Annotated in this window: 96 protein-coding genes (1 of these 96 running past the window's edge); 62 read left to right on the top strand and 34 right to left on the bottom strand. The window is 38.8% G+C overall.

What is annotated here, in order from left to right; all coding sequences use genetic code 11:
• Positions 1-76 precede the first annotated feature (76 nt).
• From K1I41_RS03235 to K1I41_RS03220, 4 genes are all read right to left on the bottom strand, one after another.
• Positions 77-364, bottom strand: coding sequence for a hypothetical protein (locus tag K1I41_RS03235; RefSeq protein ID WP_220641249.1), 288 nt, complete (start codon positions 362-364; stop codon positions 77-79).
• A gap of 90 nt (positions 365-454) precedes the next feature.
• On the bottom strand, positions 455-724 hold the full coding sequence (locus tag K1I41_RS03230; RefSeq protein WP_220641248.1) for a DUF3127 domain-containing protein: 270 nt from the start codon (positions 722-724) through the stop codon (positions 455-457).
• A 61-nt stretch (positions 725-785) separates the two neighbouring features.
• Positions 786-1037, bottom strand: a complete 252-nt coding sequence (locus K1I41_RS03225) for a hypothetical protein (RefSeq protein ID WP_220641247.1) — start codon at positions 1035-1037, stop codon at positions 786-788.
• A 31-nt stretch (positions 1038-1068) separates the two neighbouring features.
• On the bottom strand, positions 1069-1374 hold the full coding sequence (locus K1I41_RS03220; RefSeq protein WP_220641246.1) for a hypothetical protein: 306 nt from the start codon (positions 1372-1374) through the stop codon (positions 1069-1071).
• Between the two features lie 121 nt (positions 1375-1495).
• On the opposite strand from K1I41_RS03220, the gene K1I41_RS03215 reads away from it, so the two are divergent.
• The 5 genes from K1I41_RS03215 (at position 1496) to K1I41_RS03195 (ending at position 5596) form a co-directional block, all read left to right on the top strand.
• Positions 1496-2239 (top strand): helix-turn-helix domain-containing protein, encoded by a 744-nt coding sequence (locus K1I41_RS03215; RefSeq protein WP_220641245.1) that lies wholly within the window; start codon positions 1496-1498, stop codon positions 2237-2239.
• Between the two features lie 74 nt (positions 2240-2313).
• Positions 2314-2661 carry a hypothetical protein gene (locus K1I41_RS03210; protein WP_220641244.1) on the top strand — a complete coding sequence of 116 codons (348 nt, stop codon included), beginning with the start codon at positions 2314-2316 and terminating at the stop codon, positions 2659-2661.
• A 211-nt stretch (positions 2662-2872) separates the two neighbouring features.
• Positions 2873-3466 (top strand): hypothetical protein, encoded by a 594-nt coding sequence (locus tag K1I41_RS03205; RefSeq protein ID WP_220641243.1) that lies wholly within the window; start codon positions 2873-2875, stop codon positions 3464-3466.
• Between the two features lie 544 nt (positions 3467-4010).
• Complete coding sequence (locus tag K1I41_RS03200; RefSeq protein WP_220641242.1) at positions 4011-5303, top strand: DASH family cryptochrome; 1293 nt, start codon at positions 4011-4013, stop codon at positions 5301-5303.
• On the top strand, positions 5288-5596 hold the full coding sequence (locus K1I41_RS03195; RefSeq protein WP_220641241.1) for a TIGR03643 family protein: 309 nt from the start codon (positions 5288-5290) through the stop codon (positions 5594-5596). The genes K1I41_RS03200 and K1I41_RS03195 overlap by 16 nt, the downstream gene beginning before the upstream one ends.
• Positions 5597-5598: 2 nt before the next feature.
• Here K1I41_RS03195 and K1I41_RS03190 read toward each other — a convergent pair whose 3' ends face one another.
• The gene (locus tag K1I41_RS03190; RefSeq protein WP_220641240.1) at positions 5599-6516 is read right to left on the bottom strand and encodes a LysR family transcriptional regulator; all 918 of its coding nucleotides are present in this window, start codon (positions 6514-6516) and stop codon (positions 5599-5601) included.
• A 43-nt stretch (positions 6517-6559) separates the two neighbouring features.
• Between K1I41_RS03190 and K1I41_RS03185 the strand changes: the two genes are divergently transcribed.
• From K1I41_RS03185 to K1I41_RS03165, 5 genes are all read left to right on the top strand, one after another.
• Positions 6560-8050 carry an NADP-dependent isocitrate dehydrogenase gene (locus K1I41_RS03185; protein ID WP_255566962.1) on the top strand — a complete coding sequence of 497 codons (1491 nt, stop codon included), beginning with the start codon at positions 6560-6562 and terminating at the stop codon, positions 8048-8050.
• Positions 8051-8063: 13 nt separating this feature from the next.
• Positions 8064-8369, top strand: a complete 306-nt coding sequence (locus tag K1I41_RS03180; RefSeq protein WP_220641239.1) for a hypothetical protein — start codon at positions 8064-8066, stop codon at positions 8367-8369.
• 20 nt (positions 8370-8389) lie between these two features.
• On the top strand, positions 8390-8674 hold the full coding sequence (locus K1I41_RS03175; RefSeq protein ID WP_220641238.1) for a hypothetical protein: 285 nt from the start codon (positions 8390-8392) through the stop codon (positions 8672-8674).
• Between the two features lie 6 nt (positions 8675-8680).
• Entirely contained in the window at positions 8681-9517 is an 837-nt protein-coding gene (locus tag K1I41_RS03170) for a DUF6671 family protein (protein ID WP_220641237.1), read from the top strand.
• A gap of 113 nt (positions 9518-9630) precedes the next feature.
• Positions 9631-10323: an SDR family NAD(P)-dependent oxidoreductase gene (locus K1I41_RS03165; RefSeq protein WP_220641236.1), complete on the top strand. Its 693-nt coding sequence runs from the start codon at positions 9631-9633 to the stop codon at positions 10321-10323.
• A 310-nt stretch (positions 10324-10633) separates the two neighbouring features.
• Here the strand turns inward: K1I41_RS03165 and K1I41_RS03160 are convergent, their stop codons facing one another.
• The 3 genes from K1I41_RS03160 to uvrC form a co-directional block, all read right to left on the bottom strand.
• Complete coding sequence (locus K1I41_RS03160) at positions 10634-11197, bottom strand: 5-formyltetrahydrofolate cyclo-ligase (RefSeq protein WP_220641235.1); 564 nt, start codon at positions 11195-11197, stop codon at positions 10634-10636.
• Between the two features lie 73 nt (positions 11198-11270).
• Positions 11271-13475, bottom strand: a complete 2205-nt coding sequence (locus tag K1I41_RS03155; RefSeq protein WP_220641234.1) for a patatin-like phospholipase family protein — start codon at positions 13473-13475, stop codon at positions 11271-11273.
• Positions 13475-15271 (bottom strand): excinuclease ABC subunit UvrC, encoded by a 1797-nt coding sequence (gene uvrC / locus K1I41_RS03150; RefSeq protein WP_220641233.1) that lies wholly within the window; start codon positions 15269-15271, stop codon positions 13475-13477. Before uvrC ends, K1I41_RS03155 begins: the two co-directional genes overlap by 1 nt.
• 619 nt (positions 15272-15890) lie before the next feature.
• Between uvrC and K1I41_RS03145 the strand changes: the two genes are divergently transcribed.
• Positions 15891-16856, top strand: coding sequence for a succinylglutamate desuccinylase/aspartoacylase family protein (locus K1I41_RS03145; RefSeq protein ID WP_220641232.1), 966 nt, complete (start codon positions 15891-15893; stop codon positions 16854-16856).
• A 205-nt stretch (positions 16857-17061) separates the two neighbouring features.
• Here the strand turns inward: K1I41_RS03145 and K1I41_RS03140 are convergent, their stop codons facing one another.
• Both K1I41_RS03140 and K1I41_RS03135 read right to left on the bottom strand, forming a co-directional pair.
• The gene (locus K1I41_RS03140) at positions 17062-17214 is read right to left on the bottom strand and encodes a hypothetical protein (RefSeq protein WP_220641231.1); all 153 of its coding nucleotides are present in this window, start codon (positions 17212-17214) and stop codon (positions 17062-17064) included.
• A complete protein-coding gene (locus K1I41_RS03135; protein ID WP_255566961.1) occupies positions 17211-19025 on the bottom strand; it encodes an SLC5/6 family protein in 1815 nt (604 codons plus the stop codon). Before K1I41_RS03135 ends, K1I41_RS03140 begins: the two co-directional genes overlap by 4 nt.
• 933 nt (positions 19026-19958) lie before the next feature.
• Here K1I41_RS03135 and K1I41_RS03130 point away from each other — a divergent pair.
• From K1I41_RS03130 to K1I41_RS03090, 9 genes are all read left to right on the top strand, one after another.
• Positions 19959-21116 (top strand): homogentisate 1,2-dioxygenase, encoded by a 1158-nt coding sequence (locus tag K1I41_RS03130; protein WP_220641230.1) that lies wholly within the window; start codon positions 19959-19961, stop codon positions 21114-21116.
• Between the two features lie 97 nt (positions 21117-21213).
• Complete coding sequence (gene hppD / locus K1I41_RS03125) at positions 21214-22374, top strand: 4-hydroxyphenylpyruvate dioxygenase (RefSeq protein ID WP_220641229.1); 1161 nt, start codon at positions 21214-21216, stop codon at positions 22372-22374.
• A gap of 300 nt (positions 22375-22674) precedes the next feature.
• Positions 22675-23439 carry a DUF3108 domain-containing protein gene (locus K1I41_RS03120; protein WP_220641228.1) on the top strand — a complete coding sequence of 255 codons (765 nt, stop codon included), beginning with the start codon at positions 22675-22677 and terminating at the stop codon, positions 23437-23439.
• An 11-nt stretch (positions 23440-23450) separates the two neighbouring features.
• Entirely contained in the window at positions 23451-24383 is a 933-nt protein-coding gene (locus K1I41_RS03115; protein ID WP_220641227.1) for a tryptophan 2,3-dioxygenase family protein, read from the top strand.
• Between the two features lie 14 nt (positions 24384-24397).
• On the top strand, positions 24398-25639 hold the full coding sequence (locus K1I41_RS03110) for a peptidoglycan DD-metalloendopeptidase family protein (protein WP_220641226.1): 1242 nt from the start codon (positions 24398-24400) through the stop codon (positions 25637-25639).
• Positions 25640-25641: 2 nt separating this feature from the next.
• Positions 25642-27291 (top strand): glucose-6-phosphate isomerase, encoded by a 1650-nt coding sequence (gene pgi, locus K1I41_RS03105; protein ID WP_220641225.1) that lies wholly within the window; start codon positions 25642-25644, stop codon positions 27289-27291.
• Positions 27292-27946: 655 nt separating this feature from the next.
• Positions 27947-28672 carry a hypothetical protein gene (locus tag K1I41_RS03100; RefSeq protein ID WP_220641224.1) on the top strand — a complete coding sequence of 242 codons (726 nt, stop codon included), beginning with the start codon at positions 27947-27949 and terminating at the stop codon, positions 28670-28672.
• A 398-nt stretch (positions 28673-29070) separates the two neighbouring features.
• The gene (locus tag K1I41_RS03095) at positions 29071-29541 is read left to right on the top strand and encodes a CYTH domain-containing protein (RefSeq protein WP_220641223.1); all 471 of its coding nucleotides are present in this window, start codon (positions 29071-29073) and stop codon (positions 29539-29541) included.
• Positions 29532-30518 (top strand): YpdA family putative bacillithiol disulfide reductase, encoded by a 987-nt coding sequence (locus tag K1I41_RS03090; RefSeq protein ID WP_220641222.1) that lies wholly within the window; start codon positions 29532-29534, stop codon positions 30516-30518. The genes K1I41_RS03095 and K1I41_RS03090 overlap by 10 nt, the downstream gene beginning before the upstream one ends.
• 5 nt (positions 30519-30523) lie before the next feature.
• Here the strand turns inward: K1I41_RS03090 and K1I41_RS03085 are convergent, their stop codons facing one another.
• Positions 30524-30913 carry a septal ring lytic transglycosylase RlpA family protein gene (locus tag K1I41_RS03085; RefSeq protein ID WP_220641221.1) on the bottom strand — a complete coding sequence of 130 codons (390 nt, stop codon included), beginning with the start codon at positions 30911-30913 and terminating at the stop codon, positions 30524-30526.
• A 68-nt stretch (positions 30914-30981) separates the two neighbouring features.
• Positions 30982-31422, bottom strand: coding sequence for a hypothetical protein (locus K1I41_RS03080; protein WP_220641220.1), 441 nt, complete (start codon positions 31420-31422; stop codon positions 30982-30984).
• 144 nt (positions 31423-31566) lie between these two features.
• On the opposite strand from K1I41_RS03080, the gene dinB reads away from it, so the two are divergent.
• On the top strand, positions 31567-32661 hold the full coding sequence (gene dinB, locus K1I41_RS03075; protein WP_220641219.1) for a DNA polymerase IV: 1095 nt from the start codon (positions 31567-31569) through the stop codon (positions 32659-32661).
• 51 nt (positions 32662-32712) lie between these two features.
• On the opposite strand, the gene K1I41_RS03070 is transcribed toward dinB, so the two are convergent.
• From K1I41_RS03070 to purN, 3 genes are all read right to left on the bottom strand, one after another.
• On the bottom strand, positions 32713-33489 hold the full coding sequence (locus K1I41_RS03070; protein ID WP_220641218.1) for a Bax inhibitor-1/YccA family protein: 777 nt from the start codon (positions 33487-33489) through the stop codon (positions 32713-32715).
• Positions 33490-33604: 115 nt separating this feature from the next.
• Positions 33605-34084 carry a ribonuclease HI gene (rnhA, locus tag K1I41_RS03065; RefSeq protein WP_220641217.1) on the bottom strand — a complete coding sequence of 160 codons (480 nt, stop codon included), beginning with the start codon at positions 34082-34084 and terminating at the stop codon, positions 33605-33607.
• A 77-nt stretch (positions 34085-34161) separates the two neighbouring features.
• Positions 34162-34728, bottom strand: a complete 567-nt coding sequence (purN, locus tag K1I41_RS03060; protein ID WP_220641216.1) for a phosphoribosylglycinamide formyltransferase — start codon at positions 34726-34728, stop codon at positions 34162-34164.
• Between the two features lie 176 nt (positions 34729-34904).
• Between purN and K1I41_RS03055 the strand changes: the two genes are divergently transcribed.
• The 14 genes from K1I41_RS03055 to K1I41_RS02990 all read left to right on the top strand — a co-directional run bounded on the left by K1I41_RS03055 (position 34905) and on the right by K1I41_RS02990 (position 48499).
• Positions 34905-35141 (top strand): acyl carrier protein, encoded by a 237-nt coding sequence (locus K1I41_RS03055; RefSeq protein ID WP_026980165.1) that lies wholly within the window; start codon positions 34905-34907, stop codon positions 35139-35141.
• A gap of 203 nt (positions 35142-35344) precedes the next feature.
• Positions 35345-36598 carry a beta-ketoacyl-ACP synthase II gene (fabF, locus tag K1I41_RS03050; RefSeq protein ID WP_220641215.1) on the top strand — a complete coding sequence of 418 codons (1254 nt, stop codon included), beginning with the start codon at positions 35345-35347 and terminating at the stop codon, positions 36596-36598.
• A 6-nt stretch (positions 36599-36604) separates the two neighbouring features.
• Positions 36605-37351, top strand: a complete 747-nt coding sequence (gene rnc, locus K1I41_RS03045) for a ribonuclease III (protein WP_220641214.1) — start codon at positions 36605-36607, stop codon at positions 37349-37351.
• Between the two features lie 113 nt (positions 37352-37464).
• Positions 37465-37959, top strand: coding sequence for an IPExxxVDY family protein (locus K1I41_RS03040; RefSeq protein ID WP_220641213.1), 495 nt, complete (start codon positions 37465-37467; stop codon positions 37957-37959).
• 6 nt (positions 37960-37965) lie between these two features.
• Positions 37966-39396, top strand: a complete 1431-nt coding sequence (gene pyk / locus K1I41_RS03035; protein ID WP_220641212.1) for a pyruvate kinase — start codon at positions 37966-37968, stop codon at positions 39394-39396.
• A 143-nt stretch (positions 39397-39539) separates the two neighbouring features.
• Positions 39540-40217: a hypothetical protein gene (locus K1I41_RS03030; RefSeq protein ID WP_220641211.1), complete on the top strand. Its 678-nt coding sequence runs from the start codon at positions 39540-39542 to the stop codon at positions 40215-40217.
• Positions 40218-40233: 16 nt separating this feature from the next.
• Positions 40234-40740 carry a hypothetical protein gene (locus tag K1I41_RS03025; protein WP_220641210.1) on the top strand — a complete coding sequence of 169 codons (507 nt, stop codon included), beginning with the start codon at positions 40234-40236 and terminating at the stop codon, positions 40738-40740.
• 147 nt (positions 40741-40887) lie between these two features.
• A complete protein-coding gene (locus tag K1I41_RS03020) occupies positions 40888-42735 on the top strand; it encodes a hypothetical protein (RefSeq protein WP_220641209.1) in 1848 nt (615 codons plus the stop codon).
• Between the two features lie 8 nt (positions 42736-42743).
• Entirely contained in the window at positions 42744-43226 is a 483-nt protein-coding gene (locus tag K1I41_RS03015) for a hypothetical protein (RefSeq protein WP_220641208.1), read from the top strand.
• 215 nt (positions 43227-43441) lie between these two features.
• Entirely contained in the window at positions 43442-43996 is a 555-nt protein-coding gene (locus tag K1I41_RS03010; protein ID WP_220641207.1) for a hypothetical protein, read from the top strand.
• Between the two features lie 15 nt (positions 43997-44011).
• Complete coding sequence (locus tag K1I41_RS03005; protein WP_220641206.1) at positions 44012-44563, top strand: hypothetical protein; 552 nt, start codon at positions 44012-44014, stop codon at positions 44561-44563.
• A 15-nt stretch (positions 44564-44578) separates the two neighbouring features.
• On the top strand, positions 44579-45142 hold the full coding sequence (locus K1I41_RS03000) for a hypothetical protein (protein WP_220641205.1): 564 nt from the start codon (positions 44579-44581) through the stop codon (positions 45140-45142).
• A 457-nt stretch (positions 45143-45599) separates the two neighbouring features.
• The gene (locus K1I41_RS02995; protein WP_220641204.1) at positions 45600-46535 is read left to right on the top strand and encodes a PfkB family carbohydrate kinase; all 936 of its coding nucleotides are present in this window, start codon (positions 45600-45602) and stop codon (positions 46533-46535) included.
• 65 nt (positions 46536-46600) lie between these two features.
• Positions 46601-48499, top strand: coding sequence for an amidophosphoribosyltransferase (locus tag K1I41_RS02990; RefSeq protein ID WP_220641203.1), 1899 nt, complete (start codon positions 46601-46603; stop codon positions 48497-48499).
• A gap of 2090 nt (positions 48500-50589) precedes the next feature.
• Here the strand turns inward: K1I41_RS02990 and K1I41_RS02985 are convergent.
• Complete coding sequence (locus K1I41_RS02985) at positions 50590-51198, bottom strand: superoxide dismutase (RefSeq protein WP_220641202.1); 609 nt, start codon at positions 51196-51198, stop codon at positions 50590-50592.
• Positions 51199-51320: 122 nt separating this feature from the next.
• Between K1I41_RS02985 and K1I41_RS02980 the strand changes: the two genes are divergently transcribed.
• The 5 genes from K1I41_RS02980 (at position 51321) to K1I41_RS02960 (ending at position 61303) form a co-directional block, all read left to right on the top strand.
• Positions 51321-54461, top strand: a complete 3141-nt coding sequence (locus tag K1I41_RS02980) for a UvrD-helicase domain-containing protein (RefSeq protein ID WP_220641201.1) — start codon at positions 51321-51323, stop codon at positions 54459-54461.
• A 138-nt stretch (positions 54462-54599) separates the two neighbouring features.
• Complete coding sequence (gene kbl, locus K1I41_RS02975) at positions 54600-55793, top strand: glycine C-acetyltransferase (RefSeq protein ID WP_220641200.1); 1194 nt, start codon at positions 54600-54602, stop codon at positions 55791-55793.
• 112 nt (positions 55794-55905) lie between these two features.
• The gene (locus K1I41_RS02970) at positions 55906-57300 is read left to right on the top strand and encodes an OmpA family protein (protein ID WP_220641199.1); all 1395 of its coding nucleotides are present in this window, start codon (positions 55906-55908) and stop codon (positions 57298-57300) included.
• A gap of 412 nt (positions 57301-57712) precedes the next feature.
• Entirely contained in the window at positions 57713-58507 is a 795-nt protein-coding gene (locus K1I41_RS02965) for a Fic family protein (RefSeq protein WP_220641198.1), read from the top strand.
• 30 nt (positions 58508-58537) lie between these two features.
• The gene (locus K1I41_RS02960; RefSeq protein WP_220641197.1) at positions 58538-61303 is read left to right on the top strand and encodes a PD-(D/E)XK nuclease family protein; all 2766 of its coding nucleotides are present in this window, start codon (positions 58538-58540) and stop codon (positions 61301-61303) included.
• 131 nt (positions 61304-61434) lie between these two features.
• Here K1I41_RS02960 and K1I41_RS02955 read toward each other — a convergent pair whose 3' ends face one another.
• The gene (locus K1I41_RS02955; RefSeq protein WP_220641196.1) at positions 61435-62214 is read right to left on the bottom strand and encodes an alpha/beta fold hydrolase; all 780 of its coding nucleotides are present in this window, start codon (positions 62212-62214) and stop codon (positions 61435-61437) included.
• Positions 62215-62319: 105 nt separating this feature from the next.
• On the opposite strand from K1I41_RS02955, the gene K1I41_RS02950 reads away from it, so the two are divergent.
• Positions 62320-63540: an AbiH family protein gene (locus K1I41_RS02950; RefSeq protein ID WP_220641195.1), complete on the top strand. Its 1221-nt coding sequence runs from the start codon at positions 62320-62322 to the stop codon at positions 63538-63540.
• A 223-nt stretch (positions 63541-63763) separates the two neighbouring features.
• Here K1I41_RS02950 and K1I41_RS02945 read toward each other — a convergent pair whose 3' ends face one another.
• Positions 63764-65056: an aminopeptidase P family protein gene (locus K1I41_RS02945; protein ID WP_220641194.1), complete on the bottom strand. Its 1293-nt coding sequence runs from the start codon at positions 65054-65056 to the stop codon at positions 63764-63766.
• A gap of 88 nt (positions 65057-65144) precedes the next feature.
• Here K1I41_RS02945 and K1I41_RS02940 point away from each other — a divergent pair, with 88 nt between their 5' ends.
• The 7 genes from K1I41_RS02940 (at position 65145) to K1I41_RS02910 (ending at position 72633) form a co-directional block, all read left to right on the top strand.
• Positions 65145-65996 (top strand): ChaN family lipoprotein, encoded by an 852-nt coding sequence (locus K1I41_RS02940; RefSeq protein ID WP_220641193.1) that lies wholly within the window; start codon positions 65145-65147, stop codon positions 65994-65996.
• Between the two features lie 11 nt (positions 65997-66007).
• Entirely contained in the window at positions 66008-66562 is a 555-nt protein-coding gene (locus K1I41_RS02935; protein ID WP_220641192.1) for a hypothetical protein, read from the top strand.
• A 115-nt stretch (positions 66563-66677) separates the two neighbouring features.
• The gene (locus tag K1I41_RS02930) at positions 66678-67514 is read left to right on the top strand and encodes a succinate dehydrogenase cytochrome b subunit (RefSeq protein WP_220641191.1); all 837 of its coding nucleotides are present in this window, start codon (positions 66678-66680) and stop codon (positions 67512-67514) included.
• A gap of 12 nt (positions 67515-67526) precedes the next feature.
• Positions 67527-69527 carry a fumarate reductase/succinate dehydrogenase flavoprotein subunit gene (locus K1I41_RS02925; RefSeq protein ID WP_220641190.1) on the top strand — a complete coding sequence of 667 codons (2001 nt, stop codon included), beginning with the start codon at positions 67527-67529 and terminating at the stop codon, positions 69525-69527.
• A gap of 59 nt (positions 69528-69586) precedes the next feature.
• On the top strand, positions 69587-70330 hold the full coding sequence (locus K1I41_RS02920; RefSeq protein ID WP_220641189.1) for a succinate dehydrogenase/fumarate reductase iron-sulfur subunit: 744 nt from the start codon (positions 69587-69589) through the stop codon (positions 70328-70330).
• Positions 70331-70492: 162 nt separating this feature from the next.
• On the top strand, positions 70493-71791 hold the full coding sequence (locus K1I41_RS02915) for a protein NO VEIN domain-containing protein (RefSeq protein WP_220641188.1): 1299 nt from the start codon (positions 70493-70495) through the stop codon (positions 71789-71791).
• A gap of 77 nt (positions 71792-71868) precedes the next feature.
• Entirely contained in the window at positions 71869-72633 is a 765-nt protein-coding gene (locus K1I41_RS02910; protein ID WP_220641187.1) for an amidohydrolase, read from the top strand.
• On the opposite strand, the gene K1I41_RS02905 is transcribed toward K1I41_RS02910, so the two are convergent.
• On the bottom strand, positions 72617-74245 hold the full coding sequence (locus tag K1I41_RS02905; RefSeq protein ID WP_220641186.1) for an Ig-like domain-containing domain: 1629 nt from the start codon (positions 74243-74245) through the stop codon (positions 72617-72619). The genes K1I41_RS02910 and K1I41_RS02905 overlap by 17 nt on opposite strands.
• Before the next feature lie 64 nt (positions 74246-74309).
• Positions 74310-74996, bottom strand: a complete 687-nt coding sequence (locus tag K1I41_RS02900; RefSeq protein WP_220641185.1) for a ComF family protein — start codon at positions 74994-74996, stop codon at positions 74310-74312.
• 409 nt (positions 74997-75405) lie between these two features.
• Between K1I41_RS02900 and K1I41_RS02895 the strand changes: the two genes are divergently transcribed.
• The gene (locus tag K1I41_RS02895; RefSeq protein ID WP_220641184.1) at positions 75406-76947 is read left to right on the top strand and encodes a glycine--tRNA ligase; all 1542 of its coding nucleotides are present in this window, start codon (positions 75406-75408) and stop codon (positions 76945-76947) included.
• A gap of 314 nt (positions 76948-77261) precedes the next feature.
• Here the strand turns inward: K1I41_RS02895 and K1I41_RS02890 are convergent, their stop codons facing one another.
• The 6 genes from K1I41_RS02890 to K1I41_RS02865 form a co-directional block, all read right to left on the bottom strand.
• Complete coding sequence (locus K1I41_RS02890; protein WP_220641183.1) at positions 77262-77822, bottom strand: hypothetical protein; 561 nt, start codon at positions 77820-77822, stop codon at positions 77262-77264.
• Positions 77823-77955: 133 nt separating this feature from the next.
• Entirely contained in the window at positions 77956-79005 is a 1050-nt protein-coding gene (gene thiL / locus K1I41_RS02885) for a thiamine-phosphate kinase (protein ID WP_220641182.1), read from the bottom strand.
• 212 nt (positions 79006-79217) lie between these two features.
• Positions 79218-80645 carry a pentapeptide repeat-containing protein gene (locus tag K1I41_RS02880; RefSeq protein ID WP_220641181.1) on the bottom strand — a complete coding sequence of 476 codons (1428 nt, stop codon included), beginning with the start codon at positions 80643-80645 and terminating at the stop codon, positions 79218-79220.
• A 91-nt stretch (positions 80646-80736) separates the two neighbouring features.
• A complete protein-coding gene (gene lepA, locus K1I41_RS02875) occupies positions 80737-82533 on the bottom strand; it encodes a translation elongation factor 4 (RefSeq protein WP_220641180.1) in 1797 nt (598 codons plus the stop codon).
• A gap of 174 nt (positions 82534-82707) precedes the next feature.
• Positions 82708-85902, bottom strand: a complete 3195-nt coding sequence (locus K1I41_RS02870; protein WP_220641179.1) for a T9SS type A sorting domain-containing protein — start codon at positions 85900-85902, stop codon at positions 82708-82710.
• Between the two features lie 25 nt (positions 85903-85927).
• On the bottom strand, positions 85928-86140 hold the full coding sequence (locus K1I41_RS02865) for a hypothetical protein (protein WP_220641178.1): 213 nt from the start codon (positions 86138-86140) through the stop codon (positions 85928-85930).
• Positions 86141-86690: 550 nt separating this feature from the next.
• On the opposite strand from K1I41_RS02865, the gene dusB reads away from it, so the two are divergent.
• The 3 genes from dusB to K1I41_RS02850 all read left to right on the top strand — a co-directional run bounded on the left by dusB (position 86691) and on the right by K1I41_RS02850 (position 88873).
• Positions 86691-87677 carry a tRNA dihydrouridine synthase DusB gene (dusB, locus tag K1I41_RS02860; RefSeq protein WP_220641177.1) on the top strand — a complete coding sequence of 329 codons (987 nt, stop codon included), beginning with the start codon at positions 86691-86693 and terminating at the stop codon, positions 87675-87677.
• Between the two features lie 281 nt (positions 87678-87958).
• The gene (locus tag K1I41_RS02855; protein WP_220641176.1) at positions 87959-88675 is read left to right on the top strand and encodes a hypothetical protein; all 717 of its coding nucleotides are present in this window, start codon (positions 87959-87961) and stop codon (positions 88673-88675) included.
• A gap of 12 nt (positions 88676-88687) precedes the next feature.
• Complete coding sequence (locus K1I41_RS02850) at positions 88688-88873, top strand: hypothetical protein (RefSeq protein ID WP_220641175.1); 186 nt, start codon at positions 88688-88690, stop codon at positions 88871-88873.
• A 231-nt stretch (positions 88874-89104) separates the two neighbouring features.
• Here the strand turns inward: K1I41_RS02850 and K1I41_RS02845 are convergent, their stop codons facing one another.
• The 6 genes from K1I41_RS02845 to K1I41_RS02820 all read right to left on the bottom strand — a co-directional run bounded on the left by K1I41_RS02845 (position 89105) and on the right by K1I41_RS02820 (position 94596).
• Positions 89105-90529 (bottom strand): MATE family efflux transporter, encoded by a 1425-nt coding sequence (locus K1I41_RS02845; protein ID WP_220641174.1) that lies wholly within the window; start codon positions 90527-90529, stop codon positions 89105-89107.
• A 174-nt stretch (positions 90530-90703) separates the two neighbouring features.
• Positions 90704-91909 (bottom strand): ABC transporter permease, encoded by a 1206-nt coding sequence (locus K1I41_RS02840; RefSeq protein WP_220641173.1) that lies wholly within the window; start codon positions 91907-91909, stop codon positions 90704-90706.
• Between the two features lie 15 nt (positions 91910-91924).
• Positions 91925-92320 (bottom strand): 30S ribosome-binding factor RbfA, encoded by a 396-nt coding sequence (rbfA, locus tag K1I41_RS02835; RefSeq protein ID WP_220641172.1) that lies wholly within the window; start codon positions 92318-92320, stop codon positions 91925-91927.
• Positions 92321-92400: 80 nt separating this feature from the next.
• Positions 92401-92802, bottom strand: coding sequence for a methylmalonyl-CoA epimerase (gene mce, locus K1I41_RS02830; RefSeq protein WP_220641171.1), 402 nt, complete (start codon positions 92800-92802; stop codon positions 92401-92403).
• A gap of 63 nt (positions 92803-92865) precedes the next feature.
• Complete coding sequence (locus tag K1I41_RS02825) at positions 92866-94113, bottom strand: cation:proton antiporter (RefSeq protein WP_220641170.1); 1248 nt, start codon at positions 94111-94113, stop codon at positions 92866-92868.
• Positions 94114-94119: 6 nt separating this feature from the next.
• A complete protein-coding gene (locus K1I41_RS02820; protein WP_220641169.1) occupies positions 94120-94596 on the bottom strand; it encodes a DinB family protein in 477 nt (158 codons plus the stop codon).
• 149 nt (positions 94597-94745) lie between these two features.
• Here K1I41_RS02820 and K1I41_RS02815 point away from each other — a divergent pair, with 149 nt between their 5' ends.
• The 7 genes from K1I41_RS02815 (at position 94746) to K1I41_RS02785 (ending at position 105394) form a co-directional block, all read left to right on the top strand.
• Positions 94746-95603 (top strand): helix-turn-helix domain-containing protein, encoded by an 858-nt coding sequence (locus tag K1I41_RS02815; RefSeq protein ID WP_220641168.1) that lies wholly within the window; start codon positions 94746-94748, stop codon positions 95601-95603.
• An 88-nt stretch (positions 95604-95691) separates the two neighbouring features.
• Complete coding sequence (locus K1I41_RS02810; protein WP_220641167.1) at positions 95692-96195, top strand: anthrone oxygenase family protein; 504 nt, start codon at positions 95692-95694, stop codon at positions 96193-96195.
• A 40-nt stretch (positions 96196-96235) separates the two neighbouring features.
• Positions 96236-97069, top strand: coding sequence for an NAD(P)H-binding protein (locus K1I41_RS02805; protein WP_220641166.1), 834 nt, complete (start codon positions 96236-96238; stop codon positions 97067-97069).
• 483 nt (positions 97070-97552) lie between these two features.
• Complete coding sequence (locus K1I41_RS02800) at positions 97553-102430, top strand: PKD domain-containing protein (protein WP_220641165.1); 4878 nt, start codon at positions 97553-97555, stop codon at positions 102428-102430.
• A 72-nt stretch (positions 102431-102502) separates the two neighbouring features.
• The gene (locus K1I41_RS02795; protein WP_220641164.1) at positions 102503-104452 is read left to right on the top strand and encodes a PKD domain-containing protein; all 1950 of its coding nucleotides are present in this window, start codon (positions 102503-102505) and stop codon (positions 104450-104452) included.
• 409 nt (positions 104453-104861) lie between these two features.
• Positions 104862-105062, top strand: a complete 201-nt coding sequence (locus K1I41_RS02790) for a hypothetical protein (protein ID WP_220641163.1) — start codon at positions 104862-104864, stop codon at positions 105060-105062.
• Positions 104966-105394, top strand: a complete 429-nt coding sequence (locus tag K1I41_RS02785) for a tyrosine-type recombinase/integrase (RefSeq protein ID WP_220641803.1) — start codon at positions 104966-104968, stop codon at positions 105392-105394. The genes K1I41_RS02790 and K1I41_RS02785 overlap by 97 nt, the downstream gene beginning before the upstream one ends.
• 128 nt (positions 105395-105522) lie before the next feature.
• Here the strand turns inward: K1I41_RS02785 and K1I41_RS12430 are convergent, their stop codons facing one another.
• Complete coding sequence (locus K1I41_RS12430) at positions 105523-105675, bottom strand: hypothetical protein (protein ID WP_255566958.1); 153 nt, start codon at positions 105673-105675, stop codon at positions 105523-105525.
• 23 nt (positions 105676-105698) lie between these two features.
• Positions 105699-105980 (bottom strand): type II secretion system F family protein, encoded by a 282-nt coding sequence (locus K1I41_RS12425; protein WP_255566957.1) that lies wholly within the window; start codon positions 105978-105980, stop codon positions 105699-105701.
• 258 nt (positions 105981-106238) lie between these two features.
• Between K1I41_RS12425 and K1I41_RS02775 the strand changes: the two genes are divergently transcribed.
• The 3 genes in view from K1I41_RS02775 to K1I41_RS02765 are tightly spaced (at most 43 nt apart) and all read left to right on the top strand, a layout consistent with a single transcriptional unit that may run on beyond the window.
• Entirely contained in the window at positions 106239-110096 is a 3858-nt protein-coding gene (locus K1I41_RS02775; RefSeq protein WP_220641162.1) for an RHS repeat protein, read from the top strand.
• Between the two features lie 43 nt (positions 110097-110139).
• Positions 110140-115002, top strand: coding sequence for a DUF6443 domain-containing protein (locus K1I41_RS02770; RefSeq protein ID WP_220641161.1), 4863 nt, complete (start codon positions 110140-110142; stop codon positions 115000-115002).
• 21 nt (positions 115003-115023) lie between these two features.
• Positions 115024-115343, top strand: the 5' portion of a protein-coding gene (locus K1I41_RS02765; protein WP_220641160.1) for a hypothetical protein. 124 nt of this gene lie beyond the right edge of the window; only the first 320 of its 444 coding nucleotides appear in the window; it begins with the start codon at positions 115024-115026; its stop codon lies beyond the right edge, outside the window.

The following is a 115343-nucleotide window of genomic DNA, read 5'->3' as shown; positions in this document are numbered from 1 at the left end:
ATTAGTCATTAGCCAATAGGTAATGCGGTTTGCTATTGTATAGTGTGTGCCATGTTGCTACACAAATAGGGCTTATTTACAAACTTTTGGCTTTTTCCTCCTCACTCTTATCTACTGGTAAGTGTGCGTTTTGAAAGCAGAGCCTGTTGGCTATTTGGTTAAAATCGAGGCTGCCTGCATTGTTTTTAGTGAGTTTGTTGTACACTACTGCGGGTGCTAGGTTGGCAAGGGCATGAAAAAAATCGGAAGCATTGTTGTTGTCCTCAAGCTCTTTAATATCAATATGATTTTCAGATGCTTCCTCAAAAAGGTGTTGCAATTGCCCTAATATTTTAACGGTGTATTCTTGTTGTTTACTTTCCATAGTTGTGGTGCCCCAATTTGGCTGTGCCAAATTGTAAGGGGCGGTTTTTACAATTAATAATTTGTTTGGATTTTTTTTGTTGCGTGCAGCCTACTCGTCTGTTGCGCTGCTAATAAGTGTGGTGTACTGTGCTACAAGGTTGTTGTACTGTATGCCACTGTTTTTGGATATTTTACCCTCTAGGCTTACGTTTACCGAAATTTCGTCGTTCTCCTTAAACGAATCCAAGTCCGCCATACGCCTCCCTCTAAATTCAACAAACGCCTTTTGTCGGTAACCTGGTAAAATAGTCACTACCTTCTTTTCGTGTCCTGCTGTGTTGCGGTACTCAATGCTCTCAATGTTTCCTGTAATGGTCATGATAAATAAAAATTTGATAAGTAAAAAAACAGAAGTATTGGTTTACTATAGGGGCGTGTGCCTAACGTTGCTGTAGTAGTGTTGTAACAGCTAATTTTTCTTGGTTTACTTGTAACTGTAACGCTTGTAGCGTTTCTGCTTTTTGTTGGAGTAGGCTGTTTAGCAAGGCTTGTAGTACGGCGAGGTCTTTTTCGCGTTGTGCCTCGCTGTTAAAGATGTTGTAAAACGGAAGTTGCTGTACAGCCTGTATTTCTTTTCGGCAGTCGGTAATCCGGCTGTTTATGTTTTTTAGTTTGGAGTATATTTTTTTCATGTTTAGTATTTTTTAGTTGGATGATGCAATGCTACTCGGTAATAGTAAAGCGTTTATCGTTGTTAAAGTTGAATATTGCGCTATTTTCTTCATCAGAAATTTTACGAACCGTTACTTTTTCCACTTTTTGATTACTATTTTCCATAATAGGTTGTTTTTGATACAGTTTAGCATATAAATTCCGTAATAAATACTTAATATGCTTCTTTTGCAAGCGTATTTTTGTGGCATTTTCCACATCGTTAGCTATAGTATATTGTATAATGTAGCGGGTGTATGCCGATTTTATATACTCTAATTCAGTGATTTTTTGTGTTATATGTTGCTTTTTACACATTTATATGTATCTTTGTAAAGTGACAGGACAAAATTAAGTGTAATATTACACATTTCAAAATTAAATCATGTTAAATTTTAGACACGTAGTTTGAATTTAGCATTTAAAGTTACACAAGGCTATGGAAATAAACGGATTAGCTATTAAACAGCATCGCGAAAAATTAGGGCTTACCCAAAAAGAACTTGCCGACCTTATTGGTGCAAGTAGGGAAACTATTATTAATTATGAGAAGGGACGCCCCATTCCGAAATCTAAAAGTGAAATATTGCACAAAGTGTTGGCTTCAACTCCGCAGGTTAACGAAGTGCCTACGGTGTATAACGAGGTACAACCGCTACAGGAAGATTTTACCAACAAAAACGGTAATAAGTTTATTGAGCTACCCAACGGCCAGTACTATATGCTTATGCCTTTGGCAGAGTTTAAAATACAAGCAGGATTTTTAAGCAGCTACCAAGACACTGATTTTTTAATGGATTTAGGACAACATGGCATTTTAGTAGATAAACCCCTGCAAGGGCGGTACGTAGCCTTTAGGGTAAACGGCGATAGTATGGACGATGGTAGTAACGAGGCCATTACCCGCGATAGTATTGTGAGCACGCGCGAGTTGCAACGCCACCACTGGCTAGATAAATTGCGGTACCGCGATTTCCCGTATTGGGTTATTTATACTACGCAAAGCAAAATGCCTTTGCTGAAAGAAATTGTAGAACATAACACCGAAGAGGGGTATATTACGTGCCACTCGTTAAACGATAGCCCCGAATATGCCGATTTTAAATTGCACCTTAACGATATACAAGCACTTTTTTATGTTATTGATGTTAACCGTAGTGTAAGCAAAAAAATACATTATTAATTAATACCTAGTTTCATCGTACTTATATAGTTTTCAGTACCTGATATGGGTTTGGATCAGAAAAAATTAATACCATGCAAACTTTTTATGGAATGGCAGGCAGGGTTATTGCCAAAAAAAATGTAAACCGCAATTGCAACAAATGTAATGCATGCAATAGCATACAGCTCGAAATAATACAGTACTATCATTATCTGTTTTGGATGATTCCTACCTATCCAACTAAAGAACGAGTAGTTGCAATATCGTGTACCAAATGTGAACATTTGCCCATTACAGTCCCAAAAGAACTTGATAAAATTGCCAACGATTTTAAAGCCACCGCCAAAACCCCTTGGTGGATGTATTTGGGTATACTACTAATTTTTGTATTTACATTTGTTAGACTAAAACTGTACATTGACGAAAGTATAAAGCCATAAACGGTTGTACTATAAAAAATACATTATTAGCATAGTTATTTTAGTAGTTAAAGGGGGCTTAATAGAAATGTTTTTATACTTATAGCAAAATAATAATTGTATTTGGTCGTATATTTTTGTATTTCAACGATTTTAACGCATAAAATTTTGCTTTTAACATAATAGTTGCTATAGCTTAGCACTCCACTATTAATTACTAAAAGTTACTATTATGAAAAAAATTACAATGTGCTTATTTGCAGTATTGGCAATTGTTTTTGCATCCTGTTCTGACGATGAAAACAAACAGTCTGCCCAAGAAAGCACGGAACTAACCGATGAGGGAATTACTAATGCTTTAGTAGAAGGTGTTAAAGCATTGCGTATTGATTTTACACAACCTACAACATTTAATTACACTACTGAAATTGAAAGAGACTCCATAATTGGTACTATTACAGTAGAAATTTTTGAAGGCGAATTGAATTCGTACAGAAATGAGCAGGGGCAATTAATATCAGATGAAATTGCTGCAAACATACTTATTAACGAACGCGAAAAAACGATAATTGTACAGCCCGAACCGTTATTAGGGGTTGTAATTTATAGCAACCCTGAAGATGATGACAATAAAAAGTGTGGCGGAAAAGCAGGTGACGGCTGGAAAAGTTACGGTATATGTTACACGGACTCTTGTGCTGAAAACAAATCGAAAGAGGCTGCTGCAGACCTTAGAAAAACTTTAAGAAGTGGGCAGTGCCTTGATATTAGGATTAAAAGAAATGCTACTAATGCTAGGGTATGTGCCAGAGTTGTTAGTTGTTAAATACTTTAAATACCTACAATAAAAAAAGTTCCTAAAATGCTGGAACTTTTTTTATAACTCCTCATCTATAACAAACTATAAACTTAAAGAAATGTTTGACAACAGAAAAATTATTGATGTTAATAGGAAAAAGCTGCCGTAAACAAATAATTTAGTCTAGGGGTGTATTGCGGCTATAGACTCGAACATACCGATTTTAAATTGCACCTTAACAATATACAGGCACTTTTTTATGTTATAGATGTTAACCGTAGTGCGAGCAAAAAAATACATTATTAATTTGCTGTATTATATTACATCTCAACATTGTGCTATCCTGCAAGGTTTTTAAAACCTTGTAGGTATAAATCGTTATCGTAAATAACGCAAATTTAAAATACCTACAAGATTTTTAAAATCTTGCAGGAGGGCATAAAAACAGCTTACACAACCCTTAAACACATACTAAAATATTTAAAACGGCTATTATTTATAGTTGTATTACACTATATTTGTGAGACAATTTTATTTAGATTGTTTATAAATAATAATACAACCACTTACTATGCCTACATCTATTGTTTGGTTTAAAACAGATTTGAGGCTGCACGATAACGAAGCATTAGTAAAAGCCATACAGCAAAGTAACAATATAGTACCCGTATATTGTATAGACGATGCACAGTTTGGCGAAACAGAATTTGGCTTTAAAAAAACAGGCAGCTTTAGAGCGCAATTTTTGCTCGAATCGTTAGCCGATCTCGATGCGCAACTTCGTGCGTTAAAATCGGGGTTGGTAGTAGTGCGTGGCATCCCCGAAGAAGAACTTCCGCGTATAGCACGCCTGTACAATGCCAAAAAAGTATACGCCAAAAAAGAGGTAACTACCGACGAGAAAAAGCAGGAGGAACGCGTAGCAGCAGCCCTTTGGAAACAAGGCTGTGTGGTAGAAACCTTTAGTACCAGCACACTGTACCACGCCGAGGATTTACCTTTCCCCTTACGCGGCATCCCCGATGTGTTTACCACCTTCCGAAAAAAAATAGAAAAAGAAGCAGGCATCCGCCCTGTATTTGATAAGCCCGAAACCATAGCATCGCCTATAATTTCGGAAACCAAACTGCCCACGTTGCCCGATTTGGGATTAACACCCCTTACGCCCGATAGCAGAGGCGTAATGCCATTTAAAGGTGGCGAAACCGAGGGGCTACAACGCCTAAACCATTATATTTTTGGTACGGAGGCTATAGCCACTTACAAGGAAACCCGTAACGGTTTGGTGGGTAGCGATTACTCCTCTAAATTCTCGGCATGGTTGGCAATGGGCTGCTTATCGGCGCGGCAGGTATATCACGAAGTAAAAAAATATGAAGCAGAAAACGGAGCTAATAAAAGTACCTATTGGATGATTTTTGAGCTACTATGGCGCGATTATTTTAGGTTTATGATGAAAAAGCACCGTAACCGCCTGTTTTTACCTAGTGGTATAAAAAATACCACTGTAAAATGGGATACACCCAACCCCAAGGTGCTACAAAGCTGGATAGACGGCAAAACGGGGCAGGACTTTATAGATGCCAACATGCTGGAACTAAAACTTACGGGTTTTATGAGCAATAGGGGCAGGCAAAATGTTGCGAGCTATTTTTGCCACGATTTAAAATTAGATTGGCGTTATGGGGCTGCGTATTTTGAAGAAATGTTAATAGATTACGATGCATCGAGCAATTGGGGCAACTGGGCATACATAGCGGGTGTGGGTAACGACCCCCGCGATGCCCGCCGTTTTAACCCCCAAAAGCAGGCTAGCGATTACGATGCTAAAAAAACCTACAGAAATTTATGGCTGCAAAAGTAATAGTACCCAAAACCGAAGCTACCCTTACCGATAGGGATATGGACCGTATTATTGAAATGGCATGGGAGGACCGTACCCCATTTGATGCTATTGAGTACCAGTTTGGGCTTACCGAAGAGAGGGTAAAGGCGTTAATGAAGCGTGAGCTTAAGTTTAGTAGTTACCGCCTGTGGCGTAACCGCGTAGCGCGTTGCAAAACCAAACACGCCAAAAAACGTAACGCGAGTATAGACCGTTTTAAGTGCAACAGACAACGTGCCATATCAGGTAATACAATAGCAAAACGCAGATAGGTTTAATAATTTTCAAACCAACTAAAGTGCTGCGCCATAATATCGGTTTTTTCTTTAGTAATATAGTCAAGGTATGCCTCAGCAGCGGGCGAAAAGCGTTTGCTTTTTAGCCAAACCAAATTCCACGTCGTTTCTATAGGTAATCCCTTCATAGGGTACAAATGCAAATCGTTGTTAGATAGTTCGTTTTTAATCCCAATTAAAGGCATTATCGAGTAACCCAACCCTGCTATTACGGCTTGTTTTACTGCCTCGTTAGAGGTTAACTCTACCCGTTTGCTGGCAGCAATACGGTTGCCATCTACAAAATTTTCCATAGCAGCCCGCGTTGCCGACCCCTTTTCGCGGTATATTAACGGCACCTCGCCCATAAAACTCTTGGTATAGTTTTTCTTCTTTGGCTTATCGTGCCCTACAAGGTACAAGCTGTTTTTCATTAGTGGTGTACTTTTAATGTCCAACCCTTCGGGCAGTACCGATACCAAAGTAAAATCCACCTTATTCTGCGCCAAGCTCTCCACCACCTTACTCTTATTCGTAACATCCAACGAAAGTTCTATACCAGGATGTTCATGTAAAAATCCCGACAGGAAAAACGGCATTACATACTTTCCTGTAGATACGGACGATATTTTTAACCTACCGCTAAGTTGCCCCTTGTAGGCTAAGGTTTTATGGTTAATAGCCTGTACCTCGTTTAATATTGCCTCGGCAGCTTCGGCAATCTCCTTACCAAAATCAGTTACGTACAATTGCCTACCTACTACTTCGGTAAGCGGAATATCAAATTGGTCTTGCAGGTTACGCAATTGTATGGATACCGCAGGTTGGGTTAAATACAGCTCTTCGGCAGCTTTGGTAATGCTTTTGGTTTGGGTAACCTTTAAAAATACTTGAAGTTGGTGCAGCGTGTAGTTCATAAATAGTTTTTATGTATATCATTGCAAATATAAATAAAAATATATGAATACGTTTTCGCAAATTTGCAATGTAATAATCAACAAATACAACATAGAAATGACAACAGTTACTATTGCAAAGGGCGACGGTATAGGTCCTGAAATTATGGATGCAACGTTATCAGTACTTAAAGCTGCTGGAGCGCAAATTAAAACGGAAGAAATTACAGTAGGCGAAAAAGAGTACCTATCGGGCAACACCTCAGGTATCTCTAGCCAGGCTTGGGATACCGTGCGTCGTAACAAAATATTACTAAAAGGTCCTATTACTACACCACAAGGTGGTGGGTACAAAAGCCTTAACGTAAGTATTCGTAAGTCGTTAGGGTTGTATGCCAATGTACGTCCGTGCGTAAGTATGCACCCGTATGTTGCTACAAAACATCCTAAAATGGATATGGTTATTGTACGTGAGAATGAAGAGGATTTATATGCAGGGATAGAGCACCAGCAAACCGATGAGGTTATGCAGTGCCTAAAGCTAATTAGCCGCCCAGGTTGTGAGAAAATTGTACGGTATGCCTTTGAGTATGCACGCCACTACGGACGTAAAAAAGTAACGTGTTTTACGAAGGATAATATTATGAAGCAGACGGACGGATTGTTCCATAAAGTATTTGACGAAATAGCTGCAGAGTACCCAGAGATAGAAAATGAACACTGGATTATTGATATAGGTGCTGCAAAAATGGCGGACTCGCCAGAGGAGTTTGATGTAATTGTAATGCCCAACCTTTACGGCGATATCCAGAGTGATGTTGCGGCACAAATTGCAGGCTCGGTAGGATTAGCAGGTTCATCTAACATTGGCGAGGAGTGTGCTATGTTCGAAGCCATTCACGGTTCGGCACCTCTTATTAGCGGGCAAAACAAAGCCAACCCGTCGGGCTTACTACAAGGTGCGGTAATGATGCTAAACCACATTGGGCAAACCGAAGTGGCAGAGAAAATACAAAACGCATGGTTACGCACCATAGAGGAAGGTAAGCACACTTTTGATATTTATAAAGAGGGCACTAGCACCGAGTTACTAGGCACAAAAGAGTTTGCCGAAGCGGTAGTTGCCAACCTAGGTAAAAAACCACAACAATTTAAAGAGGCAGCCTACGATAAAGAAAAAGTACTACAGTTACCTAAATACGTACGTAAGCCACAGGCAGACAAAAAACTAGTAGGTATTGATGTATTTGTAAACTGGACGGGTAGCGAGCCAAACGAACTAGCAGCCTTACTAGAAAAAATTAATGCCGACGAGGCAGGATTAAACATGATAACCAACCGCGGTATAAAAGTATGGCCAAACGGTTTTAAAGAAACGTTTTGTACTGACCATTGGCGTTGCCGCTTTATGCCACAAGAAGGAAAATCGATAGATAAAAAAGATATAGTAAACCTGCTAGGCGGTGCTATAGATAACAATATTGATGTAATTAAAACAGAAAACTTATACGAATTTGATGGTAAACCAGCCTTTTCGTTAGGACAAGGACAGTAAAAATAAAGAGAGCATGGTATGTATAACAATATATTTAGAGAAGGGTATTGAACCAAAAGAATTGGCCGATTTACTGCTAATTAAAGGGCTAATAGCCAATGCCTCCATAGATAAGGATAACGTTTCGTACACCCTTATAGATGGCAAAATTACCGAACGTGTAAACGATGTAATAACGGCACAAACCAAAATGGCACTCTTTTACGAAATAGAAGAGCTGGTAGCCGAAGCCTATGGCGAGCACGTACCCATATACTCTGTACCCATTATACATGCCAACCACTCTTTTGATACTTTAATACGCAGTAACACAATATGAAAAATAAAACCCCTATTATAATGAACGATACAGAAATATTAAAGCTAATAGATGGTACTTTTAATCCGACGGATGCCAGCCAAGTAATACTTGGTTTAATTAACCACAAAATTAATTTTCACGGATTGGATGCTTTTAGTAACGAAATTAGAAATCGTGATGATGACGGGCATGCAGCAGAGCGTGTTACTGAACTTACCCTAGAAAAAGCGCGTATGCAACGCATTGCACAAAAAGCTAATGAAAGCGGTAAGCGTATTAAAATAAGCTGCGATATACACGTTAGCGTTGTAGATGATGAGTAACGGTTTATGTTTGAGGGTAGACCACTTGCCATAGCAACCATGCACAAAAAAGAAAGTGTTATAGCCCCCATACTGGAAACAGTATTGGGGGTACACTGTTTTACCCCCTATGGCTTAGATACCAATACACTAGGCACCTTTACAGGCGAAATACCGCGCACCCTAACCCCGCTAGAAGCCGCGCGCCAAAAATGCCATGCTGCTATGGAACTATCCAACTGCGACCTTGCGGTAGCCAGCGAAGGCTCGTTTGGAGCGCACCCCAACATACCGTTTTTACCTGCTAACGAGGAGTTACTTGTACTGGTAGATAAAAAAAACGATGTAGAAATTGTAGTACGCGAGTTAAGCATTACCACTAATTTTAATGGCGAAGAGGTGCGTACCATGGCAGATTTGTACGCATTTGCTAAGCGCGTAAACTTCCCTGAGCATGCCATTGTACTTCGCGATTCTCGAGAGAGCAACCGTGCCATACACAAAGGTATTACACGCTATACCGAACTAGAAAATTTTTTTACCGCCTTATTAAAAAAATACGGTACTGCTTATGCCGAAACCGATATGCGCGCCATGTACAACCCTACCCGCATGCAGGTAATACAAGCTGCAGCAAACAAACTTGCCTCAAAAGCATTAGTATGTTGCCCAGCATGCGATACTCCTGGGTTTGGTGTTACAGCTACCGAGGGCGGATTGCCCTGTAGTTACTGTAGCCTGCCCACAAAATCGGTACTGCATCACGTAAGTACATGTACCAAATGCAACTATACCAGTACTAAAAAATACCCTACAGGCAAAACTACCGAAGACCCGCAGTATTGCGATTACTGCAACCCCTAACAACCCGTTATTATACCCTTACACCCTATTTTTTGTTTAGAATAGTTTAGTACTTGTTTAAGGTGCAGCCCGTTAGTAATTCGGTAAATTTGTACTATAAATCATACCAAATTATGGCTACATACATATTTGCAGGAGCATCGTCGGCAATGGCAGTGCAAGCCGCAGCGTTACTATCAGAGCAAGGGCATAAAGTTATCGGAATATCTACAAAAGAAACACAACACGATAATTATGCCGAGTGGCACACCGTACCGTCGTACAGTTTTGATGCTTTCCCTGCGGTTGAGGGGGCGATAGATGGGTTGGTGTACTTCCCAGGCACCATCAACCTAAAACCCTTTCATCGTATAACCGAAGAAGATTTTACTACCGATTATACCGTGAGTGCGCTAGGCGCAGCAGCTTTTACTCAAGCGTATGTGCGCAACCTTAAAAAAAGCAGTATAGCATCGGTAGTGTTTATTAGTACGGTGGCAGTAACTACGGGTATGCCTTTTCATGCCTCGGTAGCTATGGCAAAAGGTGCCGTAGAGGGCTTAACCCGCTCGTTAGCAGCAGAACTTGCCCCAAAAGTAAGGGTAAACTGCGTAGCACCATCGTTAACCGATACGCCACTTGCCGAACGTTTATTAGGCTCGGAAGATAAGGCAGAAGCTGCCAAAAACCGCAATCCGCTTAAAAAAATAGGTACACCTAACGATTTGGCGCAAGCCATTACTTTTTTACTGGGCGAAAATGCGAGCTGGGTAACTGGGCAAGTGCTTGCCGTAGATGGGGGTATGAATAAATTAAGGCTGCTATAGTGTTACTATAACAGCCTTTAAATAGCAAATGTAAATTATTTACGGGGGAGGTAAATAATTGTCTGTTGACTAGATTATCTATCTTTTGGAGTTCGTAAGCTAAAATACGAATTATCTACCGTCTAAAATTTACTATTCGATTAAGTGTTAATTTTTATAGATTATCGTAAAAAATTAACCCAATTTAATATTTAAAAGCCTCATTTGTAGGAAAAAATCGTCACAAATTTCCGGTTTTTCTATGCTCCTTTTCTGTCATTTAGCAGAGGTACTAATTATTATATGCACTTATTAAGTTAAATATTAGCTACTAAAAAGTGTATGTTTTTTGGGGTGTTACGCAATAATCCAAACCAATATCGGTAGGGCTGTGGGGTAGTGGTGTAGTTTCTGCTTCAAAAAAACTCAACCCAATTTTTACAGTATCGGGTCGGCATTCGGCTAAAAAACGGTCGTAAAAACCCTTGCCATACCCTATGCGGTTTCCATTTGCATCAAAACCCAAAAGCGGTACAAAAACAACATCTATTTTAGTGATGGGTACTTCTAGCCCCGCTACGGGTTCGGGTATGCCGTACTTGTTTTTTACAAGTTTGGTATTGTCTGTAAGCAAGTAGTGCTGCATGGTATGCGTTTCAAAATCCGATGTAGCTATAACCACCTCTTTATCCTTACCTGCCAGCAGGTGCAATACAAATTCGGTTTGTACCTCTTTTTGTTCTTCTATGGTTAAAAACAAGTGGTAGTAGGTTTTATCCCAAACGGGTAGTTGTAACAGTTGGTTGGCAATGGCAAGGCTTTGCGCTTCTACTGCTTCGGGTGGCATTTCCTTACGGAGTGCGCGGTATTTGCTACGGATTTCGTTTTTTGTCATGAAGGCAAAGATAAATGATAATGCATTTTTTGGAACACGAATTACACTGATTATGCCGATTTTCGCGGATGGCTTAAAACCAAAACCCTACGCTAACCCATGTAAAGTGCTTGTTGGTTTCGGGCGACCAACTGTGTTTTAACTCCACGGGTCCTATCATGGTTTCTAAGCCATAACCTAGGGCATAGCCTGTATATTGCGGTATGGATAGTATTTCGCCTTTGTCCAACAGGTTATCGCCTAAGTTGGCATAATTTGCCGATAGGCTCAGGTGGTTTTTCCTAAACAGCTCCCAGTCTAAAGTGGCACGCCCTTTTAGGTAGCTATTGCCCGAAATGCTTAAAAAATCGTACCCATAAAAATGCCTAAAGTTGTTAATGGTGTGGTAGCCGTAGCCTCCTAATACAAAATCGAAAAAGGTAACGCTATTATCGCCATTTACGGTAAAACCGCCTTCGGCTTGCAGCTCTAACGTAACTTTGTGGTGTAGCCTTTTTGCCGTACCCATTTCGACTTTAAAGATGCTAAAACGGTTAAACTCATCCGTATAATCGGTAGAGTATAAAAACGATTTGGCTTCGCCCGAAAAATACCATCCCTTTGTAGGGAAGTAGCGGTTATCGTACGAATCAAACGTTAGGTAACCGTACGCCGAGTAATAATCGCTATCGTCAAACGTTTTATCGCTATCGTTACTTAACGTTTCCGATTCTATTTTTAGGTGCTTGTGCTCTACGCCTCCGCCTACTAAAAATTTTTGGGCAAATATGGTTTGTATGTATAGTTGGTTGGTAAAATCGGTATAATCAATATTTACGGCATCAAAAAGGTCGTCGTCGCCTGTAATACTAGCAGGCAAATTGCGGTTAAAACTATTAAAGGTAGAGCGTATTCCGTAGCTGGTATAAAAACCATTATCCATGTAGTAGTTAAACATGTACCTAAAATTATCGCCCAGTATTACATCGGCAGCTATTACATCGCCTCGCCTAAACAGATTTTTGTGGGTAAGGTTAACCAGTACGGCACTTTTGTACAACCCATCGTAATGCAGCCCTAGTTTTAGGTAGCTGTTTACGGGGTTTTCGGCTACTTTAAGTTTTAGTATATCGCCCTCATCGCCTTCGTCAAAACAATAGGATATTGCCCTAAAGTTTTGGGTGGAGTTGAGGTTGCTTATACCGTGATTGAATTTTTTATACGAAACTTTTGAGCCAGGTTTAAAGTTGAGCTTACCAATAACGTAGGCACGCCCGTAGTTTTTAAGCCCTTCTATCTCTATCGCCTCTACATTAATAGAGTCGCTTATGGCTAGGGGTGGTTTTACAAGGGGGCTGCCTTTGCCTAGTTTTTTTAATTTTTCGAGGATAATGTTTGCCGATTTTTCGCCCTCGTCTATAATGGCAGGACCTTCATCAAACGATACTACGTTATAATCGGAAATATCAGGTTTTATATAAATGTCGGTAGCTTTGCGCTTAGCCTTCATTTTTTTAATCATCTGGTAGTTGTTTATTTGTACCAGTATGCCTGTAGCGCCTTTAATTTGGGTACGGTCTTTTAGCCCGTCTTGCACATCTACACCAATAATAATATCGGCGCCCATTTTTCGTACTTCCTCGACGGGATAGTTGTTGGTTACTCCACCGTCTATCAGCAACCTACCATCAATCTCTACGGGGTAGTATAACGATGGGAATGCTCCACTGGCAAGTATGGCATCGGGCAGTATACCTTCGCGTAGTACAACTTCTTCGCCTGTTTCTATATCGGTGGCAATACATACAAAGGGTATAGGGAGTTTGTTAAAATTGCGTATGTGTCGTACATTGTTGGTAAGGCGGTTTACGGTAGTGTAATTGTATAATCCTTTGGAGAAGCCTGCGGGGAAACCTACTTTAAAGTTTTTAAAGGGTAGGGTTAGGGCATATAGCTCGTCATTACGTTTTTCGAAAAAGCTTTTGGAATCTCTGGGCGAATAGTCTTGTATTAACGCATCAGAATCGAGGCTTCTAAAAATAGAATCGAGTTCGTTTGCCGAGTAGCCTGCTGCGTACAGCCCACCTACTATGGCACCCATACTTGTACCGCCAATATAATCGATTTTGATACCTGCTTTTTCCAACACCTTTAGTACCCCGATGTGGGCGAGCCCTTTGGCACCGCCTCCGCTTAGTACTAAGCCTATTTTGGGTTTGGTGGTGGCAATTGTGTCCTCCTGTGCGGTAACCGTACCAAATAGTAGCGAGCAAAGTAACAGGAGTACAATTTTTTTCATCAGTTGGGCTTTATTTGGTAAAATTCGGCAATTTTTTTTGCTTTGGCAGGACCTATTACTTTGGCAATATCAGGTTCGGTAGCTTCCTTTAAACGTTTAACCGACTTAAAATATTTTAATAATGTTACCATTGTTTTTTCGCCTATGCCCGGTATGCTCTCTACCGATGTTTGTAATGCACTTTTACTACGCCTGTCGCGATGGTGGGTTATACCAAAGCGGTGTGCCTCGTTACGGAGGTGTTGTATTATTTTTAGCGTTTCTGATTTCTTGTCTAAATACAAAGGTACGGAGTCGCCAGGATAATAAATTTCTTCTAACCGTTTTGCGATGCCTAAGATAGTGATTTTACCACGCAGCCCCAATGCATCTAAACTTTTTAACGCGGATGATAATTGCCCCTTACCGCCATCTATAATAATGAGTTGGGGTAAGGGTTGGTCTTCTTCCAATAGCCTGCGGTAACGGCGGTGTACTACCTCTTCCATACTCGCAAAATCGTCGGGTCCTTCTACTGTTTTAATATTAAAGTGGCGGTAATCTTTTTTACTGGGTTTACCATCTTTAAATACTACGCAGGCGGCTACGGGGTTGGTACCTTGTATGTTACTGTTATCAAAACATTCAATGTGTCGCGGTTCGGTAGGTAGGCGCAAATCTTTTTTCATTTGTGCCATAATGCGGTTGGTGTGCCTATCGGGGTCTACAATTTTAATTTGCTTTAACTGATCCATTCTGTGAAAGCGTGCATTACGGTTACTAAGGTCCAGTATTTGTTTTTTATCGCCTACTTTAGGTACGGTAACTTTTACGTTTTCGCCTAAATTAATGGCAAAAGGTGCGAGTACTTCTTTGGAGCGTAACTCAAAACGTTCGCGTAGCTCTACGGCAGCAATTTGGAGTAAATCCTCGTCGGGTTCGTCCAGTTTCTTTTTAATTTCCATAGTGTGCGAGCGTACTATTGCCCCATGCGCTACTTGTATGTAGTTAACGTACGCCATACTCTCGTCGCTTACAATGCTAAATACATCGAGGTTGTTAATGCGCGGATTGAATACGGTACTGCGGGCTTGGTAATTTTCTAACGCCTCTATTTTCTCTTTAATTTCCTGTGCTTCCTCAAACTTCATTTCGGCAGCCAGTTCTTGCATTTTGGTTCGGAACGATTTTAGGCTTTGTTTAAAATTACCGCGTAGTATATCTCTAATATCGTTAACGCAGTCTTGGTAGTCTTCTAAACGCTCGTAGCCTTCGCAGGGTCCTTTACAGTTGCCAATATGGTACTCCAAGCATACTTTGTACTTGCCCGATTGTATGTTGCTTTCACTGAGGTCGTAATTACACGTACGGAGTGGGTACAGCTCCCGAATAAGCCCCAATAGTGTTTGTACGGTTTTAAAGGAGGTGTAGGGGCCGAAATACTCCGAACCGTCTTTAATTACGTTACGGGTAGCAAACACGCGCGAAAAGCGTTCTTTTTTTATGCAAATCCAAGGGTAGCTTTTATCGTCCCGTAACAGAATGTTATAGCGGGGTTTTAGGCTTTTTATCAGATTGTTTTCCAGTATTAATGCCTCGCTTTCGGTAGGGACTACTATGTGCTTTACCCGAACTATTTTACGTACCATAATGCGAATACGCCCCGAATCGCTGGTTTTATTAAAATAGGACATTACCCGCTTTTTGAGGTTTTTGGCTTTACCTACATAAAGGAGGTTATCGTCTTTATCAAAATATTGATATACCCCCGGGCTATCGGGCATGGTTTGTATTTGGAGTTCTAACTGCGTTGGCATACTACAAAGTTAGTATTTAGTTTTGAGTTTTCAGCGTACAGTTTTCAGTCATGAGGTACAGTTTTCAGTTAAAGATTTTGGGTTTGTCATTGCGAGCGTAGTGCAACGGAGCGTGGCAATCCATATTCGGATTACTTCGTCGTGCCTCCTCGTAATGACATGCGGGTATTTAACCTATTGTTGTTTTCCTGCAAGATTTTTGAAATCTTGTAGGTTTTACCTATTATTGGTTAAAAATTAGAGCATTACACTACACCTACAAGGTATTCCAGACCTTGCGGGAATTGGTTTTGTATGGGCTGGTATTTATACCTGATAAGCATTTAATATATACTTTTTCAATTTGACCTTTATCTTAGTTTGCGGGTGTAGCGCCGCAATCGTTGCAGATTACTGTGTTGTACTTTTATATGATTACAAAGTAGAGTTCACTTGTTGTTTTCCTGCAAGATTTTTGAAATCTTGTAGGTATAGTGTAGTTTATATACTAATATGTAAACCATACCTACAAGGTACTCCAGACCTTGCAGGAGTTCGTTTTGTATGGGCTGATATTTATAGCTCATAAATATTTAACATATTGGTTTAATAGCTACTTTTACACGTATAAAATAACTTTATGGCTGATAGTGATATAACAATACTTGGCGAAACGGTTTCGTTGGGGGAGAGTAAAACCATTAACATGGAAATTGCACGCTTGCATACCATGAACAAGCTTAAAGTACCCATTATTGTAGAGCGTGCTACTGAGGACGGACCTGTGGTGTTGTTTTGTGCAGGTTTGCACGGTGATGAGATTAATGGTACTGAAATAGTACGCCAGCTAATTGTACGCAAAATTAACAAGCCCAAACGAGGTACTATTATTTGCATGCCTGTTATTAATATTTTTGGTTTTATTAATAAGAGTAGGGAGTTTCCGGATGGGCGCGACCTGAATAGGGTTTTCCCGGGTAGTCAGCGTGGGTCGTTAGCAGGTCGTTTTGCATGGCATTTGTTGCACGAAATTATTCCACATATTGATTATTGTGTTGATTTTCATGCTGGAGGGGCAAGCCGTTTTAATGCGCCTCAAATTCGGATTGTACCGAATAACCCTGAATTGCGTGCGCTTGCCGATGTGTTTAATGCACCGTTTACCTTGTACTCTAAAAACATAGCAGGTTCGTTTAGGAATGCTTGCGGTAGGTTGGGCGTAAAGGTGTTGTTGTTTGAGGGCGGAAAATCGTTAGACCTGAACCCTGTTGTTACCCGCGAGGGGGTAAAGGGTGCAAAGCGTTTTTTAGCGCATTTGGATATGCTAAACCCGAAAAAGAACGCCAAGCCTGCACCTGTACCTTCGGTATATATAGAGCGTTCGGTTTGGATACGCGCTAGTTACTCGGGGTTGTTGCAAAATCTTACTTCGGTAGGTAAATTGGTTGAAAAAGGGGATGTTATTGCGCTTATTACCGACCCGTTTGGTAAGTCTGAGCATGCGCTTAAGGCACCACATAGGGGGTATATTATTAATGGTAACGATGCACCGATTGTGTACCAAGGCGATGCCGTTTTTCATATTACCAGTAAACTGGAGGAGTGAGTTGGTTTTGTATTAGTAGTTTGCAGCTCCAGTCGCAGTCAGGCTTTAGGTCTGTCATTACGAGGAGGCACGACGAAGTAATCTGAACGGATTGCCACGCTCCGTTGCACTACGCTCGCAATGACAAGCTGTATGTTTGGGCTATTGGTTTCGGATTGGTTTTTTTATCAGTAAACGCTTAACTCTAAACCACAAACAAACGTTATTATTCCTGTCGGTCAGTAACGTCGTCGTTTTCCGAGTACGAGTCGGGTTCTTGCTTTGGTTTAGTAGTGAGTACTTTATAAAAAAAGTACCCTGCCATTGCTATTACAAAGCCTTGCGCCAATACCATCGTTATTAATGCTTCTGTTTTCATGAGTGTACCCTTCCTTCTTTTCTGCGTTTAACGTATGCTCTGTATACTACTAGGCTAATAAATAAAAATAGTCCTACTAAAAATAACCTACCCAGTGTTTTATAAAATACATTGTTGGTAAAGCTACCTGTAGCAATTGTATCTTTTGGTTTTATAATGTCGCCTTTACTTACTGTAACGGTTTGTCCGTCTTTAAAGCTATAGGTTTTATAGTCGGTAAAAACTTCTGTTTCTAGCTTGTCTAAATCCTTGTTATATACCTGCTTTTCGTTTTGGTACGACAATTTTATAAAATTGGTCGCTACCGAATCTACTACACCTGTTTTCACACCATCGGCATCAAGATTTTCGGCATAAAACGTATCGGTAAACCACTCTTTGTTATTCGTGTCTTGGTTGGTAATTTTGTCTGCCATATCGGGTAGGCTGCTAAATAGTACCCAAGCCAACAGTAACGGTGTTACTACCAATATCATGTACTTAAATACTATGGGTACTTTAATATCGGCACCCATGTTAATTTCTGCCCAGCCTTTTTTAATACCAAATATCCATGCAAATAATATGGTTTCGAGGAAAGCAAATACTACAAGGCTTACCGTTCCTGCCCAATAATCGTACTCATCAAATACGCCTTGCTTGTAAAAGAATACCGTTGGAAGCCCCATTAACAGGATAATAAGTCCAAACGACCATGCGCCTTTTTTACCACTCCATTTAAACTCGTCGCGCATAAAGCCCATCCAGGGTGTACCCATAGCGAGGGATGAGGTAATTCCTGCAAAGAAGAGTAATCCGAACCAGAATACACCTGCAAATACGGATAGTGTTTCACCCCATTGCTGGAAGAGGTACGGCATGGTTTGGAACGCCATACCAAAGCCTGCATTTTGCAGTACCCAGTCTAAACCAAGATATCCTGCAGCAATTGGGATTACAATAAGGCTACCCAGTACTACCTCTACAAACTCATTCATAAAACCTGCCGATACGGCGTTTAGTGCCACGTCGTCCTTTGTTTTTAGGTAGGCAGCATAACAGTGTATGGTACCCATACCTACGGATAGGGTAAAGAATATTTGCCCTGCGGCTGCTAGCCATACTTTAGGGTTGGTAAGCGAGTCGAATTGCGGTGTCCATAAAAAGTTTAAACCATCCCAAGCATTCGCATCAGGGAACATTTCCGAGGCACCATCGGTACCTAATGTAAGCCCCTTAATGGCTAATATTGCACCAAAAAGCAGTAGCATTGGTATACCAATTTTGGCAACACGCTCAATACCTTTTAATCCTTTAGATAGTATGTAAGTGTTTAATAGTAAACAAACTACGTAAAATATAACGGCTTCGTAGGGTATACCCGTTGTCGATTTACCTATGGTAGTATATTTATCGAAAAAATCGGCAATGCCCGCTTGGTCCATATTGCTAAACGTACCCATTATGGAGTGGTACACGTAGCTCATCGTCCACGATTCTATGTAACAATAGTAGGAAGCTACGGCAATATTGGTAAAAATACCAAACACACCAATGTATTTCCAAATACGCCCTTTTGCCATAGTGTCCAGTATGTAAGGGGTACTGTGGTTGCCGTAACGTCCGCCGTATCGCCCTGTAGACCATTCTATAAACAATAAGGGTAGCCCCATTACCACAAAGCAAACTAGGTAAGGTATTATAAATGTTCCGCCGCCGTTTTGTACTGCCTGTACTGGGAATCGTAAAAAGTTACCCAGTCCTACAGCATTTCCAGCCATAGCGAGTATTAATCCTACTCTTGAACCCCACGATTCTGCTTTTACTGACATAAAAAATGTTATTGGTTTGTTAAATAGGTTTCAAAGATAGGAAAACAAACCAAAAATCAAATAAAAGTGAAGATTTACGGCTATTAAAATAAACATCCGTAAAACATTTTAACTAAAATGTTGCAAAAAGTGTAGTAGCCTGTTTTTTAGATGTGTATTATCCTGCAAGGTTTTGTAACCTTGTAGATTTGTTTAGTACGGGTGTAGTTTACACCTACAAGGTCTGTCAGACCTTGCAGGATGATACCTTTTGTTTGCAGTGTTTACTTATGCTGTTACACTCTAATTACATTGTGATATCCTGCAAGGTTTTCAAACCTTGTAGTTTTCTATAAACGGGATATAAATTCTTACACATACAAAGTTGTGCGGACCTTACAGGATAGTGCCTTTGGTTTACGTGTTTATTTATGTTGCTATATTGTAATGCCTTGCAAGGTTTTCAAAACCTTGTAGGTTTTATTATTATATGGTAAACAGTTTATTTTATACCTACAAAGTCTGTCAGACCTTGCAGGATGATGCCTTTGGTTTATAGTGTTTGCTTTTTTACTTGTACAGCTAAATTGTAATGTCCTACAAGGTTTTTAAAAGCATTTTGTAAATTCTAATACCTACCCTACAAGATCGGACAGACCTTGTAGGAGGGTGCATGCGCAATATTAATGTTTACAACCGAGTATTGCTTTTGGTGTAATACAACCTAAAAACTGCCAACTAATACAGCTAATTTTACCAATACTACAATCTTTCTCATTTTTTTGGAAAAACCACCATCAAAAATTAAATTTTTCCGATATTTGTTACATGAATTCGCAATGGCACGGTTTATTAAGCTATTTAAAATTCCTCATTAAGAGAAATCCTGAGTGAGGCAATTGTACCTACAATTCCATTTTTAACCTACTGTTTAATAACTAAATACATCTAATCATGCCTATATACCATAAACTTGGAGAATTTCCACAAAAAAGGCACGTACAGTTTGAGAAACCCGACGGAGGGCTTTATTACGAGCAACTTTTCGGGACAGAGGGCTTTAACGGGCACTCCTCATTACTGTACCAAGTACACCGCCCTACACAGGTAAAAGAAATCGTAAAATCGTACTCGGTAGAACCTGAGATAGCGATTGATAAAAACATAAAATCGTTATTACTAAAAGGTTTTGAACTAGAGCCTGAGGACGACTTTTTACAGAGCCGTAAACCCATGCTAGTAAATAGCGATTGTATTGTTGGGTTAGCAGCACCCCGTAAATCGTTACGCGAGTATTTTTATAAAAATGCCGATGCCGACGAAATGATTTTCATTCATAAAGGTACGGGTACATTGCGCACCTTTATGGGTAACATACCGTTTGAGTACGGCGATTATTTGATTATACCACGTGGTATGATTTACCAAATAGATTTTGATACGGAAGATAACCGATTGTTCTACGTAGAGTCGATAGCACCAATGTACACACCTAAGCGTTACAAAAACGAAAGTGGACAGTTACTAGAACATTCGCCGTTTTGTGAGCGCGATTTTAAACTACCGCAGGAGCTTGAAACGTACGATGAGAAAGGCGATTTCCTCATCAAAATAAAAAAAGAGGGCATGATGCACGAAATGATATACGCCACACACCCGTTTGATGTAATAGGGTGGGACGGCTATAACTTTCCGTACGCCTTTAGCATTCACAACTTCGAGCCTATAACGGGTAGGGTACACTTACCGCCACCAATACACCAAACGTTTGAAACGAGTACGTTTGTAATATGCTCGTTCTGCCCAAGGCTGTACGACTATCACCCAAAATCGATACCAGCACCTTACAACCACAGTAATATAGATAGTGATGAGGTACTGTACTATGTAGATGGCGATTTTATGAGCCGTAACAATATAGAGCAGGGGCACATTACCCTGCACCCTAAAGGCATACCACACGGGCCAGCACCTGGTGCTACCGAGCGTAGTATTGGCGAAACGGTAACAGAGGAGCTTGCCGTAATGGTAGATACCTTCCGCCCACTAAAAGTAACCAAACTAGCCATGGGGTTAGACGATGGTGAGTACTACAAAAGCTGGGTAGAATAAACCCTCTCCCCAACCCCTCTCCGAAAGCGAGGGGCTAAAAAAAACAAGATTAAAAATTAATACTGCCCATAGCTGGTAGTATATAAAAATAGACACAATGAGCAAAGAAGTTAAAAGCGTAGAATATGGTCTCGAAAAAATATTTGAGGGCGCGCAAGATTTCCTTCCACTTTTAGGAACAGATTACGTAGAATTTTATGTGGGTAACGCCAAACAGGCAGCCCATTACTATAAAACAGCATTCGGTTACCAATCGTTAGCCTATGCAGGTTTAGAAACGGGTATGAAAGACCGTGCGAGTTACGTGCTACAACAAGATAAAATTCGTTTAGTACTAACCACACCACTAACCCCCGATTCTCCAATAAACGACCACATTGTAAAACACGGCGATGGCGTAAAAGTAATTGCCCTTTGGGTGGACGATGCACGCAAATCGTTTGAAGAAACGACAAGCCGTGGCGCAAAAGTATACATGGAGCCAACTGTAGAAACAGACGAGTTTGGCGAGGTAGTACGCGCAGGTATTTACACCTATGGCGAAACCGTACACATGTTTGTAGAGCGTAAAAACTACAACGGTGTATTTTTACCAGGCTACCAAGAGTGGAAAAGCGATTACAACCCAACCCCAACAGGGCTTAAGTATGTAGACCACATGGTGGGCAACGTAGGTTGGAACGAAATGAACAAATGGGTAAAATGGTACGAAGACGTAATGGGCTTTGTAAACTTCCTGTCGTTTGATGATAAGCAAATCCATACCGAATACTCGGCACTAATGAGTAAAGTAATGAGTAACGGTAACGGGCGTATAAAATTCCCGATAAACGAACCAGCCGAAGGTAAAAAACGTTCGCAGATAGAAGAATATCTCGATTTTTACGGCGGTCCGGGCGTACAGCACATTGCCATAGCTACGGACGATATTATAAAAACCGTTACAGAGCTTAGAGCACGTGGTGTAGAATTCCTATCGGCACCACCGCACGCTTATTACGAAGCCATACCCGAACGATTGGGCGAGCACATGGAGATGATGAAAGAAGACATGAATGTACTAGAAAGCCTTGCCATTATGATAGATGCCGATGAAGAAGGGTATTTATTACAAATATTTACTAAACCTGTAGAGGACAGACCAACATTGTTTTACGAAATAATACAACGTATGGGCGCACGTGGTTTTGGAGCAGGTAACTTTAAAGCCCTGTTTGAAAGCATAGAACGCGAACAAGCATTGCGAGGAACATTATAAAACAACCTCAAAATTACAGTATGTGTAATTTTAGGCTAACCAATAGCTATTTTTTTGAGGATAATGTGTTAAAGTTGATTTTTCACAAAAAAATCCTCAACAATATGAATACATTTGCACTCGCAAAAAAGAAGGTAGTGCAGAATAAATCCTTCTTAGCCATAAATTTTCATAATTTATAGTTTTTGGTTGGTTAATAGCATAAAAACCTAGTCATTATTTTGACTGGGTTTTTTTGTTTTATTATTTTTGGAACAGAAATTGCCTTATCCCTAACGTCACCAAATCAAAAATTAGATTATGAAAAAAATCGTAGCAACACTTTTGCTTTTACTAATGGGCGTAGGGGCGTTTTCGCAAACAGCCTTTTCTACAGGCGAATATTTTAAATTTAGGATACATTACGGAATTGTAAATGCAGGCTATGCCACCCTCGAGGTTAAAGATGCTGTAAGGCAAGGCAAACACGTACACCATGTAGTAGGCAAAGGGCGCACCACAGGCATGACCCGTTTCTTTTTTAAGGTAGACGATAGGTACGAGAGTTATTTTGATAAAGTAACTACAATACCCTACCAATTTGTACGTAAAATAGATGAAGGTGGCTACACCAAAAACCAAGAGGGCTATTTTGACCAAGACGACCACACCGTACTGGTAAAAGACTACAAACATAAAACCGAAAAAGTAATAAAAGTACCCGCCAACGTGCAAGATATGGTATCTACGTTTTACTACCTGCGCAACCACCCCGATGTGGATAACCTAAAGATAGGAGAATCGATTACCGTAAACATGTTTTTTGACGACGAAACCACCAAATTCAAACTCAAATTCATTGGCAGGGAAAAATTATCAACTAAATTTGGAGACGTTTCTGCTATGGTATTCAGACCCTACGTACAAGCAGGACGTGTATTTAAAGAAGAAGAAAGTTTAACCGTTTGGATATCAGACGATAAAAATAAGATACCTTTACGTATAAAAGCCAGCCTAGCCGTAGGCTCGTTAAAGGCAGATCTTGTAGAATACAAGGGGCTAAAACACCCCTTTAAACCAACCTAAACACATAACCAATGGAGTTAACCACAGCCATACAGGATAAGCTAAGCGCACTAGAAGAAAAATTTAGCGCCATAAACCAAAAAACCGAAACCCACCTAGAGGGCTTGCGTTGGGCAAAACCAATAACATATTGGGATTACATCCAAACCGATGCACTACTCAACCTACAAATACAACGCACCACGCTGCCCGACGAGATGGTATTTATAATGTACCACCAAGTAAACGAGCTGCTATTTAAAATGATACTTTGGGAGGCAGAGCAACTCTGCGAAACCGAAGCCCCAAGTACCAGCATGTTTACCGAGAAGTTAATGCGCATTAGCCGTTACTTTGATATGCTAACCACATCGTTTGATATTATGGGCGATGGTATGGAGGTAGCCCAGTACATGAAATTCCGAAACACACTAACACCAGCCAGTGGTTTCCAGAGTGCGCAATACCGCCTAATAGAATTTGCTAGCACCGATTTAATTAACCTTATAGATAACCGTTACCGCAAAACCATAGACCGCAACACGCCTTACGAGCATGCTTTTGAGCACCTGTATTGGCAGGCAGCAGGTAAAGATTATGAAACGGGCGAAAAAAGCTACCTAATAAAAGCTTTTGAAAAGAAATATAAAGCAGGATTTCTGCGTTATATGGAAAAATACAACACCATAAACATTTGGCGTAAGTTTAAACAACTGCCCGAAGCCGACCAGAAGGACGCTATGCTAGTAAAAGCCATGCGCCATTACGATTATACCGTAAACGTAACATGGGTAATGGGGCATTACCACGCTGCTGCAAAATACATAGAGAGCCAAGACGGACCACAGGAAGCTACAGGAGGTAGCGACTGGAAAAAATACATGCACCCTAAGTACCAACGCCGAATATTTTTCCCTGAATTATGGACGCAGGAGGAATTGGACACATGGGGCGAAAACGTATAACAGATTAATTTAAAATGCCGAAATTAAAATATCTTACAGCCCTACTTTTAGTACTAACCCTAGTAGCCTGTGGCGATGATAAAAAAGAAGATAAAAAACAACCCGTAGCTAAAAAAGAAACGGTAAAAAAAGAGTTTGGCTTTGTGCTAAACAATTACCATGTAGTACACGATACTATAAAGAATGGCGATACTTTTGGCGGATTACTCCAAAAACAAGGCTATTCTGCTAGCGATGTATACAACGTTACCGAGGCAATACGCGATAGCTTTAACCTCCGTAACATTCGTATAGGTAAACCCTACACGCTACTCAAAAACAAAAAAAATCCCGATAGTTTAGAGGTCTTTGTGTACGAAGCCGACAGGTTAAATTATTACGTGATAGATTTACGTGACTCCATCGCGAAAGCCTACAAACGCAGCCGACCGCTTACCATAAAACGCCGTACCATTGCAGCAGCTATAGAGGGGTCGTTATCCAAAACCGTACAAAACCTTGGTGCTAGTGCTGCACTTACGCAAGAGCTATCCGAGATATACGCGTGGTCTATTGATTTCTTTAAAATCCAAAAAGGCGATAAGTTTGCCGTAACCATTAACGAGCGTTACATTAGCGATACCATATATGCTGGTTTAGAAAGTATTGAGGCTGCTTATTTTGAAACACGAGGTAACAAAAAATACGCCTTCCCCTTTAAACAAGACCCCGAAAAAAACCTTACCGATTATTATGATGAAGAGGCTAAAGTACTCCGTAGCATGTTTTTAAAAGCACCACTAAAGTACAGCCGTATCAGCTCGCGTTTCTCGCCAAGGCGATTCCACCCCGTACAAAAACGCTGGAAAGCCCATAAAGGTACCGATTATGCTGCACCACGTGGTACGCCCATTATGGCAACTGCATCGGGTAAAGTTATAGCAGCAGGCTATACATCGGGTAACGGTAATTACGTAAAAATAAAACACAACAGTACGTACACCACCCAATACCTACACATGAGTAAAATAAAAGTGCGTAGGGGGCAGTACGTAAACCAAGGCGACGTAATAGGGCTTGTAGGCAGCACAGGGCTAGCAACAGGACCCCACGTGTGTTACCGCTTCTGGAAAAATGGGGTGCAGGTAGATGCGCTCAAACAAAAATTACCAAGTTCCAAGCCAATGGCTAAAAAATATAAACCCGCATTTATGCAACACATGAAGCCGTTAAAAAAGGAATTGGACAGCATCTCTAACATCACATTTAAAAAGTAATTATGGCACTCCAAAACACCAATCCCTCAGGTACTGTTGCGTGGCAGGAACTAAGGGCGCATTTTGCGGATATGCAATACGCATCGATGCAAGATATGTTTGCTGAAGACGGCAACCGAAGCGAAAAATTCCACATTAAGTGGAATGATTTTTTAGTCGACTATTCCAAAAACATCGTAAACCAAAAAACGCTCCACTTGTTGCAGGATTTAGCTAAGGAGGTAGATCTTAGCGGTGCAATACAAAGCTATTTTGGGGGCGATGCTATTAACCGTACAGAGGGCAGAGCAGTACTCCACACCGCACTACGCGCGCCAGCATCGGCAAACGTACAGGTAGATGGGCAAAACGTAATCCCCGAAGTACACGCGGTTAAAAACAACATAAAACAATTTACCGATGCCGTAATTAACGGCGACAGGAAAGGGCATACGGGCAAAGCCTTTACCCATGTGGTAAACATAGGTATTGGCGGATCCGACTTAGGTCCTGCTATGGTAACCGAGGCATTAGCGTACTACCAAAACCATTTGGACGTACGTTTTATCTCTAACGTAGATGGCGACCATGTTATGGAAAGCCTTAAAGGGTTAAACCCCGAAACTACGCTTTTTGTAATTGTATCTAAAACCTTTACCACGCAAGAAACACTAAGCAATGCTACAACGGCAAAAGAGTGGTTTTTGCAACACGCTACGCAAACCGATGTAGCCAAGCATTTTGTGGCGGTAAGTACCAACCTAAAAAACGTTACCGAGTTTGGTATTGATAAAGAAAACATCTTCCCGATGTGGGATTGGGTTGGTGGTCGTTTCTCGTTATGGAGTGCTGTAGGCTTATCTATAGCCTTAGCAGTAGGGTACGATAACTTCGATAAACTACTGCAAGGTGCACACAGCATGGACGAGCATTTTCGCACCGCACCGCACGACCAGAATATACCTGTAGTACTCGGTTTACTTAGCATTTGGTACAACAACTTTTTTGGTGCCGAAAGCGAGGCATTAATACCCTATACCCAATACCTGCAAAAACTAGCACCGTACCTGCAACAAGGTATTATGGAGAGCAACGGTAAAAGCGTAGGGCGCGATGGTTACCCCGTAAACTACCAAACGGGTACTATTATTTGGGGCGAACCTGGCACCAACTCGCAACACGCGTTTTTCCAGTTAATTCATCAAGGTACAAAGCTCATCCCAACCGATTTTATTGGTTTTGTTAAGCCACTACACGGCAAGCAAGACCACCACGATAAATTAATGTCCAACTTTTTTGCACAAACCGAAGCCCTACTTAACGGTAAAACCGAAGAACAGGTACAGGCAGAATTTGATGCAAAAGGCGTAACAGGCGAGCAAGCCGACTTTTTACGTCCGTTTAAAGTGTTTAGAGGTAACAAGCCTACCAACACGCTATTAATAGATAAACTAACCCCAGAAGCATTAGGCGCACTAGTAGCATTGTACGAACACAAGATATTTGTACAAGGTGTTATCTGGAATATATTTAGTTATGACCAATGGGGCGTAGAGCTAGGCAAGCAATTAGCCAACTCCATTTTAGGCGAAATTAATTCGGGCGAAGTTAAAGCACACGATAGCAGTACAACAGCCTTGTTAAAAGCCTTTTTAGCCAAACGTAATAAATAGGCAATAGCCAAAAGGCATTAGTCAAATAGTAAAAAGTACATAGTATTACACCTGCAAGGTTTTTAAAACCTTGCAGGTGTTTTTGCATATAAGAATAATGTACGCTTTGTCGTTGTGAGGCGGTACGCCGAAGCAATCTGCTTTGAGATTGCTACACTGCATTACACTGCGCTCGCAATGACGAGTAGTATCCTGCGAGGTTTTTAAAACCTCGTAGGTGTTTTTGAATACAATAAGAATATACATTTTGTCATTGCGATGCGGTATGCCAAAGTAATCTATTACGTTCTCAAATGCGCTCGAACTGATAGTAAGAATGTATTAGTCACTACTTCTACTTCGTTATTATACCTACAAGGTTTTTAAAACCTTGCAGGTGTTTTTTATTGTGTTATTAAGTAGGTAATGCTTATTGTTATTGTGAGGCGGTACGCCGAAGTAATTCATTTATAGATATAAAAGATAAATATTAAATTATAATTTAAATATACGATATTAAACAGTTTTTAATGCAATGTTAAACCTTTTAAACTTTAACAAATTTAGTTTGTACGATTAAAAATCGTGAAGTTCATTTGTAATGAAAATTTTCACATTTTAAAGTGTTTATATAAACAATTGAATTCAACGTATTATAAATTAAAAAAAATTACAAATGTTTAAAAACTTTAAATCGCTATCACTTTTGGCTTTAGCAACTTCTTTCTTAACGATATCTTCTTGTTCTACTGACGAAGATAACTCAATAAATGAAAGTAATTCAACCTCTTATGATACAAATTTTGTTACTAAGTCCACAAATAATAGCAAAAAAATAATAATTGAATTACTTGACTTTGGTGTAAAAGAAATACATGATACTGGCAGTGTACTCACTTTCTCCACGTATAATGATTTTTACTACAGAGATCAACTTGTAGATTTTTCAAACTATACAGTTACTTATGACTCAACAAGTTTGAAAACGAACAATTCCGAGCTCGTTGTCGATTCATCGGGAAATTCATATCTTCGTAGAAATGGAAACTTAGTTAATACTAGAACCATACCAATTCAAAATTTTGTAGTTGAAGAGTTTGTACTTGTTATGGCACACTTACAACAGTCTGGCAACGGCGGTTCTAGTTACACGTATCAGGAGTATGAAACTAATTCAAATAACGGGAACAATAATAATGGTGGATGTCCGTTTTGGAAAGTAAGACGTGCCGCAGGTGTAGGGTTTACCCAAGCTGAAGCAGAGGCAGATTTATGGTATGCAACACGTTCGTTTGTTGATGAACATCAAGGTTGTACTTCTATAGGAGGGGTTTCACATAAATTTGTTGGAGTTGGTGATTTTGGATTTGAAATGGCTATACAATCTTTTTGCTGCCCATAAAATTATAGTAATATGAAAATGTTGATAAAATATCTTAGACTAATAGGCTTAACGGCTCTAATCGTATCATTGTGTCTTACTTTTTTGAGTTCAGGGTACGAATCAGTAGAAAATTTCTTACTCATAACAGGAGGAATATGCTTTGCAATAGTATTTATTTACTATGTAATGAGATTATTGCTAGGTAAGTATGTTAGGATATAGTATTTTGATACTTAATAATAAGTAAGCCTGTCTTTAAATAGACAGGCTTTTTATCTTTAATGACTAAAAGAATACTCTTTACAAACTGCTTTTTTATGATTGTAGAGAACTTCCTGCGAGGTTTTTAAAACCTTGTAGGTATATATAAACCGTATTAAAATTACTACCTTGCTGCTACAATTTTACGACATAGTATGACCGAAATAGAACGTAAATTTTTAGTGCTAAACGACACTTATAAAACGGAGGCTTTCGCCCAAAAACGTATTACACAGGGGTACTTAAACTCCGAGCCCGAGCGTACAGTTAGGGTACGTACCAAAGCCGATAAAGGTTACCTAACCATTAAAGGAGAAAGTAATGCTAGTGGGACTACCCGTATGGAATGGGAAACCGAAATTACCCTTGCTGATGCCAAGCAATTACTTGCTATTTGCGAAAAGGGTATAATAGACAAAACCCGTTACGAGGTAAAAGCAGGCAACCACACGTTTGAGGTAGATGAGTTTTACGGCGATAATGCTGGGCTGGTAATAGCCGAAGTAGAACTTACTGATGAAAACGAAGCCTTTGAAAAACCCGAATGGCTAGGGCAGGAGGTAACAGGTAACGAACGTTATTATAATGCCTACCTAAGCCAAAAACCCTTTACTACATGGAAGTAACCCCGCAACCATACGACGTAATTATTATAGGCGGCGGACCCATAGGTATGGCGTGTGCCATAGCGGCACAGCAAAAAGGACTCAATTATTTGGTGATTGAAAAAGGTACGCTAGTAAACAGCCTGTACCATTACCCGTTGTACATGACGTTTTTTTCTACTGCAGACCGTTTGGAGATTGGCAACGTACCTTTTAGTTGCATTGCACCCAAACCCGGTAGGCAAGAGGCGTTGGAGTATTATCGTAACATTCATAAATTATTTAAGCTGAACATTAACCTGTATGAAAGGGTTGAGAGTGTACATAAAACTCCTACAGGTATATTTAGCTTAGTAACGGATAAAACCGAGTACACCGCTAAAAATGTGGTTATAGCTACAGGTTTTTACGATATACCCATGTATATAAATGTATCTGGCGAAAACTTGCCTAAAGTACGGCACTATTACCGCGAAGCGCACGAATATGCTTTTAGGAAAGTGGTGGTAATTGGTGCCAACAACTCATCCGTAGATGCTGCGTTGGAGTGCTGGCATAAAGGTGCTGAGGTAACTATGGTTATCCGAAAAGGCGAAATTAACGATAGGGTGAAGTATTGGATAAAACCTGATATAGAGAATCGGATAAAAGAGGGGAGTATTAAAGCCTATTTTTATTCGGAAGTTGCCGAAATACGTGAGGATGCGGTTACCATAACCACTCCCGATGGCGATGTAACAATTCCTAACGATTTTGTATTAGCACTAACGGGCTACCGCCCTGATTTGGAATTTCTGCAAAAAGCAGGTGTACACATTGCCAATACCATCCATCGTACCCCACAATACAACCCCGATACTATGGAAACAAACGTGCAAGGGCTTTACCTTGCGGGTGTGGTATGTGGCGGACTGGAAACGCACAAATGGTTTATAGAGAATTCGCGCGTGCATGCCAACATTATTATGGATGCTATTACAACTACAAACAACGGATAAACCCGCTACTTGGCAACCTCTATGGTTACCTTAAGTAGCCCATGCTTTTTATTATCGGTAATATCCATAAATGCCCGTTTAGAGAGGTCAATATGGCGTCCTTTAACAAACGGTCCTCTATCGTTTATAGTTACAATTACCGATTTTCCGTTTGCCTTATTGGTAACACGCACTTTTGTACCAAAGGGTAACTTTTTGTGTGCAGCCGTGTATTTTTTGTTGCTAAAGCGTTCGCCGCTTGCGGTTTTGCGTCCGTTAAACTTATTACCGTAGTACGATGCTACGGCTTTTTTAGTGTGCATTTTATAGGAGCGCGATGTGCTTATTCCTTTAGATGATGAACAGGATAATAGTAACGTTGCCGTTACAAATAGGAGTAGGATGCGTTTTACCATATGACGATTATGGATGTAATAATTAATGTAAGCGATATAAAAAAAAGCCCAAACGGGCTTTTATACTATTAGTTTAACCAAGCACTCCACGGAATTCTACTTAATAGTAGTACAAGCCCTATGGCATACAGGTAACCTATTTTCTTGAATTTTACAGTGCTATCTGTTGCTTTTTTGTGTGCCGACCATCCTATGGTTATCAGCGTAAGCGCAATAATATTAGTAAGTGGGTGCTCTACCACGTAAAGGCGTAATGTGCTGTCTTTCATGGCAGCGCCCATGCCCGATGCTTTTACACTCTCGTAGTAAGGCGATGTAAATAATAATATCATACCCAGTACAAATTGCGTGTGCGAAAATGCCAATGCAATAAGTGCTATTTGTTTGTCTTTCTTCAAAAAAGGTCTTTTTTTGCTCATACCCACTAACGAGTTAAGCACTGTAATAAATAAAAGCCCTAACACGGCAATGGCAAGGTAGGAGTGTAACCCCTGAATGGTTGAGTACATAGTATTTTAAATTTTGGTTGTATGCAAAAATAAACATTTTACCATACCATTGTGCTATAAAATTGTACATGGTAACACAAAAAGCAGGGTAAGCCCTACTATTACAGGGAGGTTAACTGTTAAATATTAGCGTATTTTTGTAGTATGGAAACCCAGTTGCCCCAACGCAAAATAATTCATATAGATATGGATGCCTTTTATGCCTCGGTAGAGCAAAAGGATAACCCCGAGCTAAAGGGCAAGGCCATTGCTGTAGGCGGAGGGTCTGCCCGAGGGGTGGTAGCTGCTGCCAGTTACGAGGCGCGTAAGTTTGGGGTGCGTAGTGCCATTAGCGGATATCTTGCCCAAAAACGTTGTCCCGAGCTGATATTTGTGAAGCCTCGATTTGAGCGGTATCGTGAAATATCGCAACAAATTCGTGCTGTTTTTTTAGAGTATACGGATTTGGTTGAGCCCTTATCGTTAGATGAAGCCTACTTGGATGTTACCCAGAACAAAAAGGGCAACCCCAGTGCCACCATGATAGCGCAGGAGATACGGCAGCGTATTTTTGAGGTTACAGGGTTAACGGCATCGGCAGGCATATCTATTAATAAATTTATTGCTAAGGTAGCGAGTGATTACAACAAGCCTAACGGACAAAAAACGGTGACCCCTGATGAGGTACTGCCATTTTTAGAGGATTTGGGTATCAATAAATTTCATGGGGTGGGTAAGGTTACTACGCAAAAAATGTATCAGTTGGGTATTTTTACGGGTGCCGATTTAAAAACAAAAACGGAGGAGTTTTTAGTACAGCATTTTGGTAAAGCAGGTAGGCATTACTACAATGTGGTACGGGGCATACACAATAGTGAGGTAAAACCGAACCGAATACCTAAAAGCGTAGGTACAGAGCATACGTTTACCGAAAATTTGGTATCGGAAATATTTATTGAGGAGCAACTAAAAACGACCGCCGAACAATTGGAAGGCAGGCTTAAAAAGAAAAAAATTAGTGGTAAAACGGTAACCCTTAAAATAAAGTATAGCGATTTTACGCAGCAAACCCGCAGTAAAACACTCCCGTATTTTATTAACGATAAGCACCTGATGTTTGAAACGGTTAAGGAGTTGTTGTACCAGGAGCGGTTAAAAGAGTCGGTGCGGTTGTTGGGCATATCGCTCTCCAACCTTAATACCGATACTACTAAAGGCGAGCAAAAGGCGGTAGCGGTACAATTACAGTTTGATTTTTAGGCACAAAAAAAGCTGCCTAAGGCAGCCTTGTTATTTTTAGTAGCTATTTGCTTAGTCTTGCAATTTCGATAATAATCGTAAAAACTCAATGTACAGCCATACTAATGTGGCTATTAACCCCATAGCGCCATACCATTCCATGTTTTTAGGTAATCTGCGTTTTGCACCTTCCTCCATCAAATCAAAATCTAAAAATAGGTTTAGGGCAGCAATTACAATTACAAATACGCTAAAACCAATGCTCATTAAAGAGTTATCGTGGTGGAATAGCCTTATGCCTGTAAATAACGATAATCCTATGGATATTAAGTAATACGTACCTATGGCTAGTGTTGCTGCTATTACTACCGATTTAAATTGTTCGGTTACCTTTACTATTCTAAAACGGTATAGTAAAAAGCACACTAAGGCAGTAACAAATGTACCTGCCACGGCTTGTAGTACAATACCGGGGTACATAAGCTCGAATATGGCAGAAATTGCTCCCACAAAAACGCCTTCAAAAACGGCAAAGCCTGGTGCTATGTAGGGGAGGTATTCGGGCTTTCTGCCACCAATTAGCATTAGTATAAGGGCAGCTATTATACCACCAATGGCTAAGGGGTATACGCCTACGGTACCCGTGTAAACAATGCCTACGGTAAAAACAGCACTAGCAACAAGTAATACTAGTAGTAGTATACTTTTGTTTATAGCACCCTGCACCGTCATGGTATTATTAAAGTCAATAATTTCCAACGGTCTGCCATCGGGGTCGTATGCTGTTGCAGTTCCCGATTTTGTAAAGCGGTCGTTTTTTAGTAATGGATTACTTGATTTTAATTTCATATGTATGTAATAAATTAGGGAATGTTTCTGTATTATAAATTTCGGGACAAAGATAACAAAAAGTATGCCTTAGCTACCGCCGTTATACCAATTAGTAGTTTGTGTTGTTTTTTTGTTACAGTAATTTCTCCCCTTCGTTTTCGTAGTAGGCATCTATGTTAAGGTTGGGTTGTGTGGCAGCCATTACGGCAAGTTCATCGCAACGTTCGTTTTGCGGGTGGTTGTTGTGCCCTTTTATCCATTTAAAATCTACTTTATGCTTTCGGTACACTTTTAAAAAGCGTTTCCATAAATCGGGATTCTTTTTGTCTTTAAAACCTTTTTTTTCCCAGTTAAAAACCCAGCCTTTGGTAACGGCATCTACTACATACTTACTGTCGCTTACCACAAGTACGCTTGTATTGGGGTTTTTTAGTTTTTCTAGCCCTACTATTACGGCAAGCAGTTCCATACGGTTGTTGGTGGTACGCCTAAACCCCTCGTAAAACTCTTTACGGTAGGGTTGCCCCACCAGTTCCATAACAATGCCATACCCTCCGTTGCCTGGGTTGCCTTTGGCTGCGCCATCGGTGTATATGTGTACGGTATGGTTCATTTTAGTGTGTTGGGTTATTTAATGATTGTATTTTTTTTGGATTGGATTAGTAAGCGGTACTCTTACGTTTTACTATTCTAATTATCCGAAAGCAATGCTGTTATGGTTTTCGGCAAATGCTCGTGCTCTAAAGTTAGTACTTTCTCGGCTATGGCTTCGGCAGTTGTACAGTCTGCTACGTTAACGGTTGCCTGTAGTATTATGTTGCCCTCGTCGTAATTTTCGTTCACGTAATGTATGGTAATACCGCTTTCGGTGTCGTTATTTTCCAGTACGGCGCGGTGTACATGCATGCCATACATGCCTTTACCACCGTATTTGGGTAATAGGGCAGGGTGTATGTTAATTACTTTTTGGTTATATGCTGCAATAATACTGCTCGGGAATTTTAATAAAAAACCAGCCAATACTATAAGGTTGGGTTGTATGGTATTTAGGGCTTGCAGTACGGTGCCGTTGGTAAGCTCCTCGCGGTTAAAAACGGTGGTGGGTACTTGGTAGTTTTGTGCTTTTTGTAGTACGCCAGCGTTGGGGTTGTTAGTAAATACGGCTGCTACGGTATAGTGCTTGCTTTGCTGGGCATACTGCATTGTTTGTGCTGCGTTGGAGCCACTACCCGATGCAAAGACGATTATTTTTTTCATTACGATTACAGTTTTACATTGCAAAAAAAAGAATAATAATTTGCAAAAACACATAGGGGTATTACATTTCTAAAATTAATTTTTTACTTTAGTACTCACATTTTTTTATGAAAACCTTGTTTTAAAATAAAGTTTTTTATTTTTGCCATTCAATTTAAATTCTAAAATTAAAGATTATGTCAGACATTGCATCAAGAGTAAAAGCGATTATAGTAGACAAATTAGGTGTTGACGAAAACGAAGTTGTTTCGGAAGCGAGCTTCACAAACGATCTAGGAGCCGATTCACTAGATACGGTAGAGCTTATTATGGAGTTTGAAAAAGAATTCGATATTCAAATCCCAGACGATCAGGCTGAAAACATCTCTACTGTTGGTCAGGCTATTTCTTACATAGAAGAAGCAAAAAAATAATAAATACACAAGCATCCATGCAACTTAGTTGTATGGATGTTGTTATTTATTGTACAGCGCATGCCGCTTTAAAAACAAAAATGAACGGCTTTTACTTTATTTAAAGACATTCATAAATATTATCGATGCCCATGTTTCTTACCATGTAATTGAAGAGATTCATGGGTATTGTTCTATAAGTTAAAACTATAAAATTTTACTTTATGAAATTAAGAAGAGTTGTAGTAACAGGATTGGGTGCACTTACCCCTATAGGCAACACCGTACAGGAGTACTGGGAGGGGCTAATTAATGGTAAAAGTGGTGCGGCTCCTATTACTTACTTTGACACTACTAACTTCAAAACCAAGTTTGCCTGCGAAGTAAAAAATTTCGATGTTAAAGATTTTATAGACAGAAAAGAGGCACGAAAAATGGATCGTTACGCACAATATGCCGTTGTTGCTACTGACGAGGCTGTTAAAGATGCTAATTTTGATTTTGATAAACTTGATAAAGATAAAGTAGGCGTTATTTGGGGTTCGGGTATTGGAGGATTGGAAACATTCCAAGAAGAAGTAACAAATTTTGCAACGGGTAACGGTGTGCCAAAATTTAACCCCTTTTTTATTCCTAAGATGATAGCCGATATAGCTGGCGGGCATATTTCGATGAAATATGGTTTTAGAGGTCCCAACTTTACCACCGTATCAGCCTGTGCATCATCTACCAATGCACTTATAGATGCCTTTAACTACATACGCCTTGGGCATGCCGATGTTATGGTAACAGGCGGTAGCGAGGCAGCAGTAACCATTGCAGGTATGGGTGGCTTTAATGCCATGCACGCACTTTCTACACGAAATGATGACCCTACTACGGCATCCCGACCTATGGATAAAGACCGCGAGGGTTTTGTACTGGGCGAAGGAGCAGGATCGTTAGTAATAGAGGAGTACGAGCATGCCATAGCACGTGGCGCAACCATATACTGCGAAATAGGCGGTGGCGGTATGAGTGCCGATGCCCACCACATTACAGCACCACACCCCGAGGGGCTAGGCGCTAAAAACGTAATGATAAACTGCTTGCGCGATGCTGGGCTAAGCCCACAAGATGTAGATGGTGTTAACATGCACGGAACATCTACCCCGTTGGGCGATATTGCCGAGAGTAAAGCCATATTGGAGGTATTTGGTGAGCATGCGTATACGCTTAACCTAAACTCAACCAAATCCATGACGGGGCACTTACTTGGTGCAGCAGGTGCTATAGAGACTATAGCCTCTATACTATCTATAAAACACGGTATTGTACCACCCACAATAAACCACTTTACAGACGACGAGAATATAGACCCTAAGCTAAACTTTACATTTAACAAAGCGCAAAAACGCGACATGAGTGTAGTAATGAGCAATACCTTTGGGTTTGGCGGGCATAATGCCTGTGTTTTAATTAAAAAACTCGAACTGTAAAACGGTATGGGTGTAATTAAAAAAATATTCAACAAATCCCGTCCTTCTAACGAAAAAGACGGGATTTTTTTTGACGAAATGAAAAAGCTGCTTGGCTTTAAACCTATTGCACTATCCCACTACCGTAGGGCATTTACCCATCGTTCGTCCAACAAAACCGATGCACAAGGTAATCCCATAAATTATGAGCGTTTAGAGTTTTTAGGCGATGCCATGTTAGGCTCGGTAATAGCAGCCCATTTGTTTACCGAAGCCCCAACGGGCGATGAGGGTTACTTAACCAAAATGCGCTCTAAAATAGTAAGCCGTGAACATTTAAATGAGCTTGGGCGCGACCTTGATTTAATAAGTTGGGTAGAGAGCAATGTTGCACCGCAACACTTTGGCGAAAACATACACGGCAACCTTTTTGAGGCATTTATAGGCGCTATTTACCTGGATAGAGGCTTTACTTACTGCGAAAAATTTATACATAAAAAAGTTATAGGCCCCTACGTAGATATAGCACGGCTAGAGGGCAAGGTTATTAGCTACAAAAGTTTGCTAATAGAGTGGTGCCAAAAGGAGAAAAAGAAATTTCATTTTGAAGTGTACGAAGATAACGGCGTAGAAGGGCAAAAATACTTTGGTGTACGCCTAAAAATAGATGGCAATGTAATAGCAAAAGCCCGAGCCACATCCAAAAAAAAATCAGAAGAAAAAGCATCGCAACGCGCCTATTTTGCACTTCAGGAAAAAATTAACATAAAATAAGGCAGAATACCACTTTACTAAAACGTTTTCGTGATTAATTTATCGTAAACTTAAATTTTTCGCCTGTTTTTTATGACTTATAAGTGCTATATTTACGGCTTATTTGGACGTAAATGGCTATTCACAAAATACAAATCGACGATTTTGTAACGATTGATTATGAATTAATTGCCATTCATTCTTCTACAGAAGATTACAGGCTTGCCTATTTTATAAACCAAACGTTACAAATACTGCTCGAAAAAAGCACTAAAGATATTAGCGTAACATCTGCCAAAGCAGAAGGCTGCTTTTCCAGATTTTTTTTTGAAGATGCTGATACAGGAGTTGTTTGGGATTTTATACAAAACAAAACTACCCGAGCCATTACAAAAACAACCAGTACCAGTAACGCATCTTTATTTAGCGAAGCCGAAATAGCTATAACAGCAAGCAGTAGCCTGTTACCCGAATTAAAAAAGGTAGATTATATACTTAAAGTAGAAAATGTACCCTCGTCCTTTAAGCCCAATGCCGTAGTAAACCAATTACTGGGTATTAAGCACATAACCACTGCCTACACAATTGATCACGATAAACTCAAATCTAAAAACAATCTAATTTTTTAATAAAATATGCCAACAAGAAAAAAAACCAAAGTTGTAGCTACACTAGGTCCTGCTTGTAGTACTAAGGAAACAATCAAAGCAATGATTGATGCTGGTGTAAACGTATTCAGAATCAACTTTTCACATGCCGATTATACCGATGTAACCGAGCGCATAAAAATAATACGAGCCTTAAACGACGAGTACGGCTATAACACCTCTATACTTGGCGACCTGCAGGGGCCTAAACTACGCGTAGGTGTAATGAAGAATGATGTAGTAGTAGCCCCTGGCGATGTAATAACATTCCAAACCGCCGAAGATGAACCAGGTACTGCCGATAGGGTATATATGAATTATAAAGAATTCCCTAACGATGTAAATGCAGGCGAGCGTATTTTGCTAGACGATGGTAAACTTATTTTTGAGGTAATTGAAACCAACAAAACCACCGAGGTAAAAGCCAAAGTAATACAAGGCGGTCCGTTAAAATCTAAAAAAGGCGTAAACCTACCCAACACAAAAGTATCGTTACCCGCCCTTACCCAAAAAGATGTTAAGGATGCCATATTTGCGGTTAAGGAGCGTGTAGACTGGATTGCACTATCGTTTGTACGAACGCCAGAAGACCTTATGGAGTTGCAAGACCTTATTGCGGAACACTCCGACCATAAAATTCCGATTATTGCCAAAATAGAAAAACCAGAGGCAGTAGAAAATATTGATAAAATTGTTGCCTATTGTGATGGGCTTATGGTAGCTAGGGGCGACCTTGGTGTAGAAGTACCCGCACAAGAAGTACCACTAATACAAAAAAAGCTGGTAAACCGTGCCAAAACAGCACGCATACCTGTAATTATTGCCACCCAAATGATGGAAACAATGATTACAAGCCTAACACCAACACGAGCAGAGGTAAACGATGTAGCCAACTCGGTTATGGATGGGGCAGATGCCGTAATGCTATCGGGCGAAACATCCGTAGGAAATTATCCTGTACAGGTAATAGAAACCATGACGCAGATTATTGAGGCGGTAGAAGATTCGCCCATGATTAGTGTACCACAAAATGTACCCCACGTGCGTACCAAACGCTTTATTACCAAATCCATTTGTTACCACGCTGCCCAAATGGCAAACGATATTAGGGCAAAAGCCATTAGCACACTAACCAATAGTGGCTATACCGCATTCCAAATATCGGCATGGCGACCACAAGCACACGTATTGGTATTTACATCCAACAAAGCCATACTAACCCAAATGAGTTTGCTATGGGGCGTAAATGCCTTTTATTATGATGAGTTCCGTAGTACCGATGAAACCGTAGAAGATGTTAACGCCATAGCCCGCGAAAAAGGCTTTGTAGAAAAAGGCGATATGCTAATAAACCTTGCAGCAATGCCCGTAGTAAACAAAGGTATGGTAAACACACTACGTGTTAGCGAAATAGAATAGTAACTTTCTTTATATAAATAAGTTAAATAAAAAAATACCCATTAATGGGTATTTTTTTTGTGCAAAATGTTAGTGTACTTGCAACCAAAATATTAACCCATTTTAACCGTTATTAATTAACCAACTTTAAAATTTTAAACATTATGAAGCAATTCACACTACCTACGCTTTTATGCGTACTGACATTATCGTTTTTTTCTTGTTCAACAGACAACAACGATACGACAACTGAAACTACTGCCAATACATCTAATTTTCAGTTAAAAAAATCTAATAAAATTGATTTAGCAACGGCTAAACAATTTTATGTTGATATGATGGCAACACAAGAGTATACGGATTATAAAAGTGCATTAGCTACTTTTACAGGTAAATTGTTATTGAATGAAGTTAGAGCTACAAATAAAGCCGAGTGGATGAGTTGGATAAACAATAATCTTAACAAAACAGGTTTTAGTAGTATTGCCGAGTTTGAAACTATCTACGATGACACAACAAATAAGCTCAGTAAAATGATATCAGCAAACATTGATCTTTATGATTTTATTGGAAATGCAGATCTTATTCAAGTAGGAGAAGTTCTCGAGCCTGAATTTGCTAATCATACTGTAGACTATCCTTCAAACACTGATACTTGTTTGGATAACTGTATAGACACTACTGATGCTCAACTCGACGAATTAGAGACTCAGTATACTCAAAATTTACAGCTTGCAGCATTGTCAGGAGATTTTGGGTATACCGTAGCAGTTGAAGCAAATTATGAAAATGCTTATATAGAAATAGCTCTAGACTTTAATGCCTGTGCAGGTGCTTGTTAATAAATATTTTTTTAGAATGAAGTATTTAGTTCTGTTTTTTTTCTTTGCCATAACTTTAAATGCGCAGTCAGTTGATATTGCTCAAGACTCTATAGGCAAAGGTCTTTCTGAATCGGAATTGCAAATTGCAAAACAACAGTATCTGGAAATGATACAGACAGATAACTATATTCAATACAAAAAGAATATTAAAGTGATGGTTCAGAAATTGAATGGTCTTCAAATGTTTCCCCAAGAAAAGCTAGATGAATATTTAGCTAATGGGAAAAAAATAGAAGAATTGTCTATTGAGGAATATAGAAAGAAATGGCTTGAGGAAAACATAAAAAAAACCGATTTTAAATCTGTAGAAGAAGCGTTGAAGTTTTACAAGTCAACAGAAGTATTGTTAGAAAAGACTCAAAAAAGCTATGAAAAACTCTATCAGTTTATAGCTAAGGCTAATATAGAACAAATAAAAGAGATTACATTGCCTAGCAAACCTAGTATTTATGATGTAATGGATGATAGTTTAAAATACTAATCATTAACTTTCTTTATATAAATAAGTTAAATAAAAAAATACCCATTAATGGGTATTTTTTTTGGTTAAAATGTTAGTGTACTTGCAACCAAAATATTTACCCAATTTAACCGTTATTAATTAACCAACTTTAAAATTTTAAACATTATGAAGCAATTCACACTACCCGCTCTGTTGTGTGTACTGTTGTTATCGTTATTCTCCTGTTCATCAGATAACGATGAAGCCCCCACAGCCTACCAACAAAAATCAGGCACCACAAATAACGTAATTTACAAAAAGCTCGAAAAACACAACTACCCCAACCCCGCCCTTATAGATGAAGAGCTAGCACGCGCAAAACAAAGCATAGCAGCCTCCTCCTTAGCAGGTTTGGATATTAAAGACGAAGATGCACTCTATGCCGAATACAACGGAAAACACACCCTAACCTTTGTTACTGATAGAGCCAACAGCAAAGACAACGAAACCGAAAACATAGTATTAGAATCCAACCCCGATGGTAGCTACAACAAATACCACTTTAAATACCTATTTACACAACGAGAACTCAGCAACCTACACCAATTACCTACTGAAACTATACTAGCCAATACCCAAGTAACCCCGCTATTGGCAGGAAACGGAGCAGGACTAATAAACATAAACTGTTTTAATGTAACACAAAACTACGAATTTCAATGGCAATGCGAAGCAGGAAACCCCCACGGACCCGGGCATCCCGATTGCCAAGTAGGTGGTAGCGACATTGTACTACAACCCACCACATTAACCTATACCTATATAGGCTGCGATGAAGGCGGAAGTGGTAATGGCGGAAGCGGAGGCGACACTGGAGGAGGCAATACTGGTGGAGGTGGCTCTGGAGACGGAGGCGGAAACACAGGCGGTGGTACAGGCGGAAGTGGCAACGATGGCGGCACAGGAGGCGGAGAACCCGATGCCAACTATGGCTTAATACAAGGGCAAACACTAATAACACAACCCTTAGTAGTGGCTAACCCAAGTAACCAATTTTTCTTTGGGCTGAAGCCTGAACAACAACAATGGGCTACTGCCAACCAAGGGGCTTATGATGCTATAGTAGATTATTTAACGAATGAGAATTGGAGTAATGAAAGTAAACAGTTTGCTGAAAATTGGATTAACTTGTTAAAAGAAATTGAAACAAATCCTACTGCATTATTAGGTAAATCGGATCTTGATTTGCAGCCATGGTTTGATTTAATGAACTATACAATACCAACAAGTGTTGTAAATAAGATAGAGCAATTAGATAACGATAATTTTGGAGATTATGCTATTCAGCGTGTAAAAGATGGAAAAGGAGCTGTGGTTAATATGGATTTCTTTTCTGTAAATATATCTACGCTACCAATTAATTCAGTAACAGGTACTACCTTTACACCTAAAGAATTTTTAAATCATATCCGTTTAAATATTAATGATTTCTTAGATACATCCATAAGTAGTTTTAGTCCTTCAACGATAACGGGTTATAATGAAAATCAAATATGGAATTCTTCTAACCCGCTTAAGGCTATCATTCATATTAATATTGCTCCTCCAGCAGGAGATGGCTCAGTAATCTGTTCTAAATCTGAAGATGATAGCTGGATATTTACAACTATTGAGGTACCATGGTTCCCTGGGCAAGGAAATGACGGAATTCACCCCGTAAGTGGCAATAGGGAATTTGGTCTTATTGAAAATAATGATGGATCATATACATTTTATACAAGAGGTATGGATAGGATGACAGATAGTTTAGAATCGTTATTTGCCGAAAACACTACAATTACAGGTAGTGCTTTTGATGCACCTGATGCGCTATGGGGAAGTTTAAGAAGTGGGGTCTACCAATTTGTAGAAAATAATTCGGGGACTGCAGAAGATCCTAGTATGACTCCTCCAATAACGTTTCGACCAGCATGGAGTCAAGTTCGAAGAGTACTAATAGGCGAAATACCAATGAGTGAACTATGCTGTAACTAAATCGTTATATGATGAAAAATATTAATTTTAATAAATTACTTTTAGGGTTAGTAACTGTATCGTTGCTAGCCTTTATTATCACGTTTTTTATAGGAGATTTTTTGAAAATACCTTTTAAACTTAACCAGTGGTTTCTTTTAATCAATCTATGTTCATACTGTTCAATCTTTTTTTTCAGTTACATTTACATTCTATACAAAGATATAGCTAATAAAACCCTTACCTTATCTAAGTGGTTGTTATATATATTGTTAGTAATATCACTTATTTTTTATATACTTATTTTTGCTGATGCCTTATGGGGAGTCTATGGAGCTTATGCATTCGTAGCGGCTTTAATTCATCTTATTGTAATTACAATATTTAGAAGATACACAGTAATAAAAGAACGGGCTAGTATTAAAAGAGAATGGTTAGCCATAGCTTTGGTATTTATTATTTTTGTAATCCATTTTATAGTAGTAAGAGTAGCAAGGAGTTTTTTAAATTAAACTTATAGATATAAGTGTCCAAGATTTTTATACGATGAAATAGCATGGAAAGGTTTAGCAGAAATAAAAGATAGTAACGATCAAGATATAACTAATCCAGTATTTTTGGAGTTAGTCCCCAGTAATGCCAATCGCGAATCAATTAAAAATAGGATAAAAGCGGAACAATTAAACGAAGAATTTAACGGAAAAACTCCATCATCAAATAGTAACTCATGCAACTAAACACAATAAAACATATAACACTACTTTTCTTTGTAAGCATTATTGTACTAGGCTGTTCTAGTACTAAAAAAGAGAATAAAGTTGCGGAAAATTATGAGATAGCCCAACTTGCACTTAAATATATTGAAAACTATGAAAAATTTAGGCTTATCGAAGAACCGACATTTATGGTTATACGAGACTATTACGATGGTTTTACAGCAGATTTTACAATCGATTTAACAGACCATAAATTTACTTTTTTAGGTAAGCAGGTTACCAAATGGGAGCGAAAACACTTTAAAGATAAAGCAATAAAGCGTAAGCTAGAAATTATTGAAGATTTTGAAAAAGTACCAAAGGTTTCTTTTCACCATCCTGAAAAGTCAGACCCTTATTTAACCATGAGTCCTCCACTATTTTCGGATAATGGTGAGTATGCCGTTATAAATTTGAATGTACTTTCTAATTTGGAAATTTCTAATATGATTGGATATACTTTGGTGTATCGTAGAGTAAATGGTAAATGGGAGCTTTTTGTAGCCTATGAGCCTTATCTAACGTAATTTAAATTGCTTTAAGTGCTAAATAAAATAAAACATATAACACTATTTTTCTTTGTCGGTACTGTTGTACTAGGTTGTTCTAGTACTAAAAAAGAGAATAAGGTTGTGGAAAATTACGAGATAGCCCAACTTGCCCTCGAACACATTAAAGACTATGAAAAATTTAGGCTTATTGAAGAACCTACATTTATGGTTATACGAGACTATTATGATGGTTTTACAGCAGATTTTACCATTGATTTAAGAAACCATAAATTTACTTTTTTAGGAAAGCAAGTTACCAAATGGGAACGTAAACATTTTAAAGATAAAGCAATAAAGCGAAAGCTAGAAATTATTGAAGATTATGATAAAGTGGAGCGGGTTTCTATACATGAACACCAGAAAGCTGATGCTTATTTAACTATGAGTCCACCTCTATTTTCCGACAATGGCGAGTATGCTGTTATAAATTTAAATGTTTTATTTAATATGGAAATGTCTGATATGTACGGGTACACTTTGGTGTATCATAGAGTAAATGGTAAATGGGAGCTTCTGATAGCCTATACGCCTTATCTAACGTAATTTAAATTGCTTTAAGTGCCAAAGTTCATTGAAGTTATATCTGATTATTTGAATAGGAATGTGCCAATATTGCTTATAACGATAATGTTGGCTAGCTGCTCAACATTAAAATCAAATGATGATTTTGTAAAGTCAGATTACGAGATAGCACAATTGGCTTTATCAAATTTTTCAAAATGGGATGCATACAGATTACTTGAAGAACCTAGTACTTCTACAACTGACGATTATTTAAATGGATTTTTTGCAGAAGGTGTTAATTTTTCTCAGCAATACGCTTATAAAACGGCTAGTACAGAAAAGTGGAAGAAGCATCTTTTTAACAATCAAAAAATCAAGAATAAGCTGACAATTATAAATGATTTCAAAAATATAGCTACCACAGCTGATAGCGAAAAAAACAATGTTTACATACAGATGTCAAGACCACTATACTCAAAAGATGGAAAGTATGCAGTAATTATAATTGATCTTTTTGGTAAAGACAGTTTGTGGGGAGGTGCAGGACACGGATTTATATATGAGGAGATAAATGGCAAATGGCAACTTCATTTAAAGTTTACTCCTTACTTGGTGTAAAGTATAAATTAAACACTTTATATTATGAAAGAAATTTTTTTAACACTTATGCCTTTAATATTTATTATAATTGGTATAATAATAGTTGCAGATTTATACGTATTAGTAAGAAAGTATCTTAAACTAAAAATTGAAGAATTAAAGAACAAAAAATAATCCAACCCATAGAAACAACAGTAAACGATTTTAGTATAGGGTTATTTATATGGCAATTTGTTGTATTACTGTTAATTGTAGGGCTTATATACTTGCTTTATATGGTGGTAAGAATAATTTTTAAAACCAACAAAAAACTATCCAATAAATAAAAACCAGAACAATATTAAATTTGGGCTGCCTGAAATTTCAAGCAGCCTTTTTTATTCAACATTATTGCAGCCGTTGCTTGTGTATGGCATTCGTTTTGTAGTTTATAACTTATCAAGTATCTTTGCAGCTTCAAATTTTAATCCATATTATGAATAAATTACTGATTGTAGGTACGGTAGCATTCGATGCCATAGAAACACCTTTTGGAAAAACAGATAAAATTTTAGGAGGTGCAGGCACGTACATCGGGCTATCCGCATCGTTCTTTAACCTACAATCGGCAATAGTATCGGTAGTAGGCGAAGATTTCCCACAGGAATACATCGACTTGCTTACCGAGCGCAATATTGATATTTCGGGACTAGAAGTTGTAAAAGGCGGTAAAACCTTTTTCTGGAGCGGGCGTTACCATAACGACTTAAACTCGCGCGATACACTAGATACCCAACTTAACGTACTGGCAGATTTTAAACCTGTAGTACCCCAAGATTATAAAAATGCAGACGTAGTATTACTGGGTAACCTACACCCATTAGTACAAAGCAGTGTGTTAGACCAAATGGAAGAAACTCCGAAGCTAGTAGTACTAGATACCATGAACTTTTGGATGGACTGCGCACTACCCGAATTACTAGAGGTAATTAAAAGAGTAGATGTTATTACCATAAACGACGAAGAGGCACGCCAACTAACAGGCGAATACTCGTTAGTAAAAGCAGCCGCCAAAATACACACTATGGGACCCGAGTATGTAGTAATTAAAAAAGGCGAACACGGTGCACTACTCTTCCACAAAAAAGAAGTATTTTTTGCACCAGCACTACCTTTAGAGGAAGTGTTTGACCCTACTGGGGCAGGCGATACCTTTGCAGGCGGTTTTGCAGGCTACATTACACAAAGCGAAAACATATCGTTCGAGAACATGAAAAACGCTATTATACACGGCTCCAACATGGCATCGTTTTGTGTAGAAAAATTTGGCACAGAGCGTTTGGTAAGCCTAGAGCGCGACGAGGTGTTACAACGCCTACAACAATTTAAATCACTTACCCAGTTTGATATATCGCTGGAAGAAGAAGAATAAAAAAACTAAGGCCTCATTGTGGGGCTTTTTTTAATATACAACAACACAACACAAGGAATATTTTTATGAGCGACGCTATTAAACACGAATGCGGTATTGCGCTTTTAAGGTTATTAAAACCCTTAGATTATTACAAACAAAAATACGGGTCTGCTTTTTACGGCATACAAAAAATGTATTTGCTTATGGAAAAGCAGCACAACCGCGGGCAAGACGGTGCTGGTTTTGCAAGTATTAAAATGGATGTGCAACCTGGGCAACGCTACATTAGTAGGGTGCGCTCCAACCAACAGCAACCCATACAAGATATTTTTAAGCAAATTAACGAGCGTATAAGTGATGAGCTGGTAGCCCACCCAGAGTACAATAACAATACAGAGTTGCTTAAAAACCAAGTACCCTACGTAGGCGAGGTATACCTTGGGCACGTGCGCTACGGTACATTCGGGAAAAACAGTATAGAGAGCGTACACCCGTTTTTACGCCAAAACAACTGGATGCACCGTAACCTTATTGTAGCAGGTAATTTTAACATGACCAACGTAAAGGAACTGTTTGATAGCCTTGTAGAGCTAGGGCAGCACCCTAAGGAGCTTGCCGATACGGTAACGGTTATGGAAAAAATAGGGCACTTTTTAGATGAAGAGGTTGCCGATTTATACAAAGAATCTAAAAAAGAAGGCTACAGCAAACAAGAAGCCTCAGCAGTAATATCCGAAAGGTTAAATGTACAACGCATATTACAACGCGCCTCTAAAAACTGGGATGGTGGCTATGCAATGGCAGGACTATTTGGTCATGGCGATAGCTTTGTATTCCGCGACCCAGCGGGCATACGCCCAGCCTACTATTACCAAGACGACGAAATTGCTGTAGTAGCATCCGAGCGCCCTGTAATACAAACCACATTTAACGTACCGTTTGATGAAGTTAAGGAGCTAGAACCTGGTAAAGCCATTATTATTAAAAAAGATGGAAGCGTATCGGTACAAGAAATTATACCACCCGTAACCAAAAAAGCCTGTTCGTTTGAGCGTATTTACTTTTCGCGCGGTAGCGATGCCGAAATATACCAAGAGCGTAAAGAGCTGGGCAAACTAATACTACCACAAGTATTAAAGGCTATAAATAACGATACCGATAATGCAGTGTTTAGTTATATACCTAATACCGCCGAAACATCGTTTTTTGGATTGGTAGAGGCGGCGCAAGACTTTTTAAATACCCGAAAAAACAACCATATACTCGAAAACAGGCATACCCTAACCGAAGAAACCCTAAAAGAGTTACTATCGGTAAAAATACGTACCGAAAAAATAGCCATAAAAGATGCTAAGCTCCGTACGTTTATAACAGAGGATAGTAGCCGAGACGATTTGGTGGCACACGTGTACGATGTTACCTATGGCGTTATACAACCCAAAGATAACCTAGTTATTATAGACGATAGTATAGTACGGGGTACTACGCTAAAAAAGAGCATCATTAAAATGATGGACAGGCTAAACCCCAAACGTATTGTAGTAGTATCGTCGGCACCACAAATACGCTACCCCGATTGTTATGGTATAGATATGGCAAAGCTAGAAGGGCTTGTAGCTTTCCAAGCGGCTTTAGCATTGCTTAAAGAGCGCGGTATGGAGCATATAGTACACGAGGTGTACAAAAAATCTAAAGAGCAGGAAAACACACCCGATGCCGATGTAGTAAACTACGTAAAAGAGTTTTATGCACCGTTTACCGACGACGAGATTTCGGATAAAATAGCAGAGTTACTAGTAACCGATGATATTAAAGCAGAGGTAAAAGTAATTTTCCAGAATGTTGCCAATTTGCATAAAGCGTGCCCTAAAAACTTGGGCGACTGGTACTTTACAGGCAATTACCCTACACCAGGAGGCAATAGGGTAGTAAATAGAGCTTTTATTAACTTTTACGAAGGAAATGATGCACGTGCGTATTAAATTGTGCACTTTATCGATTATATACTACCTTTCGTCTAAATATGTTGCCCTATTAACAGTACCGCTATACATTTAATACAAATAGCAAAGTAAATTAATTTTTACGGTATTTTGGGGGCAAGAGAGCAGAAACTGAACGTTTCTGCTCTCTTTTTTTGTATCATATTGTATTTGAGTAATTTGCAATTAATTATAATTTATATAATACACTAATAACCCTAGGGTAACACCATAGTGCAAATTTTTTGTTTTTACTAATTACTTAGTTGCTATATATTCAATAATAATCTATATTTGCCATCAAATAGCAAGTAAAAATTAATTTTTACGATATTTTTGGGGATAGAAAGCAGAAACAAACGTTTCTGCTTTCTTGTTTTATACCCTTTACAGCATGCTTTTTTACAAAACACAATATGATATGTGTATTGAATTAGTAGTACTATACTTATAAATGTATATTGTAATTACCTAATAAGTATTAAAATTGCGTATTTAAACGAGTTTTTGTGCTGTTTAACCGAAGCAGTTGCGGAAAAACCACCCTTTGCCCTACATTTGACATCAAATAGCAATAGTAAATTAATTTTTACGGTATTTTGGGGGCAAAAAAAGCGGAACTGATAAAGATTCCGCTTTTTTTTATGATTGTAACAAACCCGTTACTCCTAACACTACAAATATTTTATAGCAATTTATCTTTTTAATATTTTTTGTGCACTTTAACGAATATCTGTGCTGTTTAACTAAAGCAGTTGCGGAAAAACCACCCTTTGCCCTACATTTGACATCAAATAGCAATAGTAAATTAATTTTTACGGTATTTTGGGGGCAAAAAAGCAGAACTGAAAAAGTTCTGCTTTTTTTTATGCTTTTACTTTATTACTCCTTTTAGCCTTATAATATTTCATTATTAAGCGCTTTGCGCTGTTTAACGAATTTTTGTGTTGTTGAGCCAATGCAGTTGTTGGGGGGTGTAGTACTGGCATATATTTGTACCAGATAATAGCAATAGTAAATTAATTTTTACGGATTATTGGGGGCAAAAAAGCGGAACTGGAAAAGTTCCGCTTTTTTTTATGCATTTACTTTTGTATCGGCTTTGTTACACTTTCAACACCACAGTATACTATTCCGATGTGCTTTTTACCATTTAACGATTTTCTGTACCGTTTGGCTAATCAGGTTGTTAGCAAGCGCAGTACTAGCATATATTTGTACCAGATAATAGCAATAGTAAATTAATTTTTTACGGATTTTGGGGCAAAAAAGCAGAACTGAAAAAGTTCTGCTTTTTTTTATTCGCTACTTTTTATTATAGGTTCAGGTGCCGTTTTAAATTCATAATACGATATTAATCTGCGCCTTATGTTACTGTTTAACGAATTTTCGTGTTGTTGGGCTAATACAGTTGTTGGGGGGTGTAGTACTGGCATATATTTGTATCAGATAATAGCAATAGTAAATTAATTTTTACGGATTATTGGGGGCAAAAAAAGCGAAACTATAACAGTTTCGCTTTTTTTTACGTTTTTAAAATTGATAAATAAAACCGACATTTTAGAATACTACTTAGCAGAAAACCAATTTTTATGTATTTAACCGATTTTTTGTGCTGTTTAGCCAAAACGGTTGCAGAAAAACCAACCCCTACCTTACATTTGGCATCAAATAGCAATAGTAAATTAATTTTTACGGTATTTTGGGGGCAAAAAAAGCGAAACTACAACGGTTTCGCTTTTTTTTATGCTTTTTATTCAAGTTTAAGCCGTCATCAAAATTTACCGCTGTATTCCTACAAAAAATATAAATGCATTATCATATCCTCTAAGTTTTTTGTTAAAATAAAATGGTATGTATGCGTATTTTAGTTTATATAATCAATATCATAACTAATTAATTGTTATATAGCTTATAAAAGTGTATTTTTGCAGTCGAATAGTATTAGTAAATTAATTTTTACGGTATTTTTTGGGGGCAGAAGCGGAAACATTGTTTCCGCTTTTATTTTTTTAGCTCTAAACACCCCCATAAAAAAGCGGATACCTGTGAGGGCATCCGCTTTTTTATGTATGTAGCTTTTGTACTGCTTATTTCTCTAAAGCATAACGTCGGGTTACTTCTTCCCAGTCAATAACATTAAAAAATGCCTCAATGTAATCAGGGCGTTTGTTTTGGTAGTTTAGGTAGTAAGCATGTTCCCAAACATCAAGCCCTAAAATAGGTGTACCTCCGCAGCCAACTTCTGGCATTAGTGGGTTATCTTGGTTGGGTGTAGCACATACCTCTACCGCACCGCCTTTATGCACGCATAGCCATGCCCAGCCCGAGCCAAATTGTGTAGCTGCTGCTTTAGCAAATTTTGCTTTAAACTCGTCAAACGAGCCAAATGCCTTATCAATAGCAGCTTCAAGTTCGCCACTAGGCTCACCACCACCGTTAGGCGACATTACTTGCCAAAACAAGTTATGGTTGTAAAAACCACCGCCATTGTTACGTACTGCAGCATTATCAGTATCTAAATTTATAAGTATATTCTCTATTGTTTTCCCTTCAAGATCAGTTCCCTCTACAGCATCGTTTAGTTTTGTAGTATAACCGTTATGGTGCTTAGTATGGTGTATCTCCATAGTACGAGCATCAATATGAGGCTCAAGCGCATCATACGCATAAGGAAGTTTTGGTAATTCAAAAGCCATGATATGTATGTATTTTAAAGATTAATATTAAATTTAATCCAAATTTAGAGATTTATGCTCTAAAAAGAAATAAGATTTTGTTATAATTTACCGTACTAAATATTAAAAATACCAAAATAAACGTGGCTAAAGCAGCATTTTCTATATACAACGCATCGGCAGGCTCTGGAAAAACGTATATGCTTGTAAAAGAATATTTAAAGATACTTTTACAAGCCCCTACAGATGATGCGTATCGCAATATACTCGCAATAACCTTTACCAATAAGGCAGTTGCCGAAATGAAGGGGCGTATTATTGTGAACCTTTCGGATTTTGCTCAGGATGCTACTACCGAGCGTGGCGACGAGTTGATGAAAGTGCTGGCTAAGGAAACAGGATTATCGTTGGCTACCATTAAAGATAAATCTAAAGCCATCATAAAAAACATTATACACAATTATGCTGCGTTTGATATTTCGACTATCGATAGGTTTACACATAAAGTGATACGTGCTTTTGCACACGATTTAAACTTATCGGTATCATTTGATGTATCGCTCGAAACCGATAATTTACTTAAAGAAGCCGTAGATGCCATTATTGCCAAAGCAGGCGAAAACGAGGAATTGACCAATTTGCTTGTCGATTTCTCGTTAGATAAAACGGATAATGATAAAAGTTGGGATGTTACACACGAGTTGTTAGAAACAGGTAAGCTCCTTATTAACGAAAATAACCGCAACGAACTACTACAGTTTAAAGATAAAACCATACAGGAATTTATAACCGTAAAAGAGCGTTTGCAAACGGCTGTAGCCGAGTTGGACGAGGAGTGTAAAGCCATTGGCAATGCCCTTACCAAAATGCTAGCGGAGGAGGGGATAGATCCTGCCTCGTTCCCGCGGCAGGATGTACCCGTACACATTAACCGCATAAAAGAGGGTACACTACTACCCACGCACAAAAAATTTTGTGACCCTACCGATATAAAAGCTAAAAAAGGCGTACCCGATGCCGATGCCATACAAGGGCTTGCACCCCAAATAGTAAAAATGCTAGAAAGGGTGTATAAAAACTACGAGAAGAAAAACTTTTACGAAGCCTTCCTTAAAAACATAACACCACTATCGTTACTCAACTCCATAGGGCAGGAGCTGGAGCGCATACAAACCGAGCAAAACGTACTCTCCATATCCGAGTTTAACGCCATAATTCATAACGAAATACAAAACCAACCTGCACCTTTTATATACGAACGGTTGGGCGAACGCTACCGCCATTTTTTTATAGACGAGTTTCAGGATACCAGCCAAATGCAATGGCACAACCTTATACCACTTATTGATAATGCACTATCGTCCGAAGTTATGGGCGTAAAAGGTTCACTTATGTTGGTGGGCGACCCCAAACAATCCATATACCGTTGGCGGGGCGGTAAAGCCGAGCAATTTATTGCACTTACCAAAGGCGAAAACCCATTTTCGAATCCCGATACCGAGGTGGTTAACCTCGAAACCAATTACAGGAGCTACAGCACCGTTATCGATTTTAATAATGCCTTTTTTGCATCGTTGGCAAACACATTCCAAAATCAGGATTACGCCACTATGTATCGCAATAGCCAACAAAAACACAACAAAAAACAGGGCGGTTATGTACACCTTAGTTTTATTCCAGATACCGATGCTAATAATGATGACGCCCCTGAGCGTAGCGAATTGTACCTACAAGCTACCCTTGCCACCATACGCAAGGTAAAAGCACTAGGTTTTACCTATAAAGATATGGTTTTGCTTACGCGGAAACGCCAACCTGGGGTGTTGCTCGCCAATTACCTTACCGAGCAGGGCGTGCCCATACTATCGTCCGAAACCTTACTCATAGAAAATGCCACTGAGGTAAAACTTATACTCAACCTATTGCGCTACCTAAAAAGTAATGAGGACAATGAGGCAAAGGCACATTTTTTATATTTTGTAGCCAATACCCACAACATGGGCAACGGCAAACACCAATTTATAGCCGATGGTATGGCACAACCTACCGAAACGGCTTTGGAGGAGTGGTTGAGCAATTACAACATATACATATCGTTTAAAGGCTGTCGCAAAAAATCGTTATACGAAGCGGTAGAAACTATAGTAGCTGCCTTTATAAACCAAAGTGCCAACCAAAGCTACGTACAGTACTTTTTAGATTTGGTGTTGGAACGCGATATACGCACTCAAGCCGGCATATCCGATTTTTTAACCTACTGGGATGCCAACGCATCCAAATTTAGCATACCATCGCCCGAAGGCAATAATGCCGTCCGTATCATGACGATACATAAAGCAAAAGGATTGGAGTTTCCTGTAGTGATATTTCCGTTTGCCGAAGAAGACTATGCCCGTGCCCCACGCAGTAAAATGTGGTTGGAGTTGGACGATGCTTCACTTGGTTTCGAAAAAGCATTAATAGACCGCAGTAAGGCTGTAGCCGAGTATGGCGCGCGCAGTGCCGAGCAATATACCACCAAAGAGCAGGAGGATTTGCTCGATAATATTAATATCCTTTACGTAGCCCTTACCCGTGCCGAAGAGCAGTTGTACATTATATCGGGGCGCAACGTAAAAACCAACGGCGAGCTTACCGATAATATGTCGTCCTACTTCATCAAATACCTGCAAGAAAAAGGCATGTACGATGCCGATAAAAACGAATATGAGTTTGGGGTACCCCAACGCCTGTCCGAACCCGATGCCGAAACAGCACAGCAACCCACCATACAAGTAGTACAACAACGCCTTAGCCCCAGTGCCGTAAAAATTGCACAGCGCGAAGCCATTATGTGGGGTAGCACCCAATTGGAGGCAATAGCCTTTGGTAACGTAATGCACGAAATTTTAGCTTTTGTAAAAATACCCGATGATGTACCTATTGCAGTTATAAAAGCCATAGAATCGGGATTAATAACCGAAAGCCAAAAAGCAGCAGTAACCACAACACTACATAGTGTTATCAATCACCCCGAATTGCAAGCGTTTTTTGCGCCAGATGCTACCGTATTTAACGAGCAAAGTATAATTGGGTTGGGTATGCCTACCATAAAACCCGACAGGGTAGTGGTAAACAACAACAAAGCCTACCTTTTAGACTATAAAACAGGTACACACCTGCCCAAACACGAAAAGCAGTTGCAGCAGTACCAAGAGGCATTACAACAAATGGGCTTGCAAGTAGCTAAAAAAACGTTAGTATATATTGGAGCGAAAATAAATGTAGTAAATTTGTCGGTGTAGGAGTTAGTGTTAACTGTCATTGCGAGGAGGTACGACGAAGCAATCTTTATCTATAACAGATTGCCGCGCTCCGCTCGCAATGACGGAACTGAAAACTGCGACTAAAAACTGAGAAACAAACATCAAACCATAAAAACCATGTACGGAAAAATTAAAGAGTATTTAGCCGAAGAGCTGGAAACGATAAAAGATAACGGACTTTATAAAAAAGAGCGTATTATAGCATCACCGCAAGGTGCCGAAATAACCCTAACCGATGGTAGCAAGGTGCTTAACTTCTGTGCCAACAATTATTTAGGTTTATCGTCGCACCCAGAGGTAGTGCAAGCTGCAAAAGATACGTTGGATACGCATGGTTTCGGAATGTCGTCCGTACGCTTCATCTGCGGTACGCAAGACATTCATAAACAACTCGAACAAAAAATTGCCGATTTTTACGGTACTGAAGACACGATACTTTATGCTGCTGCTTTTGATGCCAATGGTGGTGTGTTCGAACCCCTGTTAACTGCCGAGGACGCCATAATATCCGATAGCTTAAACCATGCCTCTATTATAGATGGTGTTCGTTTGTGTAAAGCAGCCCGTTACCGCTACCAAAATAGTAATATGGAGGAGTTGGAGCAACAACTTATAAAAGCGAACGAAGAAAACCGCCGTTTTAAAATAATAGTTACCGATGGTGTTTTTTCTATGGATGGGCTGGTAGCTCCGCTTGATAAAATATGCGATCTTGCCGATAAATACGATGCCTTAGTAATGGTAGATGAGTGCCATGCTACAGGTTTTATTGGCGAAACAGGTATAGGTACCCCCGAACTTAAAAGAGTAATGGGGCGTGTAGATATTATAACAGGTACACTAGGTAAAGCACTTGGTGGTGCTATGGGTGGTTATACTACGGCTAAAAAAGAAGTTATCGAAATACTGCGCCAACGCTCGCGCCCCTACCTATTCTCTAACTCGCTAGCTCCTGCTATAGTAGGTGCCTCTATAAAGGTATTTGAATTATTGGAGAAAGATACTTCACTTCGCGACAAGCTGGAATGGAACACCAATTACTTTAAAAAAGGAATGAAAGAAGCTGGTTTTGATATCATCGATGGCGACTCGGCAATTGTACCTGTAATGCTATACGATGCCAAATTATCGCAAAAAATGGCAGACCAACTACTCGAAAAGGGTATTTATGTAATAGGGTTCTTTTACCCTGTTGTACCCAAAGATAAAGCACGTATTAGGGTACAACTTTCGGCAGCCCACACGCAGGAACACTTGGATAAGGCAATAGCCTCATTCACAGAAGTTGGCAAAGCATTAACGATAATTTAACTACGATTTAGCCCCTTACGTAAGATAATTTTTAATAAATCGTTTTGCTGTTCTATATTATCAAAGTAAATTTGCCTTTGATATAACCTATTTGTAACTAAAAGAAAAAAGTATGAAACATCTCAACAAACTATTTGTTGCTGCACTACTGGTATTAGGATTGAATACCTATGCGCAGGACGAAGACAACCCTTGGGCCATCTCCTTTGGTACCAATGCAGTAACTAACCGTTTTGGTGCTGCTTCAGAATTTAGCGACCAGTTTGGTGGTTATTTTAAAGTAAAAGAAAATTGGAATATTATCCCTTCAGTTTCTTATGCAACAATATCTAGAAACGTAGGCGGAAACTTTACAGTAGACCTTACAGGTTCTGTAAACCAAATAGAAAAAATAGTAACGCGCGTACCAGGTACAAACGATTACGAAGTTAGTAACCCAGGCGATCTTAACTATTATGGTATAGATGCTGGTATCCGTTACAGCTTTATGGATCTGTTCGGTACCAATTGGTTCGAGCCAAGCGTACACGGTGGTGGTGGTTACACATGGATAGACGATAAAGGAAATGGTACACTAAACGGAGGTTTAGGTGTAACATTTTGGTTGGCTAAAAACATGGGTCTATCATTCCGCTCAACATACAAGCACACGTTTGAAGACAGAGCAGAAGCAAGTGTACCAAGACACATACAACACTTTGCAGGGATTACCTTTAAATTTGGAGGAAAAGATACTGACAAAGATGGTATTTACGACAAAGACGATGCGTGTCCAGAAGTGGCAGGTTTAGAGTCATTACAAGGATGTCCTGATGCTGACCTTGATGGTATAGCAGATAAAGATGATAACTGTCCTAACGTAGCAGGTCCACTTGAATTCCAAGGATGCCCTGATACAGATGGTGATGGTATAATCGACAAAAATGATGACTGTCCAGAAGTTGCAGGTATTGCAAGTATGGGAGGTTGCCCTGATACAGATGGCGACGGTATAATGGATAAGAATGACGAATGCCCAGAAGTTTCAGGACCAAGTGCAAACAATGGTTGCCCATGGCCAGATAGCGATAACGATGGTGTATTTGACAAAGATGACCTTTGCCCAGACGTTGCAGGTACTAAAGCAAACCGTGGTTGCCCAGAAGTATCAGAAGATGTGATGAAGAAACTTAACGACTATGCAAGAACAATCTTGTTTAATAGTGGTAAATCATCTTTCAAAGACGAAACACTTCCAGTACTTAAAAATATGCAAAAAATATTTGAAGAGTACCCACAAGCTAGATTTAGTATTGAAGGACATACTGATAGCGATGGTAGCAACGAGCTTAACCAAACATTATCTGAAAACAGAGCTGCTGCAGTAGTTAACTTCCTTGTAGAGAACGGAATTAGAAGAGACCGTTTAATGTCTACAGGATTTGGAGAAACAATGCCAATTGCTTCTAACAAAACCAAAGCAGGTAAAGCACAAAACAGAAGAGTAGAAGTTAAACTTATCAAATAAGTTAAACCCACTCAAATAAATAAAGAAATGCCTCCACATTGTGGAGGCGTTTTTTGTTATGTTCATGATTGCGTAAGGTAAATGATAAGAAATAAAAGTGAGGAAATAAGAATATAATAAATAAAAGGTATGTAATAATGTAGCATATACAAATAAAGTTGTTATTCATAAAACTAATTTATAACTTTGTAATATGCTAGTTACTAGAGATGATATATTAACTCTAAAGAAATTATCAACTACAATAGATCTTATTGCAGTTGATACTATACCTATTGCATTTAAGAGCGACTTTCAATTATTTTTCTTTGGTAAGACCTTTATAAAAGAGAATAATATTTTGTTTGCATATCCACATGATATAAAAAAGTGGTCTCTTTTTATGTTTAATAAGTATAATAGATAAGGTATTATGTTGCCTGACTACTTATTGAACTTTAATGCAACTCTTCTTCAATTTCAACAGAAGTATCCTAAAAATACATGGCCTGAAGATTTTAGAAATTCCTTAGTTAATGATTATTCTTTTTATTCTGCTAGGCTTGAAGATTGTAAGCTTCAATATGGGGATACAATACGTTTTTTAAATAATGAAACCGTAAGAGGTATTAATTTTACTTCACTATTAGGAATCTCAGAGCATCAAAAAGTACTGCAAAATCTTCTTGAAAACTTACAAAATTTCCAGCTTACAGAGCTAACTATAAAAAATATTCATGCTAATTTAATGGAATCTCCACTTGCTTGGGAAACTGATTTTAGACCTGAACTAGTAGGTAATTATCGAAATGTACCAACTGTGGGTTCTCGTGAACCTTTTTTTGATAATAAAGAATATGCTCCTCATTATAATTTGGAAATTATTATGGGCACTAATATTGATATGTTTAATGATAGATTTGATGATATTGATAATTCAATTTACGAGAAACATCTACTTACTAAAATAGCATATTTTCACAATAAATTTTTAAACGATATACACCCTTTTGCAGATGGTAATGGAAGAGTGTGTCGGATAATTATAGGAGCTATTTTGATGCAAAATAATTGCCCTCCAATTTTTCCCGAAATTAAAGAACAGGAGCAACAAATAGAGTATGTTTCTACTATTGTTGAATGCGAACAGAGTGAGAATGACGAGTCTCTAATTAAATATTTGGCTATAGGTATGACTAAATACCTTCTGTCAAGAATAAAGGAATAATATAAAAAGAAAACTTTTTATTTTTATACCATGGCAAACCCAACGTTTCTCGACCAACTAAGTGCAACACTACTACAACACTACGGTAATAACCTTAACGATGTTACCATAATACTGCCCAACAAACGGGCACGAATATTTTTAATAGAGGCATTAAAAAGACATTTGGATGCTACAGTATTTGCTCCAGAAATTATAAGTATAGAAGATTTTATACAAGAGGTAGCAGGGATACGCAGTATTGACACCATAGAGTTACTATTTGAGTTTTACACCATATACACCGAGCTAACACCCAAAGAAAAGCAACAACCTTTTGAAACCTTTGCCAACTGGGCAAAAACATTACTACAAGATTTTAACGAGATAGACCGCTACTTGCTACCGCCAGAGCACGTATTCTCGTACCTAAAAGATATTGAGGACATCAAGCACTGGTCGCTCGATTTGGATAGCCAAACCGATATGATTAAAAACTATTTGGAGTTTTGGGCACTACTCCCCAAATACTACACTACGTTATACAATCATTTAAAAGAAAAGGGTACAGGCCACCAAGGGTTAATTTATAAAGAAGCCGTAGCCAACATCAATCATTTTTCGGAAGCATTCCAAAAAAAGCAGCTCATTTTTGCAGGCTTTAATGCCCTAAATGCTGCCGAAGAAAAAATAATACAACACCTTATGGCATCGGGGCAAGGGAGTGTGTATTGGGATATCGACCGTACATTTTTAAACGACCCCTACCACGATGCAGGCTTGTTTATTCGTAAATTTAAACGAAACTGGAAGCAGTTTAATACCCACGCCTTTAATTGGGTAAGCGATGCTTTTAGCGAACCTAAAAACATACAAATAATAGGCACACCCAAAACTGTTGGACAAGCCAAAATAGCAGGCGAAATTGTAGAGCGCATACAGCAAAGTGGGCAAAGCCTCGATAAAACAGCCCTAGTACTGGGCGAAGAGAATATGCTCGTGCCTATGCTGTACAGTTTGCCCAATACCGTAGGCGCACTCAATATTACTATGGGGTACAGCAGCCGTAACAACCCTGCACAAATATTGGTGCAAAAACTGTTTAAAATGCATACCAATGCCCTAAACCGCAGCCAAACTAGTTATACGTTATACTACCGCGAGGTGCTGGATGTGCTGAATCATCCACTAGTAGCGCCCTACTTAGGTGCATCCAAACTGGTAGATACCATTAACAAAAACAACATTACATTTTTCTCGCTCAATAAATTGTTTGAGATACAAGGCGGACATTCCAAACTTTTCGAATTGCTCTTTAACCGTTGGGATGTTAATACGGGGAATGTACTCCAACGACTTTCTGATACTTTAGTACTCTTAAAGTCATTTTTAGGGAATGATAACGAGCAGGATAAAATAGCCAAAGCATTTTTATACTCCATCTTTAAAGTTATCAATAAGCTCATTAATTACTACGAGCAGCATCCGCAAATGAGCAACCTAGCCATACTACAATCGGTATACAAACAAGTGGTCGATTTGGCTGAAGTTTCGTTTGAGGGCGAACCCTTATCAGGTTTGCAATTAATGGGAGTGTTAGAGAGTAGGGTACTCGATTTTGATAATGTAATTATTACCTCGATGAACGAGGGGAAATTCCCTGCAGGGAAAACCCAAAACTCCTTTATACCTTACGATGTAAAACGCGAATTGAACCTGCCGACCTACAAAGAGAAAGATGCCATATACAGCTACCACTTTTACCACTTGCTTATGCGGGCTAAAAACATTTACCTGCTGTACAATACCGAAAGCGAGGGCTTGGATGCAGGCGAACGTAGCCGCTTTTTAACCCAACTGGAAATCGAAAAGAAACCCAACCACAACCTAACAAGTGTTATTTATAATGCCAACCTGCCTAAAAAAGCATACGAGCCTATGGTAGTACCCAAATCGGGTGCGGTGCAGCAACGGCTTAAAGAAATTGCTACAGGCAAAGGCTTTTCGCCATCGGCACTAACAGGCTACATTCGTAACCCCATGCAGTTTTACTACCAGCGTGTACTTCGTATTTACGAGGCAGACGAGGTGGAGGAAAGTATTGCACTCAATACACTAGGTACTATTATCCATGGTGCGTTGGAGGAGCTTTACAAGCCTTACATTGGTGTGTTTTTGACTTTAGAACATATAGCTGCAATGACTACTATTACTAATGAGGTTGTAATGCAGCAGTTTGTAGCCGAGTACAAAGAGGGCGAGATTAAAAAAGGGCGTAATCTTTTGGCTTTTGAGGTAGCAAAGCGTAATGTGCACAATCTGCTAAAGCAAGAAAAACAAGCCTTACAAGCTGATGATACTGTAAAAGTAATAGCATTAGAAGAAACCTATGAACGTTGGTTAGAGGACGACAGATTGCCTTATGCCGTAAAAATAGCGGGAAATATTGACCGTATTGAGCAACGCAATAACAAAATTAGAATTATTGACTACAAAACGGGCAAAGTAGATAAATATAACCTAGTACTAAAAACATGGGAGGGGCTAACTACCGAAGTTAAAAACGAGAAAATCATACAGCTACTCACTTACGTGTTTATGTACCAACCCCATGCCAGCGGTATGGCTATAGAAGCAGGTATTATATCGTTTAAAAATATGAAAAGTGGTTTTATGCCTTTTAGCTTTAAAGAAGGGAGTACCACAATGGATGAGGTAGATGATAATTTACTCGAAGCCTATAAAACACAACTTATAGTATTAATTAACCAAATACTTAACGCCGAAGTACCTTTTGAGGAGGTTATTACTACTTAGTCTTAGCTTTTAATATAAATAAAACTATTTTAAACATGTAAACCTACAAGGTTACAAAACCTTGCAGGGAGGTACAACGAAACAATCTAATTGTAAACTCGAACAGATTGCTACGCTTCGCTTGCAATAGCCTAGCACTTTTTTATAAATCTGAGTAAGCGTTTTAGCAGGTCGTCGTAATTTTCTATATGGCTCATGTGTCCTTCGGGGTAAGTAACTAACTCTACGTTGGTATCGTGTATTTGGTCGGCATGCTCACTATAAGGCAACGTTTGGTCTTGTTCGCCTAGTACCAACATAATTGGGTAAGGAGCAAAATGTAGTATTACCTCTTGGTCTTTACGTATTTTCATGCCCTCCAATGCTGCTACAATCCCCTGTACTGGTGTTTTTAGTGCTTTGGTACGTAAGGCTTCAATTTCATTACTTAGTCGCTTACGGTTTTGCTCGCTAAATAGGTTACCAATAGCAAGGCGTACAAAACTCGTATGGTCTTTTTTAACCGCTTTTATAGCACGGTCACGGTGTAGTTTACGCGCCGCACTATCGGGGCGTGCGGTAGAGTTTTGCAATACAATTCCCTTTATTATATCGGGGTACAATTCGGCAAATGTTAGGGCTACGTACCCACCCATAGAGTGCCCTACCAGTATTACTTTTCGGATGCGCAACTCGTGCAGTACCGCGTGTACGGCATCTGCCATATCCTCCATCGTGTGGATGTACCCAATGCAACCTGTTTGCCCATGCCCTAAGTGGTCTATAGCAATTACACGGTTTCGCTTGCTTATTTCGGGTACAAAGGCATTCCACATGCTTAGGTTTTCTAAAAAACCATGTAGTAATACTACGGCTGCGCCTTTGCCTTTATCGGTATAATGAATAGTACTATTTTTATAAGCGAGTTGCACGTTTTGGCTTTAAATATTGTGTTGGGCAAAAGTATTACTTCTTGGTAATGCGTGCAATGCGGTTGTATTAAATAATTTATATTTGAGGTAGTAAACAACTAAAAAATGAATAGACTGGTTATTATTGGCAATGGTTTCGATTTAGCACACGGGTTACCAACAGGATATAATGATTTTATGAATAATTTATGGGGTAAAATAGCGAAAACCCCTAATTCATATAAAGACCTCGTTTTTATAAATGAATCATACGATTTATCTTTAAAATATACAGAAGTCAAAAGCTATAAAGATTTTAAAAATAAATTAGATGACTATATCCAACATAGTAAAATTAATAACTTATACAAGGTTATTGAGTGGGGGAATAAGTCTGTAGGCGTAAATAATATTATTAGGGTAAATACTCATAATAGAGAACATAATGTTTTATTCCAATTCAATAATTCGTTTTTCGAGGCTGTAAACTCAAAAAATTACATTCAAAACTGGGTTGATATAGAAAATGAATATTATACACTTCTAAAAGACTGCCTTAAAGAGAAAGATAATAAGAAGGTAAAAAAGCTGAACGAGGAGTTTGAACAGGTAAAAAATCTTTTAGAAGAGTACTTAACTACAGAGGTAGAGAGTAAATATGAATTATCAGCAAATTCTAAAATTAGAGAAATATTTTATAGGGTTAATTATGAAACAACTGATGAAGTTAATAATTTTTATAGAGAGTTACAGAATGAATACATTAAGAAATTAAAGAATAATTTCTTTGAAGAGCTGTCAAAAGATGATTCTCAAAAAGTTTTAATAAGGGAGATTAAATATTTGAACTTTAATTATACTTCGATAATTGAAAATTTTATAATAAGTTATAATGACTCTACATATAGCCATAATCAAGTTCATGGTAAATTAAATGATAAAGAGAATCCAATTAATTTTGGCTTTGGTGATGAAATGGATGATGATTATAAAACCATAGAAAAAAAGGATGACAACGAGTATTTAAAAAACATTAAGTCTTTTGCTTACTTAAATACACCGAATTATAAGAACCTTATTGATTTTTTGGAATCAGATAAATTCCAAGTCTATATCATGGGGCATTCCTGCGGTTTGTCGGATAGGATTTTGCTTAATAAAGTATTTGAGCATAAAAACTGCATTTCGATAAAGATATATTATCATCAAAACGAAAAAGGAGATAATTATACTGATATAGCCCAAAATGTATCGCGCCACTTTAATAAAAAAGAAATGATGCGCGAGCGCATTGTAAACAAAACGTATTGTGAGCCTTTACCGCAAACCAAGCTGCCGCTTAAATAGATGCTTCGTTACTCGGCATGACAAATAAAAAATGCTTACCCATTAGGGTAAGCATTTTTTTAGTGCTGAATTAATACCTACAAGGTACTTAAGACCTTGTAGGAATGTGAAATAGCAGCTTTATACTGAACCTGTAAGGTTTTTGAAACCTTGTAGGTGTAATAATAGATTGTTTTTATTTAAGATTGCTTCGTCATACTTCCTCGCAATGACTAAAAGCCAGTTACGGGTTCATCAACGCTTCAATCTCATCGGCTTCGATAGGGATGTTACGCATAAGGTTGAATGGCTCGCCATTTTCTTGTATCACAACATCGTCCTCCAAACGAATGCCAAAGCCCTCGTTAGGGATGTATATACCTGGCTCTACTGTAAATACCATATTGGCTTCCATAGGTTGGTGTAGCAGTCCGTAGTCGTGCGTATCCAGCCCCATGTGGTGCGATGTACCGTGCATAAAGTATTTTTTATACGCAGGCCAGTCGGGCTTTTCGTTTTGTACATCGGCTTTGTCCAATAGTCCAAGCCCAAGTAATTCCGATGTCATTAATTTACCCACTTCTACATGGTATTGTTTCCAGAGTGTACCTGGTACAAGCATTTTTGTAGCTTCGTTTTTAACGCGGAGTACCGCATTGTACACCTCTTTTTGTCTTTTAGTGAATTTGCCCGATACGGGTATGCTACGGCTCATATCGCTGGAGTAATTGGCATACTCGGCACCCACATCAAACAAAATGAGGTCGCCGTCGTTACATTGCTGGTTGTTCTCAATATAGTGCAGTACGTTAGCGTTGTTACCTGATGCTATAATGGGCGTATAGGCAAACCCTTTGGAGCGGTTACGAATGAACTCGTGTATAAATTCGGCTTCAATTTCGTACTCCATAACTCCAGGTTTGGTAAACGATAGTACGCGGCGGAATCCTTTTTCGGTAATATCGCACGCCTTTTGTATTAAATCCAGCTCCTCACTTTCTTTTATGCTACGAATGCGTTGTAGTATTGGGTTGCTTTTGGCTACTTGGTGTGCAGGGTATTTTTCCTTCCACCATTTTACAAAGCGGGCTTCGCGTGTTTCGGTTACTACCGATGCACGATAATGCTCGTTAGTGTTTATATACATTGTATCGCTGTACGTCATCAATTCAGCAAGTACCTTTTCAAAATCCTGTAACCAGTGTACGGTTTTAATTCCCGATACCTCTAGTGCGCGTTCTTTGGTTAACTTTTCGCCCTCCCAAACAGCAATATGCTCGTTGGTTTCTTTTAAAAATAATATTTCGCGTTGGTGCTCGTACGGTGCATCTGGAAATAGTAGTAATATGCTTTCCTCTTGGTCTACGCCACTTAGGTAAAAAATATCGCGGTGTTGCTCAAAAGGCATGGTACTATCGGCACTAATAGGGTAAATATCGTTAGAGTTGAATACCGCTACGCTATTGGGCTTCATGGCAGCCATAAATTTTTTACGGTTTTTAATGAAGAGGTTGCGGTCTATTTGGTGGTATTTCATGATGTTGTTTTTAATTGTGTCTCAAAATTAGTGAGAATATTGCGAAGTTGTATTATTTTCGCCAATAATAACTCCTGATACGCTACTAATGAAATTATACCACCTACTCCTTGCATTTCTAATGGTTAGTGTACTGCACGCGCAGGACAAACAACCGTACCAACTTTATAATAAAAAAGGGAAAAAAGTAACCTATAAAAAGCTGCTTAAAGCCACTACTAAAAGTGATATTGTATTGTTTGGCGAGTATCATGATAATGCTTTGATGCACTGGCTGGAGCTAGAGCTTACTAAGGATATTGCCGAACAAAAACAGGTAGTACTAGGGGCTGAAATGATAGAGGCAGACAACCAAACACAACTGAACCAGTATTTAAAGGGGGAGCTAAACCAAAAGGCTTTTGATACTGTGGCACGCTTATGGCCTAACCATACAACCGATTATAAGCCCTTAGTAGATTTTGCTAAGGAAAAACAAGTTGCCTTTATAGCCACCAACATACCTAGGCGTTATGCCAAAATGGTTTTTAGAGGTGGTTTTGAAGTGTTGGATACCCTCCCAGAAAACGAAAAAGCATGGATAGCACCATTACCTATAGCGTACGATGCTACGTTACCAGGCTACGTAAAAATGCTAGAAATGATGGGCGGGCACGGAGGTGATAACCTACCAAAGGCACAAGCCATAAAAGATGCTACTATGGCACACTTTATTGCCCAAAACCTACAACCCAACACCGTTTTTATACACTACAATGGTACCTACCATAGCGATAACTACGAAGGCATTAACTGGTATTTAAACCGCGAAAAGCCCGATGCAAAAATTATTACCATTGCTGCCGTAACCCAAAAAGATATTGGCAAGCTGGAAGACGAACATTTGCTAAAAGCCGATTTCATCTTGGTAGTAGATGAAGATATGACAAAGACGTATTAGGGCAGTAATGCATGGAAGCACTTTTTAAAGAAATTGCAACACAATACAACGGTAACTATAGCGTAACTGAAAGTAGCTGGTATAATGGTCATGCTTATTTGCCGTTGTATTCGTACAGCCTTACTTTTTCTCATAAAGAATGGGATTTCAAAATAAGGCATGAATTTCGTTCATCGGAGTTTACGAAACCTAAAGCTGTTAATTTAGGTTCTTTTGCCGACAGACATTTGTTTGATATAAATGTATCAAAATCAAACACCGATTTTCCAAATTTTGAAATTGTAACCCCTAGTTTCTTCGCAAAATTAATAGGGTGGGGAAGGACAAGAAACTTCAAAGTTAAAAGTAGTAATACGAGTTTAATACGCTATTGTTCCAATAACCCTCAACTCGTAGCTGTTTGCGAATACGTTAATTTGGATGCCGAATTTAGCCCTCAATTTATTGGTGTTAATAAAAGCAGAAATTATAATCTTACAATTCGGTACGCTACGCAGCAAAAGCGTGTTGATTTGCTAAAGAACTTGCTAGATTTTCTTACTCAAATCCCGAGCATTAAAATCTAAGAAATCTACTACTTTATACTGATTATAAATTAGCCCGAAAAGGTTGTAGCTGTTTGGTTTTAGCCCTATTTTTGTATACATTTTTTTACCAAAACTTATATTTTAATTAAATACTATGGCAAAATCTGCACTATTAAAGTCCTCGCTTGGCAAAAAGTACTGGATGGCTTTAACAGGTTTATTTCTGTGTCTGTTTCTTGTAGGACACTTATTGGGTAACCTTCAGTTGTTATCAGGCGGCAAAGACGCGGCTTTAAACTTTAATAAGTATGCTTTGTTCATGACGAGTAATCCTGCGGTAAAACTACTATCGTACCTTACCTACTTTTCAATCCTGTTTCATGCTGTAGATGGTATTTTGCTCGCAGTTAAAAACAAAAAGGCACGACCTATACAATACGCTAAAGAAAACCCACAGGCAAATACCATTTGGGCTTCCAGAAACATGGCAGTATTAGGTACTTTAATTTTAGTGTTTATCGTTACGCACATGGTAAACTTTTGGTCTAAAATGCATTTTGACGAAAATATGCCACTACAAACAATAACAATAGAAAACGGAGGCGCATCGAACGAGTTTTACGTTACTACCGATGGTAGCTACCTTCCAGTATCGCAGTTTGAGCAAGGTATTTTAGAAATTAAAAACAGAACTGATTTTTACGATGCTACAGCAGGTGTAAAAATGAAAGAAGGATACAAAGACCTTTATAAAATTACAGTAGCATTCTTTAAAAACCCCGATTACGGTTTAATAGCCTCTATACTATATACATTGGCTATGGTAGTGTTAGGGTTCCACTTGTATCATGGTTTTGGCAGCGCATTCCAATCTATGGGAGCCAATAGCCCTAAGTACACACCATTTATTACAAACTTCGGAAAAGCATTTTCAATACTAGTACCACTACTATTTGCTATTATTCCGTTATACATTCATTTCATACTCTAAAAGTATATTCATATGGCTTTAGATTCTAAAACACCAAACGGTTCCGTTGCAGATAAGTGGACCAATCATAAAAATAAAATTAACCTAGTAAACCCAGCCAACAAACGTAACATAGATGTTATTGTTGTAGGTACAGGGCTTGCAGGAGGTTCGGCTGCGGCAACCCTTGCCGAGTTGGGCTATAACGTAAAAGCATTTTGCTTTCAGGATTCACCCCGTCGTGCACACTCCATTGCAGCACAGGGTGGTATAAACGCAGCAAAAAACTACCAAGGTGATGGTGACTCTAGTTACCGTTTGTTTTACGATACCGTTAAGGGGGGCGACTACCGTGCGCGCGAAGCAAACGTATATCGCCTTGCAGAACTTTCGGCTAATATTATCGACCAATGTGTGGCGCAAGGTGTACCATTGGCACGAGAGTATGGCGGATTGTTAGATAACCGTTCGTTTGGTGGGGTACTTGTTTCGCGTACCTTTTATGCCAAAGGGCAAACAGGGCAACAATTACTACTTGGTGCCTACTCTGCCATGAACCGCCAAATAGGTCGTGGTAAAATAAAAATGTACAACCGCCACGAAATGCTCGACCTTGTTAAGGTAGATGGTAAAGCAAGAGGTATTATAGCAAGAGACCTTGTTACAGGAGCTATCGAGAGGCACTCGGCACACGCCGTAGTAATAGCATCAGGCGGGTACGGTAACGTATTCTTCTTATCTACCAATGCAATGGGTAGTAATGCTACCGCAGCTTGGAAAGTACACAAAAAAGGAGCGTACTTTGCTAACCCATGCTACACACAAATACACCCAACCTGTATACCCGTATCGGGCGACCACCAGTCCAAACTAACGCTAATGTCAGAATCATTGCGTAACGACGGTCGTATATGGGTACCTAAAAATATTGAAGATGCCCAAGCCATTCGCGAAGGCAGGCTTAAACCAACACAGCTTAAAGAGGAAGATAGAGATTACTACCTTGAGAGAAGATACCCATCGTTTGGTAACCTTGTACCACGTGATGTAGCATCGCGTGCCGCTAAAGAGCGTTGTGATGCTGGTTACGGTGTAAACAAAACAGGCGAGGCGGTTTACCTAGACTTTGCTTCGGCAATAATGCGTTACGGTAAAGAGCAAGCCAATATAAAAGGGCTTAATGCAGACGACGATGCACTTGTTAAAAAACTAGGTACAGAGGTTATTGCCAACAAATACGGTAACCTGTTCCAGATGTACGAGAAAATTGTTGACGAAAACCCATACGAAACACCCATGATGATTTACCCAGCAGTACACTATACTATGGGAGGTGTTTGGGTAGATTATAACCTAATGACTACCGTTGAGGGTTGCTACGCTATTGGCGAAGCTAACTTCTCCGATCACGGAGCCAACAGGCTAGGTGCTTCTGCATTAATGCAAGGACTTGCCGATGGTTACTTTGTATTGCCCTATACTATTGGCGATTACTTAGCACAAGATATTCGTACAGGCAAAATCTCTACTGATTTACCAGAATTTGAGGAGGCAGAGAAAAACGTACGTACACAACTAGAACGTTTTATAAATAACAACGGTACACACTCTGTAGACTATTTCCACAAACGTTTAGGTAAAATTATGTGGAATAAAGTAGGTATGGCACGTAACGCCCAAGGGCTTAACGAAGCTATTGAAGAAATTGCAGCCTTACGCGAAGAGTTTTACAACGATGTAAAAGTACCGGGAACGATGGACGGATTTAACCAAGAGCTAGAGAAAGCAATGCGTGTTGCCGACTTTTTAGAGCTTGGAGAGCTATTTGCTAAAGATGCACTGCACCGAAATGAATCGTGTGGCGGACACTTTAGAGAAGAGTACCAAACGGAAGAAGGAGAAGCACAACGTGATGACGAAAACTTTGCCTATGTAGCCGCTTGGGAATATAAAGGAAAACCCAGCGACGCAGTACTACACAAAGAAGAACTTGAGTTTAACGATGTAAAACTAGTACAGCGAAGTTATAAATAAGATTTTAGTGTTGAGCTTTTAGATACGAGTCTCAATACTCACTACTAAATACAATAAAGATGAATCTTACATTAAAAATATGGCGTCAGAAAAACGCTCAGGATAAAGGAAAAATGGTTGATTACCAAATCAGCGATGTTTCAGGCGATATGTCGTTCTTAGAAATGCTCGACGTATTAAATGAAGATTTAAATAATAAAGGTGAAGAGCCTGTAGCTTTCGATCACGATTGTCGCGAAGGTATTTGCGGGATGTGTTCGTTATTCATCAATGGCGAAGCACATGGTCCTGATAGGGGTGTAACGACCTGTCAGCTCCACATGCGAAAATTTAAAGATGGCGATACCATATACATAGAGCCTTTCCGTGCCAAAGCATTCCCTGTAATTAAAGACCTTGTGGTTGACAGAACTGCTTTTGACAGAATACAGCATGCAGGTGGTTTTATATCGGTAAACACGTCGGGTAATACACAAGATGCCAATGCAATTCCTATTGAGAAAGACAATGCAGATAAAGCCTTTGATGCTGCTACCTGTATTGGTTGCGGTGCCTGTGTAGCAAGTTGTAAAAACGCATCGGCAATGCTATTTGTTTCGGCAAAAGTATCGCAGTTTGCACTACTACCCCAAGGGCAAGTAGAAGCTACCGATCGTGTACTTAATATGGTATCTAAAATGGACGAAGAAGGCTTTGGTGCCTGTACTAACACAGGTGCTTGCGAGGTAGAGTGCCCTAAAGGAATCTCGTTAGAGAACATTGCCCGTATGAACAGAGAGTATTTAGTGGCAAGCCTTAAATAAGAAACTTATATTTCTAAATATATTTGAAAAGCGTATCTCATTGAGGTACGCTTTTTTATTATATCTTGGTATGTTTATAGAAAAGTACTTTAATTATTATGTCAGTTTTTAATTAGGTGCAACGCTTAAAAATTAGATGAAATTTAAAATATAACATTTGATATGCATTTAGATATACTTATTGATGCTTCGGGAAGTATGGGTATTATGAAAGGAACTGAATTTGAGAATAAATACCTTATAGATGAACAACATACTCGCACTGACTTAGTGAAGAAAATTCTTATAAGTTCTTTATTGCCAAAATTAGATTTTGTCGATACAATTTCTATTGAAACTTTTTTAAATAGGAAGAAACTTGATTCAGAAGGCAATCCGATAATAAAAAATAAAAGATATGTTGAATATCCTGATTTAACAACTCAATATTCCTATACATACGACAAATTTAAACTACTTAATTCTATAAAAAAAATCGATAATCCTGAGCCTGGCGGCACTCCTCTTAGAAGGTCACTATTATATAAAATAAATCATTCTGCTTCCTTAAATCATCATATAGTTATATTTAGTGATGGTGAAGGTTATTGGGAAGGCAAGATTGATAAAAATTGGCACATTGTTATAAGTAACTTATTGAAAAAGCTTAAGAAAAATATAGTAATTCATTTTGTAGGCATTTCTCAAACTGAAGATATACAAAAGCAATGTGAAAATATTTGTTCAGAAACCAAAGGAACTTATACAAATTTAATTTCAATGAATTACGAGGTTTCTCAACTAAATAGCTTATTATTCAATTTAAAATCAAATATTACTTCAGATGCTTTGAAATTAAACATTTCATCATTTGCAAAAAATTCCAATATAGATACAGTTATCCAAGAAGCATCTAATAATGATAAAAATCCCAATAATAAACTTAATGCTGAAAGTAATTTAAATTTACAGGTTTTACGAAATACTAAATCATTAGAATTAATAACAAATCAGTTAGATAATATTGTCAATTTGTTAAATTCTAAAACAGAGGTTTTACATAATATTACAATTGATGAAAACACAGAACTAAACAATAAAATTGGGCGATTAGCAGAGGAATTTTTGTATAAAGAACTTTCAAAAAGCAATTGGAAAGTTAATTGGCTCAATAAAGATCAGGAGCAGTTTATGCCTTATGATTTTGAGATAAGCGATGGTAATAGTACATATTATTATGAATGTAAAGGAACAATAAATAATATGAGTGAATTTTTCCTTACAAATAAGGAATGGTTGTTTTACTTAGAAAATAAGGGGAAATACCGATTATGTTTTGTTAATAATGTGATTTCTAATCCTACTTATGTACGTTTTATGGATTTATTGGAAGACATGAAAGATGGAAAGTTAATTCCTTACACTCATAGAAATATAAAATTAAAAGCAGATAGAATAATATTTACTTCGAAGCTCTTATGATGCTATACTTAATAGATATTCCATTTTTATAGTTGGTTTTATCTAAATTTATAAAATAAATTACATTAACAGACAGCATGAAAATTACTTTAATCCAACAGCCTTTAGTATGGGAGAACCCCCAAGCCAATCGGGATAATCTTACGGAAAAAATTAATATTATTGCGGCTACTGATGTAATAGTACTCCCCGAAATGTTTGCCACAGGATTTACTATGCAACCCGAAAAGGTAGCAGAAGCTACCACCGGAACATCGGTGCAATGGATGCAGGAAATAGCAATACAAAAAAATTGTGCTGTAACAGGTAGCTTAGCCATTAAAGAGAATGGCAAGTATTATAACCGTTTGTTTTTTGTGTACCCAAACGGGGAATATAAAATCTACAATAAACGCCATTTATTTACCCTTGCGGGCGAAGAGGAACACTACACCGCAGGTATTGATAAGTTGGTTTTGGAATATAAAGGTTGGAAAATATGCCCGCTAATATGCTACGACCTTCGTTTTCCTGTTTTTGCACGCAATACCGAAGATTATGATTTACTACTGTACGTTGCCAATTGGCCTAAAATACGCATAGCTGCTTGGGATGCCCTGTTACGCGCCCGTGCTATAGAGAATATGTGCTACACCATAGGCGTTAACCGAGTGGGCGAAGATAACAATGGTTACCCACACAACGGGCACTCGCAGGTGGTAGCTGCTATGGGAAATTATGTTATGCCGCCTACAGAAAAAGAGGGTGTGTTTACTGTAACCCTTGATAAAGAATTACAAGATAAAGCCCGTGCAAAATTTGGCTTTTTAAACGATAGGGATAGTTTTACTCTGCAAGATTAAATACTTGGTTGACATCCCAGTTTGCCCGTACATCTATAGGTTTCGTAAAGTAAATAATTTGTTCGGGTTGTATTTTTTGGAGGTAGTTACCTGTGTCCCATTTGCCATTTTTGTTATCATCGTAAATAACGCGTAATAGGTATTGGGTGGGGAGTATACCATCAAAATTAATTTCGGTTTCGCCCTCCGAGTAGTATGCTGCCTGTACCTCCTCTTTAGCGTTGGTTATTTGCAACAGCAACGGGAAACGGTCGGCGTTAGTAAGTTTTACCCGTAGGTTACCATAATCGCTCAACAGCGTTGTTTTAAGCCTGTAGGTTAATGTATCATTCTCGGTGTCGTAAAAATCGCGTAACGCACCTGGTAGTAAGGTAAAGGTGTATTGCTGTTCTTCCTCCTTTTCAAAATCGAACTTCAACTCCTGTTTAAAATCATCGTAGGCATACGTAAAAGGTACGTTGGCAGAATCTTTTTGGATGAGGCTTATCTTGGTACTGTCTATAGCAGTTAGTGGCGTAGTGGTTTTTAAAGTGAATTTTTCTCGAAAATGGAGCGTTCCTGTTTGCAACGCGTTTACCGATAGTGAGTCGGCGGCTTTCATCTCCTTAAAGCGCATCGTAAAATCGTTAATCGAATCCCGATACGCCATATTTACCTTTAACGAGTCGGTAGTAATGTTACGGGGTAGCCACACCTGTACCGAATCTTTATCCTTTAAAACGGTAGTAATGGTTTTTATAGGCTCGTTAGTGGCAGCGTCGGCAACAGTAATTTTTATATCTTCTGCTTTGGGCGTTCCTGCAAAGCCTGCATACAACCTGTTGGACGATGCTTGTTTGGGTCTTTTCGCCTCAAAAGGTAGTTGCTCTTTAAAGAGTTCTAGCTCGTAAATAGTATCGTTAGGTACAGTAATGGTATACGGTAAAAAGCCTATTTTATCCGATTTAGGGTCGTAACGATAATTGTTATTTTCGTCCTTTAAGGCAAATAAATGATACTTACCTTTTTTTAGGTTTTGTAAGGAGAACACCACCATACTATCTAGCGTATTGGTAACGTAACGTGGTCGTTCGTTAAATACTGTAGAATCGTTATACGTTTCGTTATCCTCGTATAGCATAACGGTTACAAAATCGTCGGCTTTTTGGCTTTGTGCATCTTTAATTCTGCCGTCAAGGCGTAAAGAGTCGATATACGTACCTGTGGAGAATACAAAACGAAATTGCGAGTAGGGGTTACCTTCGTTATTATCGGTAATACTTTGCCCAAAATTAAAACTGTAGGTGGTATTGGGTTGTAGGGTATCGCGTATTTTTATCCTAATGTACTTGCTTGCGCTACCTGTTGGGGTAATAATAGGCGCGGTTTCCATAGGTGGCGATATAATGAGCTGTTTGTTAGCGTTTTTAATTTTAACGTACTCATCAAAATCAATACGAATTTCGTTACCCCTAAACTCGGTACTCATGTTACGGGGCGAGCTACGTACAATACTCGGCGGAATGGTATCTTTTGCACCTCCTGTTATAGAGCCACGTTTGGCGCAACTGGTACATACCGTTACTACCATGGTTATAAAAAATGCGTAAAGCAGTAAGCTGTTCTTCGGCATAGTGTATTCTTTAACAGCACAAAATAACAATTATATTTAGTGTAACAGAAATGTTTTTTAAAATTTAAATGTGGGTGTACGCTATAGTAACAATACTTAGGGTGCTGTTTGGTATTTTTAGGATGGCTTTTCCGCATGCCTCTAGGGTTGCACCCGTAGTCATAACGTCGTCTATTAGCAAAAAGTGTTTGCTTGTTGGTGTAGTTTCGTTGTACGCCACATCAAATGCACTGCCTATAATGCTGGCACGGTTTGCCAAGTTCTTTTTGGTTTGTGTTTTGGTATAGGTAGTACGTACTAAAGTAGTGGTATTGTAATTGGCGTTTAGCCCTTGTGCAATGGTTTTAGCAAAAGCATCAACTTGGTTGTAACCGCGTTCGCGAAGTTTTTTAGGGTGGAGTGGCACGGGTACAACATCGGTTACGGTTTGTAATACTGTTACTTGTTGTAAATAGGGTACATACCATTGCCCCATAAGGGTACCAATATCCTGTTGCCCTTTGTATTTTAGGCTGTGTATAAGCTGTTGTACAATGCCCCGTTTGTTAAAATACACCAATGCCGATGCATACTGCAAAGGCAACCTGCCATAAAACCGTTTAAAAATTTCGTTTTCGGCTATTTCGTGGTGTTGCGTATAGGGCATTTGGTGGCTGCATGTTGTGCAAATAATAGACTCGCCACCCGATAGGGTACTAGCACAGCCCGCACAGGTTTTTGGGAATAGTAACGCAGCAAGACTTTTTAGCATATAGCGTAATTAAATAGTGGGTTTTAAAGATATAAAAAATAGCGTTGTTTTTCCTGCAAGGGCTACAAGACCTTGTAGGTATTCATTACCTCGTAAATTCACATACTAACACCTACAAGGTTTTTAAAACCATGAAGGGATATAAAATGAAAGTTTTTTGAATTGTATGTAGCTCTTTAACGAAACTACAAGGGATTTATTGACTTGTAAGTTGCACTACAATCTTAGTAAGAAAATAGTATAACTCCTTTTCTATAAGGTTCTAGCACACCTTGTAGGTCTTTCTATATTCTATAGTTTGCACTAAACACCTACAAGGTTTTTAAAACCTTGCAGGATACACAAATTAAGTGCGTTTTTATGCTGCCTTAACTGCCCCGATTATAATCGCTTTTTATATTTTTGTGGCATGGCAAAACAAGACGATATTTTTAAGAATGTAATTTCGCACGCAAAAGAATATGGATACATTTTCCAGTCCAGCGAAATATATGATGGTTTAAGCGCAGTGTATGACTATGGGCAGAATGGTGCCGAGTTAAAAAAGAACATCCGCGATTATTGGTGGAAAGCAATGGTGCAAATGCACGAAAATATAGTGGGTATAGATGCCGCTATATTTATGCACCCTACCACATGGAAAGCATCGGGGCATACCGAGGCGTTTAACGACCCTTTAATTGATAATAAAGACAGTAAAAAACGATACAGAGCCGATGTATTGGTTGAGGATTATGCCGAAAAACTAAACATTAAAGCCCAAAAAGAAATAGAAAAAGCACAAAAACGCTTTGGCGAAGCCTTTAACGAGGAAGAGTTTGTAACGACCAACCCGCGCGTTGTAGGTTATTTGAGCAAAAAGAAAGAAATTTTAGAGCGTATGGCACGCTCGTTAGAAGCGGAAGACCTTACCGATGTTAAAGCCCTTATTGAGGAGCTTGGTATTGCCGACCCCGAAACGGGAAGCAAAAACTGGACAGAAGTACGCCAATTTAACCTAATGTTTGGTACAAAACTAGGCGCAGAGGCTGCCCATGCCATGGATTTATACCTACGCCCCGAAACGGCACAAGGTATATTTGTAAACTTTGCTAATGTGCAAAAAACGGGCAGGATGAAAATACCTTTTGGTATTGCCCAAACGGGTAAAGCCTTCCGTAACGAAATTGTGGCGCGCCAGTTTATTTTCCGTATGCGTGAATTTGAACAGATGGAAATGCAGTTTTTTGTACGCCCGGGCGATGAAATGAAGTGGTACGATTACTGGAAAGAAAACCGTTTAAAATGGCACATGTCGTTAGGCTTGGGCAAGGAGAACTACCGTTTTCACGACCACGAAAAACTAGCGCACTACGCCAATGCTGCTGCCGATATTGAATTTAACTTCCCATTCGGGTTTAAAGAGCTAGAGGGTATCCATTCCCGTACGGATTTCGACTTGAAAGCGCATGAAGAACACTCGGGTAAAAAACTACAGTTTTTTGATGCCGAACTCAATAAAAACTACGTGCCTTACGTAGTAGAAACCTCTATAGGATTGGACAGAATGTTCCTTGCTGTATTTGCTACTGCCTTGCAAGAGGAAACGTTAGAAGATGGCTCTACACGTACCGTATTGCGTTTGCCAGCTGTACTAGCCCCAACCAAAGCAGCCGTACTGCCATTGGTAAAAAAAGACGGTTTACCCGATGTAGCGCGTGAAATTATTGATGACCTTAAATGGGACTTTAATGTAGCCTACGATGAGAAAGATGCCGTAGGACGCCGCTACCGCAGGCAAGATGCCCTGGGTACCCCCTTTTGTATTACTGTAGATCATCAAACGTTGGAAGATAAAACCGTAACCATACGCCACCGCGATACGATGGCACAGGATAGGGTTGCCATAACCGAACTCCGTAACATTATTGATGACGAGGTTTCGGTACGCAACTGGTTAATGAAGATGTAGTAATTTACTTTTCGATATAAAAATGCCTCCATATTATGGAGGCATTTTTTGCGTAGTGATAATATGGATTACTAAGCCCAGTTACAACTACACTCGCAATGACACAATGCACGTCATTACGAGGAGGAACGACAAAGCAATCTGTAGTCGCTATCATTTATTGTAAAACGATTTACTAAAACGAATAAAATAGATCGCCACATTCCGTTGCACTACACTCGCGATGACATACCGTACGTCATTGCGAGGAGGAACGACGAAGTAATCTTATAATACAACATAAAAAAACCTCCGTTTTGGAGGCTTTTTTATACTTAAAATCGGTAACCAATATTAAAATCGCCACGGAAAACAGCATCGGGAGCAAAATCGTCGCCAGCAAAATTACGCCCACCACCTATAAGAATTTCGAATACGAAACCCGTATTGTTTATCCATTTTTTACCTAAACTTAGCCCTACGGCAGCCGTATTAAAATCGCGCTCCACATCTCGATAACTGTTGTCTTCAGGAAAATAACGGTTGTCAAAATCGGTACCATTTACGTACTTTAAAAATCCTTCTACAAAAAAACCTTGTGCGCCATATTCTTTCGATTCCTGAAAATAGAAACGTGCAAAAGGCGTTATCGAGAAGTTTTCAGGATAATCTTCGCCATCAATAAACGAATACAAAACAGAGCTTCCAAAAGTAAAATCGCGGGTATGAATGTACTCATACGTACCCTCAAAAATAGGACCTGCCAATAGTTTTACGGCTCCCAACTTTACTTCGTGTTTTCGCTCTAAAATTGTAACGCGTGTAGTGTCGGTTTCCGTTTGGGCATAACCACCCAACCCGAAAGCCATTAAAGTTAACAAAACAATCTTTTTCATCTTTTTTTTTACGGTAAAGCTAAATTATTTTTAAATAATCTTAATAACCAGTATGTTAATTTTTTTAATTTGTGCCATAATCAAAAAAAGAGCTAACTTTTGCTATCTCTTTTTCGTCACTTTTTTACCACTATTATGCTTCGTCAACGGCATCCCATCCGCGTGCTTTAAGTGGAATTTTGGTATCGTCACGTGTAATAAGGTGTACGCCTTCGCTTTCTTGCGTCATGTGCCCAATAATACTAAAGTTGGGGTTGGCTTTAATCTTCTCAAAGTCTTCCATTGTAATCGTAAACAGCAATTCGTAATCTTCGCCACCATTTAAGGCAACGGTAGTGCTGTCCAAATTAAATTCCTCGCATACACTTATTAGCTGTGGGTCGAGCGGAATTTTATTTTCGTACAGGTTACATCCCACATTACTTTGCTTACAAATATGCAGTATCTCCGACGATAACCCGTCCGAAATATCAATCATTGCCGTAGGTTTAATCTCTAAGGCTTTTAATAGATCTTTTACATCCTTACGGGCTTCGGGCTTTAATTGGCGCTCAATAAGGTAATCGTACGCCTCTAAATCGGGTTGGTTGTTCGGGTTAACTTCAAATACTTGTTTTTCGCGTTCCAAAACCTGTAGCCCCATATAGGCAGCTCCAACATCGCCACTCATAACAAGCAGATCAGTAGGGTTTGCGCCTACACGGTAGGTAATATCATCTTCTTCCGATTCGCCTATGGCGGTAATGGAAAGTATCATCCCTTTTTGCGATGAGGTGGTGTCGCCCCCTACAATGTCAACATCGTATATACGGGCAGCATAGCGGATACCGCTATACAGCTCCTCTAACGCCTCTAACGGAAAACGATTGGATACGGCTATGGATACGGTTATTTGCGTAGGTTTGGCATTCATGGCACAAATGTCCGATAGGTTTACTACCACGGCTTTGTAGCCCAAATGCTTTAGGGGCATATAGGCAAGGTCGAAATGGACGCCTTCTACAAGCATATCGGTGCTTACTACAGTGCGCTTGTCCTTAAAATTGAGTACTGCGCCGTCGTCGCCAATACCTTTTAGGGTAGTAGGTTGTTTGGCTTCAATATCTTTAGTAAGGTGTTCTATTAGTTGAAACTCGCCTAGGCTGGATAGGCTAGTGCGTTCTTGATTTTTGTCTTCTAACATAGTTGTTTAAAAGTCGTAAAGTTTATAAGGGGCAAAGGTACATATTAGTTGGAAAGTCTTAAAGTTGAAAGTTAGAAAGTTACTACCGTTGGATTTATTATCCTGCGAGGTTTTGGTAACCTCGTAGGTTCTGTTGCTGTTATTACTAACGGATTGTAACGGGAAGTGGTAATTTTTTATACCTACAAGGTTTTAGAAACCTTGCAGGATTGTTATGCTTTAAACTTGCGGAATGCCTGTATCATTTCGTAAATACCAAAGGCTATTACTACTTTACCTAGTATGAAAAGAAACCAGCTTAATGGATGAGTTAAAAATTCTCTTTCTTTGGCTAATGGATTATAGAAATCAGTAATTAATAAAAACCTGAAATACCCTGATAAGAACTTTTTCCAATAACTTAGGTCAAAAGGATACATATAGCTTTCCCAAATAAAAAATAGGCTGTAAAACAAAAATCCAGAGAGTAACGTAAATACTAATGCCCGCATCCAGCTATAGTCAAAACCTGTAGCAAGCCACGTTGCGCTTAAGATAAATTTATCTCTAAAATTCTTGTTCCATTTTAGTTCTTTATTATAAGCAGCTAACTCGTAAGCTCTAAAACGGTTATAATCAATTTTATTCTCGGCACTTTGGAGCTGTTGTTTAATTGTTCTTAAGGTAGCTCTATTACATGTTCTTTTTGTAATTTTTATCCCATCAAAGTATGCAAATTTCTCGAAAGATACTTTATCCAAAATTAATGTTTTAAATTCTGCCTCTTGGAATGATGCTATGTTGTGAAAAGTTGTTCTCTTAAAAGATAGACTACTAACCAAAGCATTCGAAAAGGTGGTGTATTTAGAGAATTCACACCCTGTAAATAATAAACTTGAATTATTTAAATTTTCTATTCTTTCAAAATTTGCGACATCATTAAAAGTACAGTCTAAAAACGAAGTCTTATCTTCAAAATTGCAACCTGAAAAAGCTATTTTATTAAAGACGTTTTCTATAAAGATAGTGTTCCTATACTTTAATTTGTCTTTTATCTTAAAAGTGAAAGAGCAATTCCTAAATAGGAAAATTGATTTAAATTGATTTTTAGCAATAGCAACATTATTTAATTTTGAAGAATTGATTGAGAAGCTTTCATAATATTTACTATTTGAACCAAAAACATTATTTTCTAAAATAAAGTTGCTTCCATAATGTTTTACTTTTTTTAAATAAAATTCACTTAAAAAATTACATCCATTAAAATAAAAATAAGTTTCTAAGTGTGTTTCTTTAGTTTCGTTATCGTATAAAAAGTAAAATCTGTTTAATTCTAAAAGACTTTTTTCATTACTAGCATAATCTATCATGTAAAGAGCTATTAAATTAGTTATATTCATAAACTCTAAATTCTGAAACTTGCAGTTTTCGAATCTAAGTTTTGTGTTCAGGGAACAAGAAGTAAATCTTATTGATAGATTTTGATTCTTTATATCCTTAAAGGATATATTTTTAGCTGTAATATGGCAATTTACTAATTCAATAGTATCATTAGTAAATCCTATAATCTCAATGTCAACTTCACCAAAATTTATTGTTTGATCTTTTATTTTTCCGTCATAAAGTAATGTTTCATAGAATTTTTTTTCAGTCCAGCTCATTATTTAGTAATTTATAATTAAATATAACAAAAAACCCGACACATCAGTATCGGGTTCTATTATCTAAAATCTATTATCTTTTTTCTAAAGTTTAATCATTCAACTTCAACACCGCCATAAAGGCTTCTTGTGGTATCTCTACGTTACCTACTTGGCGCATACGTTTTTTACCTTTTTTCTGTTTTTCCAATAGTTTACGCTTACGCGAAATATCACCACCGTAACATTTTGCGGTAACATCTTTACGGAGGGCTTTTATGGTTTCGCGACTAATTACTTTTACACCAATGGCTGCTTGTATCGGGATATCGAACTGTTGGCGTGGAATAAGCTCTTTTAGCTTTTCGCACATTTTTTTACCAATGTGGTAGGCATTATCGGCGTGGATTAGTGCCGAAAGGGCATCGACTACCTGTCCGTTTAGCAGTACATCCACCTTAACGAGGTTGGAGGTACGCATCCCGATAGGGGAATAATCGAACGAGGCATAGCCTTTGGAAACGGTTTTTAATCGATCATAAAAATCGAATACAATTTCTGCTAAAGGCATATCAAACGTTAGCTCTACACGTTCGGGTGTTAGGTAGGTTTGGTTGGTTATTATACCCCGCTTTTCTATACACAGGCTCATTACCTGCCCTACAAAATCGCTTTTGGTTATTATGGTTGCTTTTATAAATGGCTCTTCTACGCGCTCCATTTTACTGGGTTCGGGTAGGTCACTCGGGTTGTTTACTATAATTGCGGTATCGGGCTCTTTTTTACTGTAGGCATGGTAGGATACGTTGGGTACGGTGGTAATTACCGTCATGTCGAACTCACGCTCCAAACGTTCCTGTATAATTTCCATGTGCAGCATGCCTAAAAATCCACAACGGAAACCAAAGCCTAGTGCTGCCGAACTTTCGGGTGCAAATACTAACGATGCATCGTTAAGTTGTAATTTTTCCATACTGGCGCGTAGCTCCTCGTAATCCTCTGTATCTACGGGGTAAATCCCTGCAAATACCATTGGTTTTACGTTTTCGAAACCTGCAATCATGTTTTGCGTAGGTTCTTTAGCATCAGTAATGGTATCACCTACTTTTACTTCGCGGGCTTCTTTTATTCCTGAGATGAGGTAACCCACATCGCCTGTTTTTACTTCTTGTTTGGGTACTTGGTTTAGTTTTAGCGTACCAATCTCGTCGGCAAAGTACTCTTTGCCTGTTGCCATAAACTTAATTTTCTGCCCTTTGGTTATGGAGCCGTTTATTACTCGGAATATAACCTCTATACCACGAAATGGGTTGTATACGGAGTCGAAAATTAGTGCTTGTAACGGTTCGTCCTCTACGCCTTTTGGTGCGGGTACGCGGTTTATTATGGCTTCGAGTATTTTATCTACGCCCAATCCTGTTTTACCACTAGCGGGTATAATATCGTCGTGGCTGCATCCTAATAAATCTACAATATCATCGCTTACCTCTTCGGGGTTGGCACTTGGTAAATCTATTTTGTTGAGTACGGGTATTATTTCGAGGTCGTTCTCTAGGGCTAAGTACAGGTTACTTATGGTTTGTGCTTGTATGCTTTGGGCGGCATCTACAATAAGTAGTGCGCCCTCGCAGGCTGCTATGGAACGTGATACTTCGTATGAAAAATCTACGTGCCCGGGGGTATCTATAAGGTTAAGGGTGTATTTTTCGCCGTTATGTACATAATCCATTTGTATAGCGTGGCTTTTTATGGTAATACCACGCTCACGCTCCAAATCCATATTATCTAATAACTGGTTTTGCTGCTCGCGTGCGGTTACGGTTTGGGTAGCATCCAACAACCTGTCGGCTAGTGTACTCTTGCCATGGTCGATATGGGCTATAATGCAAAAATTTCGTATGTGCTTCATCTTCGTTATTTATCTGTTTTGGGCATACCCAATATGGTGCTACTAAAGGTAGCTAATTAATCGGCAAATATAGTTAAAGTTGTTGAGTTATATAGGGTGTAACGTTTTTAGGTTTGGGGCATAAAAAAACAGCACCCAATTGGGTGCTGTTTTGGTATTTATAAAAGATGTGTATTATCTTTTTATGAATCGTGTAGTGTGGGTTGCACCTGTATCGGTTTTTAGTTTCAGGATGTATATACCTGCCTCTAAATTGTTAACGTTTAGCATAATTTGGTTGCTACCGCTAAATGATTCCGAACCGTTAAATACTTGTTGCCCTAGTGTGTTGTAAATAGCTACATCTGCGGTTTGGTATGCACCTGATGCGTTGATGTATAGCTCGCTTCCGCTTAATGGGTTAGGGAATAGGCTAAAACTATCTGCTTGTACTGGGTTATCTGTATTTAATGCTGCTGCTCTGAATACGATTGCAAAACGTGCACTATCGGTACTTGCTTCTACTTCTGCATCTACGCTAAAGTTAAAGTTTGTTGTATTACCTTGCTCTAGTAACGTTTCTTCGTTTAGGTAGTAATCTTTAATGTAAACATCTAGCTCGTTAAAGTAACCCAATTCAAACGCCATTACATAGTCTGATTTTCTGTAACGCGATACTGCAAGTGGTAATACTTCGTCTACTTGTGGTAAACTTCTATTTTCCATTGCAACATAGTCCTCACCGTTAAGGCGCGAAATATTCTCGTCGATGTTACCGAATTTCTTAGCATCGTTAAAGTCAACATCATTGCTTTCGCCTTCTTTAAAGTCGATTCTTAAACCATCGGCTGCTGTATTTTCATTTGAAAATGCTGTTTCAGCGTAAAGGTCTAATGCTATGTATGGGTTGCCCGTCATTCTGAAAACGGCTGTTGCACTAGCATCGGTATCTTTATAAAACTCTCTGAATGTAAGTGCAGGTGCAGTTCCTTGCGAAGCTGTTTGCACAAAAAATGCTTGGTAAGGTTGTACAAAGCGTGTTACTGCTGAGCTTGAGTTGCTTTTTTCGCCTGTAGAGGCATTAACTGTTACATATGCGCCACGACCACCTGCTTCGCCTACTACGGGTGTACCTCCTAAGGTTGGATCCCAAACGTAATAGAAACCAGTAAGGTTGGTTGTAGATACATTGTTCATTACCTTATTCATATCTACAATAGCATGGTACGGATTGGCTACAAAGTTATAATCGCCAGAAGTAGAGGATAGACCTCCTATTACAACGGTACCACTTGCAATGGTTCCTGTAGCACGTAGCTTGGTGTTTGAAGGTGATGCTGCGTTAGACGTAAGGTCTACACTACGTGAACCTCGTATAAGTGCACGGTATGGCGTTCCAGCTGTTAATACACTTGTTGTGTTATTTACTGGAGCCCATGATTGTGTGCTGTTATTGAATGTGAACATTGATGATGCCCCTGATGGCTGCCAGTCGAAACCGTTTGTACCATCTGTTTCTTCTGGATCAGAACCTGATGAGCCATATCCTGTAATGTGCGTACCATAACCTGGGTTAGGGTCGTCGTTATACGATGCTGCATCTTCCTGCCAGTTTTCGCGAATGCTTGATGTTGTTGTTACAGTAGAGGTAATGAATCGGAATGCACGACGTGCTGGGAAACATTGCTCTGTAGTAATAAGCCCTGATATACTAGCACCACTCTCAATATTGTCTATTTGTCCTATTTTATTGGGGCTAAACGAGCATACTAATGTAACAATATCATTTGTTTCAAAGTTACCCGATCGTACATCTAAAATACCGCTTAATTTCATTGCATTAAGTGTAGTAACACCTGCTGCATTTTCTACGGTAAAGTTATCTATTTCGTCGTTAAGTAAAAATCCGTTAGGAACAGTTTGTGCACTACTACCCGACATGAATAACTCAGAACCTTCATCTCCAGCATCAATATATGCAGTAGCATCTTTAGTAATAGCTTCCTTAATAGTAAATAAATTACCATTTAAATCAATACTGGTATTAGCTCCCATTATAAGGTTTTTAGCTCCTGCACTTGCTGTTAATACAGGGTAGTTAGGGCGCCCAGCTGGTATTGTAACGTTGTTGTTGGAGTTAGGTATCTCTGCTACTGTCCAGTTATTAACATCGTTCCATGCCGTACCGCTGTTACCCGTCCACTCATTATCATTACAACTGGTATCTCCTACAATGTTTGAGGTAATACCAGGTTTTAAACTTGTATTTTCAAATCGAATAGTATGGTCGCCACCAACTTCAAATGTCAAATCGTCAAATGTTGCTAGTCCTGTGGCATCGGTGGTGCGTGTAACCGTACCCAATAATTCTCCAGGTCCTGTTTCCATAAAAGCAGTAATATCGTAACCCGCTTGCTCAACATCGTCACCAAACGAATCGGCTAACTGAACCGTAAAACTACTTGGCATAGTACCATCACAGTCAGACTCTGTAGGCTGCGTTTTAACTACAAGTTGTTGTGCCACACCTATAGAGGGCTCGTTGTATGCAATAAACGCAGGGTCAGACGATCCGCCTGGCTCATATACTAACCTGCGGGCATTAGCATAATTTGCTGCTGTAATACCAAATTCCGAGATATCTGCCGTAAAGAATTTTACAGTTCGGCTGGTATTTATAAAGTTACCACCATCCTGTGTACTATCGTTATTATAAAAATCAACATTCCAGTTACCTACTGTAGGGAATAAGGTGTTGTTAGATAGGTTAATGCTAATAGCATTACCAACTAGATTACCATTAATATCGGCAAAGTACAATTGGTCTACCCCCGAGCTTGTTGGTTGTGCTATCTGGCTTACCAAAATATCAGGTACACCATCGTTAACGTTTGCTAATGTAATACCATTAATACTTAGGTTAAACGTTAGTGAACTTCCTGTAGGTATGTTGGTAAGGCAAGTACCTAAATCCAGTCCGCTCTCGCCTGTAGTAAGGTAGGTTGCTTTAATTTCTCCTGTTGTAACCAAAGGATCAAGTGCAGTGTTCGATACCCCATTGGCAATACCGTCTGTTAATGCACCAAGTCCTACAAAGTACGCAGCATTTGGGCTGGTTAACGGTACGGTAGTAATAGGTAATGCTCTAAACTTTGTGTTTTCAAACGTTACACCGTTGTTGGTTAGTTTTGTGTCATTTACCCCTGTAGAGTAGGTTGTACCATTCCATACAAACGCCAAAAGGTTGTGCGATAAGTTGGGTTGTGTACTGTTTATACTACTAGAACTCGTGGTGTAAAAGTTGTTGTAATCCGTATAAATTTGTGTTACTTGTGCTTCTGCATAGTTAAACGCTAGGCATAAAAGCAATAATGCGTAAATTTTTCTCATATACTAGGTATTAGAAATTTGTAAATTAAGCCTTGTTCAGCCTAGATTTTTTAGACAACAGATAATAGCCTGCAACAGCACCTAATGCAAGTGTAAGTCCTGCATAGTCCGAAATGCTTGCTGCGGGTTCATCATCAACGTCATCTCCAAAATCAGGTTGTGCACTTACTGTGCTAAGTCCTGTAGCTATAAAAAGTAGTAGCATAAACAAGACTTTCTTTGTTGGGGGAGTCTTCATATTCAAATAGTTATATTATTTATATAATAGCTACAAAAGTAGTGTTATGGTTTTAAAACACAATAAAAATGTAAAATAAATAAAACCCCTGCGTTTATTCGTGTTTTTCCTGTATTTTACTTTCTTAAGATTAAAAAACGCTACTTTTTTAGTTAAAATTTAGATAATAATATTATTATTTATGTTTTGTTGAATTTTTGTTTTTTGTAGGAATATATCTAATAAAGTTACTTTTACTATCAGTTAATGCGTAAACCGCCGTGTAGTACTCTTTTCAAATCAATTTCTCTTTAAAAATAGGCTACAACAAAACCATAAAAAAAGCACCTACTGGGGGTGTAGGTGCCTAACAAAGAATAGAACAGTAATAATAATATTTCTCGAAAGAGAAAAAAATTCTATCTTGGTATTGTTATCTACGTACTTACCGCTGTTGCGGATTACTTTTTAGGGCACTTTTTTATAAAATAATTTCTAGTCCCTTTAGCCTAGTAGTATAGCAAAATACATACTATAATAAAATGTTGTAATTTTGCAAAAATTGTAGCTGATGATTAGAATAGGAGACGTAGCGTTACCCGATTTTCCGTTGTTGCTTGCCCCCATGGAGGATGTGAGCGACCCCCCTTTTAGGCGGTTGTGCAAACAGCATGGAGCTGACCTTATGTATAGCGAATTCATTTCGTCCGAAGGGTTAATTCGCGATGCCATGAAAAGCAAACAAAAACTGGATATTTTTGATTACGAGCGCCCCGTAGGCATACAAATATTTGGAGGCGATGAGGAGGCAATGGCACTATCGGCAAAAATAGTAGCAACCGTAAATCCCGATATTGTAGATATTAACTTTGGCTGCCCTGTAAAAAAAGTAGTATGCAAAGGCGCAGGTGCAGGCGTGTTAAAGGATATTGACCTTATGGTGCGCTTAACCAAAGCCGTAGTAGAAAGTACCACACTACCCGTTACCGTAAAAACCCGTTTGGGCTGGGACGATAATAGTATAAACATAGACGAAGTAGCCGAACGCCTGCAAGATGTAGGCATAAAAGCCCTTACCATACACGGGCGTACCCGTGCCCAAATGTACAAGGGTGAAGCCGACTGGGAGCCTATAGCCCGCGTAAAAAATAACCCACGCATAACCATGCCTATTTTTGGAAATGGCGATATTGATAGTCCTGAAAAGGCACTAGAGTACAAAAACAAATACGGTTTAGATGGTATTATGATAGGGCGTGCCGCCATTGGTTACCCTTGGATATTTAACGAAATAAAACACTATTTTGCAACAGGCGAACACTTGCCCGCACCCACTATAGAGGATAGGGTAGAGGCAGCCCGCAACCACCTTACTTGGGCAATGGACTGGAAAGGCGAACGTCTGGGTGTAGTAGAAACCCGTAGGCATTATACCAACTACTTTAAAGGCATACCCCACTTTAAAGAATACCGCCAACGTATGGTTACTAAAGATGACCCTGCCGATGTTTTTGCAGCATTGGATGAGGTGTTAGATAAGTTTAGTGTTCAAGTATAGCTTATTTTTACTCAAAAGAACTTTATTGAACTTTTTTGGTTTTAAATCTTAAATAAATAGACAATTACACATAATTGGTCATAATATTTTTTATTAAAGTTATGATATTGACAAAAGCAATTATTAATCGACATTGTTTGATTTTTACTTTTTCAAAGTAATGTCATAAACATCTATTAATACTCTCTTAAATTCATAAAATACCCATTAATGAGGATGTTTTTATTTTTAGGTGTAAATTAAATTTGCGATTATTAATTGTTTAACTCAAATACCATACAATGAAAAAAATTATTAAAAATGTTCCAATCATGTTGTTAAGCGTTGTTTTATTATCTTCATGTGAAAGTAATAATGACGATATTGACACAACAAATCAGCAAACAAATGAGATTAGCCTGAAATCAAATACTCAGTCTAATTTTGATTTATCTAAAAATGCAGACTTCGTTAAATTCACAGAAGAATATTTAAACAACTTCGTTGCTTACTCTTATTATCAGCAATCTAAACTAGGTAATAAAGCAGAAGATTTTAAAAGAAGTATGAATGATGAAAACATGAGTATACAACAAGTGGAAAATGTTTATACAGCTTATGGTCTTGATTTCGATGTAATATTAGATTATCAAACACAAGCTAATAATCTTGTTTACAATGTCTACACATCGTATCCAGAGTTTGATACAATGTCTGAAGAACAAGCAAGTAGCTTGATATTTACTGAAATGGGCGAAGTTATAGGTGGAGGACAAATTACTATAGATAATCATGATTATCCAGCAGTTATAACTCCTAGCGAAATTTGGTACTGTGTAGTTGAAGCTGTCGGTTTAGGAATCGCTTCTACAATTGGAATGAAGCAATTAAAAAAGAATGGTGTAAAAATTATCACTAAGGCACTTACAAAAACTTTAAGTAAATTTGCAGGACCAATCGGTGCAGCCATTATGATTATAGATTTTGGCATTTGTCTATCAGATGCTGATGCAGATTAACTAGATATGAATATGAGAAAAGTAATTATTATAGCTACCCTTATTATAGTAGTGCTTAAAATGGCATATTACATTTATAACGCTATTTTTGATAGGCTCCCTTCAATTATTAATGAAGTGATGAATTATTGTGTAGCTATTATTTTAATTTATTACGGCATAGATTCGTTAAAAGATAAAAAACGAATAACTAAATAGTAATGTTTTTAACTAATAAAACATGTATTATAGATTACTCGTTGCAACAATTTTCTTTTTTATGGGATTTCTAAACTCTCAAGATATTGTTTTCAAATCAATATTAACTCTCATATATTTAAGTGGAGCTGTATATGTAGCCTACAGGCTGTATTACAAGAAGATTAAGAAGAATAATTAAAGTAGTAATAATAAAACGGCTCGATTGAATATCGAGCCGTTTTTTTGTTGTTATACTTTAACCTTTTTCCATTTCCCTCGTTTAAATAAGATAACGCCTGCCATACTTATGCACATCTCCGAAACAGGTATGGCAATAAATACCCCAGTAGGTCCTAAATCAACCACTTTTGCTAAAATGTACGCCAACGGAATTTGGAACAACCAAAACCCAAAAAAGTTAATACGGGTAGGCGTTTTAGTATCGCCCGCACCATTAAAGGCATTAATAAGTACCATACCCACCCCGTAAAACACAAAAGCAATGCTTAGTATTTGTATTGCCTCTACAGCAATATCGTGTACGTGGGTATTGTTGGTAAAAAACCACATAATAGGGTCGGCAGCCAACAAGGTAATCCCTGTAATACTAGCCATATAAATAACGTTAAACTTAGCCGTAACAAATACCGATTTTTCGGCACGGGCTACCTGTTTTGCTCCTAAGTTTTGCCCCACCAAGGTAGCCGCCGCATTGCTTAGCCCCCATGCGGGTAACAGGAAAAACATCATAATGCGGAGTGCACTTTGGTACCCCGCCGAGCCTTCGTCGCCCCCAGTGGTAGCAACCAATTGTGCTAAAAATATCCAACTGCACGAGGCAATAACAAACTGCATTATGCCTGGTGCAGCAATTTTTACAATTCCTTTTATTTGTTGCCAATGCGGTACAAAATAGGCACTTACTACCTTAAGTATGCCTTTACCATTAAATAGGTTATACAATTGGTAACTTACACCAATACTCCTACCTAGTGTAGTAGCAATGGCAGCACCCGTAAGCCCAAAGGCAGGTATAGGACCTAAACCATTAATAAAAATAGGGCAGAGTATAATGTTGCAAATATTGGCTATCCAAAGGCTCTTCATGGCAATGGCGGCATTACCCGCACCCCTAAAAATACCATTAAACAGGAACAGTAGCATAATAACATAACTACTCCCCATCATGATACGAAAAAAGTTTGTTCCGAATTTAGCCGATGCTTCCGATGACCCCATGAGTATTAAAATATCGGTAGCATAAATAAAGCCAACAATAGCAAAAATGGTGTTTATAGCTACGGCTACCAGTATGGTTTGCATACCAGCACGTGCCGCTGCTTCGGGCTTTTTTTCGCCTACACGGCGTGCCACTACGGCGGTAGCTGCCATGCTCATTCCTATGGCTATAGAATATATTATGGTAAGTACCGACTCGGTTAATCCTACGGTTTGTACCGCAAAACTGCTATTTTCGAGGTGTCCTACAAAATACAGATCGACGAGTGCAAACACCGATTCCATCATCATTTCGAGCATCATGGGTATAGCAAGTAATAATACAGCCCTGCGGATGCTACCTTTGGTAAAATCAATATTTTCGCCTTTTAGCGCTTGTTTGAGTAATATAAAAAATCGGGAAAATGCATTTTTTCGCTGTACAACTTGTGTCATTGTATAAAGATGTAAAAGTTTATAATAGTAATGTGGCAATAAAAGAGGTTATTGCCTTTGGTTTATTTTGCGGTAAGTAGGTGTCCCGTTTGATTGGGGACTGCAAAAACTATCATATTCCTATATGCATTTAAAGCAAATGTAATATAAAAAATTATACCAGTACTATTTGGTTTAAGAATTTTCGAGTAATTTTTTGTTAACACGGTTGGCTGCCAACCACGATGCTAATATGCCTAGTATGTATATAGTAGCTATAACAATAAGTATGTTTACCATGGTAAACTTTACGGGGTAGGCAAGGGTATTGGTTAGCATAAGCAGGCTAAAGTGCTGTTGTGCCAATACTACGCTAACGCTTATGGCAAGCCCAATAAGTACACCAAGTGTAGTAATAAATATGCCTTGGTACAAAAATATGTTGCGTAGCTCTTTTACGGTAGTACCTAGGCTAAATAGTGTTTTAATGTTTTCGCGCTTGTCCAGTATTAGCATAATGAGGGCACCTGCAAGGCAAAACAACGTCATTACCACCACTAACGAGCAAAACAGGTAGGTTACTAAATTTTCGGCATTCAGCATTTTGTATAACGATGCGTTTATTTGCGCTCTGTTTTTAATGGTTATTTTGTTGTTGAACAGGGTGCTTAATTGCTCGCGTATTTCGGTTTCGTTGGCATTGGGTGCCAACTTTAGCTCAATAGCGGTTATTTGGTTGGGTTTAAATTGGAGTAACTCTTGCGCCAGCCCAAGATCGGAAAACACGTATTTATTATCTACATCTTCATTAATGGAGTAAATGCCTATGGGTACGAGTAGTGCTTTTTTAAAACCATCTTCGGGCGAGTTAATAAGTCCTTTCCCTGGTTTGGGTACAAACACTTGCAAGTCGTTATTAAAATCGAATAACCCCATAGATAGGGCATTGGTAATACCGTACCCCACTACTACTTGGCTAGTTTCTGGTTCTAGCCAGTTGCCCGCAATCACTTTTTCTTTTACAGCGTTTACGTTGGTGTACGTACTATCGGTTCCTTTTAAAAAGGCAACTTGCTCCTTGCCGTCAAAATAAAAAAGTACGCGTTCTTCGGCTATTTTGGTGTATTGGGCTACGCCATTTATGCCTTTTAATTGCTTTTCGTGTTCGGGCGTTATTAGAAACGATTTTCCTAAACTAGGGAGTACCCGCAGTTCGGGGTCGGTAGCATTGGTAAACGATACGGTAAATTCGCGCAGTCCGCTAAATGCCGACATTATTATAAATAGGGCAGCAGTACTGGCTACAATACCAAGTGCTGCTATGCGTGTAATAATGTTTACTGCTGAGCTTTTACTCCTGCTTATGGTATATCGGCGGGCTATGTATAACGAAAAGCTCAATGTGGTTGTGTGGTATTACGATTTCTTACGTCGGTCCAAAAGGTCGGGGTTGGTAATGGGGTTGTTTTCGCCTTTTAGTTCCTCGTCAATTTTTTCCATTTGGTCCAGCGTATCATCGATATAAAAAATAAGATTGGGTACTTTACGCAATTGCATTTTTACGCGTTGCGAAAGGTCGTGTTTTATAAGGGGGGTGTTCGATCGTATGGCTGCTAAAAGCTCTTCGCCTTTTTCGGTAGGAAAAATACTAAGGTATACTTTTGCTATAGATAAATCGGAGGTAACGTTTACTTTTGATATTGATATGATGAGGTTGCTAATCCCGTTTTTGCGCACTTCGCCCTGTAGGATATCTACTAAATCCTTTTGCAATAGTGTGCCTATTTTTTTTTGCCTGTTTGTTTCTTCCATGGTACAAAAGTACTCAATTTATGGTTTTGTGTTAGCGGTTGTTTTGCTAAAAGTTATATGCTGTGGCTGTTGTTGGTGTTTTATGCTATTTCTTGGCACAGCTCTACCAATACGCCGTTGGTACCTTTAGGGTGCAAAAATGCTACCAATTTGTTATCGGCGCCTTTTTTTGGTGTTTCGTTTAGTACAGTAAAGCCTTCTGCTTTAAGGCGGGCAATTTCGGCAGTAATATCTGCTACATCAAAAGCAATGTGGTGGATGCCTTCGCCTTTTTTGGCTAAAAACTTGGCAATGGGGCTATCGGGGTTAGTGGCTTCTAACAACTCTATTTTATTCGGACCATTCATAAAAAAAGAAGTTTTAACGCCTTCGCTAGCTACTTCCTCCGTTTTATAGGCGGGTGCGCCAAATAGTTTCTCGAATAGTTGGTTGGATGCTTCTAAATCGTTTACGGCAATACCTATATGTTCTATTTTTCTCATGGTGTATTTTTATGTGCTATTTAGCTCGCAAAATTAGTGTTTTTAAAACGACGGGCTAACGGTTTACTCTTTTTTGGGAATAAACCTGCGCACCAATTTCTCGATGGTTAAGCCTTGTGCTAGTATTGAAAATACCACTACAATATAAGTTAATACCAAAAACATATCTCTTTCCATCTCGTTGGTTAGGGTTAATGCTAAAGCAATGGATATTCCGCCACGCAAGCCCCCCCACGTCATTATCAAATTGGTTTTGGGTACAAAATCCAGTTTTTTTTCAAATAGTTTTATAGGTAAAAATAACGATGCATATCGGCAAGCCAGCACAATGGGTATGGCTATTAGTCCTGCTACAATATAATGTACCTCGTAGGTTAATATGAGCATTTCCATACCAATTAGTACAAACAAAATGGCGTTGAGCAAGATATCGATGAGTTCCCAAAACTTATCTACGTAACGCTCGGTAATTTCCGACATTGCGCTATCGCGTATGGTATCGTTCCCTATTACCAACCCAGCGGCTACCATAGCTAAGGGGGCGGACAGGTGGAATTTTTGCGCCGTAACGGTACCTACCATAACGGCTGCTAGTGTAATAATTACCTCGGTACTAAAATCGTCTATAGATTTCATGAGTTTATACGCCACCCAACCTATTAGTAAGCCTAACAGTATGCCCCCAAAAACCTCTTTACCAAACAGGGTTACAATATCCATAGGGGTTACGGTTGCATTTTTAGAGCTGGCTATACTAAATATGGTTAAAAAAACAACCACACCTACGCCATCGTTAAACAACGATTCGCCTACAATTTTAGTTTCGAGTTTTTTAGGTACGTTAGCCTTTTTTAGTATTCCGAGTACTGCAATAGGGTCTGTTGGCGAAATAATTGCTCCAAACAGTAAGCAGTAAATGTAATTTACGGGTGTTCCCATAAACGATAGCAGGTAAAATACGGCTGTACCTACTAAAAATGTAGATGTTAATACGCCCAATGTTGCAAATGCCATAATAGGCCACCGTTGTACCTTGAGTTGTTGGAAATTGGTATGCAACGCTCCTGCAAACAGCAAAAAGCTTAGCATATAATCCATTAGCACCATTTCGAAATCAATTTCCCGAATTAAGTCGGTTTCAGCCCTTAATAAAGTATCGTCAAAATAGCTGAGTACAAAAACGCCTAGTGTGTACAAAATGGTTATAAGCATTAAGCCTATGGTGGTGGGTAGCTTTAAAAAACGGGCGTTAATGTAGCCAAATATTGCTGCTAAAAAGGTTAATGCGGTAATAATAAAATACGAATCCATAGTGTTTTAGTTGTTGGTTGTTAGCAGTAGTTTTTTAATCAGTACAATTTGCCCTAAGTGGTAGTAGCTGTGCTCAATCATGGCATCAATATTTCGGTAATAGGTGCCGTACTTTTCGGCTACAAATTTTCCGTGCAGTTGTGCCTCGGGCATTTGTTCAATATGTTGGGCAAAAGCTTCGGCATCGTTCCAAAATTTTGTTAAGAAGGCTTGCCATTGTGTTGCCGATGTAATGGGCGGAAAATCGAAGCTATATTTATCTCTTATATCCAAATTACCTCCTTTAAACACATTTGTAATACCATTTATATAATAGTGTATGTGTTGTGCCAGTGCGGCTATTGTATTTAACGACTGGTGTTGGGTTGTGGCAATTTTCCAATCCAAATTTGTTAACTGGTCGTTATAGTTGGTATTAGCAATCCATGTTCCGTTCAAGATTACTTCCCTAAAACGTTTTGCTAGTGCGTATTTATCTTCCATAACCTAATACTTATATGCCTCTTGATATTTAGTAAAAATAACGATTTTAAAGCTACAGATAAACCAACACATAAAAAAACCGTACAGCGGTTAAATAAGTAGGCTTTTAGGTTTTTTTATTACATTAGCTTTATAAACACTACCACCCGATGGTTAGAGATTTTATAGAAATTAACGATTTTACAATTTTAGTAGAAGTAGGTTCGTCTGGTACGGTTACTACCGATGCCTGTAAGTTTGAAGAGCCTCTTATAGCGGTTGCGTTTTATGGCTCTGGCAATGTAGATTTAACGGTAAAGTATGGCGCTAAACAAAAAGACTACAGTAATACCAAAGGTTTGGTTTTTTCGTTTTATGCCGATGCTGCTGTAGAGTTTATACATACCATTTCGCCCAACAAACCTTTGCAATGTATTGTTATAGCTACAGCACTAAGAAATTTAGGTGACTTACCTAATGATGAAGGTGAGATTTTTACGAACCTTTTGCATCAATTAGTACATCCTAAAGACCATTTTGTGGAGGGACCAATGTTTTTTATGACGCCCGAAATGGAAACAATTGTAGATGCTGTTTTTAATATTCCGTATGAGGGCAAAACTAAAATGATGTTTTTTAGGAGCCAAATAACCACATTACTATCGCACTTTTTTGGGCAACTCTCCCAACAAGAAGAAGAGGTTGTTAATGAACAAGAGCGTGAAAAGCTGTATTTGGCAAAAGAGATATTGTTTAAAAACCTCAATAATCCGCCATCGCTTACCGAGTTATCCAAACAAATAGGGTTAAATACCTTTAAACTTAAAAAAACGTTTAAAGCACTTTTTGGTGTGCCAGTTTTTAAATACCTCCAAAACGAACGACTTACTGTTGCCCATAAAATGATACATACCGAAGCCGCTACGGTGCAAGAGGCTGCCTGGCATGTAGGGTACGATAGCCTTAGCTCGTTCTCCAATGCTTTTGCAAAAAAGTTTGGTTACCGCCCCAGCCAAATTAAAAAATAATACTTCTGGAATAAATCATACTCCCTTAGCAACAAATTCAAACGGCTCATTCGCAGCACCTTTGCTCCATAATTAAAAACAAATAATTATGGAATCGTTTAAATTTTTTGCGCTAATAGTAACCGTACTATTTACAGGGCTATCGGCAGGGTTATGTTTTACATGGACTAACACAGTAACCAAAGGCATAGGTGCTTTACCCGATGTGGTATACTTGCAATCGTTTCAGCAAATGAATAGGGCAATATTAAACCCTACATTTTTTCTGGTGTTTTTCGCTCCCTTTTTTATAGGGATACTCAACGCTTTTTTATACAAAGGGCATCCAAAAATTATACTGTTTTTACTACTTACTGCAACGCTATTGTACTTTTTTGGAGTGGTTGTAGTAACCCTTTTTGGTAATGTGCCTTTAAATGAAATGTTAGATAAAACAGATGTACTACAGGCTACAACTGAGGAGCTGTATACACTGCGCCAACAGTTTGAGGTGCGTTGGAATCAGCTTCATCTTATCCGAACCACAACCAGTTTATTGTCTTTTCTATTGCTTGTTATTAGCCTGTATTTAAGCGGTAAACATACCCTATAATCTCAAACTTATTTTCAATATAATTTAAAATCGTAAAATCATGCAAAACAACATTTTAGTAATCGGCGGAACAGGAAAAACAGGTCGTAAAGTAGTAGAACGACTAGAAAAACAAAATGTAAACGTATGTATTGGCTCACGTAATGCCACACCATCGTTTAGTTGGCAGGAGCCTGATAATTGGGCAGCTGTTATGGAAGGGATGGATGCCGTATATATTACCTTTCAGCCCGATTTGGCAGTACCAGGCGCATTGGAGGCTATAGAGGCAATAACCAAACAAGCCAAAAGCAGTAACATAAAAAAGGTAGTATTACTATCGGGTAAAGGTGAAAAGGAGGCTGAGTTTTGTGAGCAGGTAGTTATCCACTCGGGTATTGATTATACTATTATTCGTGCCAGTTGGTTTAACCAAAACTTTAGTGAGAGCTTTTTTTTAGCTCCTATTTTGGCGGGGCATGTAGCGTTACCAAAACCAGATGTAAAGGTGCCTTATATAGATACGAATGATATTGCTGATGTTGCTGTTGAGGTATTATTAAGCAGCAAACACAATGGCAAAATTTATGAATTAACAGGCGCTAGGACGCTTACTTTTAAAGAAGTAATTGCCGAGATTGCTACAGCTACTAATAGAACTATAGCATTTACACCCATAACAATGCAGGCTTATGTTAACGCAATGCAACAACAAGGTGTACCAGCAGATTATATATGGTTAATAGAGTATTTGTTTACCGAAGTTTTAGATAACCAAAACAACGCACAAGTTACTAACGATGTAGAAAAGGTGCTTGGCAGAAAACCCATAGATTTTTCGGATTACGTAAAACAAACCGCCAGTACAGGTGTTTGGAATATTGCTACAGTTTAACAATTATCTGTACCATAAAATAACTCTAGTATTCTATAAAAAAGCCTCACAATTCTGTGAGGCTTTTTTGTTTGCTTTTTTTCATTTTTAGATGCGTACTCGCGTAATGCATCTTAATTCAGAGGGCAATTACTCAAAAAAGTAAGCTAATAATGTTATTATTCGCAACATTATCAGTAAAAAATCAATTTTTTTCACTTTTTATGTATTTAAAATATAATTTTTTGGAGTAGGCTGCTCATGCAGATTAGTTAAAGTTTTAGTTATAAATTGCATACTTTATATTTTTTTATAACAAAAATATGTTTTAATGTTATGAATTTGAAAACCCGCATTATTGTTAATGTTATTTAAATTAAAACATAAAAAATCTTAAAATTTTACTTTTTCATCAATTTTCATTGTGTAAAATTAGCCTGATTAATTTCTAAATTTAATTACCTAAAAAACTTATTGTTTAACATCCAATTAAAATTTTAATTTATGGAAAAAAACACTACTCTTTGGCAAGGGCGGCGGTATAAGCTGTTTTTGTTTGCTCTATTTGGGCTCATGATTTTTACGGGCAACACTTACGCCCAATCAATCGAAATTACGTGGGATTCTGAAGTAGGCTGCTTAGTTTACGATGAACAACGCGAAAAGTACGAAGAAGATATACAGGATGGTCCCTGTGTACGTGTATGCGAATTTAGCTCAGTAACGTATAATCTTACGGGTAATAGTGCCAACTGGCAAAGCACTGCATGGACAGCAACTGGTGGTACAATTGCAAGTAGCTCACTTACAAGTTGTACCGTAAACTGGGGTGCAGCGGGTGCAGGCACTTTAATGGCTGCTATTACTAAGAACGATAATACAATAGAAGAGGTAGAAATTTGTATTGAAATTATCGATTCTCCCAAAGCACGATTTGGTTTACTACCCGATTTGGGTTCCAATTTTGCCCAAGTGTGCTTAGAAGACATTTTACAGTTTGTAAACCTATCTAACCCCAATGGCGGTTCTGATCTTATCTCATATTACTGGGATTTTGGTGATGGTAACTTCTCATCGGAATTTGAACCTACGCATAGCTACGACAGTCCCGGAGGCTACACAGTAGTACTTACGGTAACCAATGCGTGTAATTGTACCAGTAGGTACAAAATGGAAATTGAAGTAGGCGAAGGCGGTTTCCAGATAACATGCCCTAGCGTAGTATGCGAAGGCGGACAAGGTTCTTACATGGTGCCTGAAGAAATTGCTGACAAATGCGGCTATAAAGAAGAAAACTGGAGTGTTGAAGGCGGAACGATATTATCGTACGAGCCTAATGGTGGTTCGGTACAAGTGATTTGGGACAATGTTGGATCTAGCGGATTTGGTTATGTAACTTACGATGCGTCGGACTGTGGTATGGAGTGTGGTAGTATTGTTACGGTAGAGGTACCTGTTATACAAGCACAAGGTACTATTGTTGGCGATTTGGTAATGTGTACTAACAGCCAAAGTTTATACAAGCTACCCCAATGGCCATCGACTAATTTTGATTGGACGTTGGATGCAGGTAGCACAGGTGCTACATTAACAACTACCGAAAATAAAAACGAAATTGTAATACAAAGTACAAGCAACACAGGTCAAGTAATCCTTAATGCAACGTACTACAATACACTGTTAAACTGTGGTGGCGTAGCTACTATAACAGTAAGTATTAGAGATAGAGCTGTATTTACAGGCGATATTGATTTGTGTAACAACACTACGGGTAATTATGCACTACAAAGTGGCTCGGGTAACTGGACACTTACAGGACCTGGCGGTACATTTACAGGATCGGGCAGTAGCTTTAGCCACCTTTATACCGTTGCAGGAAATTATACACTTACCGTAACAGGTAGTACTTTTTGCCAACCAGAGGAGCTTGATATTTTAGTTAGAGCGGCTGAGGCAGCACCATCGGGTATTACTGGTCCAACAGTAGTATGTAGAGATACACCTACAGCGTATAGCGTAACCAATACTGTACCAGGAACGCAAATAGGTTGGGAAGTAATAGGGGGCTCTATTGCAGGAAGCAATTACGGCGACCAAGTAGATATTATCTTTACAGGTGCAGGACCTTATACCATAAATGTATGGCGCGAAACTATAAACGCACCAAGCTGCCGTTCTGATCAAACTACAATTACAGTTACAGAGCCTGTAGTAACATCTAACATTACGGGCGATACTACAGTATGTTCTAGTAACTACGAAATGTACGATGCAGGATATGCTGATGGCGATGACTATATTTGGACAATAACACCTGCTACTGCGGGTAGTGTAAGCTCAGGTAACGGTACGGATAGTGTAACCATTTTATGGAACGAAACACCAGGTATTGCAACTGTAAACCTTGCTATTGAAAGATGTGGTACATTACACCCACAACCAGGATATACAGTAAATGTAATAACATCACCCAACGTTACATTAAACAGCCCACCAGCTACAATTTGTAGTGGCGATACGGTTAACTTCCAGTTACTATCTACACCTACATTAACATCAGGAACGGTAACATGGGATTTTGGTGATGGTACTATAGTAACTACAGACGATAGTATGCTGGGTTGGACAAGCCAGACCCATACATTTACATCATCAAGCACATCGCAAATAAACTACAACGTAGTAATAACGGTTAATGATGCTAATGGCTGTATAAACCCAGCTATAGTAAACCACTCTATAGCTGTTAACCCATCGCCAGTGGCAAGTATAAGCCCAGCAGGTAATTATGCTATCTGCCCAAGCATGTCGCCACAAACCCTAACGGTTAATATACAAGGCGGTATTGGGGCATTAAGTACTATTGCGTGGTATCGTAATGGCGTACTTCAAGTATCAGGAGCACCTGGAGCAAACCAAACCTATACGGCTACAACCTACGGTAGCTATTATGCAGTAGTAACAGCCAATAACGGTTGTACTACTACTACCAATACTACACAATACAACGGTAATTGTGGCGGACCACCACCTTGTACAACGGGGCAAACGGTTACCATAACATCGGCAGTAAATAACTGTGGTACAATAACCGTAAACGGAACCTTTACAGGTACACCAACCAGTGTGCAGTGGATAACTCCTGCACCACCAGCATCGCAAAGTACTACAAACAATGTAGGTACATTTACATATGATGAGTCGGGTAGCTATACTATCTTCTACAGAGTAATATATGGTACATGTGCCGTTACCAAAAGCGTAACCGTTGTAGTACCTTACTTACCCGAACTTAAACATACGGTTACGTGTGGTACAGGTGGTAATTATAGCGTTGAATTGTTAGATAACTCTAACTTTTACCCTGGTAACCCTATTACAAACTATACCTTCCGTATCAACGGTACTGTAGTACAATCGGGTGCAGCAATAAGCCATTTAGCAAGTTTACCACCAGGTATGCATACTATACAACTTACGATAGACGGACCTACAAGCACACCCTGTAGTACCAGTATTGAAACGATAGATTTACCTGCGTTGCCATTGGCTACCTTTACACACGATGCACCTCGATGCGAAGATGCGGTTATTAACTTTGCACCAGATGATATTCAGCCAGGGCTAACGTATCTGTGGCAATTTGGAGATACCTCTAGTAACGCGCAACAATCGCCAGATAAGGTATACGATACTTTTGGTAACCGTACTGTAACACTAACTGTTACCAACCAGTTTGGTTGCTCAACAACAAGCTCATCTGTTATTAACGTTACGCCTAACCAATTGGCAGGGGTTATTAGTGCAACGTCGTTAACAGCCTGCGATGGACAAACAGAAACGTTATCCTATTTACCAAATGGGGGTACACCTACACCAACGGTGTACGAGTGGAGCAGAAACGGTGTAGTAGTTGGCACAAGCCCTACACTTAACGTAACTACATCAGGCAATTATAGCCTAAGTGTTGAAACCAATTTAGGTTGTACGCTGGATTTACCTGCTGTAATAGTTAACTTCATTAAAGCACCAGTAGCAAGCATTAACGGTCCGGACGAGACTTGTGCAGGCGATACTTTTGTGTTAACTACACCAGCAGGCGGTACGGGTGCAGATTATGCTTGGACGCTAAATGGCTCACCATTAACAGCATTTAATGGAGAGAACAGTATAGAGCAAACCATTAATGTTGCCGGAACGTACAACTACGTAGTAACAACTAGTATTTCTGACGGTAACGGAGGCTTCTGTACCAATACCGATACACACACGGTAGTAGTAAATGCATTACCAGCATCGCCATCAATTAGCTTTACGATGTTAGATTGTGATACGTACACGGTAGAACTTGTAGCTACAGGACCTGGACCAGGCACCTATACGTGGAGTAATGGTATGACGGGTGATACGATTGAAGTAACACAAGGAGGACCTTACCAAGTGCGTTATACCAATACATCAGGATGTACTTCTACACGCGACATATTTATACCTAGAGATCCAGCAGTACACTTCTGGACGGTTCCAGTAGGATGTTACCAATTCTGTGAAGAATTACTAGGACAATCGTCAATAACGGCAGGACCTACAGTACCTTACGATTATTGGGCATGGCTTAGAGGTGATGTACAACTTTCGGGTATGTTCTCTCTTGTAGGCGACCTCGATTTAGGTACTTATGGCGCTGGTACCTACCAGCTAACACTAGATAACGGCTTATGTGATAGAGTTAGTGGCGATGTAAATATTGAAGTTGTTGATTGTAAAGATTGTGAGGTTAAGTTTCGTGTAAGAAGAATATCCAGAGATGAGAAGTACAGGCCTTGTGCTTTTGCAATTACATATGATATTTACAACCCACACGGTGTAACAATACCATTTACTATAACAGCACCAAATGGCGAAGGCTTGTTCCTACCATCAGGAGTAACAGCACCACCAGGAAGCAGTACACATACAGTACATTTTGTACCGCTTAACGGATTTACTGGCGGAGCAGTTACCATTTACATACAAGGTACTTATAAAGGTATACCGTGTGTTACAAAACGTACAATAGAGTTACCAGGATGTAAAAAATTATCCAAGTCGGGTGCTTCAACGATATCAGACGATGCGTTTGCGAAATCGAAACTTTCAATCTCGCCAAACCCAGCTACAGATGCTGTACAACTACAGTATAACTTTAGCAATAGTGCAGACAACGACGTTCGTACACTTGAGATATACAACCTAATGGGAGTATTAATGGAGCGTACAAGTTTAGAGAAAACCAACGGCACATGGGATGCGCAACTATCGCGCTTCGCTGCTGGGCAGTACATAGTAGTTATGAAACTTAACGGTACTGTAATAACTCAAAAAGCATTAATAGTGAAATAGTAGTAATAGCTACAGTTTTAATTTAATAGCCGGGGCACATAATGTGCTCCGGCTTATTAACATTTTTATATTATGAAGAAAAATTACACTATACTTATTATAGTAACCCTATGCCTATGCACGCAAATACTACAGGCGCAAACATGGCAATGGGCAAAAAAAGGAGGAAGCTTTGATGATGTACAGGACAAGGAAAAAGTAGAATCGATGATTACTGATACCGATGGTAATTTGTATATACTAGCCCATGTAGGCGAAACCAATTTAGAAATAGATGGTGTGAGCAAAACAGCTTTTGGAAACCCTGATTATATGATTGCTAGTTTTGATTGCGAGGGTACTTACCGATGGTCTAGCATTATAGGAGGAGCGGGATTTGAAAGAGTAGCTCGGTTACAAACCGATGCACAAAACAACATTTACGTAGCAGGAACATTACAACGAACCTCTGAGGTAATGTTTGGAGGCGAAACCGATACGACATACACCCTCCCTTATTCAACACAAAACAACCAACACAAACAAAACCTATTCTTAGCAAAATACAATTCCGATGGTGTATTTCAGTGGGTTACGTTACCCCAAGCAGATGACGTAACACAAATAGATGCACAAGGGCACAGCATAACCAAAGATTTTCAGGTAGATGCCGAAGGAAACGCCTATTGGTTATGTACTTTACCACAAGGTACGTATGCTAATGGTGCTTTTGAAAATACAACGGAAGGCGATAACTTATTTGTGCTACAATACAATACTTCGGGCGCTTTTGTAAGTGCTAACCCGTTAGATATGCAAACAATAGGCTTTGGTCCTATATTTAAAATGGTACAAAATCATACTACAGGTACACTATACATAGGCGGCTATTTGCCTTTCGGAGCCACAGCACCCGTAATAGGAGGTAGCACTGTTAACAGCTTTATGTTTTTAGCAGCATTTGATGCCACTGGAACATATTTATGGAAACACGAAAACAGCCATGAATTTGATGGTGTTATTGAAGATATGTATGTTGATGCAACAAACAACCTTTACGTAACGGGAGGGACATCAAACGGCGATACGTTTGCAGGTGCAACATTCAACTCTGAGAATTTAGGAACATTTCCGTTTATACTAAAACTTAGTGCTACAGGCGAGCTTATATGGAGTACCAATGCTACAACCAGTAATAGCTCCACCAGAACCAGCAGTATTGTAGCAAGCACTACCGAAGTAGGTGTAGTAGCAGGGCATGGCAATATAAATTGGGATGGCGAACTATTATCTATAGAGAATAACTCGGGTTACGATGTTATGTTGGGTAAATTTAATGCTAACGATGGTAGTATTATAGGACTATATACCTTAGGTAGCAACTTTGGTGCTATAGATGACGGTACAGCAGTAGCAACCGATAATTTAGGTAATTTTTATGTAGGCGGACGATTTCAGGGACAACTTTTTGTAAACGACGAAACATTAGTAAACGGAGCACAAGGTTGGGATTTTTTCTTTGCCAAACACGGTACTGATAATTGCGATTGTGCTTTGCCAGAACCCGATTTCGGATTCGCGCCCAACGATGCTAATGGAGGTATATTTAGCTTTAATTACAGCGGTACAGAACCATACGATACTATTTCGTGGAGTTTTGGCGATGGCGCATCTTCTGATGAAGAAAACCCAACGCATGCCTACGCCACACCTAACACTTATACGGTTTGTGTAACGGTAACCAATGCATGTGGTAGTAATCAGTACTGCGATGAGGTAACCGCCACTCCTTTACATACCGATAATTTTACGAACGAAATATTTAGTGTATACCCAAACCCTAGTAAAGACTTATTTACAATTACCGCCACCCAAACATTGCAGTACAAATTATATTCTGTTTTAGGTGCTGAGGTAGCTACAGGCTATTTTTACAAAGGCGAAAACAAACTGAGTACTATTACATTTGCCAATGCGTGCTATCTGTTAAAAGTTACAAGTACTAATGGTACAACAATTACAGTACGTTTGCTAAAAATGTAATATTACACGTTAGTTATAAACGTAGTGTACCCCCACGCCTATAAGTTATAATTTACATTAAGCAACCTTTAACTGGTTTAAGGCAAATGCCTTTTAGTATATCTTAATCAATATGGTCTTATACCTTATTTATACGGGCTATACAATAGTTATGCTTAGTTTGCAATAACTTAAAAAACAAAAAGCCTTACAGCAATGTAAGGCTTTTTTTGGTGTGGTCCCACTTGGGCTCGAACCAGGGACCACCTGATTATGAGTCAGCACTACTTTATTTTCAAATGTTTTTATTACCTTTGATTATCAGTGTTTTGAGAGGTTTTATTCTTCAAAAAGAACCATGAAAAACCATATAGATACAAAATTTGCGTGCAAACTGCGTGCAAATTTTTAAATCATTAATCCCTCATCAATGGCAACCACGATAGTGCTTTCACTCGATAAGCGTAGAAAAAGAAAAACCATAGCCATTCCGCTACACTATTTTCTCGAAGAGAAATATTGGGATGAAAAAAACTGGAAAACATTATTGATGGGCGTATATACTATACCCGTAAGAAAACACATCGCCCTTACACTATTAAAATATCGCATGCTCTTCATGAGGTATTGAAATACTACATAAAAGATAAGCAAAAAGAATCGTTTATATTTCCTATACTCAAATCTGATTCATTAGAAAACCAATACAAGAGGATTCAGGAAGCAAGAAAACGCTATAATAAAAACTTAAAGCATTTAGCGGATTTAGCAGGAGTAGAAGAACAATTAACAAGTTATGTAAGCCGTCATACATTTGCTTCTCTTGCCAATAACAAAGGTATTCCTGTTTCCGCTATTTCAGAAATGCTCGGACATGAAAGTCTTAAAACCACTCAAGTTTATCTAGATAGTCTTTCCAATACCGCCTTGGATGCTTATAATGACATGATCATTGAGATTTAGTGATGTTGTTTTTTCATATATAAACAGATAGAAAATGAAAAAATATAATCCAAAATTTAAGAGTTTACAACCCTGAGGTCACGGGTTCAACTCCCGTCTTTGCTACTACAGTGTAAAGGCTTTTAGATTTATCTGAAAGCCTTTTTTAGTATCCTACCCCATGCATTACTTAATTGGAACATTGGTAAATACATTGCTACAAGTAAAACAGCAATCAATGCGCCTACAAACAGTATTATAAATGGTTCTAAAACAGTAGATAGAACTTTTAATTTTTGCATAACTTCATTATTATATTGTTCGTTTAACTGATTGAATATGTACTCAGTTGGGTTTCTTCGGCTACTTTTACAAGCGAAATAATTCTGTTATCAAATAATTTATTATTTTTTAAACTGTCGCTCAAGTTTTCAGCTTTCATATTGTTTGCTTTTACCTTGATTAGGGCTTCTTTTGACGGCACAAATCGTATCATTTTAGTAACCATCTGGATACTGTTTAGTATAGGGACTTTCGATGTAATAAGTAGCGTAACCGCCTGCGCAAATTGTGCTAGGTATATTTTACTTATAAAAAGTCCCTGCAAAAGGAATTTTTAGCATTAGGTAGGTAGTACAACAAGCATTTCTTGTAAACTGAAAGAAGGTAGCTTATTTATCTGCTTTTTCATTGCCTTTCTATATTTTTTTGAAAATTTCGTAAGCATAGTGAAAAATTGCTGCTAATATAAATTTATAGAAAAACTCTATTCACCAAAACACAATTATTAACACACAATTAACGTTAGTTAATTAATGAATAGTATTAATTGAAATATTTTTGCACGATTCAAAAAAACTGACCAATGAATAAAAGGCTCTTAACATTTTTATTTACTTTTTCGATAATAGCTTTAGCAAAAGCTCAAGACGCTCCTAAACTACCAGAAATCATTCCCCCGTCACCAACAGTTGCTAATTTAATGCACTTTGAAGAAGTACCTGTTGATATGCACACAGGACAACCTAATATAGCTATACCATTAGCGTCTAAGAATTTAGGAGCGGGTCTTACCTTACCAATAGCACTCCGCTATTCTACATTAGGTATACGCCCTCAAGACCGTTCGGGTTGGGTAGGAAAAGGCTGGTCACTTGAAGCAGGAGGGACTGTTTCGAGAACAGTACGTGGTGGAATTGCTGATGAAAAGCAAGACGAAGGAGAAGGTTCCCGATCAATTGGTCTTTTTCATCATAATAGTAACGTATGGAATTCCTTTCTTTCAGACCCCGCCTCTTCGGTTGGCTCTGATGATTGCACTAGAAACGAATTTTTATGGAATGCCAGTGGTAAAGACCCTGAAAAACCATGGGATTCTCAACCCGACCTATTTCAATATAGTGTACTCGGACTAAATGGTCGTTTTGCAGTAGTAAAGGAAAACGGAATATTAGTACCTAAATTATTAAATTTAGAAAATAAGGTAAAAATTACTTTAAATTACACAAATGATTATGTTATAACAGGTTTTACAGTTATCGATGCCAATGGTATCAAATATCGTTTTGGAGACGGTGCCATAGAAACAACACGTTCTAGATCCGCATCAATAGTATATCCACAACAGCCAATTCAAACTGGGGTAGGTGGTAATCCAAGTTTAAATCCTTTAGATGGTTATGGTCTTGGAGGTAATTTGGCGCTAAGAGGAGGTATAATGCCTGATATAAGCCCTGTAGTTGTTTCAACCGTATCTGCTTGGCATCTTGTATCAATAAAAACTAGCAATGATGAGACGTTAGCTACTTTTACTTACACCGATAGCCAAGAAAATTATTCTACTACTCCTAGTCGAACAGAAAACAGAATTACCTCTCCATCTAGCAGTGCCATGAACACTCTACTCGGGAATTCTGCTAATATACAGTACTTACGTCCTGAACGTTCTCAGTCTTGGACTATTATCGAAGTGGATACAAAAAAATTAAATTACGTTTATTTTAGGGATGGAACTCAATTTGAGTTTAAAGTATCAAACCAAGGTACCAATCCAGAAAACAACGGTGTTTATCTGGAACAAATCTTATTAAAAAGGAGTGCTGCCGATGTATATCAATCAATAACTCTGCATCATGGTACCAAAACTACTAAGACAATTGAAAAAAAACCAAATGGAGCGTATCATCGAATTGAGGATACTGATAGCAGAAGACTATGGCTAAACGGAGTAACCATAGGTTCTTTACTCGACCCACAAGAATACCTATTTGAATATTTTGATAACGATAATTTTCAGTCTATAACTTCAGGCAATCTTGATCCATGGGGCTATGAAAACGGTGATTTTAGAGAAGTTTTACATGATATTCACGAACTGTTCTATTACGATTATAGTGCAGTAAAAAGAGGGGTGTTAACTAAAATAACTTACCCAACTGGAGGGAGCAAACTTTTTGGTTTCGATTCTAATACTTTTACATATGAAAAAGGGAACAAGTTTTTGGATAGCTATCATTTGAACCCTCTAAATGAAAATAGTGACTCTAAATATTCTGATTCCGCTTTTCAAGTTGGAGTGGCTGACACCAATTATACAACCCATACTGATGATGGAGTATCAATTCTTATTACTCACCCTCAGCGTATTAAGGTTGAGGTTAATATTACCGCAAACATACAGCATCAAGATAAATTAAGCCTAGAAATTACGGGCGGTAGCTACAACATATCCTATGATTTAGCTGATGTTGACAACCATAACGGTTTTATTTACGTACCCAAGGGGTATTTAACATTTAAAGTTGTGATAAGTAATACTAGCGTACTTATAGACGATGCTGATGCAGGGTCGATTGTACAAGGCTATACTAATATAAACTACCGCAAACAAACTAAAATAAATGGTTACTTATTTGGTGGAGGTGTAAGAATAGGAGGCATTTCTTTTGTTGATAAATCTTTTGACCAGGGTGGTGAGATAAGAAAAACAATAAATTATGATTATCATTTTGTTGGAGACAGTATTCGCAAAGATACATTAATAGGTCAAGGTATTAATCCTATCACGGGAGAGCCTAATATGACAATAATCGAACACATTGTTAAATTCAACGCTTCCAATGGAGTCACTGAAGGAGCACACGATATTGTAAAAAACTATAATTCTTCGGACAGGAGATTCTTACACAATAGTGGTGACAACAGCCTTGTAGGAGGTTTCATGCCACGAACAATAACTTATAATGTAATTACTAATGAGCCCGTTGTATTTTTAGCCAAAGGAGGAAATTATGTTACATATCGTTCAGTAAAAGCAATCGAAGGGGGATATACTCGCGAAGAAATTATACAAGATTTGGATACAGATATTGTATCACATATACAATCCTATTATCCCAAAGGATATACGCAATATAATTATACTTCTGCTTACGATGCTCCTTTAGATCCGATCTACTACACTTACCCTTATAACGAACCCCCAGCGCGTGATTATAAGCGTGGGCTCTTATTAAAAACAACGGTAATGGATAATTCAGATCAGAAGCTGCAAGAAACCATTAATACCTACGATGAAGACACTATTGTTGGGGATGCTGTTTTCTCATTAAATATTTACAAACCACTACATGATGATTGTGAGTGGATTGTTTTTTATGATACTTGGGAAAGCTATAATACGGGGCTTCCAGGAATACCAATGCGACCTCAGTGCGATGCATCAGGTGCTATAGGAGGGCAAGCAGATTGTTTTATAGAAGACCAATACCAAATTTGTGACTTTCTGGGTGATCCTAATGATAATAATAGTTGTACTACTTTTGATCATTACAAATACGTAAGAAACGACATTGAATCTCGCAAAGCAGTATTACAACAAACACAAAACATACAGTATTATCGTGATAATGGCGTTGAAACTTCAAAAAGCACCCTAACCACCTACGAATACAATACAGCAAATTACCAAATAAAAAGCCAGACCAGTATAGTAAACCAAGGCAATGAGGTTAACGAATACAAAACAACCTACGATTACCCAGTACCAGCACCAAGCCAGGGTGGATACGATAGTAGTTTGTTTACAGATATTGAAGAGGATGTAATAGACGAAATGATAACTAAAAATATTATTAACGCCCCTATTGTAGTAGCCAGTTATAAAAACAACGAGCCCTTACAAAAAGTAATTACCAAGTATAGCAATTTTAATGGACTATTATTACCCAGCAAAGCAGAAACCATAAAAGGCACAGGTATAGTAGGCGATGAACGAATAGAATATCACCAATACAACGAACTGGGTAACGCAGTAGAAGTATCGCCAACCTTAGGCACACATACCTATTACATATGGGGGTACAACGGCACACTACCCATTGCAAAAATTGATAATTTTAGCACAAATAACCTAAACACGACGATATCTGATGCTATTACTATTGCAAAAACAGCCTCCGATAATCATGTTCATTCAGATTCATCTACGTTAATGGCTTTAGAAACAGCACTTGATAATTTGCAATCAACATTGTCCAATTATCAGGTTACAACCCTAATTCACGATGCCGCTAGAGGCGTTGTTTTAAGTGTTAAAGATCCAAGAGGCATTAAAATAGAGTACAAATACGATGCCTTTGGTCGACTTACCAAAGTAATAGACCATGAAGGAAACGTACTCTCTGAAAACGAATACCATTACCGAACAGAGCCAACAGAATAATCTTTACAATATGTTATTATTACAATCAACAAAAAACCAATTCATGAAAAATATAGTATATATTCTGTTGTTACTCCCAATACTTGGATTCAGCCAAACAGAAACAGAGAACTATGTTAAGTCCATGACCTATCGTACAGCCCATAGTGCTACAGCAGTTCAAGACACCTCAAAAGCACGTACCAATATCACCTACTTAGATGGCTTAGGGCGTCCAATACAACAAATAGTAGCCAAAGCATCAGGCAACGAAAAAAATATCGTTACCCATATCGAGTACGATGAATTCGGAAGGCAAATAAAACAATATTTACCCTATGCTTCCTCCAGTTCCGACTTTGATTATGAGCCAAACGCACTTACCAATACGCAAAATTTTTATAATACACCCAAATACGAAAACACACAAAACCCGTATAGCCAATCCTTTTTAGAAAACTCCCCGCTAAACCGCACCCGTAAACAAGCTGCACCTGGAAACCCATGGGAAGGAACAATTGATATTGATAACAATGTTGATAATGATGACGACCATACAGTAAAAATAAAATATCAACTCAATAAGGCAGCCGAAGTAAGATACTTTGACGTAGCCTTTGAAGAAGAAAACAGTATTGAAAACCCCGAAAAACCCAGATTAGTATATAAAAACTACTACGACGCAAACCAACTGTACAAAACCATAACAAAGGACGAAAACTGGGTGCCTGCCGATGGCAATAACAAAACTACCGAAGAGTTTACCGACGATATGGGCAGAGTAGTTTTAAAAAGAAATTACGATAACGACCAACCCCACGATACCTACTACGTATACGATAAATTCTCGAATTTAACCTATGTAATCCCACCACTTGCTGCCGATCAAATCGTACAAGAAACATCCACATTACTCAACCCAGGGAATAATTATCCGTGGACAAGCCTTTCCCAAGTAGATGCGCAACTGGCACAAGATTATGGGCGTTACTTACAAGACTACGAAAACGCCGAAATACTCAACCTCGATTTAATCGACCAGTATGGAGGACAAGGCGGCTTCTCTGTTACCCCACAGTCAGATGGTACACTGACTATGAGTATTAATATAGCCACCAGTACCCCCATGCCCTATCGTACAGGTATTATTTTAGACCTAAAAGATATCGGTACCTTTCAAGACACCGAAATTGGTAGAGTATCAGGTACAGGCTACAGTTACACCTTTATCATAAAAGGCAATACCATCGAGGTACAAGGAAACGGCGATGTCCCCTCGTTAAACACCGCCTTTAACAGTGCGCAGCAGCTCTCCTATAGCATGAACTACCCATGGACAGCGTTTTGCAAAGCCGATGCCACAGTAGCACGCGATTACGAAAATGACATTGCAACATTAGACAATAGCGAAATACTTACCACCTATACCCCAAACCCCTACGGCGCTATGGGCGGTATAGCCATAACCGTAGACGAAAACGATGCCGTTACCCTTGCCATAAACCTATCCTCAACCACACCGTTAGAGTTTAACCAAGGTAACGTAATAACACTACCGTTACAACGAAGCCTACCCGATATGGATTTTGGTGTTATTGGTGGAGCAGGTTACAATTACGGAATATCCATAAAAGGGAACGAACTCAACATCACAGGCTCAGGGCAATTCAACAACGTAAACTTCTCGGGTAATTTATTGAACGATGTAACCTTTAAAGTACGATTCGGTACATTATACGGTCTATGCTACATCTACCATTACGACAGTCGTAACCGTGTAATAGAAAAACACATCCCCGATGCAGGTTGGACGTATATTGTATACGATAAGCTAGACCGCCCCATAGTAACCCAAGATGAAAACCAACGATTAGAAGATGAATGGCTAACAACAAAATACGATGCTTTAGGGCGAGTAGCCTATACAGGAATATATTACAAACCAGGAACAACTCGAGAGATTTTACAAGACGGTGCAAATGGTGTAACGAGCCCTCAAGAACTTTACGAGACCTTAACAACCCCTTTAACTACAGAGGGAGTTAGTTTTGATTATACCCAAGTAGCAGCAAAACCTGGTATATTACGAAATATCTTAACCGTTAGCTATTACGACGATTATACTACCGATACGGATGGTATTACAGTACCAACTACAGCTACCATCCCTCAAATTAGTACCGTAACCAAAGGCTTACCCACTGTAACCAAAGTGCGCGTGTTAGAAAACAACACCGTAAATGTAGGCAATACCCATTGGATAACTACTGTAAATGCCTACGACGAGAAAGGACGCTCCATATGGAGCCATAGTAAAAACAACTATTTAGGTACTGAGGACATTACCAAAACCAGTCTCGATTTTACAGGACAAGTAACCCATACCGAAAGCCAACACAAACGCACAGGATTCCCCGATTTAGTAGTGTACAACCGTTTTGATTACGATACCCAAGGCAAGCTGCTCGACCACAAACAATCGCAAACCCCACAAAGTGGATGGCAAATAGGACCCTATACCCACGTAATAGCCCAAAACCATTACGACGAACTAGGGCAATTAGCACAAAAAGGCGTAGGAGGAAAAGACAACGGTACCCTTAGCTACATACCCCTACAAACCGTAGATTATACCTACAACATACGCGGGTGGCTAACCAGCATAAACAACCCTGATATGCCTGTAACCAACGATTTGTTTGCCTTTAAGATAAATTACAACCTAAACGAAGAAGTAAACGCCATACCGCTATACAACGGTAACATAAGCGAAACCTTTTGGCGCAGCCGTACCGACAACATACGCAAAGGCTACTTTTACCATTACGATGCGCTAAACCGCATCCAACTCGCCCAATACAAAAACGGCGTAGATCGCTCGCCCGCCAACTACAGCACCAGCCAAATAACATACGACAAAAACGGAAACCTAAAAAAACTAAACCGAAAAGGACTAGTAGGCGGCGCGCTACCCCCTACGTACGACACCATAGACGGACTCATTTATGCCTATTTTCCCGATAGCAACCAACTCCGCTACGTAAACGACACCGCCAGTGCCACCGAAGGTTTTAAAAACCGTGCTACAGGCAGCGACCAAGATTACAAGTACGACCCCAACGGCAACATGGTAATGGACCTTAACAAAGGCATAGGTGAAGTAGAAGCCGAACAAATACAATACAACCACCTTAACCTGCCCACCCACATAACCCTAACAGGCGAGCAAGTAGGTACCATACACTACGTTTACGATGCTACAGGCACCAAACTACAAAAAACGGTAGCCCAAGGCACAGCAACCACCATAACCGATTATGCCAATGGTTACGTATACGAAAGCACAGATAACAACGCACCCGTACTACAATTTTTTAGCCACCCCGAAGGTTACGTAACAGTACCAGCAATAACCCCAGCAGACCCAAATTACCCTGAAAGCTTACCGTATTATAACACCAACGACTTTGAGTATGTGTACCAATACAAAGACCATTTGGGTAACACCCGCCTGAGCTATAGCGATGCCGATGACGACGGTACCATAAACGATGCCAGCCGCTACCTTGTAGAGGACAGTTTTGAAACCCAAGGCAGTTGGACAGGCTTTAGCAGCTACCCTACTGGAAAACTTCGAACAGGTAGCTACTCCGCACGTATTGACAATGAAACCGATATTGAGAAGATTGCCTATATGAATGATTGGATCGATATCGACATAACCCAACCTACAGAATACACCTTCTCTGCATGGGTGTACACCAACGGACCCCGAGCCGAGTTATTCTTGTACATGCAAGACGAGAACACCACTACAGGACCCAGCGCAACCTCCCAAATACAACAACCTCCAACTACGTTGAATGATTGGGTATATGTAACAAAAACCGTAATGGTACAACCCAACATAAAAAAGCTTAAATTGCGTTTGGATAACGATGGGCAATTAACTTCCAATACTACGGGTTACACCATTTGGTTTGATGATGTGGAATTGAAAAAGACCAACATACAAAGTGAGATAATAGCCCAGGACGATTACTACGCCTTTGGAATGAAACACAGAACAATAGGGAATGTAATAAACGGAGGGAATCACCTTGCTCAGAAATATATGTATCAAGGGCAAGAACGTCAAGATGAATTAGGGCTAAACTGGGATAGCTTTAAATGGCGTAACTATGATTATGCCATAGGAAGATTTATGTGTGTTGACCCGCTGGCGGAAAAATACGTTTATAATTCTACTTATGCTTTTCAGGAAAATAAGCTAGGTTTAGGAGTAGAGCTTGAAGGACTAGAGATGACATCTGAAAGATCTGAAGATGGTAAATCTATTACTTTAACCATAAGAGTTAAACCTGTAAATAATGTACCTTTAAATGATAAGGGTGAACAAATGCTAACAAATGAACAGTTCCGATCACTAGTTGAAGCTAGAAAAGCCCAAACAATAGAGTCTTTTAATGGCAAAACGGGTGAAGGAACAACTGTTAACACTAATATTATTGAAAGTGAAGATGCTACATTAATTTGGGAATACAACACAGAGCTACATGGAAAAGGAGTAGAGTCAGATGGTAAAAGTGCTGCTGGACACACGGATGAAATTGGAAATACACAGGAAAATTTAATGGAAGTAAATGTCCTTACAATATTTGGAACTGATGGACAAGGGCATATTAATGTTTCGAAAGAAAATGGTCGTACTAGTGCTTCTAAAACAGGAACACATGAGGACGGACATATGGGGGGCTTGAAGCATCCTGAAGATTATGATTATAGTCCAAGTGTTAGAAAATTACATCAAGAAATAAATGTTGACGGGACTAATAATCTTATGACACAAGGCATTAATGCAACGAATATAACTCCACTTCAACGATCAGTTATTATAAACACAGTTGAAGAACAACAGACCCAATAAAAATCTTAACAAATAATAATTATGAGAAAATTTGTTTTATACTCACTATTTATTTTTTTATACAGTTGTTCCTCTCCTCAAATAAAGTTTTCTGAGTATAAGGAAATGATTATTATGAGTGATGACAGTAGAAATTTGGTTTTAAATGATTTAGATGCTAAGGATTCTATTTATTCTCTCATTTATTTTACAAGTGTTTTTAAAGAAGATTTAATAAAAGTCGAGAATGGTGATAAAACTATATTTAATGATACTATAAAAAGTGATGAGTCTTTAGGACTCGCTGAGGTAATACGAATAAATAATACTTTAGATGTAAAAATTACTGATATGAGTTTAAA

It is taken from the genome of Flavobacterium litorale, from assembly GCF_019613795.1.
GTDB classification, from domain to species: domain Bacteria; phylum Bacteroidota; class Bacteroidia; order Flavobacteriales; family Flavobacteriaceae; genus Flavobacterium; species Flavobacterium litorale.
Note: the sequence above shows the minus strand (reverse complement) of the source record. Positions and strands in the feature narration are given on the sequence as shown.

Coding starts and splice junctions, on each gene's coding strand:
- lepA (WP_220641180.1), bottom strand. CDS start 82,533: ATGAAGCACATACGAAATTTTTGCATTATAGCCCATATCGACCATGGC.
- K1I41_RS02970 (WP_220641199.1), top strand. CDS start 55,906: ATGAAACATCTCAACAAACTATTTGTTGCTGCACTACTGGTATTAGGA.
- K1I41_RS03095 (WP_220641223.1), top strand. CDS start 29,071: ATGACCGAAATAGAACGTAAATTTTTAGTGCTAAACGACACTTATAAA.
- K1I41_RS02900 (WP_220641185.1), bottom strand. CDS start 74,996: ATGCTAAAAAGTCTTGCTGCGTTACTATTCCCAAAAACCTGTGCGGGC.
- purN (WP_220641216.1), bottom strand. CDS start 34,728: ATGAAAAAAATAATCGTCTTTGCATCGGGTAGTGGCTCCAACGCAGCA.
- K1I41_RS03155 (WP_220641234.1), bottom strand. CDS start 13,475: ATGAAAAAAATTGTACTCCTGTTACTTTGCTCGCTACTATTTGGTACG.
- K1I41_RS02960 (WP_220641197.1), top strand. CDS start 58,538: ATGGCAAACCCAACGTTTCTCGACCAACTAAGTGCAACACTACTACAA.
- K1I41_RS03090 (WP_220641222.1), top strand. CDS start 29,532: ATGGAAGTAACCCCGCAACCATACGACGTAATTATTATAGGCGGCGGA.
- K1I41_RS03185 (WP_255566962.1), top strand. CDS start 6,560: ATGAATACGTTTTCGCAAATTTGCAATGTAATAATCAACAAATACAAC.
- K1I41_RS02850 (WP_220641175.1), top strand. CDS start 88,688: ATGAGAAAAGTAATTATTATAGCTACCCTTATTATAGTAGTGCTTAAA.
- dusB (WP_220641177.1), top strand. CDS start 86,691: ATGATTAGAATAGGAGACGTAGCGTTACCCGATTTTCCGTTGTTGCTT.
- K1I41_RS03230 (WP_220641248.1), bottom strand. CDS start 724: ATGACCATTACAGGAAACATTGAGAGCATTGAGTACCGCAACACAGCA.
- K1I41_RS03170 (WP_220641237.1), top strand. CDS start 8,681: ATGTTTGAGGGTAGACCACTTGCCATAGCAACCATGCACAAAAAAGAA.
- K1I41_RS02790 (WP_220641163.1), top strand. CDS start 104,862: ATGGCAACCACGATAGTGCTTTCACTCGATAAGCGTAGAAAAAGAAAA.
- K1I41_RS03030 (WP_220641211.1), top strand. CDS start 39,540: ATGAAGCAATTCACACTACCTACGCTTTTATGCGTACTGACATTATCG.
- K1I41_RS02825 (WP_220641170.1), bottom strand. CDS start 94,113: ATGGATTCGTATTTTATTATTACCGCATTAACCTTTTTAGCAGCAATA.
- K1I41_RS02870 (WP_220641179.1), bottom strand. CDS start 85,902: ATGAGAAAAATTTACGCATTATTGCTTTTATGCCTAGCGTTTAACTAT.
- K1I41_RS03070 (WP_220641218.1), bottom strand. CDS start 33,489: ATGAAATTAAAATCAAGTAATCCATTACTAAAAAACGACCGCTTTACA.
- K1I41_RS02990 (WP_220641203.1), top strand. CDS start 46,601: ATGAGCGACGCTATTAAACACGAATGCGGTATTGCGCTTTTAAGGTTA.
- hppD (WP_220641229.1), top strand. CDS start 21,214: ATGAGCAAAGAAGTTAAAAGCGTAGAATATGGTCTCGAAAAAATATTT.
- K1I41_RS03025 (WP_220641210.1), top strand. CDS start 40,234: ATGAAGTATTTAGTTCTGTTTTTTTTCTTTGCCATAACTTTAAATGCG.
- K1I41_RS02915 (WP_220641188.1), top strand. CDS start 70,493: ATGCATTTAGATATACTTATTGATGCTTCGGGAAGTATGGGTATTATG.
- K1I41_RS03100 (WP_220641224.1), top strand. CDS start 27,947: ATGTTTAAAAACTTTAAATCGCTATCACTTTTGGCTTTAGCAACTTCT.
- fabF (WP_220641215.1), top strand. CDS start 35,345: ATGAAATTAAGAAGAGTTGTAGTAACAGGATTGGGTGCACTTACCCCT.
- K1I41_RS02800 (WP_220641165.1), top strand. CDS start 97,553: ATGGAAAAAAACACTACTCTTTGGCAAGGGCGGCGGTATAAGCTGTTT.
- K1I41_RS02815 (WP_220641168.1), top strand. CDS start 94,746: ATGGTTAGAGATTTTATAGAAATTAACGATTTTACAATTTTAGTAGAA.
- K1I41_RS03080 (WP_220641220.1), bottom strand. CDS start 31,422: ATGTACTCAACCATTCAGGGGTTACACTCCTACCTTGCCATTGCCGTG.
- K1I41_RS03010 (WP_220641207.1), top strand. CDS start 43,442: ATGCAACTAAACACAATAAAACATATAACACTACTTTTCTTTGTAAGC.
- K1I41_RS02940 (WP_220641193.1), top strand. CDS start 65,145: ATGAAATTATACCACCTACTCCTTGCATTTCTAATGGTTAGTGTACTG.
- K1I41_RS02865 (WP_220641178.1), bottom strand. CDS start 86,140: ATGAAGACTCCCCCAACAAAGAAAGTCTTGTTTATGCTACTACTTTTT.
- K1I41_RS03140 (WP_220641231.1), bottom strand. CDS start 17,214: ATGAAAACAGAAGCATTAATAACGATGGTATTGGCGCAAGGCTTTGTA.
- K1I41_RS03220 (WP_220641246.1), bottom strand. CDS start 1,374: ATGTGTAAAAAGCAACATATAACACAAAAAATCACTGAATTAGAGTAT.
- thiL (WP_220641182.1), bottom strand. CDS start 79,005: ATGTTAGAAGACAAAAATCAAGAACGCACTAGCCTATCCAGCCTAGGC.
- K1I41_RS02925 (WP_220641190.1), top strand. CDS start 67,527: ATGGCTTTAGATTCTAAAACACCAAACGGTTCCGTTGCAGATAAGTGG.
- K1I41_RS03200 (WP_220641242.1), top strand. CDS start 4,011: ATGCCTACATCTATTGTTTGGTTTAAAACAGATTTGAGGCTGCACGAT.
- K1I41_RS03040 (WP_220641213.1), top strand. CDS start 37,465: ATGGCTATTCACAAAATACAAATCGACGATTTTGTAACGATTGATTAT.
- K1I41_RS02950 (WP_220641195.1), top strand. CDS start 62,320: ATGAATAGACTGGTTATTATTGGCAATGGTTTCGATTTAGCACACGGG.
- K1I41_RS03115 (WP_220641227.1), top strand. CDS start 23,451: ATGGAGTTAACCACAGCCATACAGGATAAGCTAAGCGCACTAGAAGAA.
- K1I41_RS03135 (WP_255566961.1), bottom strand. CDS start 19,025: ATGTCAGTAAAAGCAGAATCGTGGGGTTCAAGAGTAGGATTAATACTC.
- K1I41_RS02795 (WP_220641164.1), top strand. CDS start 102,503: ATGAAGAAAAATTACACTATACTTATTATAGTAACCCTATGCCTATGC.
- K1I41_RS02965 (WP_220641198.1), top strand. CDS start 57,713: ATGTTGCCTGACTACTTATTGAACTTTAATGCAACTCTTCTTCAATTT.
- K1I41_RS03085 (WP_220641221.1), bottom strand. CDS start 30,913: ATGGTAAAACGCATCCTACTCCTATTTGTAACGGCAACGTTACTATTA.
- K1I41_RS03215 (WP_220641245.1), top strand. CDS start 1,496: ATGGAAATAAACGGATTAGCTATTAAACAGCATCGCGAAAAATTAGGG.
- K1I41_RS02945 (WP_220641194.1), bottom strand. CDS start 65,056: ATGAAATACCACCAAATAGACCGCAACCTCTTCATTAAAAACCGTAAA.
- mce (WP_220641171.1), bottom strand. CDS start 92,802: ATGAGAAAAATAGAACATATAGGTATTGCCGTAAACGATTTAGAAGCA.
- K1I41_RS02810 (WP_220641167.1), top strand. CDS start 95,692: ATGGAATCGTTTAAATTTTTTGCGCTAATAGTAACCGTACTATTTACA.
- K1I41_RS02985 (WP_220641202.1), bottom strand. CDS start 51,198: ATGGCTTTTGAATTACCAAAACTTCCTTATGCGTATGATGCGCTTGAG.
- K1I41_RS02770 (WP_220641161.1), top strand. CDS start 110,140: ATGAAAAATATAGTATATATTCTGTTGTTACTCCCAATACTTGGATTC.
- uvrC (WP_220641233.1), bottom strand. CDS start 15,271: ATGCCAACGCAGTTAGAACTCCAAATACAAACCATGCCCGATAGCCCG.
- pyk (WP_220641212.1), top strand. CDS start 37,966: ATGCCAACAAGAAAAAAAACCAAAGTTGTAGCTACACTAGGTCCTGCT.
- K1I41_RS02905 (WP_220641186.1), bottom strand. CDS start 74,245: ATGCCGAAGAACAGCTTACTGCTTTACGCATTTTTTATAACCATGGTA.
- K1I41_RS03015 (WP_220641208.1), top strand. CDS start 42,744: ATGATGAAAAATATTAATTTTAATAAATTACTTTTAGGGTTAGTAACT.
- K1I41_RS02935 (WP_220641192.1), top strand. CDS start 66,008: ATGGAAGCACTTTTTAAAGAAATTGCAACACAATACAACGGTAACTAT.
- kbl (WP_220641200.1), top strand. CDS start 54,600: ATGTACGGAAAAATTAAAGAGTATTTAGCCGAAGAGCTGGAAACGATA.
- rnc (WP_220641214.1), top strand. CDS start 36,605: ATGGGTGTAATTAAAAAAATATTCAACAAATCCCGTCCTTCTAACGAA.
- K1I41_RS03205 (WP_220641243.1), top strand. CDS start 2,873: ATGAAAAAAATTACAATGTGCTTATTTGCAGTATTGGCAATTGTTTTT.
- K1I41_RS03055 (WP_026980165.1), top strand. CDS start 34,905: ATGTCAGACATTGCATCAAGAGTAAAAGCGATTATAGTAGACAAATTA.
- K1I41_RS03120 (WP_220641228.1), top strand. CDS start 22,675: ATGAAAAAAATCGTAGCAACACTTTTGCTTTTACTAATGGGCGTAGGG.
- K1I41_RS02845 (WP_220641174.1), bottom strand. CDS start 90,529: ATGACACAAGTTGTACAGCGAAAAAATGCATTTTCCCGATTTTTTATA.
- K1I41_RS03130 (WP_220641230.1), top strand. CDS start 19,959: ATGCCTATATACCATAAACTTGGAGAATTTCCACAAAAAAGGCACGTA.
- K1I41_RS03165 (WP_220641236.1), top strand. CDS start 9,631: ATGGCTACATACATATTTGCAGGAGCATCGTCGGCAATGGCAGTGCAA.
- K1I41_RS02820 (WP_220641169.1), bottom strand. CDS start 94,596: ATGGAAGATAAATACGCACTAGCAAAACGTTTTAGGGAAGTAATCTTG.
- K1I41_RS03180 (WP_220641239.1), top strand. CDS start 8,064: ATGGTATGTATAACAATATATTTAGAGAAGGGTATTGAACCAAAAGAA.
- K1I41_RS03225 (WP_220641247.1), bottom strand. CDS start 1,037: ATGAAAAAAATATACTCCAAACTAAAAAACATAAACAGCCGGATTACC.
- K1I41_RS03175 (WP_220641238.1), top strand. CDS start 8,390: ATGAACGATACAGAAATATTAAAGCTAATAGATGGTACTTTTAATCCG.
- K1I41_RS03190 (WP_220641240.1), bottom strand. CDS start 6,516: ATGAACTACACGCTGCACCAACTTCAAGTATTTTTAAAGGTTACCCAA.
- K1I41_RS03195 (WP_220641241.1), top strand. CDS start 5,288: ATGGCTGCAAAAGTAATAGTACCCAAAACCGAAGCTACCCTTACCGAT.
- K1I41_RS02930 (WP_220641191.1), top strand. CDS start 66,678: ATGGCAAAATCTGCACTATTAAAGTCCTCGCTTGGCAAAAAGTACTGG.
- K1I41_RS02920 (WP_220641189.1), top strand. CDS start 69,587: ATGAATCTTACATTAAAAATATGGCGTCAGAAAAACGCTCAGGATAAA.
- K1I41_RS03110 (WP_220641226.1), top strand. CDS start 24,398: ATGCCGAAATTAAAATATCTTACAGCCCTACTTTTAGTACTAACCCTA.
- K1I41_RS12430 (WP_255566958.1), bottom strand. CDS start 105,675: ATGCAAAAATTAAAAGTTCTATCTACTGTTTTAGAACCATTTATAATA.
- pgi (WP_220641225.1), top strand. CDS start 25,642: ATGGCACTCCAAAACACCAATCCCTCAGGTACTGTTGCGTGGCAGGAA.
- K1I41_RS03160 (WP_220641235.1), bottom strand. CDS start 11,197: ATGACAAAAAACGAAATCCGTAGCAAATACCGCGCACTCCGTAAGGAA.
- K1I41_RS02910 (WP_220641187.1), top strand. CDS start 71,869: ATGAAAATTACTTTAATCCAACAGCCTTTAGTATGGGAGAACCCCCAA.
- K1I41_RS03020 (WP_220641209.1), top strand. CDS start 40,888: ATGAAGCAATTCACACTACCCGCTCTGTTGTGTGTACTGTTGTTATCG.
- dinB (WP_220641219.1), top strand. CDS start 31,567: ATGGAAACCCAGTTGCCCCAACGCAAAATAATTCATATAGATATGGAT.
- K1I41_RS02895 (WP_220641184.1), top strand. CDS start 75,406: ATGGCAAAACAAGACGATATTTTTAAGAATGTAATTTCGCACGCAAAA.
- K1I41_RS02805 (WP_220641166.1), top strand. CDS start 96,236: ATGCAAAACAACATTTTAGTAATCGGCGGAACAGGAAAAACAGGTCGT.
- K1I41_RS02855 (WP_220641176.1), top strand. CDS start 87,959: ATGAAAAAAATTATTAAAAATGTTCCAATCATGTTGTTAAGCGTTGTT.
- K1I41_RS02775 (WP_220641162.1), top strand. CDS start 106,239: ATGAATAAAAGGCTCTTAACATTTTTATTTACTTTTTCGATAATAGCT.
- rnhA (WP_220641217.1), bottom strand. CDS start 34,084: ATGAACCATACCGTACACATATACACCGATGGCGCAGCCAAAGGCAAC.
- K1I41_RS02995 (WP_220641204.1), top strand. CDS start 45,600: ATGAATAAATTACTGATTGTAGGTACGGTAGCATTCGATGCCATAGAA.
- K1I41_RS02890 (WP_220641183.1), bottom strand. CDS start 77,822: ATGAAAAAGATTGTTTTGTTAACTTTAATGGCTTTCGGGTTGGGTGGT.
- K1I41_RS03210 (WP_220641244.1), top strand. CDS start 2,314: ATGCAAACTTTTTATGGAATGGCAGGCAGGGTTATTGCCAAAAAAAAT.
- rbfA (WP_220641172.1), bottom strand. CDS start 92,320: ATGGAAGAAACAAACAGGCAAAAAAAAATAGGCACACTATTGCAAAAG.
- K1I41_RS03235 (WP_220641249.1), bottom strand. CDS start 364: ATGGAAAGTAAACAACAAGAATACACCGTTAAAATATTAGGGCAATTG.
- K1I41_RS03145 (WP_220641232.1), top strand. CDS start 15,891: ATGGCTGATAGTGATATAACAATACTTGGCGAAACGGTTTCGTTGGGG.
- K1I41_RS02880 (WP_220641181.1), bottom strand. CDS start 80,645: ATGAGCTGGACTGAAAAAAAATTCTATGAAACATTACTTTATGACGGA.